Origin of the sequence: Phaeobacter sp. PT47_59, from assembly GCF_028890025.1 — a bacterium.
Classification (GTDB): Bacteria; Pseudomonadota; Alphaproteobacteria; order Rhodobacterales; family Rhodobacteraceae; genus Phycobacter.
In genome coordinates, this window is the sequence record NZ_JARCJL010000005.1 from 169,584 (window position 1) to 263,783 (window position 94,200).

General features: G+C 63.1%; 88 protein-coding genes and 1 tRNA gene (1 of these 89 cut by a window edge). 44 read left to right on the plus strand and 45 right to left on the minus strand.

From position 1 onward, the window contains the following. Together PXK01_RS06660 and rarD are read left to right on the plus strand one after the other, a co-directional pair. Positions 1-942: the 3' portion of a GcvT family protein gene (locus PXK01_RS06660; RefSeq protein WP_274859361.1), read on the plus strand. Its footprint begins 1,509 nt before the window's first position; the window shows 942 of its 2,451 coding nt (coding positions 1,510-2,451); its start codon lies beyond the left edge, outside the window; its stop codon occupies positions 940-942. Between the two features lie 125 nt (positions 943-1,067). Then, entirely contained in the window at positions 1,068-1,985 is a 918-nt protein-coding gene (rarD, locus tag PXK01_RS06665) for an EamA family transporter RarD (protein ID WP_274847008.1), read from the plus strand. Between the two features lie 7 nt (positions 1,986-1,992). On the opposite strand, the gene PXK01_RS06670 is transcribed toward rarD, so the two are convergent. Further along, a complete protein-coding gene (locus PXK01_RS06670; protein WP_274859362.1) occupies positions 1,993-2,703 on the minus strand; it encodes an SGNH/GDSL hydrolase family protein in 711 nt (236 codons plus the stop codon). Positions 2,704-2,737: 34 nt separating this feature from the next. Continuing rightward, entirely contained in the window at positions 2,738-3,148 is a 411-nt protein-coding gene (locus tag PXK01_RS06675) for a nuclear transport factor 2 family protein (protein ID WP_274847010.1), read from the minus strand. Between the two features lie 108 nt (positions 3,149-3,256). Between PXK01_RS06675 and PXK01_RS06680 the strand changes: the two genes are divergently transcribed. Further along, positions 3,257-3,910 (plus strand): RluA family pseudouridine synthase, encoded by a 654-nt coding sequence (locus tag PXK01_RS06680; protein WP_274859363.1) that lies wholly within the window; start codon positions 3,257-3,259, stop codon positions 3,908-3,910. Here the strand turns inward: PXK01_RS06680 and PXK01_RS06685 are convergent, their stop codons facing one another. Genes PXK01_RS06685 through PXK01_RS06710 form a run of 6 tightly spaced genes read right to left on the minus strand, consistent with a single transcriptional unit; the run spans position 3,911 to position 11,604 of the window. After that, positions 3,911-4,981, minus strand: a complete 1,071-nt coding sequence (locus PXK01_RS06685) for an alpha-1,2-fucosyltransferase (protein WP_274859364.1) — start codon at positions 4,979-4,981, stop codon at positions 3,911-3,913. Between the two features lie 42 nt (positions 4,982-5,023). Continuing rightward, entirely contained in the window at positions 5,024-6,565 is a 1,542-nt protein-coding gene (locus PXK01_RS06690; protein WP_274859365.1) for an indolepyruvate oxidoreductase subunit beta family protein, read from the minus strand. After that, positions 6,565-8,727, minus strand: coding sequence for an indolepyruvate ferredoxin oxidoreductase subunit alpha (locus tag PXK01_RS06695; protein WP_274847014.1), 2,163 nt, complete (start codon positions 8,725-8,727; stop codon positions 6,565-6,567). Before PXK01_RS06695 ends, PXK01_RS06690 begins: the two co-directional genes overlap by 1 nt. Positions 8,728-8,755: 28 nt before the next feature. Continuing rightward, a complete protein-coding gene (locus PXK01_RS06700) occupies positions 8,756-9,250 on the minus strand; it encodes a MarR family winged helix-turn-helix transcriptional regulator (RefSeq protein WP_274847015.1) in 495 nt (164 codons plus the stop codon). Then, positions 9,247-10,806 carry a phytoene desaturase family protein gene (locus PXK01_RS06705; protein WP_274859367.1) on the minus strand — a complete coding sequence of 520 codons (1,560 nt, stop codon included), beginning with the start codon at positions 10,804-10,806 and terminating at the stop codon, positions 9,247-9,249. Before PXK01_RS06705 ends, PXK01_RS06700 begins: the two co-directional genes overlap by 4 nt. A gap of 6 nt (positions 10,807-10,812) precedes the next feature. Continuing rightward, entirely contained in the window at positions 10,813-11,604 is a 792-nt protein-coding gene (locus tag PXK01_RS06710; RefSeq protein ID WP_274859368.1) for a cyclase family protein, read from the minus strand. 120 nt (positions 11,605-11,724) lie between these two features. On the opposite strand from PXK01_RS06710, the gene PXK01_RS06715 reads away from it, so the two are divergent. The 7 genes from PXK01_RS06715 (at position 11,725) to PXK01_RS06745 (ending at position 18,473) form a co-directional block, all read left to right on the plus strand. After that, complete coding sequence (locus tag PXK01_RS06715; protein ID WP_274859369.1) at positions 11,725-13,296, plus strand: phytoene desaturase family protein; 1,572 nt, start codon at positions 11,725-11,727, stop codon at positions 13,294-13,296. A gap of 43 nt (positions 13,297-13,339) precedes the next feature. Beyond that, entirely contained in the window at positions 13,340-14,866 is a 1,527-nt protein-coding gene (locus PXK01_RS06720) for an ABC transporter substrate-binding protein (RefSeq protein WP_274859371.1), read from the plus strand. A gap of 87 nt (positions 14,867-14,953) precedes the next feature. Then, positions 14,954-15,655 carry an ABC transporter permease gene (locus PXK01_RS06725; RefSeq protein ID WP_274859373.1) on the plus strand — a complete coding sequence of 234 codons (702 nt, stop codon included), beginning with the start codon at positions 14,954-14,956 and terminating at the stop codon, positions 15,653-15,655. Next, a complete protein-coding gene (locus tag PXK01_RS06730) occupies positions 15,655-15,963 on the plus strand; it encodes an ABC transporter permease subunit (protein ID WP_274859374.1) in 309 nt (102 codons plus the stop codon). Before PXK01_RS06725 ends, PXK01_RS06730 begins: the two co-directional genes overlap by 1 nt. Then, positions 15,956-16,804, plus strand: a complete 849-nt coding sequence (locus tag PXK01_RS06735; RefSeq protein WP_274859376.1) for an ABC transporter permease — start codon at positions 15,956-15,958, stop codon at positions 16,802-16,804. Before PXK01_RS06730 ends, PXK01_RS06735 begins: the two co-directional genes overlap by 8 nt. Then, positions 16,801-17,673 carry an ABC transporter ATP-binding protein gene (locus tag PXK01_RS06740; protein WP_274859377.1) on the plus strand — a complete coding sequence of 291 codons (873 nt, stop codon included), beginning with the start codon at positions 16,801-16,803 and terminating at the stop codon, positions 17,671-17,673. The genes PXK01_RS06735 and PXK01_RS06740 overlap by 4 nt, the downstream gene beginning before the upstream one ends. After that, the gene (locus tag PXK01_RS06745) at positions 17,670-18,473 is read left to right on the plus strand and encodes an ATP-binding cassette domain-containing protein (protein WP_274859378.1); all 804 of its coding nucleotides are present in this window, start codon (positions 17,670-17,672) and stop codon (positions 18,471-18,473) included. Before PXK01_RS06740 ends, PXK01_RS06745 begins: the two co-directional genes overlap by 4 nt. Before the next feature lie 75 nt (positions 18,474-18,548). Here the strand turns inward: PXK01_RS06745 and PXK01_RS06750 are convergent, their stop codons facing one another. Next, positions 18,549-19,118, minus strand: a complete 570-nt coding sequence (locus tag PXK01_RS06750; protein WP_274859379.1) for a GNAT family N-acetyltransferase — start codon at positions 19,116-19,118, stop codon at positions 18,549-18,551. Positions 19,119-19,323: 205 nt separating this feature from the next. Beyond that, positions 19,324-20,763 (minus strand): aldehyde dehydrogenase family protein, encoded by a 1,440-nt coding sequence (locus PXK01_RS06755; RefSeq protein WP_274859380.1) that lies wholly within the window; start codon positions 20,761-20,763, stop codon positions 19,324-19,326. A 284-nt stretch (positions 20,764-21,047) separates the two neighbouring features. Between PXK01_RS06755 and PXK01_RS06760 the strand changes: the two genes are divergently transcribed. Beyond that, on the plus strand, positions 21,048-21,701 hold the full coding sequence (locus PXK01_RS06760) for a peroxiredoxin (RefSeq protein WP_274859381.1): 654 nt from the start codon (positions 21,048-21,050) through the stop codon (positions 21,699-21,701). A gap of 48 nt (positions 21,702-21,749) precedes the next feature. Here the strand turns inward: PXK01_RS06760 and PXK01_RS06765 are convergent, their stop codons facing one another. Then, on the minus strand, positions 21,750-22,262 hold the full coding sequence (locus PXK01_RS06765) for an AAA family ATPase (protein WP_274859383.1): 513 nt from the start codon (positions 22,260-22,262) through the stop codon (positions 21,750-21,752). 183 nt (positions 22,263-22,445) lie between these two features. Further along, entirely contained in the window at positions 22,446-23,159 is a 714-nt protein-coding gene (locus PXK01_RS06770; protein ID WP_274859384.1) for a glycosyltransferase family 25 protein, read from the minus strand. Positions 23,160-23,254: 95 nt separating this feature from the next. On the opposite strand from PXK01_RS06770, the gene PXK01_RS06775 reads away from it, so the two are divergent. After that, positions 23,255-23,815, plus strand: coding sequence for an NYN domain-containing protein (locus tag PXK01_RS06775; RefSeq protein ID WP_274859385.1), 561 nt, complete (start codon positions 23,255-23,257; stop codon positions 23,813-23,815). 72 nt (positions 23,816-23,887) lie between these two features. Here PXK01_RS06775 and pnp read toward each other — a convergent pair whose 3' ends face one another. The 13 genes from pnp to rbfA form a co-directional block, all read right to left on the minus strand. Next, complete coding sequence (pnp, locus tag PXK01_RS06780; protein ID WP_274847031.1) at positions 23,888-26,029, minus strand: polyribonucleotide nucleotidyltransferase; 2,142 nt, start codon at positions 26,027-26,029, stop codon at positions 23,888-23,890. A 208-nt stretch (positions 26,030-26,237) separates the two neighbouring features. Further along, a complete protein-coding gene (locus tag PXK01_RS06785; RefSeq protein WP_274859386.1) occupies positions 26,238-26,531 on the minus strand; it encodes a DUF6525 family protein in 294 nt (97 codons plus the stop codon). 106 nt (positions 26,532-26,637) lie between these two features. After that, positions 26,638-27,786 carry an acetate/propionate family kinase gene (locus PXK01_RS06790; protein WP_274859388.1) on the minus strand — a complete coding sequence of 383 codons (1,149 nt, stop codon included), beginning with the start codon at positions 27,784-27,786 and terminating at the stop codon, positions 26,638-26,640. Beyond that, positions 27,783-29,192: a bifunctional enoyl-CoA hydratase/phosphate acetyltransferase gene (locus tag PXK01_RS06795; RefSeq protein WP_274859390.1), complete on the minus strand. Its 1,410-nt coding sequence runs from the start codon at positions 29,190-29,192 to the stop codon at positions 27,783-27,785. The genes PXK01_RS06790 and PXK01_RS06795 overlap by 4 nt, the downstream gene beginning before the upstream one ends. Beyond that, positions 29,182-29,937: an enoyl-ACP reductase FabI gene (gene fabI / locus PXK01_RS06800; protein WP_274859449.1), complete on the minus strand. Its 756-nt coding sequence runs from the start codon at positions 29,935-29,937 to the stop codon at positions 29,182-29,184. The genes PXK01_RS06795 and fabI overlap by 11 nt, the downstream gene beginning before the upstream one ends. Positions 29,938-29,958: 21 nt before the next feature. Next, the gene (locus PXK01_RS06805; RefSeq protein ID WP_274859391.1) at positions 29,959-31,692 is read right to left on the minus strand and encodes a PHA/PHB synthase family protein; all 1,734 of its coding nucleotides are present in this window, start codon (positions 31,690-31,692) and stop codon (positions 29,959-29,961) included. Positions 31,693-31,913: 221 nt separating this feature from the next. Further along, positions 31,914-32,183 carry a 30S ribosomal protein S15 gene (rpsO, locus tag PXK01_RS06810; RefSeq protein ID WP_274847036.1) on the minus strand — a complete coding sequence of 90 codons (270 nt, stop codon included), beginning with the start codon at positions 32,181-32,183 and terminating at the stop codon, positions 31,914-31,916. 210 nt (positions 32,184-32,393) lie between these two features. Next, positions 32,394-33,461 carry a calcium-binding protein gene (locus tag PXK01_RS06815; RefSeq protein WP_274859392.1) on the minus strand — a complete coding sequence of 356 codons (1,068 nt, stop codon included), beginning with the start codon at positions 33,459-33,461 and terminating at the stop codon, positions 32,394-32,396. Between the two features lie 128 nt (positions 33,462-33,589). Further along, positions 33,590-34,096 carry a DUF1643 domain-containing protein gene (locus tag PXK01_RS06820; protein WP_274859393.1) on the minus strand — a complete coding sequence of 169 codons (507 nt, stop codon included), beginning with the start codon at positions 34,094-34,096 and terminating at the stop codon, positions 33,590-33,592. Positions 34,097-34,140: 44 nt separating this feature from the next. Further along, entirely contained in the window at positions 34,141-35,049 is a 909-nt protein-coding gene (truB, locus tag PXK01_RS06825) for a tRNA pseudouridine(55) synthase TruB (protein WP_274859394.1), read from the minus strand. 107 nt (positions 35,050-35,156) lie between these two features. Beyond that, positions 35,157-35,504 (minus strand): hypothetical protein, encoded by a 348-nt coding sequence (locus tag PXK01_RS06830; protein ID WP_274859395.1) that lies wholly within the window; start codon positions 35,502-35,504, stop codon positions 35,157-35,159. A 38-nt stretch (positions 35,505-35,542) separates the two neighbouring features. Next, positions 35,543-36,280 carry a phosphodiester glycosidase family protein gene (locus PXK01_RS06835; protein WP_446728423.1) on the minus strand — a complete coding sequence of 246 codons (738 nt, stop codon included), beginning with the start codon at positions 36,278-36,280 and terminating at the stop codon, positions 35,543-35,545. Then, a complete protein-coding gene (rbfA, locus tag PXK01_RS06840; RefSeq protein WP_274847041.1) occupies positions 36,280-36,675 on the minus strand; it encodes a 30S ribosome-binding factor RbfA in 396 nt (131 codons plus the stop codon). Before rbfA ends, PXK01_RS06835 begins: the two co-directional genes overlap by 1 nt. Before the next feature lie 105 nt (positions 36,676-36,780). Here rbfA and dapB point away from each other — a divergent pair, with 105 nt between their 5' ends. Further along, the gene (dapB, locus tag PXK01_RS06845) at positions 36,781-37,590 is read left to right on the plus strand and encodes a 4-hydroxy-tetrahydrodipicolinate reductase (RefSeq protein WP_274859397.1); all 810 of its coding nucleotides are present in this window, start codon (positions 36,781-36,783) and stop codon (positions 37,588-37,590) included. A 10-nt stretch (positions 37,591-37,600) separates the two neighbouring features. On the opposite strand, the gene PXK01_RS06850 is transcribed toward dapB, so the two are convergent. Together PXK01_RS06850 and PXK01_RS06855 are read right to left on the minus strand one after the other, a co-directional pair. Then, on the minus strand, positions 37,601-37,933 hold the full coding sequence (locus PXK01_RS06850) for an NIPSNAP family protein (protein WP_274859398.1): 333 nt from the start codon (positions 37,931-37,933) through the stop codon (positions 37,601-37,603). A gap of 38 nt (positions 37,934-37,971) precedes the next feature. Next, positions 37,972-38,172 carry a DUF1674 domain-containing protein gene (locus PXK01_RS06855; RefSeq protein ID WP_274847045.1) on the minus strand — a complete coding sequence of 67 codons (201 nt, stop codon included), beginning with the start codon at positions 38,170-38,172 and terminating at the stop codon, positions 37,972-37,974. A 100-nt stretch (positions 38,173-38,272) separates the two neighbouring features. On the opposite strand from PXK01_RS06855, the gene PXK01_RS06860 reads away from it, so the two are divergent. The 7 genes from PXK01_RS06860 to PXK01_RS06890 all read left to right on the plus strand — a co-directional run bounded on the left by PXK01_RS06860 (position 38,273) and on the right by PXK01_RS06890 (position 47,000). Then, a complete protein-coding gene (locus tag PXK01_RS06860) occupies positions 38,273-39,547 on the plus strand; it encodes an RsmB/NOP family class I SAM-dependent RNA methyltransferase (RefSeq protein WP_274859400.1) in 1,275 nt (424 codons plus the stop codon). A gap of 104 nt (positions 39,548-39,651) precedes the next feature. Beyond that, positions 39,652-41,394 carry a heparinase II/III family protein gene (locus PXK01_RS06865; RefSeq protein ID WP_274847047.1) on the plus strand — a complete coding sequence of 581 codons (1,743 nt, stop codon included), beginning with the start codon at positions 39,652-39,654 and terminating at the stop codon, positions 41,392-41,394. A gap of 22 nt (positions 41,395-41,416) precedes the next feature. Then, positions 41,417-43,006 carry a bifunctional phosphoribosylaminoimidazolecarboxamide formyltransferase/IMP cyclohydrolase gene (gene purH / locus PXK01_RS06870; RefSeq protein WP_274859403.1) on the plus strand — a complete coding sequence of 530 codons (1,590 nt, stop codon included), beginning with the start codon at positions 41,417-41,419 and terminating at the stop codon, positions 43,004-43,006. 19 nt (positions 43,007-43,025) lie between these two features. Next, positions 43,026-43,508 (plus strand): signal peptidase II, encoded by a 483-nt coding sequence (gene lspA, locus PXK01_RS06875; protein ID WP_274859405.1) that lies wholly within the window; start codon positions 43,026-43,028, stop codon positions 43,506-43,508. Between the two features lie 54 nt (positions 43,509-43,562). Then, positions 43,563-44,084 carry a DUF3035 domain-containing protein gene (locus PXK01_RS06880; protein ID WP_274859406.1) on the plus strand — a complete coding sequence of 174 codons (522 nt, stop codon included), beginning with the start codon at positions 43,563-43,565 and terminating at the stop codon, positions 44,082-44,084. Positions 44,085-44,319: 235 nt separating this feature from the next. Further along, a complete protein-coding gene (locus PXK01_RS06885; RefSeq protein ID WP_274859407.1) occupies positions 44,320-45,672 on the plus strand; it encodes a M16 family metallopeptidase in 1,353 nt (450 codons plus the stop codon). Positions 45,673-45,677: 5 nt separating this feature from the next. Then, the gene (locus PXK01_RS06890; RefSeq protein ID WP_446728424.1) at positions 45,678-47,000 is read left to right on the plus strand and encodes a M16 family metallopeptidase; all 1,323 of its coding nucleotides are present in this window, start codon (positions 45,678-45,680) and stop codon (positions 46,998-47,000) included. A 75-nt stretch (positions 47,001-47,075) separates the two neighbouring features. Here the strand turns inward: PXK01_RS06890 and PXK01_RS06895 are convergent, their stop codons facing one another. Next, a complete protein-coding gene (locus PXK01_RS06895) occupies positions 47,076-49,412 on the minus strand; it encodes an aldehyde dehydrogenase family protein (protein WP_274859411.1) in 2,337 nt (778 codons plus the stop codon). Between the two features lie 11 nt (positions 49,413-49,423). Beyond that, positions 49,424-50,437, minus strand: coding sequence for a deoxyribose-phosphate aldolase (gene deoC / locus PXK01_RS06900; protein WP_274859412.1), 1,014 nt, complete (start codon positions 50,435-50,437; stop codon positions 49,424-49,426). A gap of 253 nt (positions 50,438-50,690) precedes the next feature. Between deoC and PXK01_RS06905 the strand changes: the two genes are divergently transcribed. From PXK01_RS06905 to PXK01_RS06940, 8 genes are read left to right on the plus strand one after another with little or no spacing between them, the layout of a single operon-like run. Further along, the gene (locus tag PXK01_RS06905; RefSeq protein WP_274859450.1) at positions 50,691-51,617 is read left to right on the plus strand and encodes a metal ABC transporter solute-binding protein, Zn/Mn family; all 927 of its coding nucleotides are present in this window, start codon (positions 50,691-50,693) and stop codon (positions 51,615-51,617) included. Position 51,618: 1 nt separating this feature from the next. Continuing rightward, positions 51,619-52,431, plus strand: coding sequence for a metal ABC transporter ATP-binding protein (locus tag PXK01_RS06910; RefSeq protein WP_274859413.1), 813 nt, complete (start codon positions 51,619-51,621; stop codon positions 52,429-52,431). Positions 52,432-52,434: 3 nt separating this feature from the next. Further along, a complete protein-coding gene (locus PXK01_RS06915; RefSeq protein WP_274859414.1) occupies positions 52,435-53,640 on the plus strand; it encodes a metal ABC transporter permease in 1,206 nt (401 codons plus the stop codon). Further along, complete coding sequence (locus PXK01_RS06920; RefSeq protein WP_274859416.1) at positions 53,640-54,569, plus strand: metal ABC transporter permease; 930 nt, start codon at positions 53,640-53,642, stop codon at positions 54,567-54,569. Before PXK01_RS06915 ends, PXK01_RS06920 begins: the two co-directional genes overlap by 1 nt. Positions 54,570-54,621: 52 nt before the next feature. Further along, positions 54,622-56,541, plus strand: coding sequence for a DNA mismatch repair endonuclease MutL (gene mutL, locus PXK01_RS06925; RefSeq protein WP_274859417.1), 1,920 nt, complete (start codon positions 54,622-54,624; stop codon positions 56,539-56,541). Next, complete coding sequence (locus tag PXK01_RS06930; protein WP_274859418.1) at positions 56,541-57,767, plus strand: DNA recombination protein RmuC; 1,227 nt, start codon at positions 56,541-56,543, stop codon at positions 57,765-57,767. Before mutL ends, PXK01_RS06930 begins: the two co-directional genes overlap by 1 nt. Next, positions 57,764-59,101, plus strand: a complete 1,338-nt coding sequence (locus tag PXK01_RS06935) for an adenylate/guanylate cyclase domain-containing protein (protein ID WP_274859420.1) — start codon at positions 57,764-57,766, stop codon at positions 59,099-59,101. The genes PXK01_RS06930 and PXK01_RS06935 overlap by 4 nt, the downstream gene beginning before the upstream one ends. A gap of 37 nt (positions 59,102-59,138) precedes the next feature. Next, complete coding sequence (locus PXK01_RS06940; protein WP_274847062.1) at positions 59,139-59,462, plus strand: DUF3775 domain-containing protein; 324 nt, start codon at positions 59,139-59,141, stop codon at positions 59,460-59,462. Between the two features lie 65 nt (positions 59,463-59,527). Here PXK01_RS06940 and PXK01_RS06945 read toward each other — a convergent pair whose 3' ends face one another. Genes PXK01_RS06945 through PXK01_RS06965 form a run of 5 tightly spaced genes read right to left on the minus strand, consistent with a single transcriptional unit; the run spans position 59,528 to position 63,306 of the window. After that, entirely contained in the window at positions 59,528-60,670 is a 1,143-nt protein-coding gene (locus tag PXK01_RS06945) for a saccharopine dehydrogenase family protein (RefSeq protein WP_274859421.1), read from the minus strand. Between the two features lie 15 nt (positions 60,671-60,685). Continuing rightward, positions 60,686-60,934, minus strand: a complete 249-nt coding sequence (locus tag PXK01_RS06950) for a SemiSWEET family sugar transporter (RefSeq protein WP_274847064.1) — start codon at positions 60,932-60,934, stop codon at positions 60,686-60,688. Then, positions 60,934-61,986, minus strand: a complete 1,053-nt coding sequence (locus PXK01_RS06955; protein WP_274859423.1) for a saccharopine dehydrogenase — start codon at positions 61,984-61,986, stop codon at positions 60,934-60,936. The genes PXK01_RS06950 and PXK01_RS06955 overlap by 1 nt, the downstream gene beginning before the upstream one ends. A gap of 26 nt (positions 61,987-62,012) precedes the next feature. Then, on the minus strand, positions 62,013-62,627 hold the full coding sequence (locus tag PXK01_RS06960; RefSeq protein ID WP_274847066.1) for a glutathione S-transferase family protein: 615 nt from the start codon (positions 62,625-62,627) through the stop codon (positions 62,013-62,015). Positions 62,628-62,652: 25 nt separating this feature from the next. Then, positions 62,653-63,306: a histidine phosphatase family protein gene (locus tag PXK01_RS06965; RefSeq protein WP_274859425.1), complete on the minus strand. Its 654-nt coding sequence runs from the start codon at positions 63,304-63,306 to the stop codon at positions 62,653-62,655. A 232-nt stretch (positions 63,307-63,538) separates the two neighbouring features. On the opposite strand from PXK01_RS06965, the gene PXK01_RS06970 reads away from it, so the two are divergent. Continuing rightward, positions 63,539-64,732: a hydantoinase/carbamoylase family amidase gene (locus PXK01_RS06970; RefSeq protein WP_274859426.1), complete on the plus strand. Its 1,194-nt coding sequence runs from the start codon at positions 63,539-63,541 to the stop codon at positions 64,730-64,732. A 26-nt stretch (positions 64,733-64,758) separates the two neighbouring features. Here the strand turns inward: PXK01_RS06970 and PXK01_RS06975 are convergent, their stop codons facing one another. From PXK01_RS06975 to PXK01_RS06985, 3 genes are all read right to left on the minus strand, one after another. Beyond that, a complete protein-coding gene (locus PXK01_RS06975; RefSeq protein ID WP_274847069.1) occupies positions 64,759-65,010 on the minus strand; it encodes a WGR domain-containing protein in 252 nt (83 codons plus the stop codon). Between the two features lie 297 nt (positions 65,011-65,307). Further along, positions 65,308-66,012, minus strand: a complete 705-nt coding sequence (locus PXK01_RS06980; RefSeq protein ID WP_274847070.1) for a response regulator transcription factor — start codon at positions 66,010-66,012, stop codon at positions 65,308-65,310. Continuing rightward, positions 66,009-67,910: a hybrid sensor histidine kinase/response regulator gene (locus tag PXK01_RS06985; protein ID WP_274847071.1), complete on the minus strand. Its 1,902-nt coding sequence runs from the start codon at positions 67,908-67,910 to the stop codon at positions 66,009-66,011. Before PXK01_RS06985 ends, PXK01_RS06980 begins: the two co-directional genes overlap by 4 nt. 436 nt (positions 67,911-68,346) lie before the next feature. On the opposite strand from PXK01_RS06985, the gene PXK01_RS06990 reads away from it, so the two are divergent. From PXK01_RS06990 to PXK01_RS07030, 9 genes are all read left to right on the plus strand, one after another. Continuing rightward, positions 68,347-70,320 (plus strand): AMP-binding protein, encoded by a 1,974-nt coding sequence (locus PXK01_RS06990; RefSeq protein ID WP_274859428.1) that lies wholly within the window; start codon positions 68,347-68,349, stop codon positions 70,318-70,320. A 55-nt stretch (positions 70,321-70,375) separates the two neighbouring features. After that, entirely contained in the window at positions 70,376-71,185 is an 810-nt protein-coding gene (locus tag PXK01_RS06995; RefSeq protein WP_274859451.1) for an ABC transporter ATP-binding protein, read from the plus strand. 27 nt (positions 71,186-71,212) lie between these two features. Further along, a complete protein-coding gene (locus tag PXK01_RS07000; protein ID WP_274847073.1) occupies positions 71,213-72,199 on the plus strand; it encodes a branched-chain amino acid ABC transporter permease in 987 nt (328 codons plus the stop codon). Between the two features lie 93 nt (positions 72,200-72,292). After that, entirely contained in the window at positions 72,293-72,550 is a 258-nt protein-coding gene (locus PXK01_RS07005; protein ID WP_274847074.1) for a hypothetical protein, read from the plus strand. Between the two features lie 3 nt (positions 72,551-72,553). Next, on the plus strand, positions 72,554-73,630 hold the full coding sequence (locus PXK01_RS07010) for a branched-chain amino acid ABC transporter permease (protein ID WP_274847075.1): 1,077 nt from the start codon (positions 72,554-72,556) through the stop codon (positions 73,628-73,630). A 100-nt stretch (positions 73,631-73,730) separates the two neighbouring features. Next, positions 73,731-75,014, plus strand: coding sequence for an ABC transporter substrate-binding protein (locus PXK01_RS07015; protein ID WP_274859429.1), 1,284 nt, complete (start codon positions 73,731-73,733; stop codon positions 75,012-75,014). 172 nt (positions 75,015-75,186) lie between these two features. Then, positions 75,187-76,023 carry an ABC transporter ATP-binding protein gene (locus PXK01_RS07020; RefSeq protein WP_274847077.1) on the plus strand — a complete coding sequence of 279 codons (837 nt, stop codon included), beginning with the start codon at positions 75,187-75,189 and terminating at the stop codon, positions 76,021-76,023. Positions 76,024-76,040: 17 nt separating this feature from the next. Next, positions 76,041-77,258 carry a phenylacetate--CoA ligase family protein gene (locus PXK01_RS07025; RefSeq protein ID WP_274859431.1) on the plus strand — a complete coding sequence of 406 codons (1,218 nt, stop codon included), beginning with the start codon at positions 76,041-76,043 and terminating at the stop codon, positions 77,256-77,258. A gap of 193 nt (positions 77,259-77,451) precedes the next feature. Beyond that, on the plus strand, positions 77,452-79,131 hold the full coding sequence (locus PXK01_RS07030; RefSeq protein WP_274847079.1) for an ABC transporter permease: 1,680 nt from the start codon (positions 77,452-77,454) through the stop codon (positions 79,129-79,131). A 21-nt stretch (positions 79,132-79,152) separates the two neighbouring features. Here PXK01_RS07030 and PXK01_RS07035 read toward each other — a convergent pair whose 3' ends face one another. From PXK01_RS07035 to PXK01_RS07050, 4 genes are all read right to left on the minus strand, one after another. Then, positions 79,153-80,013, minus strand: coding sequence for a CobW family GTP-binding protein (locus PXK01_RS07035; protein ID WP_274859433.1), 861 nt, complete (start codon positions 80,011-80,013; stop codon positions 79,153-79,155). Positions 80,014-80,288: 275 nt separating this feature from the next. Next, positions 80,289-81,305 carry an extracellular solute-binding protein gene (locus tag PXK01_RS07040; protein ID WP_274847081.1) on the minus strand — a complete coding sequence of 339 codons (1,017 nt, stop codon included), beginning with the start codon at positions 81,303-81,305 and terminating at the stop codon, positions 80,289-80,291. A 219-nt stretch (positions 81,306-81,524) separates the two neighbouring features. Then, positions 81,525-81,650: a type B 50S ribosomal protein L36 gene (gene ykgO, locus PXK01_RS07045; protein ID WP_008562923.1), complete on the minus strand. Its 126-nt coding sequence runs from the start codon at positions 81,648-81,650 to the stop codon at positions 81,525-81,527. 80 nt (positions 81,651-81,730) lie between these two features. Next, positions 81,731-81,805 (minus strand) — tRNA-Val (locus PXK01_RS07050). 159 nt (positions 81,806-81,964) lie between these two features. Between PXK01_RS07050 and PXK01_RS07055 the strand changes: the two genes are divergently transcribed. Further along, positions 81,965-82,825, plus strand: coding sequence for an N-formylglutamate amidohydrolase (locus PXK01_RS07055; RefSeq protein WP_274859435.1), 861 nt, complete (start codon positions 81,965-81,967; stop codon positions 82,823-82,825). 10 nt (positions 82,826-82,835) lie between these two features. Here the strand turns inward: PXK01_RS07055 and PXK01_RS07060 are convergent, their stop codons facing one another. Continuing rightward, a complete protein-coding gene (locus tag PXK01_RS07060; protein ID WP_274859437.1) occupies positions 82,836-84,113 on the minus strand; it encodes a DNA polymerase IV in 1,278 nt (425 codons plus the stop codon). 98 nt (positions 84,114-84,211) lie between these two features. Here PXK01_RS07060 and PXK01_RS07065 point away from each other — a divergent pair, with 98 nt between their 5' ends. After that, positions 84,212-84,637: an NUDIX hydrolase gene (locus tag PXK01_RS07065; protein WP_274859438.1), complete on the plus strand. Its 426-nt coding sequence runs from the start codon at positions 84,212-84,214 to the stop codon at positions 84,635-84,637. Between the two features lie 404 nt (positions 84,638-85,041). On the opposite strand, the gene pyrF is transcribed toward PXK01_RS07065, so the two are convergent. Continuing rightward, positions 85,042-85,776 (minus strand): orotidine-5'-phosphate decarboxylase, encoded by a 735-nt coding sequence (pyrF, locus tag PXK01_RS07070; RefSeq protein ID WP_274859439.1) that lies wholly within the window; start codon positions 85,774-85,776, stop codon positions 85,042-85,044. A 269-nt stretch (positions 85,777-86,045) separates the two neighbouring features. Here pyrF and clpB point away from each other — a divergent pair, with 269 nt between their 5' ends. Next, positions 86,046-88,664 carry an ATP-dependent chaperone ClpB gene (gene clpB, locus PXK01_RS07075; protein WP_274847087.1) on the plus strand — a complete coding sequence of 873 codons (2,619 nt, stop codon included), beginning with the start codon at positions 86,046-86,048 and terminating at the stop codon, positions 88,662-88,664. Positions 88,665-88,746: 82 nt separating this feature from the next. Here clpB and PXK01_RS07080 read toward each other — a convergent pair whose 3' ends face one another. Further along, complete coding sequence (locus tag PXK01_RS07080) at positions 88,747-90,156, minus strand: methyl-accepting chemotaxis protein (RefSeq protein WP_274859440.1); 1,410 nt, start codon at positions 90,154-90,156, stop codon at positions 88,747-88,749. Between the two features lie 209 nt (positions 90,157-90,365). Then, a complete protein-coding gene (locus PXK01_RS07085) occupies positions 90,366-90,815 on the minus strand; it encodes a DUF302 domain-containing protein (protein WP_274859441.1) in 450 nt (149 codons plus the stop codon). 134 nt (positions 90,816-90,949) lie between these two features. Between PXK01_RS07085 and PXK01_RS07090 the strand changes: the two genes are divergently transcribed. From PXK01_RS07090 to msrQ, 3 genes are all read left to right on the plus strand, one after another. Beyond that, a complete protein-coding gene (locus tag PXK01_RS07090) occupies positions 90,950-92,440 on the plus strand; it encodes an FMN-binding glutamate synthase family protein (RefSeq protein ID WP_274859442.1) in 1,491 nt (496 codons plus the stop codon). A 71-nt stretch (positions 92,441-92,511) separates the two neighbouring features. After that, positions 92,512-93,423, plus strand: a complete 912-nt coding sequence (gene msrP / locus PXK01_RS07095) for a protein-methionine-sulfoxide reductase catalytic subunit MsrP (RefSeq protein WP_274859443.1) — start codon at positions 92,512-92,514, stop codon at positions 93,421-93,423. Further along, the gene (msrQ, locus tag PXK01_RS07100; RefSeq protein ID WP_274859445.1) at positions 93,423-94,019 is read left to right on the plus strand and encodes a protein-methionine-sulfoxide reductase heme-binding subunit MsrQ; all 597 of its coding nucleotides are present in this window, start codon (positions 93,423-93,425) and stop codon (positions 94,017-94,019) included. Before msrP ends, msrQ begins: the two co-directional genes overlap by 1 nt. Positions 94,020-94,200: the final 181 nt, after the last annotated feature.

Genomic DNA, 94,200 nt, shown 5'->3' on the forward strand with positions numbered 1-94,200 from the left:
GCCGAAAGCTTCCTCAACCACATCTGCGGCGCGAACATGTCGGTGCCTGTGGGTAAGATCGTCTATACGCAGTTCCTGAACGCCCGCGGCGGGATCGAGGCGGATGTGACCGTCACCCGCCTGTCAGAGACTGTATACTTGGTCGTGACGCCCGCGATCACCCGGCTGGCGGATGAGACCCGCATGCGGCGGCTGGTCGGGGATCGCCGGGTCACCATCACCGATGTGACGGCGGGCGAAGGGGTGCTGGCGGTGATGGGGCCGCGTTCGCGCGAGTTGCTGCAGAAGGTCTCCCCAAGTGATTTCAGCAATGCGGTGAATCCCTTTGGCACCGCGCAGGAGATCGAGATCGGCATGGGGTTGGCGCGTGCGCATCGGGTCTCTTACGTCGGTGAACTCGGCTGGGAAATCTATGTGTCCACAGATATGGCCGGCCATGTCTTCGAGGTGCTGCAGGAGGCCGGTCAGGAGATGGATCTGAAGCTGTGCGGCATGCATATGATGGACAGCTGCCGGATCGAGAAGGGGTTCCGTCACTTCGGCCATGACATCACCTGCGAGGATCACGTGATCGATGCGGGGCTTGGCTTTGCCGTGGACATGAAAAAGGATGATTTCATCGGCAAGGCGGCCGTTGCGGCGCGCAAGGAGACTGGTCCCAAGGCACGGATGCTGCAATTCCGCCTGATGGATCCTGAACCGCTCTTGTATCACAACGAACCCCTGCTGCGGGATGGGAAGATCGTCGGCTATATCTCTTCGGGGGCCTATGGGCACACCCTGGGGGGTGCCATTGGCATGGGCTACGTGCCTTGCGAAGGTCAAAGCGCGGCAGAGGTTCTGGCCTCCACTTACGAGATCGATGTGATGGGCACCCGGGTGCGGGCAGAGGCGTCGCTGAAGCCGATGTATGACCCGAAATCGGAGCGTGTGAAGGCCTGATGTGGCTCTAACATGGTAGAAACCCTGTGTTGTTGAAGGGTGGTGCGCAATGCGACCGACCTTCAAATATTTGGCCATTCCCTTCACCTGCAAAGCTGCCATAAAGGCTGCGAAGGAGTGCCGCCATGACCACCCAAAAGCCCGAGAATACCGATACCCCGCAGGGGCTGGCCTTTGCTATCACGGCCTATCTCCTGTGGGGGTTTCTGCCGCTCTACATGAAGGCGGTGTCGCATATTCCCGCGGCCGAGGTGGTCGCCCATCGTGTCATCTGGTCGGTGCCCTTGGCGGGGGCGCTATTGATCGTGCTGCGCCGAACCAAGGATCTGCGCGCGGCGCTCAGCAGCCCGCGCACCTTGGTGATGGCCTGCCTGACGGCGGCGCTGATCTCGGTCAACTGGGGGATCTACGTCTGGTCTATCGCCACCGACCACGCGCTGGATGCCGCGCTTGGATATTACATAAACCCCTTGTTTAGTGTCGCATTGGGTGCCGTTCTGCTGGGGGAGCGGCTGAGCCGCACTCAGCTTGTGGCCATCGCTTTGGCTGCCGCCGCTGTGGTGGTGCTGACCATTGAAACCGGCAGCCTGCCCTGGGCTGCGGTGGGCTTGACCTTCAGCTGGGGCTTTTATGCCTTCTTCAAGAAGTGGCTGCCGATTGGCCCCAATCAGGGCTTCCTGTTGGAGGTGCTGATCCTGTCGGTGCCCGCCCTTGGCTATGTCGCCTACCTCAGCGCGATGGGCGAAGGGCATTTTACGGTCAGCTGGGAGCAAAGCCTGCTTCTGATGGGCTGCGGCGTGGTGACGGCGGTGCCTCTGATCATCTATGCCAACGGGGCCAAGTTGCTGCGGCTTTCGACCATCGGCATCCTGCAATATATCGCGCCGACGCTGATTTTCCTGGTGGCGGTTTTTGTCTTTGGCGAGGAATTCGGTCATGCCCGTATGATCGCCTTCCCGATGATCTGGGCCGCGCTGGTGATCTATTCCATCCCCCTGATCCGCCAGATGCGGCGCAAGCCCGGAGCGGTGAAATCGGGCTGATTAGGCTCTAAACAGGCGGTGTTGTAATTTCCTGGGCCAACCGTTCAGCCCAAAGCGCATAGGCTTTCGGGTTCGGGTGATAACCATCTTCCGCCGCCAATTCCGGATCGCTGGGCAGATCAAACGGTAGGTGGTGAAACCCGTGGATCTGCCTGGAAAGATCCGCAAGCCTGCGATCCAGTCGTCGCGCCTGCCGTCCCAGTGTCCAGGCTAGTGGCTGAGGCAGGGCGGGGAAATGCTCCACCTGAGGAACGCCGCAAGCAAGGATCTGCCGCACGCCAAAACGATTGGTAAGAAGCTGAGCCAAGTCTTGCTGCTGCCGGGCAAACCGTCCCTGCGAAACGGCCCCGGTCACGTCATTCACGCCAAGCGCCAGAATGGCGATATCAAAAGACTGCGCGGGCAGCTCAGACAGGCGGCGCAGCGTGTCGGCGGTGGCATGGCCGGTGGTGGCCTCCAGCCGCCAATGCACCTGCCAGCGGGATGCAAGGCGCGAGACCAGCTGCCCGGCCAGCGCCTGCTCCTGATGCGCCGCGCCGACGCCCGCGGCGGAACTGTCCCCGGCGATCAGCAGGCGCACTGGCGGGCCCGATCCCGCGCACCCCTGTCGCGGTCCTGCCGGTTCCGGCAGCCGCAGGGCCTTGCGCCGCACCATCACCCCCTGTGCAATCAACAGAGGCAACAGCGGCAGGCGCAAGATCTGGTCGGCTGCAATCATCGGAGTTTAGAAAACAGGCTCTAACAAGGCCAAATTAGCTGAGCGCCTCGCGGAATTTCAGAAAGCGCGCATCGGTCTGAACCCGCGCATTCATCGCATCGCGCAGGGCACCTACGGATTTATAGGGGCGCATCACGACCTCGAAGGTCTCGATCAGCCCATCGTCGCCCAAGGTGATCAGGTCCACGCCGACGGCGTCGAACTCACCGATCTTGCACTGGAACTCCAGCGCCCAGTCGTTGCCTTCTCCCATGATGCGGCGATAGCGAAAGTCAGAGAAGACCTGCCCCACGTGTCCTAGCACGGCGGCGACGGGTGCGCGGCCCGTCCAGGTCTTCCAATAGGTGGGCGGCAGGAATTTCACGTCTTCGGCCAGAAGCTCGGCGATCAGGTGTTCCTCGCCCTTGGCGACGACCTCCTGCATGCGGGTGATGGTTGGGTGCATGGTCTCTCTCCCTCTTTGCGGCTGATCCTGCCCCTGGTGCAGGCACGGGGGCAAGAAGGACGTCGCGGGAACTTGCCGCAGACAGGGGGAGGCGCTAGGCAGGCGGCCATGACCCTATCAAGCGATTACAACCCGCCGCAGGATCCCTTGGAGATCCTCCATCACGATGCACAGATCCTTGCGGTGAACAAACCCGCGGGCCTGTTGAGTGTGCCGGGGCGGGGGGAACATCTGTCCGATTGCCTGTTGAGCCGGGTGCAAGCGGCATTTCCCGAAGCGCTGCTCGTGCACCGGCTGGACCGGGATACCTCGGGGGTGATGGTCTTTGCGCTGACGCCCCATGCGCAGCGGCACCTGTCGATGCAGTTTGAAAAGCGCACCACGCGCAAGGCCTATGTCGCGCGCGTCACGGGGCGGCTGGAGCCGCGCTCGGGCACGGTGGACCTGCCGTTGATCGTCGATTGGCCGAACCGTCCGCGCCAGATGGTCTGTCACGAGACGGGCAAGCCGGCGATCACGGATTGGCGGGTGATCCGTTATGGCGCGGATGAAACCCGCGTGCGCCTGACGCCCAAGACCGGCCGCTCGCACCAGTTGCGGGTGCATATGCTGTCGCTTGGCCATCCAATCCTGGGCGATCCGCTATATGCGGAAGGGGCTGCACGAGACTTCCCGCGCATGATGCTGCATTCCGAAGAGCTGCGGATCAAACACCCCGACAGTGAACAGTCGATGAAGTTCAGGGCCAAGGCGCCGTTCTGATCAGGCCTCTATCCGCTGCCAGCTGTCCGGCAGGATGTCGGGGTTGGAGAGTTTGGGATTCCCGAACCACTGCGCCGGGCCGGTCACGATTTTCTTCGGGTTGCGGTTGAGCCAGGCCGCCCACCAGGAGAAGGAGCTGTTGGCGATGATATTGTGCTGGCACAGGGTCATCAGCCGCATGTCCTCATAATCCGCGTCCGGTCCATTGAAATCCACCACGATCTTCTCGCAGGGCAGCGGCAGGTTGTCCTTGGCCCAGCCGGGATCGTCGGAGAAGACAAAGACCGTTGGCGTGCCAGAGAGGCCGGTCAGGATATGCGCAAGGGCGGCCTCATAGTAGGCTTGGTCGCACAGGCTATGGGCGGCAAGCGCCATATAGTCGCCCCGCCGGACGTGCAGGGAGATCGCATTGCTGGCTTGGATGCGGTCGGCCATCTCGGCATTTTGGCTGTCGGAAAATGCGGGGAAGGCGAAATCCGCGCGGATGCGCTCGGCAATGGGCGCAAAGTACCGTTCACTCTGCCAGTAGCCGTGCAGGTAGCTGTCCTCGCCCCAGGTTGTGAAATCCAGATTGTAGCCCAGACCGTGTTCGCGCCGAAACATGGGTAAGCGGCCAAAGGCGCGCCACAGCGCATAGCGCAGCGGAGCGGCGGATTTGAGCGGCGGCAGTGTGACGGGTTCGGTCAGATCCAGATCAAAGACCCGCGTCAGGATGCCTTCGCCGCGCTGGACCGCTTCGCGCGTATCAAGGGCAACCGAGGTGCCCAGCCGGTCGGCCAGCGCGCGGGCGGCCGCGTATTGAAACATCTGATTGCCAAGGCGGCCATGCAGGCGGGCGGTGATCATCGCGGGGGTCGGTCCATGAAGGGCTGTGTTTGCCTTGCATATCGTTGTGACAGCCTCATGGAAAGCAGGATGCTGCTGTGGTGGCGTGGGATGAAAACCTGGCGTGGCGCTCCCGCCCGTCACCGCCCCTCCGGATGGAGGGTCGCCTCCCGTTGGGCCCGGCGCCGCGCTATGCGCGGCGCCGGGCCCAAGGCCGCCAAGGGAGTCGTGGCATGGCCACGGCATCCTGCGGGCGCGGGAGCGCTACGCTTTGGGTCTGCGGAGAGGTCAGAGGAAACTGCGAATGGTCTTCAGTGCGCCATCCAGCGCCTCGCCCTTCTCGTCCTGCAGGGCCGCTTCGCGCAGGCGAGCGACCCATTCCGGGCCATCTTCGCGGGCCTCGACCAGTCTGGCACCCTCTAGGACCCGGTCGAATTTCGTGAGGCCGCGCGCATGGGTATCGGAATAGCCCTTGATCAGGCGGCGACAGCGCAGGATCTCCACCGCCATGTCATAGCGATCCGGCAGGTAGCCATGGGAGCGGGCCATCCAATCCTCCAGATGGGCCTGCTCCAATGCGTGGCGGTGGGTCTTGCGGCGCCAGCCACGCAGGCCGCCGATCAGGTAAAGCATGAGGAATCCGCGCAGGCTGTCGGTGCGGATGCGGCGACCCTTGTTGAACAGCCGGTCCAGCCGCTGCATCCAGGCGGGGCTGGCCTCGACTCGCGCACCAAGGCGTGCGGGAAACAGGCCTGCGATTTCCTCGGCGCGGGGGTGCAGGTAGTCGGTGAGGGTGAGCGCCTTGCCTGCGCTGCCCATCTCATCCTCGATACGGTCGAACCGGCTGGCGCGGGTCTTGAGGTCGGCCACCCGGATCACATCGTCATAGCTCATGGCATTGGCGATGTATTTCGCCGCCTCGCGAGACATCAAGTGGCCCTTGCCCGCGTGGTCCTTCGCGACAAAGCTGTCGAGCCGATCCAGATATTCCGCGCCATAGGCGACGTCCTGGAACTCCACCACCTTGCGCAGGCCTGCCTCTGCCATCTCGGTCACTTCGGCTGGCAAGGCGTTGATGCGGGCCATCAGCCCCTCGAAGGCGCGTATCTGCCGGGACGAACCTGATGGGGCCAGTGCCGGTAGTGCTTTGGGCTGTTCCGTTGGCTGGTCTTCACCCTTCTGCGCCAGGTCATACCCGGCTGCAAAGGCGCGCAGGCTGGCTTCCACCCCCTTGCCACCCGCCCGGATCGCCTCTTCAAAGGCGGCGCGGTCAAACGGCAGGGCGCCGGATCCGGCCAGGGCGCCGAACAGCGAGGCCGAGATCACCGAGCCCGCGCCCACGGCGGCGCGCTCCATATCGGCCATGATCAGCTTTTCAGCGGCCATTTCTGCGGCGGCGCGCACCTCTTCGGCATTGGCCATGCCGTCACCGGGCACCATCTTCTCCGACACCGCCAGCGCCCGGTGGGTCGAGGCGATCAGCGTGGTACGATCCGGCGTCACAAAGCCACGCAGGATGGCGCGCCCGGCCTCCATCATCTCGGCGGCGATCATCACGTCCACATCGCCCTGCGCAGGCGCCAGGGAGAACACCGGGTTCGGGACCGAGGCCGGGGCCATCTCGATATAGTAGATCGTGGCGCCAGTGCGCTGGGCGACGCCTGCAACGCTGGTGGCCTGGGCGTTGTAGCCCTGCGCGCGGGCCAGGGATTCGATCCAGTTGGTCAGCACCCCGCCGCCCTGGCCGCCTACGGCAAGGATGGCCAGCTTGATCACCCCATCAAGGCCTGCGTCGCGCTGGCCCGTTCCGATTGGCAGTTCGATGGACATCAGGCGGCTCCCTGGCTGAGGTTGCTGGAAAACTGCAGTCGCCGCGCCGCGCGCCGCGCTTGCAGCCAAGAGATCACCTTTGTGCGCAGACCCGATTTCCAAGCCTCAAAGCCGGTCGGGTTATGCACCACGCGCGCCTCGTAGAAGGAGGGGCAGAGGATCGCGGCATCGGCCACCTCGCCGCAATTGCCACAGCCGACGCAGGTCTGGTCGATATGGGCGACGGGATCGTCGCGCAGGGGATCGTCCAGTTTCTTCAGGGACAGCGAGGGGCAGCCCGATAGGCGGATACAGGCGTGATCCCCGGTGCAGATGTCCTGATCGACGCCGAAGCGGGGCACCTCGACGCGAGTGCCGTCCTTGATGGCGGCATTGCGCAGGGGTTTCTCGCGCCGCTGCCGGTTCAGCATGCATTCCGAGGAGGCGACGATGACCTTTGGCCCGTCATACTCGGTGGTCAGTGCCTCGCGGATGGTGGCGCGCATCTGTGTGACGTCATAGGTGCGGTCGATCTGCCGGATCCATTTGACGCCTGCCCCCTCCAGCGCCTTGGTGATCGGATTGTTGGTCGCCTTGCTGGCATTCTTGGCGCGGCTTGAGGGGATATCCTGCCCGCCGGTTGCAGCGGAATAGTAGTTGTCGACGATGATCGCCACGCTGTCGGATTTGTTGAACACCATGTTCCCGATCGAGGAACTGAGCCCGTTGTGCCAGAAGCCTCCGTCACCCAGGATCGAGATCGCGCGTTTCTCGCCGCCGCCGTCAAAGGCCGCGTTGGAGGCCGGGCCAAGCCCGTAACCCATGGTCTGCCCGCCGATCTCGAACGGGGGCAGGGCGGCGAACAGGTGACAGCCGATATCGGCCGAGATCTGGTGCTTGCCGAGCTCCTGCTCCACCAGCTTCATCGAGGCAAAGATGGGCCGCTCAGGGCAGCCGGTGCAAAACCCCGGCGGGCGGATCGGCACGGTCTGGCTGAGGTCGGGGATCTCGGGCGCGGGTTCGTTGGGGGCCAGGATCTGTCCGGGCAAAAGGCTTGCGGCATAGGTGCGCAGGAAATCCTCGATCCCGTCCTTCATCACCTGGCCGGTGTATTCGCCCGCCTTGGGGAAGGTGCCCTTGCCTTCGAGTTTCGTGCTGCTGCCCGCCTTGTAGAGCATGGCGCCAAGCTGCTGTTCGATGAACTCGGGCTGGCCTTCCTCGATCATCAGCACCGCGTCCTTGTCCGCGCAGAAATCCAGAAGGTCGCTTTGCACCAGCGGGTAGGTCACGTTCATCACGTAGAGCGGCACATCGGTATTGCCCGACAGATCCGCCAGGCCAAGGCGTTGCAGCGCGCGGATCACGCTGTTGTACATACCGCCAAGGCAGATCAACCCGACCTTGCCCGCCTTGGGGCCGAAGCGTTCATTGAGACCATTGTCGACGATGTATTTCTCGGCTGCGGGCCAGCGGTTTTCGATCTTGTCGTGTTCGTGCTGGTAGGACATCGGCGGCAGCACCACGCGGGAGAAATCGCGCTGCGGGTTGGCCAGCGCATCGCGCACGGTCAGATCGGGCCGCTGGTTGTCGCGGCACTCAAACGTGCCGGTGACATGGCAGGACCGGATCCGCACCATCAGCATCACCGGCGTGTTCGACGCTTCCGACAGGCCAAAGCCATCGCCCACGGATTTCACGATCGAAGGCAGGTTGGGGCGCGGATCCAAGAGCCAGAATTGCGACTTCATCGCAAAGGCATAGGAGCGTTCCTGCATGATCGAGGAACCTTCGCCGTAGTCTTCGCCCACGACCACCAGCGCACCGCCGGTGACGCCCGAGGAGGCGAGGTTCGCCAGCGCGTCCGAAGCGACATTGACTCCGACCGAGCCCTTGAAGGTGACAGCGCCGCGGATGGGGTAATGCACCGAGGCCGCCAGCATGGCGGCAGCGGCGGCTTCCGAGGCGTTCGCCTCGTAGCGCACGCCGAGTTCGCCCAAGAGATCTTCGGCATCGGCCAGAACATCCATCAGGTGCGAGATCGGCGCACCCTGGTAGCCGCCCACATAGCCGACACCGTTTTCCAAAAGAGCCTTGGTGATGGCGAGAATGCCCTCTCCGGTAAAGTTGTGCCCGGCGCCTTTGCGCAGGTGCTCGACTTCTGCCTTGAACGACCTTTCGGCCATGGGCGCCTCCTTGGCTCTTCTTTTTGGATCAGATCTGGTGCACGCGCACGTTGCGCAGGATGGTTTGCAGGGTGGTCACGAACTGGCGCTGCTCTTCTTCGCTGATGCCCTTGAACATCTGCCCGTAGGCTTCGGCGATATGCGGCCAGAGCTTATCCTGTGTCTCGCGCCCCTTGGGGGTCATGTAGATGCGGGTGGCACGGCTGTCGTCGGGATCGGGGCGGCGGGCAATCAGCCCTTCCTTCTCCATCTTGTCCAGCGACCGGCTGAGCGTCGATTGCTCCACCACCGCATAGACGGCAAGTTCCCGGATCAACAGACCATCCAGCACCGACAGAACCGCGAGGGTTCGCATCTTGGGCGTGGTCAGGCCGAGGGCTGCCATTTCATCGCGTAGGGAGGCGTTGTAGCGGCCCATTATGCGGTTCATCAGGTAGGGCGGGAAATTCTCCAGCCCGATCTCTCCCAGCCGCGGGGTGTCCGCCACCTGCGGTTCCCGCGTCACAACATCATCCTCGTTCATGCACCCATCCTTTTTGCAAGGTTGTAGCCGGACCCGCCGCCCAGGCCAGGTCCGGGGTGGGTCGCGGCTCCAATCATATGCAGATCCTTCACTGCGGTGGCGTTATTGACCGATTGCGGGAAGGGGCGCCAGACAAAGAACTGGTCCAGGGTGCAGGAGCCGCCATAGGGATCGCCGCCCACCAGGTTCATGTTCAGATCCTGCAGATCAGCAGGGGAATAGGCGCGGCGGGCGAGCTTGATCTTGTCGAAATCCTTGATGTGGCGCGCCAGGATCGCCTCGATCCGGTCGGCAAAGGCTTCGCGGGTGGTGTCATCCCACTCCGGCCTGGTTTCGATCTGGCCTGCGGCATCGCCCTTGATCACACGGGGGGCGTCAGGGATTTGTAGCCAGAGGATCGCCTTGCCTGCGGGGCAGCGGGAAGGATCCATGCGGTGCGGTTGGCCAACGCAGATGGTCGGGGTTTCGGGCAGCATGCCGCGCTCCGCCTCGTTGGCGGACTTCGACACGCTGTCCACGCCGTCGGCCAGGTGGATCAGGGCGACATCCTCCAGCCCCTCGCTCAGCCATTCGGGGGTGGCGTCCAGCGCATAGTGCAGCTGGAAATTGCCGCGTCCATGGCGGTAGCTCTTGATGGCTTCGGGGGCATCTTCCTGTGGCAACAGACGACCATAAAGCTGCGAGGGCGTGACGGATGCAATTACCGAGGCGCCATGGATCACCTCGCCATCGCTGGTTTCCACGCCCACGGCGCGGCCGTTCTGGGTCATGATCCGGGCCACATCCGTGCTGGTGCGGATCGCTCCACCATTGGCGGTGATCAGCCGTTCAAAGGCTACGGCTGCCGCACCGGCGCCGCCCTTGACCACCGGTGCTCCGGCGGCCTCCAGCGCGAAGGCAATGACACGGCCCATCTGCCCGGAATAGGTGCTTTCCGGTGTCAGCCCGCAGTGCAGCACCCAGGGCGCCCAAAGCGCCTGCATGTCTTCGGAGCCGTAAGAGGATTCCAGCCAGCCGCGCGCCGGTTGCAGCGCCGCGCCGACCCAGGATTTCAGACCGTTGAGGCCGCGCTTCCAGGCCTGTTTCGCCAGCAGTTTCGCGGTGCCAAGCGACCACAGAGAGCCGCCAAGCAGCGCAAAGAGGAACTCCGCATCCGCTGCGATCCCACCCACATCACGGCCATGCTGCGCTCCGTCACCGGGGTTGAGCGCATCAAAGGCCGCGATATTGGCGGTGCGGTCCATGGTCAGTACCGTGGCGCGGCCATTGGGGCGCAGCACCGCCGTGGGATGGGCCGTGTGGCAGAACTCCAGCCCGTGCCTGCCCAGATCCTCGGCCAGTTCTGCATAGGCGGGGGAGGTCAGGAACAGAACGAAGGTCGCCGCCATCACATCATGGGCATAGCCCGGCAGCGTGATCTCATCGGTGCGCATGCAGCCGCCGATCCGATCAGAGCGTTCGAGCATCAGCACCGGCTGCCCCTTGCGGGACAGAAGCGCTGCGGCGACCAGGGAATTGATCCCGGTGCCGATGATGATGTGGGGGGCGGCGGCCATCTGGTCTTATCCCTTCGGGACCAGCGCCAGGGCGCGGATCGGGCTGCCGGTGCCGCGCTGGATCTTCAGCGGCGCGGCGATCAGGATGGCGCCCTTGGCGGGCAGCTTGTCCAGATTGGCAAGCGAGGCGAGGCCAAAGCGGTTGTTGGCATGCAGCAGGTTATGCGCCGGAAATGGCGGGGTCATGCCGCCGGCCATGCCCGCATCGGTGCCGATGCACTGGCTGCCCCAGCCGACAATGCCCTTGTCGACCAGATACTGGATCACCTCGGCGGTCGGTCCGGGAGTGTGCGGGCCGGTTTCATCGGCGTTGAGGAACTTGGCCTCGTCGTCGGCGTATTGGTCCCAGTCGCTGCGCAGGACGACCCATTCCCCGGCGTTGATCTCGCCATGCTCGGCCTCCCAGGCCTTGACGTGGTCGATGGTCAGCAGGAAATCGGCATCCGCGCCGCACTCCTTGGAGAAGTCGAGCACATTGACCGGCGCGACCAGGCGCTGCACGTCCAGCGTATCGGTATAGCCCTCTTCGAAATCCTTGCCGGTGATCCAGTGGTGCGGCGCGTCGAAATGCGTGCCGGTGTGTTCGCCCAGCTTCATCCAGTTCCAGGCAAAGAAGGGGCCGTCCTCGTCGTATTCGCTGATCTTGTGGATCTCGACCTTGGGGGTGTTCTTCGCGAAATCCTCGGGCAGTTGCAGGATCGGAGTGTTGGGGCCCAGCACCCCGCTGCAGTCCACGACTTCGATCTCTCCGGTCAAAAGCTTGGCGCCAAGCCCGTCCAATGCGGTTGTTGCGGTCATTATCGCCTCCCGTGTTGTGCGCGGTCTATTGGTGCCGCTTTCGTGCGATGACAAATCCATGCTAGACAGATTTAAATGCATTTGCAAATATCAATATGTGAAGAATAAGGGATTCCACCCATGTCCGTGACGCCGGATGCAGTCATTATCGGAAGCGGCCACAACTCTCTGGCCTGCGCTGCACATCTTGCGGCAAAGGGTTGGCGGGTTGCCGTCTATGAGCGTGCCGAGGTGCCGGGCGGGGCCGTAAAGACCGGAGAATACACGCTTCCTGGCTTCCGCCATGACTGGGCGGCGATGAACTTGTCGCTCTTCGCAGGGTCTGCATTCCATCAAAAATACGCAGATGAACTGGCCGGGCATGGGCTTGGATTCGCCCCGGCTGCAGAGTGTTTTGCCTCGGTTTTTCCGGATCAAACCTGGCTGGGGGTCGGTACCGATTCGGCTGCGAATGCGGCGCGGATTGCGGCTGAAAACGCGGCCGACGGAGACACCTGGGAGACCCTTGGCGCAGAATTTCCTGCCCGTGCCGAGATTTTATTCGCGCTGCTCGGGAGTTCGATTAATAAACGTGCATTTGCATCTTTGGGCTGGAAGTCCTGGCGCAAGATGGGATCTGCGGGCCTGATGGATCTGGGGCGATTCCTGGCCTCCTCGCCGCGCAGCTGGCTGGAAGAGACCTTCCAGTCGCCCAAGGTGCAGGCACTTCTGGCGGCCTGGGGCATGCACCTGGATTTTGCCCCGGATGTGGCGGGCGGTGCGCTGTTTCCCTACCTTGAAGGCCAGGTCAATCAGGCCTTTGGCATGGTGCTGGGGCAGGGCGGCGCCGACGGCATGATCAAGGCCATGGTGGCCATGATCGAGGCGCGCGGCGGATCTGTGATTTGCGGGGCCGAAGTCTCGCGCATCCTGCATGCGGGCGGACGCGCCACGGGTATCGAGCTGGCAGATGGAACGCGGGTAGAGGCGAAGCGGGCGGTGATCGCCAATGTCGCCCCTGCGGCGATGCTGCGCCTGACCGGGGGCACGCCAGACAAACGCTATGACCGGGGCATGGAGAACTTCGCCCATGCGCCGGGGACCATGATGATCCACCTCGCGATGGAGGGTCTGCCGGATTGGGCGGCAGGCGACGATCTGAAACGCTTTGCCTATGTGCATATGGCGCCGAGCCTGGATCAGATGGCGCGCACCTATGCGCAGGCGAAGGCGGGGCTGTTGCCGGATGAACCTGTGATCGTCTGCGGTCAGCCCACCGCCGTGGACCCGAGCCGAGCGCCCGAGGGCAAGCATGTCCTGTGGCTGCAGGTGCGCATGGCGCCGGGGCAGATCCAGGGCGATGCTGCCGGGCAGATCACCGCAACCGACTGGGCTGACGCGGCGCAGCCGATGGCTGATCGCGCGCTCGATATTCTTGAAACCTATGCACCCGGCACAGGGGCAAAGATCCTTGGCCAGCATATCGTGACTCCCGCCATGCTGGAGGCCGACAACCCGAACCTTGTGGGCGGGGATCAGGTCTGCGGCAGTCACCATCTGAACCAGCATTTCATGTTCCGGCCCCTGCGCGGGTTCGCTGACGGCTCTACCCCCATTCGTGATCTCTATCACACCGGGGCGGCGGTCTGGCCAGGCGCGGGAACCGGAGCCGGGGCGGGATATCTGCTCGGGCAAAAACTGGCCGGTGCCTAACAAAAACAACAGGCCGGTCGTCCAACCAACAGGGAAAAGCACAATGAAACTGACAAGACGCACGTTATTACAAAGTACCGCCGCCAGCGTGGCCCTTGCGGGGGCCAGCCTGCCCAGCTTTGCCGCCGGGATCGAGGAGCTGGTGATCGCCTATAACGTCAACCTGCCAAGCTGGGATCCGACCGTGGGCCCTTCGGCGGTGAACCCGACCATCCAGGGCATCTACCAGTCGGTGTTTGACCTGTTCATCCCGCAGAACCCGGATCTGTCCTTCGGCTCCGGCATCCTGACCGGCTATGGCTGGAACGAGGACAAGACCAAGATCTGGATGGATGTGCGCGAAGGGGTGACCTGGCACAATGGCGATCCCCTGACGCCCGAGGACGTGGCCTGGTCGCTGGAGCGCGCGGGCAACCCCGAGACCGGCAACCCGATCCAGTTCATCTGGGGCAAGATCGGCAATTACGCGATCGAGGGCAACCGGGTGACGGCGGATGTGCTGGCCTATGAGCCGACGATCTTCAAATGGATGAGCTTCCTCACCGGCTATATCCTGCCCAAGACATACTATGAATCCGTCGGCGCCGACGGGTTCGAAGCCGCGCCTGTGGGCACCGGCCCCTATATGGTCGAGAAGTTCGAGCGCAACGCCTTCGTGCGTCTCAAGGCGAATGAAAACTACTGGGGCGGCGCGCCCGAGTTCAAATCCGTCACCATCAAGTTCGTGACCGATGCCGCCAGCCGTGTGGCCGAGGTGGAATCGGGCAACGCTCATGTGACGCTGGAAATGCCCTATGAGGAGTTCGACCGCCTGAAGGAGAAATCCGGCATCATGGGCACCGCCGCGCCGGTGTCGGATATCGGCATGATCTTCATCAATGATGTGGAGGTGATGAAGGACGCCAATGTGCGTATGGCCATGGCCCACGCCATCGACAAGCAGCTGATCATCGACCGGTTGCTGTCGGGTTATGGCGTTGCCATCGACACGCTGCAGACGCCGGATTACTCGGCCTATGATGCCTCGATCAAGGTCGCCTATGACCCGGAAAAGGCAAAGGAGTTGCTGGCTGCCTCAGGCTATGGGCCGGACAATCCGGTGAAATTCACCATCCAGACCACCCGCGGCTTCAAGCCCAAGGACTATGAGATCATCCAGGCCATCGTCGGCCTGTGGCGCCGGGTCGGCATCGAGGCCGAGATCGAAGTCTACGAGATCGCCAAGCATTACGAGCTGCGCGCGGCGGATACGCTGGCACCTGCGGCCTTCTACAACTGGGGCAACTCGATCGGCGATCCCACCACCTCGACCGGCTTTGCCATGTTCGGCCCCTCGCCGCATTCGGTCTGGGACGGCGAAGACCTGATGCAGAAGATCCTGCCCTTGTGGGGTGAGGCCGATGAGGCCAAGCGGATCGATGGCTGGAAAGAGGTGGACCGCTTCATCGCCGCCAATGCGCTGGTCATTCCGCTGCTGCAATATGTGCAGCCGATCCTGCACAGCGACCAGATCAAGGTGGTTCCCCATGCCTCCGGGGCGCTTCTGCCCCACCTGATGACGCGGGCCTGACACCACGTCTTCCTTGGCGGCGGGGGCGGATTGATTGCGCCGACCCCCGCTGCCCTTTTTCACGACCTGACAGAACGAAGGTAGAGAATGCAGATCCTGCGCAGAATGATCGCGCGGCTGGCGGCCACGGCTGTGACGCTGGTCGGGGTAGCGGTCATCGTCTTTGTGGTCATCCGCGTGGTGCCGGGCAACCCGATTGCCATGATGCTGCCGCCGGGGGCCACCGATGCGGATATCCAGCGGCTTCAAGAACTTTACGGCCTTGATAAATCCATCCCCGAACAGTTTCTGATCTGGGCAGGAGGCGTGCTTCAGGGGGATTTCGGCACCTCGATTTCGCTGCGCCAGCCGGTGTCGGAGCTGGTTCTGGGCCGCCTGCCCGCCACGCTGGAACTATCAGTGATGGCACTGGTCATCGCTGTGGCGCTGGGCGGCGCCATGGCACTGACCGCGACGCTTTACCGGGGGACACGCGTTGAGGGCGCCATTGACGTCACTGGCGGCATGGCGCTGTCGGTGCCGGATTTCCTCTGGGGGCTGGTGCTGATCCTGCTGTTCGGCGTTCTCTGGCCGCTGTTCCATATCTCGGGGCGCATCTCGCCCTCGCTGGGCTTCGAGTTCCAGTCGAATTTCTACCTTTGGGAAAGCTTCATTCGCCTGCGGTTCGATGTCTGGGCCGATATCGTTGCCCACATGTTCATGCCTGCGCTGGCGCTGGCGATCCCCTTGGCGGCGATCATTTCGCAGCTCCTTAAACAGTCACTGAAAGAAACCATGCATCTGGACTAGTGACGCTAGCGCGCACCAAGGGGTATTCGGAGACCAGCATCATCACCCGCGAGGCGCTGCCCAATGCGATCCTGCCGACGCTGACCCTGGTGGGCGTGCAGTTCACCTTCCTGATTGGCGGCACGGTGATCGTGGAGCGGCTGTTCTCTTACGAAGGCCTTGGCAACATGGCGATCGATGCGGTCATCAACCGCGATCTGCCGCTGATCCAGGGGATCGTGATCCTGTTCGCCCTGATTTTCACCGTGGTCAACCTGGTCGTCGACATGACCTATGCCGCCCTGAACCCGAGGCTGCGCCATGCGTGATATCCGAGCACACTCTCGCAAACCCGGCCTGCGCCTGTGGCTGTCAGGCGGTTGGATCACCATTCTGGTGTTGGCCGCGCTGTTGGCACCCTGGATCAGCCCGCATGACCCCTTGGCGCAGGATCTGTTCGCCGGGCGCATGCCGCCCTTCTGGCAGGCGGGCGCTGATCCCAATTACTGGTTGGGTACCGATTCCCTGGGCCGCGATGTCCTGAGCCGTATTCTGCATGGTGCGCGGCTTGCCCTGACGGTGGCGCTGATCGCAGGCGTTCTGACCTGCCTCATCGGGGCCACGCTGGGGCTGATCGCGGGCTATTACGGTGGTTGGGCCGATCTGGTGATCTCGCGCCTTGTGGACATCTGGATGGCCTTTCCACCGGTGCTATTCGCGATCCTGCTGATCGCCGTCCTTGGCACCGGCATGACCTCGATCATCATCGCCATCGTGGTGATCGACTGGACGCGGTTCGCCCGCGTGATCCGGGCCGAGGCGATGAGCCAGTCCAAGATGGATTACGTCGCCTCGGCGCAAGTGGTGGGGCGCAGCCGGTTTGGCACCGCCCTGACCGAGATCCTGCCCAATGTGCTGCCCACCATCGTCGCCCTTCTGACGCTGGAAATGGGCATCGCAGTCATCGTCGAGGCGATCCTCAGCTTTGTGAACCTCTCGATCTCCACCGATGCGCCCACCTGGGGCGGCATGATCGCCGAAGGGCGCACCTCCGTCCATCAGGCCTGGTGGGTGCTGGTCTTCCCGTTGGTGGCGCTGTTCTTCACCGTCCTCAGTTTCTCGCAATTGGGTGAGGGGCTGAAGGACCATTTCGACCCGGTGCTGCGATGAGCTTTCTGTCTATTCAAGACCTGACCGTCCGGCTGCGGGGGCAGACGCCGATCCTGCGCCGTGTCTCCATCGATGTGGCCGCGGGCGAGGTCCGTGCCCTGGTCGGCGAAAGCGGTGCCGGCAAATCCATGATCGGCAAATCGGTGCTGGGCACCCTGCCGCAGGCGCTGTCTGTCACCGGTGGGCGGATTATCCTTGATGGCGAGGATCTGGAGCAGCTCTCCCCTCGGGCGCGCCGCCAAAGGATCGGGGCCAAGGTTGCGCTGATCCCGCAGGACCCGCTGACCGCGCTCAACCCCTCGCGCCGGGTGGGGCCGCAGATCACCAATCGGCTGGTGGATATCCTTGGCTGGTCGCGCAAGGCGGCCGAGGCCCGCGCGCTGGAACTGCTCAATGAGGTCCATATCCCCGATCCCGCCCGCGTCATGCGCGCCTATCCGCACGAGCTGTCGGGCGGGATGCGCCAGCGGATTCTCATCGCCTCGGCCTTTGCGGCAGAGCCGAAGCTGATCATCGCGGATGAGCCGACAACCGCGCTGGATGTGACCGTGCAGAAACAGATCCTGCGGCTGATCGCCGAGATGCAGCAGCGCCATGGCACCGCGCTGTTGTTCGTGACCCATGATCTGGGCGTGGTCTCCAAGGTCTGCCAGACCATGAGCGTGCTCTACTCCGGCATGGTGGTCGAGGACACGCAGGTGCGCGATTTCTTCGCCAGCCCTGGTCACCCTTATTCCGCGGCCCTGTTGGCGGCGACGCCGAAATACACCGACCCGGACGGCAGCCTGACCCCGGTCCCCGATGCGGTGATCCGCGCGGTGGAGGAAGAAGTTGCGGCCTTTGACCGACAAATGGAGGGCGCGGCATGAGCGATGTGATCTATGACGTGAAGGATCTGCGGCTCAGCTTTCCTGATATGTCGCGCAAGCCGTTGTTGGGCCCCGCCCCCCGTATCGAGATCCTGAAAGGTCTGAGTTTCCAGATCCCGAAAGGAGAGGTGCTGGGCATCGTCGGCGGCTCTGGCTCGGGCAAGTCCACCCTAGGGCGCGCCCTGATCCGGCTGATCGAACCGGACAGCGGCCAGATCGATTTCGAGGGGACAGACATCACCCATATGGGCGAGGAGGATCTGCGCCCCCTGCGACGGCGGTTCCAGATGATCTTTCAGGATCCCCTGTCCTCGCTCAACCCACGCCGCCGGGTGGGCGGGATCATTGCAGGGCCGTTGCGCCTGCAGGGGCTGGAGGGGATCGATGCCCGCGTGAAGGAGGCTTTGGATATGGTCGGCCTGCCCCGCGCCTTTGCCAGCCGTTATCCGCATGAGCTGTCGGGCGGGCAGCGTCAGCGCGTCGGCATCGCCCGCGCCATCGCCCTGCGCCCCGATTTCATCCTCGCGGATGAGATCGTCTCGGGGTTGGATGTCTCCAGTCAGGCGCAGGTGCTGAACCTGCTCGAAGACTTGGTGCGTGAACTTGGGCTGACGCTGGCCTTCATCAGCCACGACCTGTCGGTGATCCGCCGCCTGTGCAGCCGCATTCTGGTGCTCTACCAGGGCGAAATCGTCGAGAATGCCGCGACGGCAGACCTGTTCGCCGCCCCCACAGCGCCCTACACGCAGGAGCTGCTGTCAGCCATCCCGCTGCCGGATCCGGATCAGGTTTGGGTGTGAGGGGGAGGCGGTGTCTGTAAGGCGTGTTCGTCCGGTTTGCGGACTTTTCTGCCGTTCCTACAACGCCCCCGATTGTCAGCTATTGCCGTTTTCAGTGTCTTTTGCAGTCCACGTTTCGCGGGTGAGACAGTAGCATTGCCACAGCTGTGGTCCGCCGCCCAAGTCCATTTTGTCCTCATGGGTAAACACCGCTCCCAGCTTTTTGGTGGCTGCCTGCGATCGAAAATTCTCCGGTGCGATATGAAACCATGCTTCCGACGCACCTCTATAAATGTGATCGAGCATCAGACGCTTCATTGCGCGGTTTGTTGATCCCCCCCAGTGATCACAGGTCAGAAACGTGAAGCCAATAGAAAGCCGGGACGGTGCATTATCGTCTGTGTAAAACGCGGAACAGCCGATCACTTCCTGATTGTCTTGGTCCAGGACCAGAAGGCACCCGCCGATATCACGAAGCGCGTCGAAATAGTTGGAAAAGACGCTTGCTTGATATCTGTTTCGTGCTGGATGCCCAGCCCATATAGCCGGATCGCTGGCAGCTATTGTCAGCGCGGTACGATCTTCTTCGGCCAGTGGTCGCAACAAAAGTGCGTCACTCTTTAGTGTGGGCTGGGGATTGAACCATTCCGGATATTTGAAGCTCATGCGTATCTCACAACTCTCTTGCTTGGTTTACTGGTGCATGGCGCACAACCATTCATAATAGGCTTTAGTGCTGGAGCCGACATTGATGTCTCGTGCAGCATTGGTCAACTTTGGGCTCAAAGCAGACCAACGCGATTTGCATATCTCACTACAAAAAAGCCGCCCCGGATGAGGGCGGCTTTTGCGATTTCAAAGGGTGCGAAAATCAGTCGGTGGACCAGCCGCCGACGGCTTTCACTTCCAGGAAGTCTTCGATCCCGAAGATGCCGCCTTCGCGACCGTTGCCGGACTGTTTCATGCCGCCAAAGGGCGCGCCGGGGGAGCGGGACTTGCCGTTCATCTCGACCATGCCCGAGCGCAGCACGCGGGCCATGCGGTTGGCTCGGGCACCGTCCTGGGTCTGCACGTAGTTGGTCAGACCATAGGGGGTGTCATTGGCGATCGCGACGGCTTCTTCCTCGGTCTCGAACGGGATGATCGACAGGACCGGGCCAAAGATCTCTTCGCGGGCGATGGTCATCTGGTTGTTCACATCGGCAAAGACGGTCGGCTTGACGTAAAACCCCTTGTTCAGGCCATCCGGGCGGCCGGTGCCACCGGCGACAAGGCGGGCGCCTTCGTCGATGCCCTTCTGGATCAGGTCCTGGATCTTGTTCCATTGGGTCTCGTTCACCACGGGGCCGATGTGGCGGCCTTCCTGCGAGGCGGGGCCGACGGTGACCTTGGCGGCAACCTCGGCGGCGGTGGCGACGGCCTGATCGTAGATGCCCTTCTGCACCAGCATCCGCGACGGCGCGTTACAGCTTTGGCCGGTGTTGTTCATCATGTGCAGCACGCCGCGCTTCACCGCCTTTTCGTCGGCGTCTTCAAAGATCACATTGGCGCCCTTGCCACCCAGCTCGAGGTGGACCTTTTTCAGGGTGTCGGCTGCGGATTTGGAGATCGCGGTGCCCGCGCGGGTCGAGCCGGTGAAGGAGACCATGTCCACGTCCGGGTGCGACGACAGCTGTGAGCCGACGCCGACGCCATCGCCATTCACGAGGTTGAAGACACCGGCGGGGAAGCCTGCCTCGTCCATCATCTCGGCAAAGATCATCGCATCAAGCGGGCTTTCCTCCGACGGCTTCAGGACCATGGTGCAGCCCGCGATGGCGGCAGCACCCACCTTGAGGGTGATCTGGTTCATCGGCCAGTTCCAGGGCGTGATCAGGGCGGCAACGCCCACGGCCTCGTAAATGATCCGGTCGTTCTGGAAGCGGTCGCTCAGCGGGCGTTCGAAGTCGAACGCCTTGGCCGCGCGCACGAAGTTCTTCAGGTGGTAGATGCCTGCGCCAACCTGCTCGCTGCGGGACATGTCGATCGGGGCGCCCATCTCGGTAGACATGGCCTGGGCCAGGTCTTCGCTGCGGGCCTGGTAGATCTCGATCAGCTTTTCCACCAGCGCGATCCGGTCTTCCACCGGGGTGGCCATCCAGCCGGGCAGGGCGGCCTTGGCGGCGGCCACGGCGGCATTGGTGTCCGCCTCGCTGCCGAGGGAAATCACCGCGCAGGGCTCTTCTGTGGAGGGATCGATGACCTGGTGGTCCTTCGCGGCCGCCGGAGCAACCCATTGGCCGTTGATGTAAAAGTCGCGTTTCTCGATCATGTCCGGATCTCCCAAAATCAGACGCATTGCGGGGTCATGCCGACCCTTTCGCGCGCCACTGTGTCATTGCATTGACCCATGGGCAAGGCCGCATGAAAAAATTTGATCAAATTACCTCTCGTGCAAACCTGTCTGGTGAATGCAGATTTTCCGTTTTGTCGCAGGGAATTGGCGCTTTTGTGCTGGTCTTGTCACATCAGGGGTTTAACCTGCGCCGGGATTGATTACCTTGCGTAGCAAGATACGTATCAAAAACTGAATATGAATGCGAAGAGGAGACCTCCATGGGTTTGCGCATCAACGATGTGGTTCCGAATTTCACCGCCGAGACCGATCAGGGCACCGTCACCTTCCATGACTGGATCGGTGACAGCTGGGCGATCCTGTTTTCCCACCCCAAGGACTTCACCCCGGTCTGCACCACCGAGTTCGGCGCCGTGGCGCAGCTGGCCGACGAGTGGGCCAAGCGCAACACCAAGGTGATCGGTGTTTCCGTCGATGGTGTCGAGGACCACAAGAAGTGGAAGGGCGATATCGAGAGCTACGCCAAGGCCTCTGCCGGGTTCCCGATCATCGCGGACGAAGGTCTTGCGGTGTCCAAGGCCTTTGACATGCTGCCCGCCGAAGCCTACCTGCCCGATGGTCGCACCCCGGCCGACAGCGCCACCGTGCGTTCGGTCTTCATCATCGGCCCCGACAAGCAGCTGAAACTGTCGATGACCTACCCGATGTCGGTGGGCCGCAACTTTGCCGAGATCCTGCGCGCGCTGGACGGTCTGCAGATGGCGACCGGCAATGGCGTAGCCACCCCCGCGAACTGGGTGCCGGGCGAAGACGTGATCATCCCGCCGAGCGTGTCGAACGAAGACGCCAAGGCGAAATTCGGCGCGTTCGAAACCATCTTCCCCTACCTGCGCAAGACCAAGGCGCCGGAATAAGCCGGAAGACCATTTTGAAGTTTGCAAGGGGGCCGCACGGCCCCTTTGTCATTTCGGGGATTCCTCGTCGGCGGCGGTGTGAAACACGATATTGAACCCCTCTTGCGGCCTGGGCAGGGCAAAGTGTTTCGAGAAGTGGTGAAACTGTTCTTCGCTGGCGGCAAACGGGTGATCGCCTTGCGCGTTTCGCGTCCTTAGGCGGGCCAGGCAGACCTCATCCGGAACATCGAGCACATGCAATTGATGGGCCGCGTCGGTGTGGTCCAGAAGGCTGCGCATCCATTCGCGTTGCTGCACCGTGTTGGCTGCGAAATCCAAGACCACAGAGACGCGCGCGTTCAACAGGTCAACGATATGGGGCGCGATGGCCGCGCGCAGCCTGGCGGTGCAGCGCAGGTAATCCGCGCCAGAGCTGATCTCGCCGGGAAAGAGCGTGCTGAGCCAATCGTCCTCGGCGATCAGAACCGCACTGTCCTGGCGTTTCAGGCGATGGGCCAGGGTGGACTTGCCGGATGCGATCTTGCCGCACAGGATGTGCAGCACGGGATGTATCTGGGACATTTTGAAAACCTTGAGAGGCGCACGGAATGCAATAGAAGGTGCGCATTGAATGTTCAGAGTTTGACCACCCGGCCCGACGATCAGGCCGGGACGCTAATTCGCGCAAAGCGCAGTGGGGTGGTATTCTGAACAGGGGCTTTCATGTCATGCTGACTTGCACAGCCTTGCGACGAAGTCCAGCGATCACGCCTTTTGTGGGCGGGCCGCGACCTGGGCGCGGTAGAGTGCGCGTTTGAATTCGCGAGCCAGCTTGTTGCCGCCTTTCTTGCTCTGGATGGTGGAGCCGCCCAACGCCTCGGTCAGCTCTGATACGCCATTGGGCAGGATGGTCTGGATCCGCTGGCCGTGCACCCAGTGCATCTGCAGGAACGTATCCACGGGCCGGTCGATGGTGGTGCTGGCGGCCAGAAGGTTTGCCGCCGCATTGCGCCCCACCACCTGTGCCACCGTCTGCAGGCCGATCACGCGGGGCAGGAACAGCTTGGCCGCGCCGTTCTGATCGATGCTTGCGACCGGGGTTTCGCGCCGCTTGGCGGGCAGGCGGATGAAACTGTCGGCATCGGCATGGGTTTCCACCAGCGATAGCGCTGTTTGCCAAAGTTCCGGCTCCACCGACAGGTCATCCTCGACGATCAGCGCATGGTCCCAGCCCTCATCGACGATCCGCTGCCAGCACGTCCGGTGCGACAGGAAGCAGCCGACCTCGCCCGGTGACAGGGGAAAGGGATAGCGTGGCGTATAGAAATCCCCTTTGCGTAGCGGATGCAGCCTGTGGGCTACGGCGTCGCGGCCGTTCACGGCCTCTGCCACTTCGGCATGCGGCAAAGTGTAGAGCAGATGTTCGACATTTGCGGCGCGTTTGGCATTGCCGGACATGTGGATGATCAAGGAGTGCATGAGCAAAAGCCTTAAACCGCTTTGGTCAGCGAAGGAAGCGCGCCGTTTCCGCGATGTTGGATTGACTTGCCGGGTGTCGGGCGTAGGGTCGCCCTATGCGTGTTCAGGCTGTTCTTTTTTCCATTTCAATTGCGGCGACCCTGGTGGCGATCATGGTGCCCGGCCTGCAGGATCTCCTGTTGCTGAGCCTGCCATCGGTGCTGGCCAGTCTGATCCTTCTGATCCGTGCCATTGCTGCCAGGGAGAAGGCGGCAGACACTCGACAGCCCGTCGTGCTGGATGGATCAAACGTCATGCATTGGCGTGATGGCGTGCCGCAGCTGGAGACCGTTCGCGAGGTCGTGTCCTGCTTGACAGCAGAAGGCTACGCTCCTGGTGTGATTTTCGACGCCAATGCAGGCTACCTGTTGTCCGGCAGCTACATGCACGATGGCAGCCTTGCCAAGGCGCTGGGCCTGCCGCGTGACCGGGTCATGGTTGTACCAAAGGGCACGCCCGCCGATCCGGCAATCCTGATGGCGGCCCGGGATCTTGGCGCGCGGATTGTGACCAACGACCGTTACCGCGACTGGAGCGAGGATCATCCAGAAATCGGCACCCCCGGTCATTTGATCAGAGGGTCTTTCCGGGGCGGTCGGCTTTCGCTGGATCTGTGAGGATGCCCGACGGCAAAGAAAAGGCCCCGCCGTTGCCAGCGGGGCCTTTCGATGTCTAGACGAGGCTGCGGATCAGTCCGCGGCTTCCTCTTTCTTTTCAGGCGCGGCGGGTTCGCCGGTTTCCTGATCGACGACTTTCATCGACAGGCGTACCTTGCCACGATCATCAAAGCCCAGCAGCTTGACCCAGACCTCCTGGCCTTCCTTCAGAACGTCCGACGGATGGTTCAGGCGGCGGTTCTCGATCTGGCTGACGTGCACCAGGCCGTCGCGCTTGCCGAAGAAGTTCACGAAGGCGCCGAAGTCGACGATCTTGACGACCTTGCCCTTGTAGATGGCGCCCTCTTCCGGCTCAGCCACGATCGCGTGGATCATGTCATAGGCCTTCTGGATGGCTTCTCCGTTGGAGGAGGCGATCTTGATCACGCCATCGTCGTTGATGTCGACCTTGGCGCCGGAGACTTCGACGATCTCGCGGATGACCTTGCCGCCCGAACCGATCACTTCACGGATCTTGTCGGTCGGGATGTTCATGGTCTCGATGCGCGGAGCATGGACGGAGAAGGCGTTGGTTTCCGACAGGGCCTTGGCCATTTCGCCGAGGATGTGCAGACGACCGGCCTTGGCTTGCTCCAGGGCTTTTTCCATGATCTCGGGCGTGATGCCTGCGACCTTGATGTCCATCTGCAGCGAGGTGATGCCGTTCTCGGTACCGGCCACCTTGAAGTCCATGTCGCCGAGGTGGTCTTCGTCACCCAGGATGTCGGACAGGATCGCGTAGGAACCGTCGTCTTCCAGGATCAGACCCATGGCAACACCGGCCACCGGTGCCTTCAGCGGAACGCCCGCGTCCATCATCGACAGGGAGCCACCGCAGACCGACGCCATCGAGGAGGAGCCGTTCGATTCGGTGATCTCGGAGACCACGCGGATGGTGTAGGGGAAGTCGGTTGCTGCGGGCAGAACCGCCTGCAGCGCGCGCCATGCCAGCTTGCCGTGGCCGATTTCTCGGCGACCGGGCGAACCCACGCGGCCAACTTCACCAACCGAGTAGGGCGGGAAGTTGTAGTGCAGCAGGAAGTTGGATTTGAAGTTGCCGTGCAGGGCGTCGATGAACTGCTCGTCATCGCCGGTGCCCAGCGTGGTCACCACCAGACCCTGGGTTTCACCGCGGGTGAACAGGGCAGAACCATGGGTGCGCGGCAGCAGGCCGGTTTCCGACACGATGTCGCGGATCTCGTCGGTCTTGCGGCCGTCGATACGCTTGCCGGTCTTGACCACGTCACCGCGCAGGATGCCTGCTTCCAGCTTCTTCAGTGCAGAACCGAGGTTCGCGTCTTCCAGCTGTTCTTCGCTCAAGCCTTCCTTGATGGCTTCGCGGGCGGCGGCAACAGCGGCGGTGCGCTCCTGCTTGTCGGTGATCGCGAAGGCGGCGCGCATCTGCTCTTCACCGGCGGCTTTGACCGCTTCATAGAGCTCGGAGTAGTCCGGCGCGGCAAAGTCGAAGGGCTCTTTCGCTGCTTCTTCGGCCAGCGAGATGATCAGGTCGATCACCGGCTGGATCTGCTCGTGGGCAAAGGTCACGGCGCCCAGCATCTCTGCTTCGGTCAGCTCGTAAGCTTCGGATTCCACCATCATCACGGCGTTCTTGGTGCCGGCCACAACCAGGTCGAGGCGCTGCTCGGGGTTGAGGCGCAGATCCTGCATGTCGTCGACGGTCGGGTTCAGAACGTATTCGCCATCCTCGAAACCGACGCGGGCACCGGCGATCGGACCCATGAAGGGCGCGCCGGAGATGGTCAGCGCGGCAGAGGCGGCGATCATCGCGACGATATCGGGGTCATTGACCAGATCGTGGCTCAGCACGGTGCACATCACCAGCACTTCGTTCTTGAAGCCGGGGACGAACAGCGGGCGGATCGGACGGTCGATCAGACGCGCGGTCAGGGTTTCCTTCTCGGTGGGGCGGGCCTCACGCTTGAAGAAGCCACCGGGGACCTTGCCCGCGGCGTAGTATTTTTCCTGGTAGTGGACGGTCAGGGGAAAGAAGTCCTGGCCGGGTTTTTGCTGGCGGGCAAAGGTGACGTTTGCCATCACCGAGGTTTCGCCGAGGGTGGCAATCACAGAGCCGTCTGCCTGGCGGGCAACCTTGCCGGTTTCCAGTGTGAGCGTTTCCTCGCCCCACTGCATCGATTTCTTCGTAACGTTGAACATATCAGCATCCTAAGTGGGAGCTCTCCCAGGCGTATCCCGGGTCTCCCGTTTGCGTGGCGGCCCCATTGCCGCCGGCCCCCTTGTATCTTTCTTTCGAGCGCCGGGGCCATGGCGCAACGTCTCAGATGCCCGGCCCTTACATCACTTTGCCTTGGATTGAAAGTAAAAGCGCCAGAAGCGCCTGATAGATTGACGATTTGTCGAGCGTTTAGCTTTGGCCGCGCAGGCCGCTTGCCTCCTGCTCCTGTGCCGCGCGTTTCAGCATGGCGGTTTCCACCTGTTGCAGCCGGGCCAGGGCCTGCGCATCCGAGCCGCCGCGCTGTTTCACCTTCATCCAGATGCTGCGGCAGGATTTCGGCGACCATGGCAGTGCCGCAGCCTGCATCCAGCTGCGCAATTGAGGCGGCAAACGGTCATAGGTTGCCATCGGATCGCCCGCCCGTTTGCGGATGGGCAGGCCGGTGGCACCAAGATTGCGACGAGAGGAACGGGGCATGGGCATACAGAGAGTCGTGAGAGTGTGTCACGTAATAACATAACTAGTACTACCTGCAAGAGGCTGGATCCTACCAGAGAACGAAGCTGCACCCGTGGGATAAGGTCAGAGCCTAGAGTTCAGCCGCAACCGCGCGGGCGATGATGCGTTCTTCATCGGTCGGGATGATCATCACGCGGGTCGATCCCGTGCCGATATCTTCCGCGTTTTGCCGGTTCAACTCCGGATCAATTCCAATGCCGAGGAAGCCCAACCCGTCGGCGATGCGCTGGCGGATGGGGCTGGCGTTTTCGCCGATGCCGCCACAGAACACCAGGCCATCCAGCCCGCCCAGAACCGCAGACAGAGCGCCGATCTCGCGGCGGGCGCGGAAGACGTAATAGTCGATGGCCTCTGCCGCCTCGACCCGGTCCGAGGCCAGCAGATCCCGCATGTCCGATGACAGGCCGGACAGGCCCAACAGCCCGCTTTCGCGATACAGCAGTTTGGTGATGTCCTGCGGAGACATGTCCCGCTGGTCGATCAGATGCAGCACAACGCCCGGATCGATCTGCCCGCAGCGGGTGCCCATGGGCAGGCCATCCAGGGCAGAGAACCCCATGGTCGAGCCGACACTGCGCCCCTGCCGGATCGCGCACATGGAGGCGCCATTGCCCAGGTGGGCCACGATGATGCGGCCCTGGTGCAGGTCGGGGAAGCGTTCCGCGATCACCCCGGTCACATAGTCATAGCTGAGCCCGTGAAATCCGTAGCGGCGAATGCCCTCGTCATAGTAGCTGCGCGGCAGGGCGAAAGTGTCATTCACCCAAGGGTGATCACGGTGAAAGGCCGTATCGAAACAGCCGACCTGCACGGCATCCGGGAAGGCTCCCTTGGCGGCGGCAACGCCAGCCAGGTTATGCGGCTGATGCAGCGGCGCCAGCGGCTCCAGCTTGGTGAGCGCCTGCAGAACCTCTGTGCTCAGCACCACTGGCTTGGCGAAATCCGGCCCGCCATGCACGATCCTGTGGCCGATCCCTGCGATCTCCTGCCCCTTCATATGCGGCGCCAGCGCCTGCATCACCGCCTCCAGGGCAGCGGCATGATCCGGGGAGGCCACCGGCTGGGCGGTCTTGCCGTCCTGCGTGTGCAAGACCAGCCGTGCCGCCTGACCGATGCCGTCCACCTGACCGTGCAGCAGTTGCACAGGTTCCGCCGCGCTGCGGTACAGCGCGAACTTCATCGAAGAAGAGCCGGCGTTGAGCGTCAGGATCGCGGTCATGGCCGTGTCGCCTGGTTGAAAAGGGCGGCAATCGCGGCCGAGGCCACGCGGGTGCGGCTGTCATCGGCCCGGCTGGTCAGCATGATGGGAACCTGCGCGCCCAGAACGATCCCCGCCGCCTCGGCACCTGCCAGATACATCAGCTGCTTGGCGATCATATTGCCCGCTTCCAGATCGGGGGCCACCAGGATATCGGCCTGGCCCGCCACCTCGGAGATGATCCCCTTGCTGGCCACGGCGCGCATCGAAATCGCATTGTCAAAGGCCAGCGGCCCATCCAGCAGACCGCCGGTGATCTGGCCGCGATCCGCCATCTTGCACAGGGCGCCGGCCTCGACCGTGGACTGCAGGCGCGGGGTGATGGTCTCCACCGCCGACAGGATCGCCACCTTCGGGGTCTCGATCCCGATGGCGCGGGCCAGATCGATGGCGTTTTGCACGATATCGGCCTTGGTTTGCAGATCCGGTGCGATATTGATCGCCGCATCGGTGATCAGCAGCGGCTTGGGATAGGTGGGCACGTCCATCACGTAGATATGGCTCATGCGGCGTTCGCTGCGCAGCCCCTTGGTCTTGGAGACCGCCGCCGACATGATTTCATCGGTATGCAACGCGCCCTTCATCAGCGCCCGCGCCCGGCCCTGGCGCACCAGTTCGACCGCGCGTTCGGCAGAGGCGTGGCTGTGCGGGGTGTCGATAATCTCGAACCCCGTCAGGTCAAAGCCCGCCTCCCTAGCGGTGGCTTCGATGCGTGCCCGCGGTCCGACCAGAATGGGCGCGACCAGGTCCAGATCGCGGGTCAAGATCGCGCCCTCAAGCGAGGTCTTGTCGCAGGGGTGAACGATGGCCGTGCTGAGCGGGGGTGCCTCTTGGGCAGCGGCCAGCAGCCGGTCGAAGGTGGCGCCCTTGCGGTGCATTACCAGATCGGGCATCGCCACCCGGGGGCGCCGGATCTTCTTGTCCGGCGCGATGACTTCGGCCTGACCGGTGATCACCGGCTCACCCTCACCGATGGAGCAGAGACAGTCCAGCGTCAGGCGCTTCTTTTCGACGTCCTTGCCAACCACGGTGACGCGCACGGTGACCGTATCGCCGACGCCGACCGGTTTCAGAAACTTCAGCGACTGGTTGAGGTAGATGGTTCCCGGCCCCGGCAGCCGGGTGCCGAGCACATTGGAAATCAACGCACCGCCCCACATGCCATGGGCGATCACCCGGTGAAAGATATCGCCCTGAGCAAACTCCTGATCCACATGGGACGGGTTCACATCGCCCGACACGACGGCAAAGGCATCGATGTCCTGTGCCGTCAGGGTGCGCACCAGCTCGGCGTGATCACCCACATCGATCTCGTCGAAGGGCCTGTTTTCGATATATTCCATGTTGGCATCATCGTCATACGACATGGTGTCCTCCGTCGATATAGGCCGTGTTGCCGCTGACCGAGCGGGCAAAATCCGACACCAGGCAGGCAGAGAGGGCGCCGACTTCCTCGATGGTGGTCAGCCGGTGCAGGGGCGCATGAGCCTTGGCGTCGTCGATCAGCGCGTCAAAATGATCGATACCCGAAGCGGCGCGGGTTTCAAGGGGACCCGGCGACATTGCGTTGACCCGGATGTTCTTGGGACCCAGTTCGACCGACAGATAGCGCACCGTGGATTCCAGCGCGGCCTTGACCGGTCCCATGATATTATAGTGGTCCACCACCTTTTCCGCCCCATGGTAGGACACGGTCAGGATGGTGCCGCCCGTCGCCATCAATGGCTCGGCCAGCCGGGCCAGGCGGATCAGCGAATGGACCGAGATATCCATCGCCGTGGCGAACCCCTCGCGCGAGCAATCGACCACCCGGCCGTGAAGATCTTCGCGCGGGCAATAGGCGATGGAGTGCAGCAGGAAATCCAGCCTGCCCCAGCGGTCCTCGATCTCGGTGAATACCGCCTCGGTCTGCGCACTGTCGGTCACATCCAGAGGCAGCAACAGATCGGCCTCCACGGCCTCGGCCACCGGCTGCACGAAACGCCGGGATTTCTCGGATTGATAGGTCAGCGCGATATCGGCACCCGCCGCGTGGCAGGCCTTGGCGCAGCCCGCCGCGATGGAGTGGTCATTTGCAACGCCGACAATCAGGCCCTTTTTGCCGCGCAGCAGATCAGCTGTTGGAAACATGGCTCAGTCCATTCTCACATAGGATCCGGGTGCCGCTTCCAGCGCGGCGGTGATGACGCGGGCCGCCGTCTTGCCGCTGGAGCGCGCCGCCAGCCAGTCGGCCCAGGCGGGCCACCAGCTGCCCTCGTGTCGGCCTGCCACCTCCAGCCAGTCTTCCGGCGGCAATGCCTTGTCCTGGTCGCGCACGGTGTGCAGGCGGAAATGGCGCCGCTTGTGGCCGGGCTCGGACACCACCCCGGCATTGTGCCCGCCATTGGTCAGGACGAAGGTCACATCCGCATGGCCCAGATTGTGGATCTTGAACACGGATTTCCACGGCGCGATGTGATCGGTTTCGGTGCCCACCGTGAAGACCGGAACGCGGATGTCGCGCAGCGAGACGGCATGACCATCCACATGGTAGCGCCCGGCGGCCAGATCGTTGTTGAGGAACATCTTGCGCAGATATTCCGAATGCATCCGCGCGGGCATCCGGGTGGTGTCCATGTTCCAGGCCATCAGATCGTTCATCGGCAGGTCATCCTCGCCCATCAGATAGCTGCGGATCATATGCGACCAGATCAGATCGTTGGAGCGCAGCATCTGAAAGGCGCTCATCATCTGGCCCGAATCGAGATAGCCCTGCGCCTCCATCACATCCTCCAGGAACGAGACCTGGCTTTCGTTGATGAAGAGCATCAGCTCTCCGGCTTCGCTGAAATCGGTCTGCGCGGCCAACAGGGTCATGCTGTGCAGCCGGTCATCGCCGTCCCGCGCCATGGCGGCGGCGGCAATCGACAATAGCGTGCCGCCCAGGCAATAGCCGACCGTGTGCACCTTGCCCGCGCCGGTCGCCGCGCAGATGTGGTCCAGCGCCGCCATCGGCCCCTGTTGCAGGTAGTCGGCCATGCCAAGCGCGGCATCCTCGGCCCCCGGGTTGCGCCAGGAAATCATGAAGACGGTGAAACCCTGCTCGGTCAGGTAGCGCACCATCGAGTTTTCCGGGCTGAGATCGAGAATGTAGTATTTCATGATCCAGGCGGGCACGATCAGGATCGGCTCGGCCTGAACCGTTTCCGTGACGGCCTCGTATTGGATCAGTTCCATCAGGTGGTTGCGGTAGACCACCTTGCCCTTGCTGGTGGCCAGATCCTGCCCGACCCGCAGCTGCGGCTGCGGTTTTTCCCCGGCCAGCGTCGCCTGCCAGTCCCGAAACAACGCCGCCCCGCCGCGCATCAGGTTGCTGCCGTGCTCTTGCGCGGTGCGGGCCATGGCTTCGGGGTTGGTGAACAGGAAATTCGACGGCGCCACCGTGTCCATCATCTGGCGCATCAGGAAGGTCATCGCCCGCTCGTGCGAGGGGCTGAGGCCCGGCACGTTCGAGGTGGCCTGATCGGCAAACTCCTCGGCCAGCAGGAAGCCTTGCGCGATGGATGAATAGGGCTGTTTCGACCAGGCCTCCCCGGCAAAGCGTCGATCGGGACGCTGGCTGGGGGCATGGGCCTCCTGTGCCGTTTCCTGCGCGCCCATGCCCATCCATTTCAACCAGTTTTCCTGCGCCTTGAGCGCGAGGGAGAGCTTCTTGTCCGGCGCCAGGGCCAGATGCAAGGCCCAGTCACTGATCATGTTGACGGTCGAAACGGGGGAGGCGCCGCGGGTCAGCCGGGCGAGTTCCTTGCGCAAGATCCGGGCCTGATCGTCACTGCTGCTGTCGGCCTCTGCCTTGTCGCCACGTGGCGTGTCCTTCAAATCTCTCATCGAAAATCCGTCGCTTGCCTTGCTGTGCCTTGGAGCTAATCCGGCAATGTGACAGGGGTGATACAATGGCGCCCTTTGCGCCGGTAAAGCAGGCTGTCAGCAGAAGAAGGCGGAAATTTCAGCACCACAGTGCAGGCAGGCTGCCGGGCATACGAATGAGCCATGAAAAACGCCCGCTCCAAAAGGAACGGGCGCGATGCATCGAAGTGCAAAGGATGCGCTTAGCGGCGGATGCCCAGGCGCTGGATCAGGTCCTGGTAACGGGCCTCGTCCTTGCCTTTGGTGTAGTCCAGCAGCTTACGACGCTGAGCAACCATCTTCAGCAGACCGCGACGACCGTGGTTGTCTTTCTTGTGGGTCTTGAAGTGCTCGGTCAGGGTGTTGATGCGCGAGGTCAGAATGGCAACCTGAACTTCGGGCGAACCGGTGTCGCCTTCTTTGGTTGCGAATTCTTTCATCAGGCGTGCTTTTTCTTCAGCAGTGATCGACATCGGGGTCTCCTTCATAAGGTTAGAGTGGATGGCGCAGGCCGGGATGTCGTCCAGCACAGGCCCATGGAGAAATCCGCCGCGATTCCACGGCAGATGGGCGCGTATAGGAGGTTTTGCGGCAAAAAGCAAAGGAGATGTTGGCAGGGCTGTTGTTTCAGTTCAGCCGCGCAGCGTGCCCGCGCCGACGACAGGCGATCCAGGGCGCGACAGTCAGAGCAAGGGCAGCGTCGGGAAGGCCGGATCGTCGGTTGCCATCAGCTGGATATCCGATGGATCAAGCGGTGCCGCGCCGGTCACCCGTAGCGCTTCTTCCCCGTCAAGTCGGATGATCTGTTCGCCCGGGTTGTCCGGATTTTCCTCCACGGTGATCTCCGGTTCCGGTTCGCTGCCCGGTTCCCACAGAACGATCAACTGGTCCTCGGCCGGGTCGTAATCCACCAGATCCACCGCCACCTGGGTGTCATCCAGATCGCCGGCGATAATCTGATCCGCACCTGCGCCTGCGGTCACGATATCCCCGGCGCCCGCAACAAGGGTATCCGCCCCATCGCCGCCATTGAGGAAATCGCTGCTGACCCCGTCGTCGGCGCCCCAGACCAGATCATCACCGGTGCCGCCAAACAGGGCATCTTCCTCGGCGCCGCCGGCCAGCGTGTCATCGCCGTCATTGCCATGCAGGGAATCACGGCCCCAGCCGCCATCCAGCTGGTCGTTGCCCCGCCCGCCGTGGCCAAGGTCATCAGCACCGCCGCCGCTTAGGGTGTCATTGCCGAAATGGCCGTAAAGGCTGTCATCCCCGGCATCACCGGTCAACAGATCGCCGCCGTCCTCGCCATGCAGCAGATCGCGGCCCTCGCCACCTGCGATCGTGTCGCGGCCTTCGCCGCCATGCAGGACGTCGTGACCTTCTCCGCCCTCAAGCCGATCATCCCCATCATAGCCATTGAGCTGATCGTCGCCGCCCCCGCCGGAGAGGAGATCCGCGAAATCGCTGCCGGTCAGGAGATCAATATCGTCGTCGCCCTCCAGGGTCAGCCCCTCGGGGGTGTCCTCTGTCGGGGGGGTATCCGTGCCGGTATCGCCCGTATCGGGGTCAGGGCTGTCCGGATCAGTGGTATCGGGATCCAGAAGATCTGACACCGGGGTGGTATCGCTGCCTTCATCCGAAGGCATGTCATCGGTGTGGTTGTCATCCGCAGCATCGTCATCGCCGCTGAAATCGACAAACACCACGCTGCCAACAGCCACGAGACCCAACAGACCGGCCAACCAGAACATTACCCCACACCCCACAGCACGCAAGTCAGCATTACATCGTCTGACAGCATCTCACAGAGCGCCCCTGCATTCAAAACAAATGGGGAACATCGGTAAACAAGATGCTACCGACGTGGGACGCGGGGGATTTATTCCCAAGGCAAAGGGGCTTGGCTATAGGCAATGTAGAGCGGGTGCTTCGGGTGACCGTGCTTGCTGAGGCCCAGGTGATGCAAGGGGCGGCCCGTCGCCCGCAGCGCGGCTTCGATTCGGGGACCCTGATCACGGTGGGCGCCATGGGTGCCCCAGGCGCAGATGATCCGATCCGCCCATTCGGCACCGGCCAGGATCGCGGCCTCATTGTCGGGCCCTTCGGGATCCTCGGCGGCGCGCATCACGCGCGGGTCCGTGGCGCGGATGGCAAAGATATTGGTGGCGCGGAAGCCGCCGAATCCCAAGGCCCGCGCCCGCCGCTCGCAGCGTTCGATGGTGGGGTCGTTCTGCACCTCGGTCGCGGTCGAGGGGTTCAGCATCACGAACATCACCTTTGCCCCTTCGGGATCCCAGACCCGCGTCAGGCTGTAGCGATAGGTTTCGCAGTCGGAATAGACGGCGGAGGAGGGCGCATCGCCCTTGGTATGGCTGCGGGTGATCATGGGGCAGGGATGCCACGGCGCCCCCAAAGTGGCAAGCGCGGGCGTCAGAGGTTGAAAACCCGGTTCGGGTGCAGCTCACCGGATTTGTAGATGCCCACGGCAACCGGTTTGCCTTCGAAGGAGGCCCAGGCTTCGTCGCCGTATTCCACGTCGGAGGCCAGCACCATGCCGGGATTGCCGTTGCGCAGGCGGGTGGCGCCTTCGGGGGTGCATTTCAGCTCGGGCAGATCAGCGAGACCTTCCTCAAGCGGGCGCAGGTGGGTGTCGAGTTCCGGCGTGCGCTGCATCCGTTCGATCTCTTCCAGTGACAGGCCATCGGCGGCGTCGAACGGCCCCGACCAGATCCGGCGCAGCTCTTTCACGTGGCCATGACAGCCCAGCGCGGCACCAAGGTCGCGGGCGATGGAGCGCACATAGCCACCCTTGCCGCAGGTCATCTCCAGCACCACGTGATCGGCGTCGGGACGGTCCACCAGCACCAGTTCTTCGACCCACAGGGGGCGGGCGGCAATCTCGAAATCCTCGTCGCCATCACGGGCCAACTTATAGGCGCGCTGCCCATCGATCTTCACGGCCGAGAATTTCGGCGGCACCTGCATGATCTCACCGATGAACTGGCCAAGTGCTGCCTTGATCTCCTCGTCCGAGGGGCGCGCATCGCTGCTGGCGATCACCTCGCCCTCGGCATCGTCGGTATTGGTGGCCTGGCCCAGCCGCACGGTAAAGGTATAGGCCTTCAGCGCGTCGGTGATATAGGGAACCGTCTTGGTTGCCTCGCCCAGGGCCACGGCCAGAACGCCCGTCGCCTCGGGATCAAGCGTGCCCGCATGGCCGGCCTTCTTGGCCTCAAGCGCCCAGCGCACCTTGTTCACGACAGCGGTCGAGGTCAGCCCCGCGGGCTTGTCCACCACCAGCCAGCCGGAAATATCGCGCCCCTTGCGTTTGCGTGCCATGCCTGTTCCCCATGATGTCTTGCTGAGGCGCGCGGGGTAGCGCAGAGCGGATTGCCTGTCAATTGAGAGTACAGGCGGGAATGGCAGGTCTGCCTGCAAAGGCGTCTTTATTCGATGTGAAATTCGACGCGAGTGATTTTCTCTGGCCAGCTTTCGCCAAAGGTGAAACCTTCAATCGCTGATACCCGGTTCTGTTCCACAAACACCAGACAACCGACTTCAGTCTTTCCATTCAGTGTCGCGGCTGGGCCTGTCCAGACGAAACGCTCTACAGGCTTATTGGTCTCAAGCGAAGGACCTGCCAATAGCTCGGATAGAAAACCCGCGCCCGAGTACGACCGCTCTCCCACTTGGATGTGGTCATAGGCAGAAGGTTCGCGCATCAATTCAGGATGCTGCCTGCAAAACTCTCGCAGTATTTGCTCTTCCAAGATTGTCAGGCTGCTCACGTCCATCGTCGTCCTCGTTCAGGCGCCTTTTGAGGCTATCCTCTTCATTCCACCACCCCCACGACCGGCCCCATGGCAAAGCCCGCATCCGAGCGGCCCAGCTCAGGCGCGTGCAGGCGGGAGATGTTGCCATCAAAATACAGCGCATTGGGCAGCTTCAGGTGGTCCCGGAACAGGCTGCCGAACTGGTGGAAGGTCACCGCGTTGCGCGAGATGACAAAGACCGCGCGCTGCCCGTCCGCCGAGGTGCCCACCCCGTTGCGCAGGTAATAGGAGGTGGAATCGGGCAGAAAGCGCGGGTGCAATTCACCGTCGATCACCAGCATCGGCCCCGATTGGGTGGCATCGCGGCAGGTCTTGCCCAGGTCGCGGAACTTGAGCGTTTCGATCACATCGGCGCGGCTGTCGTTGATGCAGAAGACACCGTTTGGCAGCAGACCGAAATTGCCGGGGCCTGCGTTGGGGACAAGCCGCATCTCCTGCTGGCCATCCTCGACGTAAAGCCCCACCGGAGAGCGATCCGCGTGGTACATCCCGGCGTTGGTGGCAAAGGCAAGGCTCTTGCCCGCCTTGGCCAGTTCCGCCTCGATGGGGGCGAAATGGCCGTAGGGTTTGCCGTTCTCGGCGCGCAGGAACAGGCGCAACTCTTCGCGGCCCGCGTCTACCTCGCAGATGGTGTAGCGGTTGCCGTCATAAGATGCGTTGCGACATTCGACAGCGGCGGCGCTGCTGGCCCAGAAGCCCGCCAAAAGGGCAGCGCAGATGGACGCCGCCCGAAAGATCACTCTTCGATGTCGCGGCGCACCGCGTCCTGGTTCAGCATCCGGCGGGTGTCATCCATCTGATCAAAGGTCTGATCCAGCTGGAAGCGCAGATCGGGGGTGAACTTGAGCCCCAGCTTCTTGCCCACCGCGCGGCGCAGCTCGCTCTTGTTGCGGGCGAGCAGCTTCAGCACATCCTCCTGCCCCTTGCCGCCCAGCGGCAGCACATAGGCGGTGGCGATCTTCAGATCCGGAGAGGTGCGCACCTCTCCGACCGTGATCGACATGCGGTTCAGCTCGGGGTCGTGGATGTCGCCGCGCGCCAGCACCTCGGACAGGGTGCGGCGGATCAGCTCGCCGACGCGCAGCTGACGTTGAGAGGGGCCGGGGCCATCATGGAATTTGTTCTTTGCCATGGGTTCGATCTATGCCGAAAGCAGCCCTTTGCCAAGACACGTCCAAAAGGGTAGGACAAAAGCCGCAAGAAACGAAGCGCCAGCTTGGGATAAAGGATCAGGCCAATGACTCATAAACCGGGTATCGTGATTACCGGAGCTTCCGGTCGCATGGGGCAGATGCTGATCAAGACCGTGCTGGAGAGCGACAAGGCCACCCTGGTCGGCGCAGTCGAACGCAGCGGCCACGATTGGGTCGGTCGTGACGTGGGTGAGGCGATGGGTGGCGCGCCGGTTGGTGTCACCGTCACCGATGACGCGCTGGAGGCCTTTTCCAAGGCACAGGCGGTGATTGATTTCACCGCGCCCGAGGCGACGCTGGAATTTGCCGCGCTTGCAGCGCAGGCCCGCGCCGTTCATGTGATCGGCACCACCGGCATGAGCGATGAGCAGGTCGCCCGGCTGGAACCGGCCTCGCGTCACGCGGTGATCGTGCGGGCGGGCAACATGTCTCTGGGCGTGAACCTTCTGGTGCAGCTGACCAAAAAGGTCGCCGCCGCCCTGGACGAGGATTTCGATATCGAAGTGATCGAGGCGCATCACCACCACAAGGTCGATGCCCCCTCGGGCACCGCGCTGATGCTGGGCGAAGCCGCCGCCGAGGGGCGCGGCGTGAAACTCGCGGATGTTTCGGACCGGGGGCGTGACGGCATCACCGGCGCCCGCAAACGCGGCGATATCGGCTTCACCGCCATTCGCGGAGGCGACATCGTGGGCGAACATGACGTGCTGTTCGCCGCTGCCGGAGAGCGCATCGTGCTGCGCCACATGGCCACCGACCGCGCGATCTTTGCCCGTGGGGCCCTGAAGGCGGCGCTCTGGGGGCAGGACAAATCCCCGGGCGAATATGACATGATCGACGTCTTGGGGCTGTAAGCCCCACGGCTCAAGGGGCCGGAGTTTCCGCGAAACCTTCAAACCCTTCGGTTGCCTCTGCGACAGAGGCTTCGAAGTGTTCGATCATCGGCATGACGATCGGCTCCACGTCCTTTTCCCAGACGGGGCCGTCATAGAAGGCCGCCTTGATCCGCTCGCGCGCCTCCATTGATGGAAAGGCGCGCAGCCAATGCACCACGTCGGGATCCTCAAGATCGCGCATGGGCCCAAAAACCAGCATGCCAGCCGCGCGCAGGGCCGGGCGGTTCACGGTCTCGAAAAATCGGATAAACTCTTCGCGCTTGCCGGGTTTCAGGCGGTAGCGGCGGATTTCAAAGATCATTTGGGACCTCCGGGGCTGATGAACGTCGGGTTCAGCCATCAGAAATCGATGGCGATGCCCTTTTTCTCCCAGTCGCCATAGCGCGCGGGATCGGGGCCATCGCGGCCGCCCAACTCCTTGGGCAGCGGGGTCTCGGCCTCGGCGGCCTTGCGGCGTTCCTCGGCCTCGGCCAGGGCGCGCTGGGCGGCGGGGGGCAGGTCTTTGGGCGCAGGGGCCTTCGGTGTGGTCTCGTCGCTCATCGCGGGTTCCTTTATACTCAGCCCATGATATACGCCCCTGTCCGGCGGGAACAAGTCACCGCCGGTGGTCCCCAAGTCGCCAGAGAAAGCCAGAACCCCGATGTCCGACAAAACCCCCGATCCGCTTCAGGCCCGCAAATCCGCGATCTACCTTCTGGATCAGGTGCTGGGCGAGGGGCGGCTCTTGGCGGAATGCTATGCCGCGGGGGCGCTGGAGAGGCTTGCCCCCGAAGAGCGTGCACGGGCGCAGCGATTGGCGGTCGAGACCCTGCGCAGCTTGGAGCGGGCAGACCGGGTGTTGCAGAAACACCTGAAGAAGACGCCGCCGCTGACGGTGATGAATGCGCTGCGCCTTGGCACGGTCGAACTGTGTTCGGGTGGCGCGGCGCATGGGGTGGTGAACGCGATGGTGACGATCGTCTCGAAGCATCGCCGCCATGGGCAATTGAAGGGCATGGTCAACGCGGTCTTGCGCAGGGTGGCCGAGAAGGGACCGGCGGAATGGGCAAAGCTGCGCACGCCGCGCCTGCCGAACTGGCTGCGCAAACCGCTGGTGCAGGCCTGGGGCGCCGAGGCGATGTTGGGGATCGAGGCCGCGCATTTTGCAGGTGCGCCGCTGGATATCACCGGCAAACCCGGCGCGGATCTCTCGGCCCTGGGCGGTGAGATGCTGCCAACCGGATCGGTGCGGTTGACGGAGGCCGGTCAGGTCTCGGCCCTGCCGGGCTATGCGACCGGGGATTGGTGGGTGCAGGACGCGGCGGCAGCCCTGCCTGCGCGGATGATCAACGCGCAACAGGGCGAGCGGGTGCTTGATCTTTGTGCAGCACCCGGTGGCAAGACCATGCAGATGGCGGCAGCGGGCGCGCAGGTCACCGCAGTGGATGCCTCGGCGGGGCGGATGGAGCGGCTGCAGGAGAACCTGTCGCGCACCGGCCTCAGCGCCGATCTGATCGTCGGCGATGCACTGGAACAGACCGGCCAGTTCGATGCGGTGCTGCTGGATGCACCCTGTTCGGCCACCGGCACCATCCGTCGCCACCCGGATCTGCCCCATGCCAAGGACGGCAGTGAATTCGGCGCCCTGATCGAGTTGCAGGCGCAGATGCTGGCCCATGCCTGGACCTTGGTGAAACCCGGCGGGCGCATGGTCTTCTGCACCTGCTCCCTGCTGCCGGACGAAGGCGAATGCCAGGTTGAGGAGGCGCTGGATATGTTCCCCGAGATGACAGCGGATCGCACCTGTTTCGAGGGGCTTGGCGTTGATCCCGCCTGGATCAGCGAAGAGGGCGGCCTGCGCCTGCGTCCCGACTATTGGGCGGATCGCGGCGGCATGGATGGCTTCTATATGGCGCTTTTGCGCAAGGCCGCCTGATCAATTCTCGCCCATGGGGCGCGGCCGGGCTATTCTTCGGTGACTTGGACAATGGGCCGGGTTATGCTGCGACCAAAACGCCAATGGCGTGAGGCGGAAAGAGCATGTCCAGATACGACCGACTGGCGGGGCGCGGAACCCGCCTGATGAACCGGATATATGCCTGGCGGGCGCGCAAGCAGCCTGCGGCCACCGGATTCGTATCCCAGCCCGAACCCCGTACCATCGGCAGCTTTGCCCGCGGGCGGCAGCTGGTTGCGGGCAATCTTTTGCTGGCGGGCTACCTCGTCGAATCGACCACCACCGGCCTTTGGGAGGTTGCCGCGCCCGATGCCGCCTTCGATGCGGAGCGTCACGGTTTTGCCTGGCTCGACGATCTGGCCGCCGTGGGGGATATCAAGGCCCGCGTCAAGGCGCAGAACTGGGTCTGGGGCTGGATCAGGGCGCATGGGCGCGGCACCGGTCCCGGCTGGTCGCCGGATCTGACCGGGCGCCGGGTCATTCGCTGGATCAACCACGCGCTGTTTCTGCTCAGCGGCAAGGAGCGAGAGGAGACCGAAGCCTTCTACCGCTCCCTGTCGCAGCAGACCTGGTTCCTGGCGCATCGGTGGCAGGGGGCGACGCCCGGCCTGCCCCGGTTCGAGGCGCTGGCGGGGCTGATCTACGCGGGCCTGGCCCTGCAGGGAAAAGAGGAACTGGCCGATCCGGCGATTCGCGCCCTCAGCGAGGAATGCGCGCGCCAGATCGACGATCAGGGCGGGTTGCCGACCCGCAATCCCGAAGAACTTTTGGAGGTCTTCACCCTTCTGACCTGGACCGCCGCCGCCCTGCACGAGGCGGGCCGGACAGTTCCCGCGCCGCAGACCGCCGCGATCGAGCGTATCGCGCCCACCTTGCGCGCCCTGCGCCACAGCGATGGCGGGCTGGCGCGGTTTCATGGCGGCGGGCGTGGCCTTGAGGGCTGGCTGGATCATGCTTTGGCGGCCAGTCATGTGGCTGCACGTCCGCTCGACGGGCTGGCGATGGGCTATGCGCGACTGTCGGCGCGCCGTACCTCGGTCGTGGTGGATGCCGCCCTGCCGCCGCAGGGACGGGCCTCGGGCAATGGTCATGCCTCGACCCTGGCGTTCGAGCTGACCTCGGGGCGGCGGCCACTGATCGTCAACTGCGGCTCGGGAGAGACATTTGGCCTGGAGTGGCGCCGTGCCGGGCGGGCAACGCCTTCGCATTCCACCCTCTGCCTTGAGGGCCATTCCAGTGCCCGCCTTGCGCCGCCGAACCGGAGCAGCGGTCAGGAAGAGCTGACAGGTGGGCCACGGGACGTGCAGGTGCAGCTGGAGCAGCTGAGCGATGGCAGCCGGTTTCAGGGCGGTCACGATGGATATGTCCGTGAATTCGGCCTGACCCATGCGCGCACGCTGGACCTGTCCTTTGATGGGCGCGCGCTGGCCGGAGAGGACATGCTGGTGGCGCTGGACGAGGCGGCTGAGAAACGCTGTTCGGCGGCACTGGATGGCCATGCAGATGGGGGGATCGGCTTTGATATTCGCCTGCATTTGCACCCGGAAGTGGATGCGGCCCTTGACTTGGGCGGCTCGGCGGTATCCATGGCGCTCAAGAGCGGGGAAATCTGGGTTTTCCGTCATGACGGCACCTGCGAGTTGAAGCTGGAGCCGGGTGTCTACCTGGAGAAGACCCGCTTGAAGCCGCGTGCGTCAAAACAGATCGTTTTATCCGGCCGGGTGATCGACTATGCCACCCGCGTCCGGTGGACGCTGAGCAAGGCGCAGGAAACTGCCGATGCCGTGCGCGACCTGAACCGGGATGACCCCGAGAGTATTGACTGAGCCTGCAAAGGACCGCCCTGCCATGACCGACCTTCACCCCGTACGCCGTGCGCTGCTTTCCGTATCCGACAAGACCGGCCTGATCGAGCTGGGTAAGTCCCTCGCCCAGCGTGGCGTCGAGCTGCTCTCGACCGGCGGCACTGCCAAGGCTTTGCGCGATGCGGGGCTTGAGGTGAAAGACGTCTCGGATGTGACCGGCTTTCCCGAAATGATGGATGGCCGGGTGAAGACACTGCACCCGATGGTGCATGGCGGGCTGCTGGCCCTGCGCGACAATGACGCCCATGTGGCGGCGATGAATGAGCACGGCATTGGTGCCATCGATCTTCTGGTGGTGAACCTCTACCCGTTCGAGGCAGCCCTGGCGCGCGGCGCCGATTATGACGAGATGATCGAGAATATCGACATCGGCGGCCCGGCGATGATCCGCGCGGCCTCCAAGAACCACCTGTTCGTCAACGTGGTCACCGATGTGGAAGACTACGACACCCTGCTGGCAGAACTGGATGCGAACGAGGGCCAGACCTCTTATGTGTTCCGTCAGCGCCTGGCCCAGATCGCCTATGCCCGCACCGCCGCCTATGATGCGGCCGTCTCCAACTGGATGGCGGGCGCTCTGGAACTGGAAGCGCCGCGCCGCCGTGCCTTTGCCGGGGAGCTGAAGCAGACCCTGCGCTATGGCGAGAACAGCCACCAGACCGCAGCCTTCTATACCGACGGTTCCAACCGTCCGGGTGTCGCCACCGCCGTGCAGTTGCAGGGCAAGGAGCTGTCCTACAACAATATCAACGACACGGATGCCGCCTATGAACTGGTGGCCGAGTTCGACCCGAGCGAAACCGCTGCCGTTGCCATCATCAAGCACGCCAACCCCTGCGGTGTGGCGCGGGGTGCCACCCTGGTCGAGGCCTATCAGAAGGCGTTCGACTGCGATCGCACCTCGGCCTTTGGCGGGATCGTGGCGCTGAACCAGCCGCTGGACGCCGAAACCGCCGCCAAGATCACCGAGATCTTCACCGAGGTGGTGATCGCGCCCGGTGCTTCGGAGGAGGCCAAGGAGATCTTTGCCGCCAAGAAGAACCTGCGCCTGCTGCTGACCGACGCGCTGCCCGATCCGCGCAAGGCGATCACCGCCTATAAACAGGTCGCGGGCGGCATGCTGGTGCAGGATAAGGACGTCGGCTACATTGGCATGGAGGACCTGAAGGTCGTCACCGAAAAGGCCCCGACGGATGAACAGATGCAGGATCTGCTGTTCGCCTGGAAAGTCGCCAAGCACGTGAAATCCAACGCCATCGTCTATGTGCAGGGCGATGCGACCGTGGGCGTCGGCGCCGGCCAGATGAGCCGTCTGGACAGCGCCAATGTCGCTGCTGCCAAGGCGCAGCGCATGGCGGATGAGCTGGGCCTCGATGAAAGCCTCGCCAAGGGATCGGCGGTGGCCTCGGATGCCTTCTTCCCCTTCCCCGACGGTCTGCTTGAAGCGGCGGCTGCAGGTGCCACCTGCGTCATTCAGCCGGGTGGCTCGATGCGCGACGACGAGGTGATCAAGGCGGCCAACGAGGCCGGTCTGGCGATGGTCTTTACCGGCATGCGCCACTTCCGTCACTGATCTGCGAACGGCACGGGATATGGCAGCACGTATGATGTTCTGGGGTGCCTTCTGGGCCTTCTTGTTGGATCAGGCCAGCAAGTACCTGGTGATTCACGGAATGGACCTGGCGCAGCGCCAGGCCATCGACGTGCTGCCGCCCCTGCTGAACTTTCGCTATGGTGAGAATACCGGCATCAATTTCGGCCTGTTCGGCGGCGGGGACGAGGCGTCCCGCTGGCTCCTGATCGCCCTGTCCTTGGTGATCTGCACCGCATTGGTCATCTGGATCAGCCGCTCCCACGCGCAGGGGCGGATGATGGCCCTGGCCGCCGGTCTGGTGATCGGCGGTGCGCTGGGCAATGTGGCGGATCGGCTGCTATACGGCTATGTGCTCGACTTTCTGAACATGTCCTGCTGCGGCATCAACAATCCTTTCGTGTTCAATATCGCCGATGTCTTTATCTTCGCCGGTGCCGCCGGGTTGATCCTCTTTGACCGGAGCGGCAAAAACCCCGCGTGACCTCGGTTTCATTTTGCGGTAGAAGAGCCGGGAAACTGGCAGGAGTATCTGGGAATGCGGATCCCTTTGAGCATGATTGTTCTGGTGGGTGCAGTGGCCGTTGCGGGCTGCTCGCAAAAGGGGCTGCGCGATATTCGCAAGACCGGCACCGGCCCGGATGAATTCCTGGTGCTGCCGAGCAAGCCGCTGTCCGAGCCAGGCGACTACTCAAGCCTGCCGACACCGACTCCGGGTGGCACGAATATCACCGATGTGACGCCGCAGGCCGATGCCGTGGCCGCGCTGGGGGGCAAGGCGTCCGCACTGGTTCCGGGGCAGGGCGTGCCAAGCGCGGATCTGGCGCTGGTCTCTGCCTCCAGCCGTTACGGCGTGTCGCCCGGCGTGCGACAGGAGCTGGCCGAGGAAGACGCCAAGTTCCTCAAGCGCAAGCGGATCACCGGGCGCATCAGGCTATTCCCCGTTGACCGTTACGAGCAGATCTATGCCAAGCAGACGCTCGATCCCTTCGACGTGAATGACCAGTTCCGCCGAGCAGGTGTTGCCACCCCTTCGGCCCCGCCCCCGAGCGGCGAGTAACACCGGCAGCGTTGGCCTATCATAAAATCGCCAGTGAACCGCTGCTCTATCACATCTGTGATGGCCAGCCTTGCGCCTTTGCCACTTCGGCTTAGGTTGCGGTTAACCATGATCGCTCCAATATGATGAGGATCCCGCGCGCTCCGATGGCAGCGGTTCTTCCCAGCCTTTCGGAGCTTCGGACGTTTCGGCCAAGGGCGGTTTGTCCCTGGCCAAGAGGATTGGAGAACGCCGCATGATCCGCAAGATCGCTTTGAGTGCCCTTGCCCTGACCGCTCTGCTCACTGCGCCTCTGCGCGCCGGGCAGAAGGCCGATGACATGGTGACGGGTTTTACCCTGGACAATGGAATGGAGGTCGTGGTGGTCGAGGATCACCGCGCGCCCGTGGTGCAGCACATGGTCTGGTATCGCGCCGGATCCGCCGATGAACCCCCCGGCCAGTCGGGGGTGGCCCATTTCCTGGAACATCTCCTGTTCAAGGGAACGGATACCCTGGCTCCGGGCGAACTGTCTGCCACGGTGGCGGCCAATGGCGGGCGGGACAATGCCTTCACCAGCTATGATTACACCGCCTATTTCCAGCGCATCGCCTCGGACCGGCTGGAGCTGATGATGAAGATGGAAAGCGACCGCATGGTCAATATCCGTCTCAGCGAGGAAGAGATCGCGACCGAACGCCAGGTGATCCTGGAAGAGCGCAACCAGCGCACCGACAACGACCCGCGCGCCCTGTTCCGCGAACAGCTGCGCGCGGCGCAGTACCTCAACCATCGCTACGGGCAGCCGGTGATCGGCTGGCGGCATGAAATGGAAACGCTGGACCGCGAGGATGCGCTGTCCTTCTACGAGACATACTATGCACCCAACAACGCCATCCTGGTGGTGTCGGGCGATGTGACACCGGAAGAAGTGCGCACCCTGGCAGAGAAGTATTACGGCGTGATCCCGGCCAATCCCGATCTGCCCGAACGATTCCGCAGCCAGGATCCGCCTCAGACAGCGGCGCGGCGCATGACCTATCGCGATCCCCGCGTGGCGCAGCCCTATGTCCAGCGCAGCTACCTGGCGCCCGAACGCGATAGCGGCGCCCAGGAAAAGGCGGCAGCGCTTTATCTTCTGTCCGAACTGCTGGGCGGCGGCAGCACCTCTTACCTTGCCAATGCGCTGCAGTTCGATCAGCAGCTCGCGGTCTATACCGGCGCCTTCTACTCCGGAGTGTCCCTGGACAAGACCAGCTTCACCCTGCTGATCGTCCCGGCCGAGGGGGTGGATCTGCAGCAGGCTGAAGACGCCCTGGACGCAACGGTGGCGCGGTTCCTGGAAGACGGCGTCGATGCGGCGCAGCTTGAGCGGATCAAGCTGCAGCTGCGCGCCTCTGAGATTTACGCGCGCGACAATGTGGATGGGATCGCCAATCGCTATGGCCAGGCGCTGACCTCGGGGTTGACGGTCCAGGACGTGCAGGACTGGCCCAACATCCTGCAATCCATCACCGCCGACGAAATCATTGCCGTCGCCAAAGAGGTCCTGCAGCCAGAGGTTTCCGTCACCGGTTGGATGATGCGCCCCGAGGAGGTCACCCAATGAACGCCATGACCACGATCCGCGCGACCCTGTTTGCCGGCCTTTCGTTCCTGCTGTCGGCCTTGCCTGCAACGGCGGAGATCGACATCAAGGAGGTCACCTCGCCGGGCGGCATTACCGCCTGGCTGGTGGAGGATCACTCGATCCCCTTTGCCGCGCTGGAGCTCAGGTTCCGGGGCGGTACATCCCTGGATGCGCCGGGCAAACGCGGGGCCATCAACCTGATGACGGGCCTTCTGGAAGAAGGTTCCGGCGATATGCGCGCGCAGGAATATGCAAGGGCGCTGGAAAGCCTGGCTGCCAGTTTTTCCTATGATGTCGACAAGGAGGCCGTTTCCATTTCGGCCCGCTTCTTGAGCGAAAACCGGGACGCGGCCATCGCGCTTTTGCGTCAAACCCTGCAGGAGCCGCGGTTCGATCAGGACGCTTTGGACCGGGTGCGGGCGCAGGTGCTATCCGGTCTGCGCTCGGATGAGAAGGATCCCAACACACTTGCAGGCCGCGCCTTTGGCAAAATGGCCTATGGCGATCACCCCTATGGCAGCGACGGTCAGGGGACGGTTGAAACGGTTTCCGATCTGACCCGTCAGGACATGTTCGATGCCCATGCCGCGGTTCTGGCGCGCGATCGCCTTTATGTGAGCGCCGTTGGGGACATCACTGCAGAGGAGCTGGGCGCGCTACTGGACCGCCTGCTTGGCGATTTGCCCGAGGCCGGTGCGCCGCAGCCCGAACCGGCAGAGGTGACCATTCCGGGCGGCACCACGGTGATCGATTTTGACACGCCGCAATCCGTTGCCCTGTTTGGCCATATCGGCATCGACCGGCACGATCCCCGCTTTTTTGCAGCCTATATCATGAACCAGATCCTGGGCGGTGGCGCCTTCGACAGCCGCCTGATGAGCGAGGTGCGTGAGAAACGCGGCCTCACCTATGGGGTCTATTCCTACCTGGTGCCGCGAGATTTGGGATCGGTCTACATGGGCTCCTTCGCCTCGGCCAATGGCAAGATGGCCGAAGCGGTCGAGGTGGTGCGCGCCGAATGGAGCCGGATGGCCGCCGAGGGCGTCACCGAGAAAGAGCTGCAGGACGCCAAGACCTATCTGACTGGCGCCTATCCGCTGCGGTTCGATGGCAATGGGCAGATCGCCTCGATCCTGGTGGGCATGCAGATGGATGCGCTGCCGATCGACTATGTCGCGACCCGCAACGGCAAGATCAACGCCGTGACGCTGGAGGAGATCAAACAGGTGGCGTCCGAAGTGCTGCTGCCCGAGAACCTGCATTTCGTGGTGGTTGGACGGCCCGAAGGTCTGAAGACGGGCGGCTGATCCCAGCCACATCGCGAAAAACGAAAGCGGGCCGAAGAGTGATCTCCGGCCCGTTTGTTTTGCTTGGGCTTCGCGTTACTCCCCGTAGGGCACCCAGATGTTCTTGACCTCTGTTGCGGCCTCCAGGAACCGGCGGCTGTGGTCGGCGTGCCAGTCGAGTGCGGCCCCGTTGTTGACCCAGCTCCGCTTGAGGTTGCTGGCAGAGGCTTTCTCGATCTCGCCCGACAGGTCGGTGGAGGAGAAGCTCCAGACCGCGTCCACATTCATATGCGAGGCCAGCGGTGCGGCCAGATCGGCGTGGCTGCCGGTCAGGATGTTGACCACGCCTGCGGGCACATCCGAAGTATCGAGCACCTGATAGAAATCGGTGGCCGCCAGCGGGAAGGGATCAGAGGCCGCCAGCACCACCCGGTTGCCCATGGCAATGGCGGGCGCCATCACCGAGACCAGCCCCAACAGCGGCGCCTCATCCGCGCAAAGCGCGCCAATCACGCCGACCGGTTCCTTCATCGCGAGCGCCACGCCCCGGATCGGCACGCCATGCACCTGCCCGTCGTATTTGTCGGCCCAGGCGGCAGCGGTGAACAGACGCTGGATCGACGCCTCGACTTCCTTGGCACCAGTGCGCCGCCCGGTCATGTGGTCGATGCGATGGGCAAACTCATCCGCCCGCGCGGAAAGGTTTTCGCCTATGTAGTACAGGATCTGCGCCCGCAGGTGGCCGGTAGTCTTGGCCCAGCCCTTGGCGCCAGCTGCGGCTTCGACCGCGTTGCGCACGTCCTTGCGACTGCCCATGCCTACATGACCCAGGATATGGCCGGACTTGTCATGCACCGCGCGGGAATAGCCGCTGTCGGGGCGGGCCTGCTTTCCGCCGATATACATCTTGGCGGTGCGGTCGATGGGGTCCGTGCCGCTGCCCTGACCGGTGAAAGCTTCAACCTGCGTCAGCGCCTTGGGTTTTGTGCGCGGCTTGGTGTAGGCCGAAAGCCCCTCCCAGCCGCCTTCGCGGCCAAAGCCGCTTTCGCGCACGCCACCAAAGCCGGCGGCGGCGTCGAACATATTGGTGCCGTTCACCCAAACCACGCCGCAGGTGAGTTTCGGCGCGATATCAAGGGCGAGGTTCACGTTTTCGCTCCAGACGCTGGCGGCAAGGCCATAGCGGGTGTTGTTTGCCAGCTCCACCGCCTCGGCCGGGGTGCGGAAGGTGCAGGAGACCAGCACGGGGCCAAAGATCTCTTCCTGCATCAGCCGGTCGGCGGGGGTCAGCCCTTCGATCAGGGTGGGGGGGTAGAAGCAGCCTTCCCCGGGCAGGTCGATCTTGGCCTGATAGGTCTCGCCCGCGTCATTGGAGGCGACCATATCGGTGATCGTCTTCAACTGCACCGGATCCACCACGGCGCCCACGTCGATGCATTTGTCCAGGGGATCACCGATGCGCAGCTTGTCCATGCGGGCGCGCAGCTTGGCATGAAAACGCTCGGCAATGCCTTCCTGCACCAACAGGCGCGAACCGGCGCAGCAGACCTGACCCTGGTTGAACCAGATCGCATCCACCAGCCCTTCGATCGCCGAGTCGATGTCGGCGTCGTCAAAGACAATGTAGGGCGACTTGCCGCCCAGTTCGAGCGTCAGCGCCTTGCCGCTGCCCGCGGTGGCCTCGCGGATGCGGCGGCCCACGGCGGTGGAGCCGGTGAAGGCGATCTTGTCCACATCCGAGGCCACGATCATCTCACCCACGGCGCCATCACCGGTGACGATGTTCACAACGCCCTTCGGCAGGCCCGCCTGACGGCAGATATCGGCGAACAGCAGCGCGGTGAGCGAGGTATATTCCGCCGGTTTCAGCACTACGGTGTTGCCCATGGCGATGGCGGGCGCCACTTTCCAGGCCAGCATCAGCAAAGGGAAGTTCCAGGGGATGATCTGGCCGCAGACCCCAAGGGCGGCGCGGTCCGGCAGTTCACCTTCCATCAGCTGGGCCATGCCCGCGTGATAGTAGAAATGCCGCTGCGCCAGCGGGATATCAATGTCGCGGCTTTCGCGGATCGGCTTGCCGTTGTCCATGGTTTCGAGCACGGCAAACAGGCGGCTGTGTTTCTGCAAGAGACGCGCGATGGCATAAAGGTGCTTGGCGCGGCCCGGTCCGCCCAGCTTTTCCCACTTGGGTTGGGCGCTGCGTGCGGCAGAAACGGCGGCATCCACATCGGCCTGGGTTGCCTGGGTCAGGGTCGCCAGCACCTCCCCGGTGGCGGGGTTCTGGCTGTTGAAGCCATCGCCCGGCTTGGTGAAGCTGCCATTGATGAAATGGCCGAAGCGGTCGCCCTGATCGACCAGCCAGGCGAGCGCCTCGGCAGCGCTTTCGGGGGCGGGGCCGTAACTCATGGTGTCAAAGATCTCTTTGATGGACATTTGCGCACTCCTCAGGCCATCGCGTGGCGGTAGCCAGCGGAATAGGCGCCGGTGACATGGTGTTCGAGCTGGCGTTCGATATCGCCCAGCAGGGACGAGGCCCCAAAGCGGAACAGGTCGGGCTGCAGCCAGCGGTCGCCCAGCTCTTCTTTCATCAGGCTAAGATAGACCAGCGCGTCCTTGGCCTTGGAGATCCCCCCGGCGGGCTTGTAGCCGACGCGGTAGCCGGTGCGCTCATGGTAATCGCGGATGGCGCGGATCATCACCAGGCTGACGGGCAGGGTGGCGTTGACGCTTTCCTTGCCGGTGGAGGTCTTGATGAAATCGGCCCCCGCCATCATGCAGATTATCGAGGCGCGTGCGACGTTGCGCAAGCTGCCCAGCTCTCCGGTGGCGAGGATGGCCTTTACGTGGGCCTCGCCGCAGGCGGCACGGAAGGCTTTCATCTCGTCATAAAGCGCCTGCCAGTTGCCGCTCAGTACGTGGCGGCGCGAGATCACGATGTCGATCTCATGAGCGCCTGCCTTGACGCTTTCCTCGATCTCGGCAACGCGCAGATGGAAGGGGGACAGACCTGCCGGAAACCCGGTGGAAACCGCTGCGACGGGAATGCCCGTGCCCTTCAGCGCCGCGACCGCCGGGGCGATCATGTCGTGATAGACGCAGACCGCGCCGGTGGTGATGCCGGGGGTGCCAAGCGCCTGCAAAATGTCCGCCCGCACCGGCTGGCGCGCCTTGGCACAAAGGCGGCGTACGCGTCCGTCCGTGTCATCGCCGGACAGCGTGGTCAGATCGATGCAGGTGATCGCCTTCAAGAGCCAGGCAGCCTGATAGTCTTTCTTGACGCTGCGCCGTCCGGGCAGGGTCGCGCAGCGCCGCTCGATGGCCGAGGTATTGGCCTGCATGCCCAGCGCCCAGTCCAGATCCAGCTCCATGCCGGGATTGCGCGGCTCGCTGACCTGCGGCAGTTGCGCATCGCCAGTGGCCGCGACCTGCGCGTCTTGTTCTGAGAGGTGGCGTTCCATTCTAGGGGGTATCCTCATCAATATCTCGCGGGAAAATCGCACGGGTGCGACATCTTGGCAAGCGAACCGCCCGCTTTCCGTTCAGTAATCCTGCCTTCCCGGTAAATCAGCTCCCCTTTGTTGCGAATAATTCGCATTAGCATTGACACTCTTGCGAGCCGTTCTCATATTTCAATCAATCGACATTCTACGGAGGCGCGGAATGAGTCGTCTGAATACTGCCAAATCCGGGTTTGCCCTGCTTGTGGCGCTGATGCTTGCCTTTGCGCTGCCCGGCGCGCGGGCCATGGCCGAAACGCCGCTCAAGATCGTTGCCACCACCGGCATGATCGCGGATGCGGCGCGTCAGGTCGGCGGTGATGCGGTCGAGGTGCGCGCCCTGATGGGGCCGGGGGTGGACCCGCATGCCTATCGTCAGACCCGATCCGATATCGTTGCGATGACCCGCGCCGATCTTGTGCTTTACCATGGCCTGTACCTCGAGGCGCAGATGGGGACGTTTCTGAAGGACCTGTCGCGCAAGCGGACCGTGGTTGCCGTAGCCGAAGCCCTGCCCAGGGAGGTGCTGCGCGGGCATGACGATTACGAGAACAAGTTTGACCCCCATGTCTGGATGACCCCCGCGCTGTGGAAAGATGTTGTTGCCCGCGTGGCTGAGGTGCTGAGCGAGGCCCGCCCCGATCAGGCCGCGCTGTTTGCCGCCAATGCCAAGGCGCATATGGCCGATCTGGAACGCCTGCTGGCCTATGCCAACGAAACCCTGGCCGCTGTTCCGCAAGACAGCCGGGTTCTGGTCTCTGCCCATGATGCCTTTGGCTACTTCGGGCGCGACTTCGGATTTGAGGTGATGGGTATCCAGGGCATTTCGACCGAATCCGAGGCTGGTCTCAACCGGATCAGCGCGTTGGTCGACCTCTTGGTGCAGCGCCAGATTTCCGCTGTCTTTGTCGAAAGCTCGGTGTCGGATCGCTCGATGCGGGCGCTGATCGAAGGGGCTGCCGCGCAGGGCCATCAGGTCAAGATCGGCGGCGAGCTGTTCTCCGATGCGATGGGGGCAGAGGGCACCTATGAGGGGACCTACCTGGGTATGATCGATCACAATATCACCACCATTGCCGGGGCGCTGGGCGTGGATGTGCCGGAACGCGGCATGGATGGCAAACTTTCGGCGGGGCTTTGATATGGCACATAGGGCTAAGTCTTTGATCGGCACGTGCGATGACACTGGCGCGCAAAATCTGGAGACAAGCCCGCTTTGCGTCCGGGGGTTGACGGTCACCTATGGTGAAAAGCCCGCCGTCTTCAGCGTCGATATGACAGTGGAGCCGGGAAAGATGACCGCGATCATCGGACCCAATGGCGCGGGCAAGTCCACCCTGCTCAAGGCGGCCTTGGGGATCGTGGTGCCGGTGTCCGGCCTCACTCAGGTCTTCGGGCGCCCGCTGGAGGCGATGCGGTCTCGTATTGCCTATGTGCCGCAGCGCGCCAGCATCGACTGGGATTTCCCAACCCGCGTGATCGATGTGGTGATGATGGGGCTATACCGGGAGCTGGGCCTGCTGGGGCGCATCCGGGGGCACCATCGCAAAGTGGCGCGCGACTGTCTGGACCGTGTCGGCATGGGCGATTTTGCGGATCGCCAGATCGGCCAGCTTTCGGGCGGTCAGCAGCAGCGGGTGTTCCTGGCCCGCGCCCTGGCGCAGGATGCGGATCTCTACCTGCTGGACGAACCCTTTGCCGGGGTCGATGCGGCGACCGAGAAAGCCATCATCACCGTGCTGAAATCCCTGCGCGAAGCCGGTAAATCCGTGGTGGTGGTCCATCACGATCTGGCCACCGTGTCCGAGTATTTCGACAATGTCTTCCTGATCAATACGCGCAAGGTCGCCGAAGGCCCCGTGGCAGAGGCCTTTACGCCTGAAACACTGCAAGCGGCCTATGGCGGACGTCTGGCCACAGCGCAGATTGATCAGTTGGCGGTGGCACAGGGCTGATCCATGCTGTTTGACGCGCTGTTCCTGCAACTGGGATATAACGCCACGCTGGTCTCTCTGGGGGCGTCCCTTCTGGGGGGCGCTGCGGGGATTTCCGGCACCTTCCTATTCCTGCGCAAACGCGCCCTGGTCAGCGATGCCGTCAGCCATGCCACCCTGCCCGGCGTCGGGCTTGCCTTTCTGGTGATGGTCTTTCTTGGCGGTGACGGGCGCAACCTTGCGGGGCTGCTGCTGGGATCGGCCCTGTCGGCGGGCGTTGGCCTCGTGTGCATGAACTGGCTGACCCGCAACACCCGCCTGGCCGAGGATGCCGCCATCGGCGCGGTGCTGTCGGTCTTCTTCGGCTTCGGCATCGTGCTTCTGACCGTGATCCAGACCCTTGGCATGGGACGGCAGGCGGGGCTTGAGGGGTTTCTGCTCGGGTCCACCGCCGGAATGCTGATGAGCGATGCGATGATCATTGCAGGCGGCAGTGCGCTGGCCCTGTCGGTGATCGTGCTGATGCGCCGCCCGATGATGCTGGTGGCCTTTGATCCCGAATATGTCGCGGCGCGGGGCCTGCCGGTGCCGCGCATCGACATGCTGATGATGGGGCTGGTGATGGCGGTCACTGTAGTGGGGCTGAAGATCGTCGGGTTGATCCTGATCGTGGCCCTGCTGATCATCCCCTCGGTCACGGCGCGCTTTTGGACCGACCGGGCCGACCGGGTCGTGGTCTATGCTGGTCTGTCCGGGGCTGTAGCGGCCTATATCGGAGCGGCGATTTCGGCCTCTGCGCCGAACCTGCCGACCGGACCGATCATTGTGCTGGTGAGCTTTGCGCTCTTTGCGCTGTCGCTGCTCTTTGCTCCGAACCGGGGCGTTCTGGCGGCGGTGCTGCGCCACCAGCGCTTCCAGCGCCGGGTGCATCTGCGGCAGGGGTTGTTGGCGCTGGCCCAGGGGCATCCGATCTATGAACCGCTGACCCTGCGCCTGTTGCGCCGCGCCGGGCTGGTGCGGCCTGACGGCGTTGCCACGGATATGGGGCGCGCCCGCGCCGCAAAAGCCCTGCGCGATGAAAAACGCTGGGAGCTGGTGCGCAGCGATCTGGCGCATGAGGCCGCCGCTGCGCTTTATGATGGGCTGCGCGAGATCGAGACCGTGCTGACCCCCGACCAGATCCGTGAGATCGACCGCCGCATCGGCGGCCCGCAGGAGGTCCTGGCCTGATGAGCGGCGCTGAATTTGTCCCTCTCTCCCTGACGCCCTTGCTGATTGGCATCCTTGCCGCTGTCGCCTGTGCCTTGCCGGGGAACTTTCTTCTGCTGCGCCGCCAGGCCCTGATCGGCGATGCCATCAGCCATGTGGTGCTGCCGGGGATCGTCGTGGCCTTTCTGCTGACCGGTGCCATCGCCACATGGCCGATGCTCTTGGGTGCGGCTGGCGCGGCCGTCACGGCCGTCATCCTGATCGAGGCGGTCCGCCGCCTGGGCCGGATCGAGCCCGGTGCTGCCATGGGCGTGATCTTCACCACCATGTTTGCGGGAGGCGTGTTGCTGTTGGAGCAGACCGATACCTCCGCCGTGCATCTCGATGTGGAACATGCGCTATACGGCAATCTCGAAAGCCTGATCTGGCTGGATGCAACCGGCTGGTCCTCCCTTTGGGATATTGAGGCGCTGCGCTACCTGCCGCCCGAGCTGCCGCGCATGGCGCTGACCCTGCTGGGCGTAGCGTCCTTTATTGCCCTGTTCTGGCGGGCGCTGAAGATCTCCACCTTTGACGAAGGCTTTGCCCGTACATTGGGTATCCACACGGGGGGCCTCTCCCTGGCCCTGGTGATCACCGCATCCGTTGCAGCCGTCGCGGCCTTTGATGCGGTGGGGTCGATCATCGTGATCGCCATGTTCATCTGCCCGCCCGCCGCCGCAAGGATGATGACGGATCGGCTGGAGCGTCAGATCGGCTGGAGCGTAGTATTCGCGACCCTGTCGGCGGTTCTGGGCTATGTTCTGGCGGGCTACGGCCCCCTCTGGCTGGGCGCTGCCGATGCGGTGAGCGCGGCCGGCATGATCGCGACGGTTTCGGGCGTGATCCTGGCCGCTGCCGCCCGCTTCGGTCCCTGCCGCCGCCGCGCCGGAGCGCCTGCCGGGGTCTGACACGCGCTTTGCGGGTGGCAGAATCGAAGGGCTCCATGCTAAATTTTGCGGTATGAGCAGCCCAGACCCCAAAATCAGCGATAACCCGCGCCCCATGATCCGCCAGCTGGACGACAGCGCCATCAACCGTATCGCCGCTGGCGAGGTGATCGAGCGCCCGGCTTCGGCGGTCAAGGAACTGGTGGAAAATGCCATTGATGCGGGCGCCACCCGTATCACGGTAGAGATCGCCGATGGCGGCAAGACGCTGATCCGGGTTACCGACGATGGCTGCGGCATGACGGCCGAGGATCTGCCGCTGGCCCTTTCACGCCACGCCACCTCCAAGATCGACGGCTCGGACCTGCTCAATATCCACACCTTCGGCTTTCGCGGCGAGGCGCTGCCCAGCCTTGGCGCCGTGGGGCGCCTGACGATCACCAGCCGCGCGGCGGGCAGTGACGCGGCGCAGATCCGGGTTGCGGGCGGCAAGATGGACCCGGTAAAACCGGCGGCCCTGCGCGCGGGCACCGTGGTGGAGCTGCGTGATCTCTTTTACGCGACCCCGGCGCGGCTCAAGTTCATGCGCACCGACCGGGCCGAGGCGCAGGCGATCGGCGACGTGATCAAACGCCTGGCCATGGCAGAACCTTCAGTGGGTTTCACCCTGCGTGATGTGTCGGGCGGCGGTGAGGGGCGCGTGACGTTTCGCGCTGACCCGCTGTCGGGCGATCTCTTTGACGCGCTGCACGGGCGGCTCGCTTCGGTTCTGGGGCGGGAGTTTGCCGAAAACGCGCTGAAGATCGACGCCACCCGCGAAGGCTTGCGGCTTTATGGCTATGCGGCGCTGCCGACCTATTCCCGCGGCGCGGCGGTGGCGCAGTTCCTGTTTGTGAACACGCGGCCCGTGAAGGACAAGATGCTGACCGGTGCCCTGCGCGCCGCCTATTTCGATTTCCTGAGCCGCGACCGTCACCCGGCGGCGGCCCTGTTCATCGATTGCGATCCGACCCTTGTGGACGTGAACGTGCATCCCGCGAAATCCGAGGTCCGGTTCCGCGATCCCGGCCTTGCGCGCGGGCTGATCGTTTCGTCCCTGCGCCATGCGCTAGCCGAGGCAGGGCATCGTGCTTCGACCACCGTGGCCGGGGCCACGCTGGGCGCGATGCGACCCGAACAGGCAGGGGGGCAGACGGGCGGGCAGGGCGCGCCACATGTCTATCAGATGGACCGCCCCTCGATGGGCGCGCGCGCCACGGCCTATAGCGCGCAACGACCTGATTATGCGCCGGTTCCACCCTATCGGCCGCCGCAGCAGAGCAGCGGCTTCGCCGAGATGGCCAGCGCCTTCAGCGGACAGGTGATTGACGAGCCATTCACGCCCCCGGCAGACCAGGAACAGCCGCCCGAGGCGCTCCCACTGGGGGCCGCGCGCGGGCAGGTGCACGAGAATTACATCATCGCCCAGACCGCCGACGGCATGGTGATCGTCGATCAGCACGCCGCCCACGAACGGCTGGTCTATGAAAAGCTGAAGAAGCAGATGGGCGAAAACGGTGTCGCGGCGCAGGCGTTGCTGATCCCGGAAATCGTGGAACTTTCCGACAATGACTGCGCCCGCCTTCTGGCGGTGGCGGATGAGCTGGTCAAATTCGGCCTTGGGATCGAGGCCTTCGGCGGAAATGCCGTTGCCGTGCGTGAAACCCCCGCGATACTCGGAGAGGTCAACGCAGAGGCCATGGTGAAGGACATTCTGGACGAGCTGGACGATCAGGGCGAAAGCCAGCTGGTGCAGGCCCGGCTTGAGGCGATCCTGAGCCGGGTGGCCTGTCATGGCTCGATCCGGTCGGGGCGGCGGATGCGCGGCGAGGAGATGAACGCGCTGTTGCGGGAAATGGAGGCGACGCCCCATTCCGGCCAGTGCAACCACGGTCGCCCCACATATGTGGAGCTGAAACTCTCGGATATCGAACGGCTGTTCGGGCGCACGTGATGGAGGGCATGGGCGAAACGATTGCTGCGATGGACCAGATCCAGGTGATGATCCTGGTCGCGGGCGGCTTTGCCGTGCTCCTGATCCTGCTTTTGGTAATGTCCCTGCGCGCCTCGGCCCGCGCGGCATCGGCGGTAGCGCCGCTTGCACAGCAGATGGAATACCTGGGCCAGTCGGTGCAGCAGCTGCGTGGGGGCTTGCAGCATGTCTCTGACATGCAGGCCAACGCTCAGGTGCAGATGGTGCAGACGGTGGAGGCACGGCTTTCGGATGTGCAGCAGCATATGAACGATAGGCTGGCCGACAATGCCCTGCGTCAGGCCCGCGCCATGGCCGAGATGCAGGAACGGATGCAGGAAAGCCTGCATGGCAGCGCCAAACGCACCGTGACCTCGCTGACGCAACTGCAGGAACGGCTCGCGACCATCGACAAGGCGCAGGACAATATCACCAAACTGTCGGGCGATGTGCTGACGCTGCAGGATATCCTGTCGAACAAGCAGACGCGCGGCGCCTTCGGGGAGATCCAGCTCAACGATATCGTCTCCAAAGCTTTGCCCGCTGATGCCTACCGGTTTCAGGCAACCCTCAGCAACGGCAAGCGCGCCGACTGCCTGATCGACCTGCCCAATCCGCCGGGGCCGATCGTGATCGACAGCAAGTTTCCGCTGGAACCCTACGAGGCGCTGCGCCGGGCGCAGACGCAGGATGAACTTGCCTATGCGGCGCGGCAGATGAAGACGGCCCTGCGCGCCCATATCCAGGCGATTGCGCAGAAATACATCATCGAGGGCGAAACCGCGGATGGCGCGATCCTGTTCCTGCCGTCCGAGGCGGTCTATGCCGAGCTGCACGCCAATTTCACCGATCTGGTGCGCGAAGGCTTTGCCGCCAAGGTCTGGATCGTCTCGCCCACCACCTGCATGGCGACGCTCAATACCATGCGCGCGATCCTGAAAGATGCCCGCATGCGCGAACAGGCGGGCGCCATCCGCACCGAGCTGGGCCTGTTGCACCGCGATGTGGAGCGGCTGGGGGATCGGGTCGGTAATCTCGACCGGCATTTTGCACAGGCCGCCAAGGATGTGGCGGAGATCAAGATCAGCGCCGACAAGGCCGGGCGGCGGGCGCGGCGGCTTGATAATTTCGACTTTGAAGAAATCCAGCAGGGCGCCGGGGCTGATCCGACCGGCACCGTGGTGCCGTTGGAGCATCCCGAGCGATGAGGGGCGGACCGGATCGCGACCTGCTGCGGCAGGCGGAGGTCGAGGCCGAACGGGTGGTCTCGCTGCTGCGGATCGGGGTCTCGCTGGGGCTGTTCGTCATTTTCTTTGCCACGGTCTGGGAGAACGTCGAGACGGTCGAGGACTATCTGCGTCGGCAGTGGCTTTTTGCGCTGGCGACGATGTTTTCCTACCTGGCGCTAGGGGTGTTTACCCTGTGGCGTGCCCGTCGGGGGATGTTTCGCAGCTGGATGATCTGGACCGGCGTAACGCTGGACTGTGCTTTCCTGTTGGCCAACGCCTGGGTGGGGCTTGAGAATACATCGCTTCCCGGAGGGGTGACCTTCCTGCTGCCGCCGATCTGGCTGGTGCCGGTGGTGCTGGCCTTTGCGGTCCTGCGCTTCAACCCCTACCTGCAGGCCTATACGGTTGTCTTGATCGTGGCGGGCCTGTCGCTGATGATCCTGTGGCAGCCCGAACAGGTGCCGGTCCAGGCGGCGGAACGGGCGCTGTTTCTCCTGTCGCTGCCGCCCAATGTCATTCGCATTTCCATGATTGCTCTGGCCGGTGTCGTGCTGGTCGTCGCCGCCTACCGGATGCGGGCCCTGCTGCATCGCTCCATCACCGAGGCGCAGGCGCGTACCAATCTGACCCGCTACCTGCCCGCGCAGCTGGCCGGGCGTCTGGCGGATGGCGGGCTGGAGGAACTGCGTCAGGGGCAACGGCAGCAGGTGGCAGTTCTGTTTATCGATATCTGCGGTTTCACCCGCTGGTCCGAGGAGCGCGATCCGCAAGAGGTCAGCGCCCTGATCACCGAGTTCCGCCGCAGGGTGCAACGGGCGGCGGCGCGCAGCAATGGGCTGATCGACAAATACATCGGCGATGCGGCCATGCTCCTGTTCGAAGGGCAGGATGGCGCCAATCGCGTCCTTGGCTGTGCCGTGGCCCTGGAGGCGGAACTGGCGGAGTGGTCAGACCTGCGCCGCAAAGCCGGAGAGATGCCGGTCACCGCCGGGATCGGCCTGCATTGGGGAGAGGTCTTTTCCGGTGTGGTGGGCAATGCCGAGCGGCTGGAATACAGCGTTTTTGGCGACACGGTGAATATCGCCGCCCGGCTGGAGCAGCTGACCCGCAGTGCCAATGTGCCTATCATCGCTTCGGAAGCCGTGTTCCAGGCCGCCGGAACAGAGCCCGCGCGCGAAGGATGGTCTGCCCTGCCACCGGTGCATTTGCGCGGGCGCAGCAATGGCCTTGCGATCTTCGCACGGGGGCAGATGCAGCCGGACGCGCCGGATATTGCCTCAGATCAAAGACCCGGAGCCCCGGCTGCTGTCTGATGGGCGTGACAGACGCGAACAGCAGGAGAGACGACAGATGTTGGAGATGTCCCCCAGAAAGGTTGCCCAAGTTGCCATGATGGCCCGGGAATTGGAGCGGGCAGAGGGTGAGTTGCGGGCCTTCATCGAGCGGATGGGCGTCGAGGAACAGGCCGAGCTGACGGCGATCATGTGGATCGGACGCGGCAGTTTCGAGGCCGAGGAGCTGGCCGAGGCGATTGCCACCGCGCGCAGCGAAGCCACCACTCCGACCGCCGACTACCTGATCGGAACGCCCCATCTGGCCGATAATATCGAGGCGGGGCTGGAGGCCCTTGGCATTGATGTGGGCGATGTCGAGGAAGATGTGATCGGTCGCTGACCCGGCCTGCCCCGACATGAAAAGACCCGCTTGCGCGGGTCTTTTGGTGTTTTGGACTATTTCGATCAGGCTGTGTGATCGATCACTTCCAGATGCTGGGCCAGGGCGCCGATCTTGCCCATCCAATCTTCGATCAGCTTGGGATCGCTGGGGGCGGCGTGAACGCCTGCGGGGATCTGACGGTTCATCACCGCCTCGATGGCAAAGCTGACCGGGTAGGAGACGAGCCGCGCCATGGCGGTGCCGCGCGCGTCACCCCAGGCGTCCATCACGTAGGTCTTGTGCCAGACGGTCTGGCCATCCTTTTCCGCCTTCAGGCTGACGCAGAGGACAACCCGATCCGGCTCGCCCTCGTCATAGGCGTTTTCATCCCAGAACTGGTCGGACATCTCTTTCAGGCGGGCATCGCCTGCTGCGCCTTCCAGGGTCTCGACTTCCTTGAAGACATCGGCCCAGGCCTCGGACCAGCCATTGAGACGCAGGGTGCCGCGGACGAATTCCTTCACCGGCCAGGCCTCTTCGAACTCATACTGCGCCATGAAGGGCAGCGAGTCACGGTTGGGGTAGACCTCGAAGCTTTCGGGGGTGGGCAGGGGGGCCGCATAGCTGCTGATGGCATCCCAGGGGCGATCGACGCGCAGCTCCGAATAATCCCGCACCGAGCGCGACGGCGAGCGCAGCGCCTTCAGCACGCCCAGGGGCGACCAGCTGAACTTGTAGCGGAAGGGGTTCGCCGTTTTGGGAATGCCACCGCAGTAGGAGATGAAGCTGATGTGGTTATCCGCGTCATAGGCGGCGGAGGCCTTGTAGTCGTGCACCAGCGCATGGGCCATCAGGTGGTCGATGCCGGGATCAAGGCCGACCTCGTTCACCAGGGCCACACCCGCCTCACGGGCCTTGTCGTCCAGCGCGCGCATTTCCGGCGCGATGTAGGAGGAGGAGACGAAATGCGCCCCCTTGGAGATCGCCAGTTCCGCCAGCTCCACATGCCAGTCGCCGGGCAGCATGGAGACGACCACATCCGCCGGGCTCAGCATCTGGGCGAGGTTCGCGATGGAGAAGGCGTGGATGTTGGTGGTGAGATCGCCCACCGCCTCGCGCGCCTTTTCGGGGGTGCGGTTCCACACCGCAACGTCATGGCCCGCCTCCAGAAGGCGGCGCAGGCCGGGGATGGCCGACAGGCCGGTTCCGCACCAGTGAATGGTCATGAGTGACACTCCCTATTATTTGTATTTCAGTTTCGCCGCGACAATGCAGAGGACAATCAGCAAGGCGCAGAAGTTGGCCAGGATCAAAGGCATGTCGCCCACCATAAGCCCGTAGGTGAGCCAGAGCGATACGGTGAGCAGGAACAACAGATTGGCTGCCAGCGAAAGACCCGAGGTATCCTTCGTGCTCCAGGCGCGCCAGGCCTGGGGGATCCAGCAGATCGTGCCCAGGGCGCCAGCCAGATATCCGATATAAAGCTCCATCAGCCCTTCATATGCTCGTCGAAGGTGGCCTTGGCCCGGCCCCAGACGCCTTTGCCCAGATCCCCGAGGGTGAGCAGCGAGGGCAACAGCTGCTCTGCATAATCGACCGAGCTTTCGGCCGGCAGCATCGAGGGCAGGTTATCGATCGCCATCACGTCCAGCACCGGATCTTCGGCGACGCGCAGGGCGGGGGCCTCCCAGGTGGTGGCGCGGTCATAGACCGGTACCGGGTTGTAATCGCTGTCCGGATCGCAGGCGACATCGCCGATGGCGGTCAGCTTACGCGGCTCGGTGAGCGCGGATTGCGGCACGAAGACCGGCGTGCCGGGGCGCGCGAAGATGCAGTTGAGGAACAGGTCGTGGTCGAGGATTTCGGGGAAGGGGCCGCCATGCGCGGTTTCCGCCATGTCCCATTTGGTGACGGTGACGCCCATGGTCTCCAAGAGGTCTGCCGCACCAGTGCCGACACGGCCAAGCGCACCAATCACGATGGCATTGGGCCGCGCGTTCGCCACGTTGTAGAGCTCAGCCGCCAGATCGGCGATCAGCGCATCCTTGTCCTTGTAGACACCGACGGGGCCGCAGATCTCGCCGCGCTGCTGGGCGGCCCAGCATTTCAGCGTCACCGCCGCACCCGCATAGCCGGCCCAATACCCAAAGGCGGCAACCCGGCGGCCGTTTTCCTCGACCAGGTATTCCAGATCATAAAGCGTGCCGCCGCCCTGACGGAAGCGTTCAAGCAGGGCCTTGCCGGAATGCTGACCCTTGAAGGCATGGCCGAACATGATGTGGCGATGGGGCAGGGGGGTGCCATCCTCGGGCAGTTCCTTCAGGCCAAAGATGATCGCGTCCTTGGGCGCATCGGGCCAGCTGTTTTCCGGTGCGATCTCGCAGCCTGCGTCCTGATAGCCCTGCAGGGGCAGCGCGCGGACCGAGCTTTCCTCGACCGTGACCTTGATCCCGGCCTCGATCAGCGCCTTTGCGCCCTCGGCGGTCAGTCCTACCCGTTCCTCGTTCGGGCGCTGCTCGGCCCGTACCCAGAGATGAGTCATCGCTCTTACTTTCCTCTACGCGTCTGTCAAAGCATGGATTTGGCGCGCACCGCCTGAACCGAGGCACGCTGTTCCATCATCGTCATGAAGTTCTGGATCTTGGGGAAATCGGCAAGGGATACCCCGTCTCCTTCAAGCCAGTTGCAGACCACGAAAAGATAGCAGTCCGCAAGGGAGATTTGCTCTCCCAGTACAAAGGGCCCTTTCAGCCCGTTTTCGCTGATATAAGCGGCAGAGGCGGCCATGGTCTGCGGTACCTTCGCGGCCATGTCCTCAAACGAGGACTGCTGATCGGCCCAGCGGCTGCCGCGCATCTTGTGGGCGTGGTTCACATGCATGGTGGAGGCAAGGTAGTACATCACCTCGCGCATGCGGGCCTGCTGCAGCGGATCCTGGGGGCGCAGCCCTGCCGCGGGCGCCAGATCGGCGATATAGTCCAACAGAGCGCCGGTTTCGGTCAGGATGCCGCCTTCGACCACCAGCGCGGGGACACGGCCCTTGGGGTTGATCTGATGGTAGGCGGGCTTGGTCTGCTCGGCGCTGGCGAAATCCACCTTGACCGGTTCATAGGCAAGGCCCGCTTCCTCTAGGGCGATGGCAACGGCAATCGAGATCGTTCCCGGGGCGTAGAAAAGCTGCATGTTCAATCCTCTTGTCCTGAAAGGGTCAAAGATGGGTCTGTGCGAAATGACGATCCGGTGTTTCCAGGTGCGGCACCGCGTTGAACAGCACTGGCGACCAGTGCCCCCCAATCGGGAACAGACGGTGCATCGAGGTGTTCATGATGGCAAGCGCCATGCGGGCCATGCCGCCGATATCCAGCGCCATCGCCTGGCGCATCGCCATGGAGATCAGCCCGCCCGAGGTCACCACCAGCGCAGGACCATCCCCAGCCGCGATGTCACGCAGGGCGGCTTCGGTGCGGGTCTCGAAGTCGCTCCAGCTTTCGGGGGCATCGTCGATCCTGCCCTCGGCCCAGGCGGTGAGAACCTGCGGCAGATGGGCGATGAAACCTTCGCGTTCCTGCGGGATCGAAAGCCCGTGCTGCGCCTCCATCGCCTGCGCCAGTGTGAAATACTCCATCTCGTTGAGGCGGGGATCCTGCACCACCTCTTCGGTGTAGCCCATCCCAGCGGCGGTCTCGATGTGGCGGGTCAGGGTGCCGCAGTAGATGCGCGGGTGGCTGGCGCCGCTGGCGCGCAGGTGGTCCCCCAGCCAGGCGGCCTGCTGATGACCCAGCTCGCTCAGCCGGTCGTAATTATGTTCGTCGCGCGCCTCGGTGTTGGCCTGCCCGTGGCGGATCAGCGTGATGTGAGACATCTGGTCCGTTCCTGTGTTCTGTGATCTGACTCTTAGGGGAGCGGCTCAGGACATGGAAGGAAGGTTTCGCTTACGGTGTGTTTTGTGAACGTCTAGGCTTTGGCGCAGAGGAAAAAACGACCCCGAGCGCACGTTAATAAAGGTAAATGGATTGTTAATGTATTTCAAATCGTGAAATATGCACCCGAGGCGCGCCAGAATGGAGACGCCGGAAAATACAGGAGAAACCGGGATGACGATCAATCCTCAGCGGTTTTTGGCAGATCTCCACACGCTGCGGTCCTTCGGGGCATCGGGGGTGGGCAAAGGGGTTGTACGTCCAGCATATTCGGCAGTTGAAATTGCCTCTCGCCGCTGGCTCGCCAGCCGCATGCAGGAAGCAGGGCTGGAGGTGCGCTTTGATGCGCTTGGCAACCTTTTTGGGCTGGCCGGGGAAAAGTCGCTGCTGGTCGGCTCGCATAGTGACAGCCAGCCCGAAGGCGGATGGCTGGATGGGGCGCTGGGCGTGATTGCCGGGCTGGAAATCGCCCGCGCCAGCAAGGAAGCCGGTGGTCCGCCGATTTCGGTTGTCAGCTTCCAGGATGAAGAGGGTCGCTTCGGGGTGCTGACCGGTTCGGATGTCTGGACCGGGCGGATGGCCCTGGCCGATGCCGACCGGCTGACCGACACCGAGGGGCAGACGCTGCGCTCTGCCCGGCAGCGGATGAAGGAGGGCGGCGGGAAAAGCGTCACGACGGACCTGTTCACCGGTTTCCTGGAAATGCATATCGAACAGGGGCCGGTTCTGGACGAATCCAGTGACCGGATCGGGGTGGTCACCAATATCGTCGGCATCCGCAATGTAAAGGTCACCGTGAAGGGCCGGCAGAACCATGCGGGGACGACGCCGATGCACCTGCGCCGGGATGCTTTTCAGGCGCTTGTCGCGCTCAATGCGCGGCTGAACGAAGAGTTTTCCAAGATCGTCACCCCGGCCACGGTCTGGACCGTCGGTCATGTGGATGTGCATCCCAACGCCTCTTCCGTGGTGCCGGGAAGGGTCAGCTTTTCGCTGCAGTGGCGCGATGCCGACAAGGCACGCTTGCAGGCCATGGAAGAGATCGTGCGCCAGACCTGCACCGAGATCGCACAGGCCTGTGGTGTCGCGGTCGAGATGGAGCCTGTGATGGGGATCGATCCGGTCGCGATGGACGTGAGGGTTCAGGCGGCGCTTGAACAGGCCTCCGAGGACTTGGCGCCGGGGCAGTGGCGGCAGATGCCCTCGGGCGCCTTACATGATGCGGCGAATGTGGCGCCGGTCCTGCCCACGGGAATGCTCTTCGTGCCCTCCATCGGCGGCATCAGCCATGCCTTTGACGAGGATACGGATGAGGAAGACCTGGTTCTGGGGCTGGAGGTTCTCGCCCGCGCGGCGGAGGCGCTTTGACCTCTGCGATTTGAGGCCTGGCCGGTCTACTCGGCAGCAATCGCTGCCGGTGTGGCGCGGTCGTAGCCGCGCCGGATCATGCGGTTGCGGTGCCTGTCGGCAGCATCAGAGGCCTCGCGCAGGTTGCCGTAGATATTGATCACACATTGCCCGCCACGCCCTGCGATACCCCATTCCCGCAGGACAGAGACCTCTGAGAACAGGTTCATGGCCAGTTCGATCCGGTAGAAGCGGGAGGGTCGTGCCGAGGTTCGGCGATAGAGTAGGCAGGTCGTCATGCGGTGATTCTAATCAAGGCGATTCGGCCCGACAAGAGCGGAACGGCCAGGCAGGATCTCCCGCCCGTTACCGGGGTTTTGAAAAACCCCGCTGCCCGTTGGGCGTAGCGCCGCTGACGCGGCGCGGCCGCGATCAGGACCGGATCGGTATGGGATGAGGGTCCTATTTGGAGGCTTGTATCGGATCAGGGTGTGCGCCGCGTCAGCGGCGCCGGGCCCAACGGGAGACGCGTCTCGCAGAGGCGCAGGCGACGGGCGGGAGGGCCACCCATGCTGCGAGGCAAACCGGCGCCAGTCTCAGCTCCAGCTGACATCCCCCAGGAAGATATAGCCGGCACCGTAGATGGTCTTGATCAACCGCGGATTCTTGGGATCTTCGCGCAGCTTGGTGCGCAGGCGCGAGACGCGCACATCCATGGCCCGGTCAAAGCTGTCGCCAGCGGCACCGCCAAGCGCCTCTTGCATCTGAGCGCGGGAAATCAGCCGCTTGGGACTGTCCAGAAACAGGCGCAGCACCTCGCCTTCGGCATGGGAGAAGGGGGTCTCGGTGCCGTCTTCATCTTCCAGGACATAGCGGTCGAAATGGGCCGTCCAGCCGGAGAACTGTGCCGAGTTCCCGCTTTGCACCTGGCTGCGTGGGCCGCCACGCAGGCGGGCGCGGATGCGGGCGACCACTTCGGTGGGGTCAAAGGGTTTGGTGATGTAATCATCCGCGCCCAGCTCCAACCCTGTCACCCGGTCCTGCACCTGGGCGCGGCCCGAAATGATGATCACCGCGGCGCCCTGTTCCAGCGCCAGCCGGTGCACGAGGCTCAACCCGTCGGTATCGGGCAGCGACAGGTCCACCAGGCACACATCCGGTGTCACCCGTTTCAGCGAGGCTTCGAATTCGCGGGCACGAGAGAAGCTTTGCGTGCGAAACCCCGCCTCCTCCAGTGTTTCGGTCAGGATCTGACGGATCTCCGGTTCATCGTCCAGAATTGTGACAAGAGGCGCGCTCATGAAGATTTCTCCGGTTTGATCAGTGCCGAAAGCTGCTGGGTGGTGAAGGGTTTCTGCAGCACGGGTCCGCGCTGCAGGGCGGCGCGGTGCAGCCCATCGCCCGGCGGCAGCGAGGTCATCAGGATACAGGGCAGCTGTGATCCGGCCAGCCGGTCGGCAAGGTCGATGCCGGTTGCCTCGCCTTCGAGCCGGATATCGGACAGCACCAGCGCGATGTCGGGAATATCTGCCGTCAGGGCCGAGGCCTCGTCCACGCTGGTCGCCTCGATCACCGAATAGCCAAGGTCGATCAGCATGTCGCGGAAGGTGGCGCGCAGGCTTTCGCTGTCCTCCACCAGAAGCGCGATCCCGCCCGAGGCATCGGGTGCCAGCCGATAGGGCAGGCGCAGGGTGACGCTGGCGCCCGAAACCGTATTGCCGATGCGCATGTCGCCGCCGGTGGATTTCGCCATGTCATAGACCGAGGGCAGACCAAGGCCCGAGCCTTCGCTGCCCTTGGTGGTGAAAAACGGGTTCAGCGCCTGTTTCAGCGCCTCCGGGGAAAAGCCGGGGCCGGTGTCGGTCACCGTGATTTCAAGCCAGGTCTGCCCGACCGCATGGGCGCTGACGGTGATCTGCCCGGTGGTGCCGCAGGCGTCGCGCGCATTGAAGATGAGATTGAGCAGGGCATCCTGCAGCTTGCCGGCATCGAGCAGCAGCAGGACATCCGGCATGTTGTCGAGAATACTGAGGCCGATGCCTTGTGGCAGCGAGGGCGAGGCGAGGATCTGCAATTCGGTCAGCAGCACATGCATGTCGGTGGCCTGCGGGCGCAGGCTGCGCTGGCCGGTCATCTCTCCGATCCGGTTCAGGAGCCGCCCGCCGCGCCGGGCCGCCGACAGGGTACCTTGGATCAGCTCTTCTGCCTCGGGCGGAAGGTCCATCTTGGAAAGCTTTCCCTGCATGCCAAGGATGATGGTCAGGAGGTTGGAAAAGTCATGCGCCAGCCCCGAGGTCATCTGCGCGGCCATCTCGCGGCGGCGGGCCTGTTGCAGCGCGACGCGGGCCTGGGTTTCCTCGGTCACATCCATCGACAGGATGAAGACGCCGCCGCTGTTGTCGGGGGTGAAGGCCACGCGGATGCGGCGGCTGCCGTGCTCTTCGGTGAACTCAAAGACCGGGCTGCTGCCCTTGTAGGCGGCCATCAGGTGCGGCTCGATCCGGGCAAAGGCCCCGGGTCCGAGTGCGGCGGAGATATGCATGCCCAGGATGTCGGAAGGGCGGCTTGGGAAGACCGAGCTCAGACGCCGGTTGGTGTAGGTATAAAAGCCGTCGGCATCCACATGGGCGATATGGGCCGGCATCATCTCGGTGGTCAGGCGCGTGCGGGCCTCGATGTCGGTGAGCTGGCGCTTGGCCTCTTCCAGGGCGCTGTTGGTGGCGGCCAGCTTGCGGTTGGCGGCGGAAAGCTCTTCGGTGTGGGCAATCAGGCGATCCGACATTTCCTCGGAGCGGGCGCGCAGCAGAAGCTCGACCCGCTTGGTGCGGGTGATGTCGGTATAGACCGAGACCCAGCCACCCTGCGGCAGGGGCGCGCCTTCGATCGAGATGACCTGCCCATTGGCGCGGGTGCGTTCCAGGTAATGCGGTACAAAGGCCAGCGCCTGTTCGACGCGGGCCTGTACGAAGTCGTCGATATCCTCGATCGGCCCGTATTCGCCGCTTTCGGCGATATGGCGGATGGTTTCATCGAACCGGGCGCCGGGGGTGACCAGCCGGTCGGGAAGCGCGAACATCTCCTTGAAGCGCCGGTTGCAGACGGCGAGGCGTAGATCGTTGTCATAGATCGACAGCGCCTGGGCGATCAGGTTCAGCCCGGCGGTGGTCATGGCGGCGCGTTGTTTGTCTGACTGGTGCATGCGTTCTCCCGCGCCATGGCTATCACTGTGACGCTGCGGGGCAAAGGGCAGGGCCGGTTGCTTTGAAGGCATCCTGGCGGGTCTTGTCAATCTCGGGGCGGGGGTGGCTCCCGCCCATTCGGCATTTTCTGCGAAAACGCCTCATCGGTTGGGCCCGGCGCCGCGCCTTGCGCGGCGCCGGGCCCAAGGTCGCCAAGGGGTCGCAAGACACCTGCGGGCGCGGGAGAGCCATCCTGTTTCTTGCAACCGAACGGCAAGCGATGAGGCCATGTGCAACGCCACAACAGGAAATTGGTCGATCTTGTTACAATTCGTAAGATTTGGGAAAACATCAGGAAAAAGTTGACGCGCTACCCTTTGGCAGGTCCTAATCGGGATCAGAATCGCGATACAGCGATCATCCGGCCGGGGGAGGTCGGAAAGGGAGGATATAGAATTGGCTCAGACGCAGTCGGGCGCCGCAGGACTTCAGTCCCTGCCGGCGCTGCTTGAACGTAACGCCACCGAGTTTGCCGACCAGCCCGCCTATCGGGAGAAGGAATTCGGCATCTGGCAGTGCTGGACCTGGGCGGAAACCGCCAAGGAGATCGAGGCACTGGCTCTTGGCCTGATCAACCTTGGGGTTCAGGAAGGCGATTTCATCGCAATCATCGGACGCAACCGTCCATATCTCTATTGGTCGATGGTGGCCGCCCAGTCCGTGGGCGCGATCCCGGTGCCGGTCTACAATGACTCGGCTGCCGAAGAACTGGCCTATGTGCTGGATCACTGCGGCGCGCGCTATGTGATCGCGGAAGATCAGGAGCAGGTTGACAAGGTGCTGGAGATCCAGGACCAGTTGCACGATCTGAAACACATGATCTACCTGGATCCGCGCGGCATGCGCAAATACGACCATCACACCCTGCACCAGTACAGCCATGTGCAGGAACAGGGTCGTGCGGCCTATGACGAGTGGATCACCGATCTGAAAGAACGCCGCGGCAAGCTGACCTACGACAGCACCTGCGTGATGCTTTACACCTCGGGCACCACCGGCAAGCCCAAGGGCGTGGTCCTGTCGAACCGCAACGTGGTCGAAAGCGCCAAGAACTCGGCTGATTTCGATGGTCTGACCCGCAGCGAAGACATCCTGTCCTACCTGCCGATGGCCTGGGTTGGGGATTTCATCTTCTCGATCGGCCAGGCCTACTGGTGCGGCTTCTGCGTGAACTGTCCGGAAAGCCAGGACACCATGATGACCGACCTGCGCGAGATCGGTCCGACCTATTTCTTCGCCCCGCCGCGCGTCTTCGAAGGTCAGCTGACCAGCGTGATGATCCGCATGGAAGATGCAGGCGCGATGAAGCGCAAGATGTTCCACCACTTCCTGGCCCACGCCAAGAAGGTTGGCGGCGACATCCTCGATGGCAAGCCCGTCGGCCTGATGGACCGGCTGAAATACAAGCTGGGCGACATCCTGGTCTACGGCCCGCTGAAGGATACCCTGGGCTATGGCCGTATCCGCGTCGGCTATACTGCCGGTGAGGCGATCGGCCCCGAGATCTTCGATTTCTACCGTTCGCTGGGGATCAACCTGAAACAGCTTTACGGTCAGACCGAGGCGACGGTGTTCATCACCGTGCAGCCCGATGGCGAAGTGCGCGCCGATACCGTTGGTGTCCCCGCGCCGGACGTTGAGATCCGCATCGATGACAACGGCGAGATCCACTACCGCTCGCCCGGTGTCTTTGTGGAATACTACAAGAATGCCGAATCCACCGCCTCGACCAAGGACGCGGAAGGCTGGGTCGCCACGGGCGATGCGGGCTTCATCGAAAGCGACAGCGGCCATCTGCGTATCATCGACCGTGCCAAGGACGTTGGCAAAATGGCCAGCGGCGCCATGTTCGCCCCCAAATATGTCGAGAACAAGCTGAAGTTCTATCCCGACATCCTTGAGGCGGTGCTGTTCGGCAATGGCAAGGATCGCTGCGTCGCCTTCATCAACATCGACCTCACGGCGGTGGGCAACTGGGCCGAGCGCAACAACATCGCCTATGCGTCCTATCAGGAACTGGCAGGCCATCCCCGGGTTCTGGAAAGCATCCGCCAGCATGTGGAAGAGGTGAACAAATCCGTCGCCGCCGACGAGATGCTGTCGGGTTGCCAGGTGCACCGCTTCGTGGTGCTGCACAAGGAACTGGACGCGGATGACGGCGAGATGACCCGTACCCGCAAGGTGCGCCGCCGCATCGTCGAGGAGAAGTTCAACGACATCATCACCGCGCTGTACGACGGCTCCGAGAAGATCTCGACCACGACCGAGGTGACTTATGAGGACGGTCGCAAGGGTGCCATCAGCGCCACGTTGACCATCGTCGATGCGAAGGTCGTTCCTGTGACCACACAGCAGGTGGCAGCCGAATGATGATCCGCGCGACAAAGACAGGCAGCCAGAAAAAGGGGCTGGGCACGTGAAAGATATGGAAGAAGGATACGTCACCGAGGATGGCCGCAAGATTGGCGGCGTGGTGATGGAAATGAAGAACATCACCCTGCGGTTCGGCGGTGTGGTGGCGATCAAGGACATCTCGTTCGACATCCGCCAGGGCGAGATCCGCGCGATCATCGGTCCGAACGGCGCGGGCAAGTCCTCGATGCTGAACGTGATCTCGGGTTTTTACGTCCCGCAGGAAGGTCAGGTCCTCTATCAGGGCAAGCCGCGCCCGCAGATGCGCCCCTATGAGGTCGCGCGTCAGGGTATCGCGCGCACCTTCCAGAACATCGCCCTGTTCGAAGGCATGAGCGTTCTGGACAACGTGATGACCGGGCGGCTCAACTACATGAAGACCGGTCTCCTCAGCCAGGCCCTGTGGAAGGGTAAGGCCGAAAAGGAAGAGACCGAGAACCGCGAAGTGGTCGAGAAGGTCATCGACTTCCTGGAGATCCAGCACATCCGCAAGACCCCGGTGGCACGTCTGCCCTACGGTCTGAAGAAACGGGTGGAACTGGCGCGCGCCCTTGCGGCCGAGCCGAGCCTGCTTTTGCTGGACGAACCCATGGCCGGCATGAACGTTGAGGAAAAAGAGGACATGTCCCGCTTCATCCTTGATGTGAACGATGAATTCGGCACCACCATCGCCTTGATCGAACACGACATGGGCGTGGTGATGGATCTGTCCGACCGGGTGGTCGTGATGGATTACGGCAAGAAGATCGGCGATGGCACGCCGGACGAGGTCCGCAACAACCAGGATGTGATCGACGCCTACCTTGGCGTTGCGCATGACTGACCATCACCGGCTTGAGGGAGGCGAAACATGCCTGAACAACTGATTTTTGCGATGGAAGTCACGCTCAACGGTCTGATGGCCGGCGTGCTCTATGCGCTTGTCGCGCTCGGATTTGTCCTGATCTACAAGGCATCCGGCATCTTCAACTACGCCCAGGGCGTCATGGCGCTGTTCGCGGCGATGACCCTGGTGGGGATCATGAACGGCCAGGTGCCCTTTGCGCATCTGATCAACGCGATCTTCGGCGGCCATATCACCCATTTCGGATGGACGATCCCGTCCTTCCTGGCCATCGTCCTGACCGTGGCGGTCATGGTGCTCTTGGCCTGGCTGGTGCAGGTTCTGGTGATGAAGCACCTGGTCGGCCAGGAGCCGATTATCCTGTTCATGGCCACCATCGGTCTGGCCTACTTCCTGGAAGGCGTCGCCGACCTGATGTGGGGCTCCGAGATCAAGACGCTGGATGTGGGCATCCCGCAGGGCATCAACCTGTGGATCGACGAAAAGACCTACAACATCTTCGGCTACGGCTTCTTCATCGACAACCTCGACATCGTGGCCACCGTCGTTGCGGCGCTTCTGGTGACGGGTCTGGTGATCTTTGCCCAATACACCAAGCAGGGCCGCGCCATGCGCGCCGTGGCGGACGATCACCAGGCGGCCCTGTCCGTCGGTATCTCGCTGAACTTCATCTGGGTTCTGGTCTGGTCGGTTGCCGGTTTCGTGGCTCTGGTCGCGGGTATCATGTGGGGCACCAAGTCCGGCGTGCAGTTCTCGCTGTCGCTGATCGCCCTGAAGGCGCTGCCTGTTCTTATGCTCGGCGGCTTCACCTCGATCCCCGGCGCCATCGTGGGCGGGTTGATCATCGGTGTGGGCGAGAAGCTGTTTGAATTCGCCATCGGCCCGATGGTCGGCGGCGCCACCGAGAACTGGTTTGCCTATGTTCTGGCGCTGCTGTTCCTGGTGTTCCGCCCGCAAGGTCTGTTCGGCGAGAAGATCATCGAGAGGGTCTGACGCAGACCCATCATATCAAGGGCGGTTCCGTTCGGGGAGGGATGGGGCCGCACCGCAGGAGACTGAACGCAAACCAAGAAGGGAGGAAGACGCATGAGAAAGCTCGTTGCCATCGTCAATGTGATCGCCTGGTCAGGGTTTTGGGCCTTTGGCTACCTGGCGCTTGCCTCCGGAGACTTTACCGACACGCAGGTCGTGATCTCCGCCCTTCTGGCCGCTGCAGGTCTTTTCACAGGGATCCTCGCCTATCTGCGACTGGCCCGCATGGCCGAGGCCAGCGGATACGCGAAGAAGACAAATCAACTGGACGCAGCGGCCCGCAACCGCGCGCAGGAAAAAGGGAGCATCTGAAGCATGTTCTACCGTGAAGCCGGAGACTTTAAGGTCTCTTACCAGGACGACAGCCAGACGTTTCCGATCAAGTTCGATCGCTATCGTTACTATGCAGTGCTGGCCTTTGCCTTTCTGGTCATCCCCTTTGTCATCAACGACTACTGGGCGAATGCGATCCTGCTGCCGTTCCTGATCTACTCGATCGCCGCCATCGGGTTGAACATCCTGGTCGGCTACTGTGGCCAGGTGAGCCTTGGCACCGGCGGCTTCATGGCTGTGGGCGCCTATGCGGTCTACAAGCTGATGACGGCCTTCCCCGAAGTGAGCATGTTCATCCATGTTCTGCTGGCGGGCGGGATCACCGCGCTGGTCTGTGTGGCATTTGGCCTGCCGTCCCTTCGGATCAAGGGCTTCTACCTCGCGGTGGCAACCCTGGCGGCGCAGTTCTTCCTGGTCTGGCTGTTCAACCGCGTGCCGTGGTTCTACAACTACTCGGCCTCGGGTCAGATCAACGCGCCCGAGCGTGATGTCTTCGGCATCGTGATCACCGGCCCCAACGCCGCGTCCTGGGCGACCTATTTCTTCTGCCTGATCTTCCTGGCCTTCTGCGCCATCGTGGCCCGCAACCTGACGCGCGGCACCACCGGGCGCACCTGGATGGCGATCCGCGACATGGACATCGCCGCCGAGATCATCGGGGTGAACCCGCTGAAAGCCAAGCTGACCGCCTTTGCCGTCTCCGGTTTCTTCATCGGCATCTCGGGCGCTCTGTTCTTCGCCGTCTACCTGGGCGCCGTCGAAGTGGGCGAGGCCTTCGGCATCAACAAATCGTTCCTGGTGCTGTTCATGGTGATCATCGGCGGTCTGGGCTCGATCTTCGGCTCCTTTGCGGGCGCGGCCTTCCTGGTGCTGCTGCCGGTGGTTCTGAAGGTGATCGGCGTGGACCTGATGGGCTGGCCGACGGATATCGTGGCGCATTTCCAGCTGGTGATCGTCGGTGCGCTGATCGTCTTCTTCCTGATCGTGGAGCCGCACGGGCTGGCCCAGCTGTGGCGCGTCGCCAAGGAAAAACTGAGACTCTGGCCCTTCCCGCACTGACGCGGGAACGGCAGATCGTCGCGGGGGCAAGAAGAAGGGTCAACCTACGCACCCCGCACATTGAAACTATCGGATGAGACCAATGGGAGGAATGAACCCGATGAAACTGAAACTGACTACTCTGGCGCTGGGTGCGCTGATGGCCGCTGGCCCCGCCATGGCGGACCTGGTGTTCCCGTCGCTCAGCTATCGCACCGGCCCCTATGCGGCCAGCGGCATCCCCTTCGCCGATGGCTATGCCGACTACATGACCCTCGTCAACGAACGCGACGGCGGCATCGGCGGCGTCAAGGTGCGCCTGCTGGAATGCGAAACCGGCTACAACACCGAAAAAGGTGTGGAATGCTATGAATCCACCAAGGGCGAAGGCGCGCTGGTCTATCAGCCCCTGTCCACCGGCATCACCTACCAGCTGATCCCCAAGGTGACCGCGGATGGCATTCCGCTGCACACCATGGGCTATGGCCGCACCTCGGCTGCCAACGGCAAGGTGTTCAGCCATGTGTTCAACTACCCGGCCAACTACTGGGATGGCGCCTCGGGCGTGATCACCTACCTGCTGGACAGCAACGGCGGTGACATCAAGGGCAAGAAGATCGCCCTGCTCTATCACAACTCCGCCTACGGCAAGGAGCCGATCCGCACCCTCGAGGCGCTGGCCGCAAAGCACGGCTTCGAACTGTCGACCCTGCCCGTCGACCATCCCGGTCAGGAGCAGAAGTCGCAGTGGCTGCAGATCCGCCGCGACCGTCCCGACTATGTCGTGATGTGGGGCTGGGGCGTGATGAACCAGGTCGCCATCCAGGAAGCCGCGAACGTGCGCTTCCCGATGGAGAACTTCATCGGCGTCTGGTGGTCCGGTGCCGAGCATGACGTCATGCCCGCGGGCGAAAAGGCGCATGGCTACAAGGCCGTGACCTTCCACAACATCGGCCGCGACTTCCCGGTCTTCGACGACATCCAGAAATATGTCGTGGACAAGGGCCTGGCCGCCGGTGCCGGCGATCAGATCGGCAACGTCCTGTACAACCGCGGCATGTATGCGGCGATGCTGGCCGTCGAGGCCGCCAAGACCGCGCAGGAAATCCACGGCGTCAAGGACATCACGCCCGCGATGATGCGCGACGGCATGGAGGCCCTGGAAATGCCCGAGGCCCGCATGTCCGCACTTGGCATGCCCTACTTCGGCCCCTCCTTCAACGTCTCCTGCGAGAACCACGGCGGCCCCGGCCTGGTGGGCATGACCCAGTGGGATGCGAAGGCCAAGACCTGGAACCTGATCTCGGACTTCCAGAAGACCGACACCGCTGTGATCCAGCCGCTGATCGAAGCCGACTCGGCCTCCTACGCCTCGGAAAACAACATCGAACCGCGTTGTAAGTAAGGCCTGTTCCGCTCCTGCCTTCGGCGGGAGCGGGCACAAAATCCCGGTGCGGCGGCGTGCTGCCGCACCACCTCCGAAGAGACACCGATCCGGGCACTTGCGAATTCATACGCTTCGCCTCCCGCCCCGGACCAGGCCGCAACAGGCCGTGACCGCATGAGGACAAACTTTGATGCTCGACGCAGCAAACACCACCGATGTGCAGGCCGAGACCCTGCTTGAGGTCAACAATATCGAGGTGATCTACAACCACGTGATCCTCGTGCTGAAGGGCGTCAGCCTGAAGGTCCCGAAGGGCGGCATCACCGCGCTTCTGGGCGGCAATGGCGCCGGCAAGACCACCACGCTCAAGGCGGTTTCCAACCTGCTGCATTCCGAACGCGGCGAAGTGACCAAAGGCTCGATCAAGTATCGCGGTCAGCCCATGGACTCGCTCGATCCCGCCGACGTGGTGCGCAAGGGCGTCATCCAGGTGATGGAAGGCCGCCACTGTTTCGAACACCTGACCGTTGAGGAAAACCTGCTGACCGGCGCCTATACGCGCGGTGACAGCAAGGGTGACATCCAGCGCGATCTGGAAATGGTCTACAGCTACTTCCCGCGCCTGAAGGAACGCCGCAAATCGCAGGCGGGCTATACCTCGGGCGGTGAGCAACAGATGGTTGCAATGGGCCGCGCCCTGATGAGCCGTCCTGAAACCATCCTCCTGGACGAACCTTCCATGGGTCTGGCGCCGCAGCTGGTGGAGCAGATCTTTGGCATCGTGAAATCGATCAACGAGAACGAAGGCGTGACCTTCCTCCTGGCCGAACAGAACACCAACGTGGCGCTGCGCTTTGCCCATTATGGCTACATTCTGGAATCGGGCCGTGTGGTGATGGACGGCCCCGCCGCCGAACTGCGCGAGAACCCGGATGTGAAGGAATTCTACCTCGGCATGTCCGACGAAGGCCGCAAGAGCTTCCGCGACGTGCGCTCCTACCGCCGCCGCAAGCGGTGGCTGAGCTGATGCGGGATGGTAACGATATGACCTTTTTTGACACACTCGAAACCCGCTCTGCCGATGAACGCGCCGCTGATCTGGCAAAGGCCCTGCCGGGCCAGATCGCCCGCGCCAAATCGGCGCCCGGCTATGGCGCCTCGCTGGCCGATGTGGATCCGGCTGCGATCACAAGTGCTGCGGATCTGGCGGCGCTGCCGGTGCTGCGCAAGTCCGAGCTGAGCCGGGCCCAGGCCGAGAATGCCCCCTTTGGCGGGTTCACGGTGAAGCCTGCCCACGGGTTTGCGCATATCTTCCAGTCTCCCGGACCGATCTACGAGCCGGGCGGCAGCGAACATGACTGGTGGCGCATGGGCCGCTTCCTGCATGCGGCCGGCATCGGCGCTGGCGATGTGGTGCAGAACTGCTTTGGCTATCACCTGACGCCCGCCGGCATGATCTTTGAAAACGGTGCACGTGCCGTTGGGGCTGCGGTTCTTCCCGCAGGCACCGGACAGACCGAACTTCAGGTGACGGCGGCCCGCGATGTGGGCGCCACCGCCTATGCCGGCACTCCGGATTTCCTGAAGGTGATCCTCGACAAGGCCGAGGCCATGGGCGTCACGCTGGGCTACAAGAAGGCGGTCGTGGGTGGCGGGGCGCTGTTCCCCTCGCTACGCCAGGAATATGCGGATCGCGGCATCGCCTGCCTGCAGTCCTATGCCACCGCGGATCTTGGCAATATCGCCTATGAAACCGCAGCGATGGAGGGGATGATCGTCGATGAGAACGTCATCGTCGAGATCGTCACCCCAGGCACCGGCACTCCCGTCGCACCGGGCGAGGTGGGCGAGGTGGTCGTCACCACGCTCAACCCCGACTACCCGCTGATCCGTTTCGCCACCGGCGATCTGTCGGCGGTGCTGCCGGGTGTCTCTCCCTGTGGCCGCACCAATATGCGGATCAAGGGATGGATGGGCCGCGCCGATCAGACCACCAAGATCAAGGGCATGTTCGTGCGCCCTGAACAGGTGGCCGCATTGGTCGAAAAACACGACGAGATCGTCAAGGCCCGCGTCATCGCTGCCCGTGACGGCGAGATGGACACGATGACCGTGCAGATCGAAGCCAATGGCGGTGATGAAGTCACTTTTGGCAAATCGGTGATCGACGTGCTGAAGCTCAAGGGCAAGATCGAGGTCGTCGCTCCGGGCAGCCTGCCCAAGGATGGTCTGGTGATCGAGGACCAGCGCAGCTACGACTGATTGCTCTTTGCCAGAATGAACAGGACAGCCGGGCTGGTGTATGGCCCGGCTGTTTTCCGTTGCGGGTATGCCTGTTTCCGGGGGGGCTATTTCCGCGGGGCCGATTTCCGTTGGGCCTGTTTCCTGCTGGAATTTCCGACATAAATGATCGAAATAGGAAAAGCTCCAAACCGCAAAAGGGTCGCCTGTACCGATGACAGAGGCAAGCCACAGTCCTGACTATGCTCCCAAAGGCACCCGGCGCGGGCGCAAGGGCGGCACTGGCGTCTTTGCGGCGCTGGGATGGCTTGTCGCGCTGGCCTGCGTTTTGCCGATGCTGGCCGTCGCGGTTGCGGCGATGATCGGCGGCACCGAAACAATCGCGCATCTGGCCGAGACCGTCTTGCCGGGCTATCTCGGCACTACCGTTGTTCTGGTCTCGCTGGTGGCTATGGGAACCTTGCTGCTGGGGGTCGGGGCTGCCTGGCTGGTGACTATGACCCGCTTTCCGGGGGTGCGCCTGTTCGAGGTCGCCCTGGTGCTGCCGCTGGCCTTTCCGGCCTATGTGCTGGCCTATGCCTATACCTTTGTCCTGGACCATCCCGGTGTCGTGCAGACAACGCTGCGGCAGGTGATGGGCTGGGGGCCGCGCGACTATTGGTTCCCGGAGATCCGCTCCACGGGCGGCGCCGCGATGATGCTGATCCTGGTGCTGTACCCCTATGTCTACCTCTTGGCGCGGGCGGCGTTCCTGCAGCAGAGTGCAGGCGCCTTCCTGGCGGCGCGCGCCCTTGGCAAAAGCGCCTGGCAGGCCTTCTGGCGGGTCAGCCTGCCGATGGCACGCCCTGCCATTGCCTCGGGGGTTCTGCTGGCGGTGATGGAGACCATCGCGGATTTCGGGACGGTCTCCTATTTCGGCGTGCAGACCTTTGCGACGGGCATCTACACCAGCTGGTTCGCGCTGGCGGACCGGGCCGGGGCGGCGCAACTGGCGCTGTGTCTCTTGAGTTTTGCGCTGATGCTGGCGGTGGTGGAACGCTCCACCCGTGGCAAGGCGCGCTATCATCAGGCGGGCAAGCAGCACGCGGAAATGCCGCCTGCCGATCTGACGGGGATGCGGGCGGTTGCAGCCTGGATCCTCTGCGCGATCCCGGTCACCCTTGGCTTTCTGTTGCCGGTGGTGATCCTGTTCGACATGGGGCTGCAGTCCGAGCAGGACCTGCTCAGCCGTCGCTATATCGGTTTCATCCGGAATTCGCTGACCCTTGCGGCGGTGGCGGCGCTGGTGACCGTGGTCGCGGCGGTCATCCTCGGGTTTTACCAGCGTTTGCGTCCGGGGCGCGGATCTTCGGCGGCAGCCTATGCATCGCGGCTTGGCTATGCGGTGCCGGGTGGGGTGATCGCGGTGGGGCTGATGGTGCCTTTCGCGGCCTTTGACAATGTGCTGGATGCCTGGATGCGGGCGACATTCGACATTCGCACCGGGCTGTTGATCACCGGGTCGATCTGGCTCCTGGTGGCGGCCTATATGGTGCGGTTCCTGGCGGCGGCCCTTGGCGCCTACGAAAGCGGCCAGTCCACGGTGCATGCCAATATGGATGCGGCGGCGCGCTCATTGGGGCAAAGCCCGCTTGGCATGCTGCGGCGGGTGCATCTGCCGATCCTGACGCCCAGCCTGCTGACAGCGCTGCTGATCGTCTTCGTGGATGTGATGAAGGAGCTGCCCGCGACGCTGATCATGCGCCCGTTCAACTATGACACCCTTGCGGTACAGGCCTATCGGCTGGCCTCGGACGAACGGTTGGAAGGGGCGGCGGTGCCGTCCCTGGTGATCATGGCCGTGGGATTGCTGCCGGTCATCCTGATCTGCCGACAGGTCGGGCGGCGCAGATAGGGCGCTGCCCGGGCTTTGTGGTCAACCGTTCCACCAGGTTTCGATCTGATCGGCCGAGATCCGCCGGGCCGGGCCAAGCGCGACCAGAACCGTTTCCTCGGCATCGCAATGGCGGGCCTCGATATGGCGGCCGACGATATGAAGCCGATAGGCGCCGCCGGTGGTCAGCACATAGCCTTTCATCCGGTATAGCCCCTCGGGCCTATTGGCGAGCTTTTCACCCAAGGTGCGGCGGTCGAGCACCGTTTTGCTTTGGTGATGCCAGGTGGCATAAGACGGATGGCTGGCAACCGCGCGCCCCTTTGGCAGGGGAACCACGTCAAACAGCAGATCCGACACAGGGGCGCCATTCAGCACCGTGGGCGTGCGGGCCCCCAGCTCCGTGAGGCTGTCGATCAGATCGGTGTCCTGCTCGTCGCATTTGGAGATCAGCACCAAGTCGGCGGCGCGGATCTGTTGAAGGATCTGTGGGGCTAGCTCTTCATCGTCAAGCTGCGCAGGGGCATGTTGCCCATCGACCACGGTAATGATCCCGGCATAGTTCAAGCCGCTTTGCGCCATGACGGTATTGGCGATCGCCACCGGATCGGAAATGCCACTGGCTTCGATGACCAGGTGGTCGGGGCGATCTGGGCGGTTCACGATCTGATGCAGGGACAGGGCCAGATCATCTCCCATGCTGCAGCAGATGCAGCCATTTGTCAGCGTGATGGTATCGCCGTCGGCCTTGGCGATCTGTTCTGCATCGATATTCACGGCGCCGAAGTCGTTGACGATGATGGCCAGGCTGAGACCGTGATCTTCGGACAGCGCGCGGTTGATCAGAGTGGTCTTCCCTGCGCCAAGGTATCCGCTGATGATCGTGACAGGCAGACGGTTCACAGCAGACTTCCCTGTCCTAATAATTCCAAGCGTCTCTGCATGTGTCCAATTCCCCCCTTAAAACCAAATTTTTGAAACCTATAGGGGGCAAGGCGAAACAGGTCCAGAAGCAGCATGAGAAACTTAACCTGATCAGGACTTTAGGCCGAGCATTTACGCTGCTTTCGCGTAATCTTTGGTCAGATGGTGCGCATATCGCACCCATTCTGCTGCGGACATGAAAAAAGGCGCAGGAGAGCCTGCGCCTTTGTGGTGATCGATTCGCCTGTGGTCGATTACTTCCAGCCGACGGCGTTGAAGATCTTCTGGGCTTCGGGGAGGTTCTTGGCCACCTCGGACAGGTTCACATCATCCGGCTTGAAGTGGCCGAGCGCTGCAATGCTGGGGGCCAGGCCGACGCCGGGCACGGCCGGGAATTCGTCATTGCCAGCCGAGAAATACTGCTGCGCCTGATCCGATGCCAGATACTCCAGGAACTTGATGGCGTTGTCGCGGTTCGGAGCATGGGCTGCAACGCCGCCGCCGGACAGATTCATATGCGCGCCTTCGGCATTCTGAGACGGGAAGATCCAGCCGATCATATCGCGGGAATCGGACAGGCCCTTGACGTTCTTGCGGATCGAGCGGGCGAAATAGTAGCTGTTGGAGACCGCAATCTCGCATTCGCCGGAGACGATGCCGCGCAGCTGGTCGGTGTCACCGCCCTGCGGGTCACGCGCCATGTTGGCGACCACGCCTTCGGCCCATTGTGTCGCCACTTCGCTGCCGTGATGGGTCACGATCGAGGCCAGCAGGGTCTGGTTGTAGGTGTTGGTCGAGGAGCGGATGCAGATCAGCCCCTTGTAGGCCGGATCGGCAAGATCAAGGTAGGTCTGCGGCGGGGTCGCGACATCGGCCTTGTCGTAGAAGATGATGCGCGCACGCTGGGAGAAGCCGAACCACTGGTTGTCTTCATCCTGCAGGTAGCCGGGAACGCGGGCTTCCAGGGTGGCGTTGTCGATGGCTTGCAGCACGCCTGCATCCTTGGCACGGGCCAGGCGCGAGGTGTCCACGGTCAGCAGAACATCCGCAGGGGAGTTCTCGCCCTCGGCCTGCATCCGGGCGATCAGCTCGTCAGCCTTGCCTTCGATCCGGTTGATGGTGATTCCGGTTGCCTCTTCAAAATCAGAATAGAGGCGCTCATCGGTGTCGTAGTGGCGCGAGGAATAGAGGTTCAATTCGCCTTCCGCCGCGGCGGAGGTGGCGATGGTGGCTGCCAGCGCACCGGCTAGGATAGTGGACGCTTTATACATGGTTACTCCCATCGAACTGCAATGTCTGTTTCTGACTGAATTAGTCAATTAAATGATTCTGAGATGAATGAAAACAAAAACTGACAGTTTTACTTGGAAAAAGTTCTTCCCTAGTCTGGGCGTCGGTCCAGCTGTTGGGCGCCAGGTGCCCAAACGCAAAAAAACCGCATCCGAGGATGCGGTTTTCGAAATCGACATGGCTGGGAACCAGCCTGGATCTTAGCCCTGGCGTGCCTTGAAGCGGCGCTGGGTCTTGTTGATCACGTATACGCGGCCCTTGCGACGCACAACGCGGCAGTCACGGTGCCGGTTCTTGAGCGAGCGGAGCGAGTTCTTGACCTTCATGGTCCTTCTCCTGTTCTGCGGCGCGAACCAGCGCCTGGGTTAGCGGGTGTTCCGACCTCTGGGCCAGAACAATGAATTCATGGTGGGCGATACAAGGTTCGAACTTGTGACCCCTTCGATGTCAACGAAGTGCTCTACCGCTGAGCTAATCGCCCATGAAACCCTTGCAGCACCTTGCCCCAGAAACAAACGGGGCGCGGGGTGCCGCGCCGGTGAAGGGGTCTATAATAAGAGTCGCGATAGGGTGCAAGAGCTTTTGACCCCAGAAATTTCCACTCTATGCTGTTTCTTAGTTATCAAAGGCCGGAGCCGGGATGTCCGACGCTGCATTTACTGTCATTTCGCCCAAAAACCTTCGTTCTGCCGTGGTTTTCGCGTCGCCACACAGCGGTACCGATTATCCGGCCTCCTTTCTTGAGGCATCGATTCTCGACCCCCAAAAGATTCGCAGCTCCGAAGATGCCTTTGTGGACCAGCTGTTTGCCGCCGCACCCGAGTTCGGAGCGCCCTTGTTGCGTGCCACCAAGCCGCGTGCCTATCTCGATCTCAACCGCTCCCCGGAAGAGCTGGATCCGGCGCTGATCGACGGGGTGGCGCGGCGCGGGCAGAACCCGCGGGTGGCCTCGGGGCTTGGGGTGATCCCGCGCGTTGTTGCCGGCGGGCGCGCCATCTATCGGGGCAAGCTGCCCCTGGACGAGGCCGAGACGCGATTGGACAGGTACTGGCACCCCTATCATGGCGCGCTGCGAGCGCTGTTGAAGCAGGCGCATGATCGCTTCGGACATGCGATTCTGGTCGACTGCCATTCGATGCCTCATGAGGCGCTTGAAACCATGCCGGTGCGTGGCGGAGTACTGCCAGACGTGGTGCTGGGCGATCGTTTCGGCGCGGCCGCCTCCGGAGAGATTGTCGATCGGGTCGAGGCGGCCTTCACCCGGATCGGTCTTCGGGTAGCGCGCAACGCGCCCTTTGCCGGGGCCTATATCACCCAGACCTATGGCCGCCCGTCGCGCAATCAGCATGCGATCCAGGTGGAAATCGACCGCTCGCTCTATATGGACGAGGCGGCGATCCGGCCCAATGGCAATTTCACCGCCCTGCAGGCGGCCTTGCGCGGGGTCATGGCGGAGATCGCAGGAACCGTTTCAGAGCCATCTTCCCTGGCGGCGGAATAACCGACCACGCCTATCGCAGCGCGCGCCCCTTCAGGATGGCGCCCTTGCCGAACTTCTTGCGGATGGCGTCGCTGGCGCGCTCTGCCTCGGCGCGCTGACTGGCCTGGGGGTCCAGCAGGTCGCCGGTATCGTCGGCCTGATCCGCCGGAACCAGCTCGGAAATTCCGCAGCCAAGCAACCGGTAGGGACCTTCATTGCCCACCTGGTCCAGCAGGGCGCGTGCGGTGCGGTAGATGGTGTCTGCCATCTGGGTGGGGCTGCGCAGGGCGATGCGGCGGGTCAGCGCCGTGTGATTGGCGCGTTTCAGTTTCAGGGTCACCACCCACCCGGCCTTTTCCTTGGCCTTGGCCCGGTCCGATACCTGCTCGGCCAGACGCCACAGATGGCCATCCAGCACCTCGGTGCTGGCGGTATCCTCGAAAAAGGTGGTCTCCTTGGAAATCGACTTCACCGGGGCGCTTGCCGAAACACGCCGCCTGTCTTCGCCGCGCGCCAGGTGCCACAGCCGATCCCCCATGGAGCCGAAGCGCGCATGCAGATCCAGCCGCTCCCAGCGCAACAGGTCGGTGAATGTGCGAATCCCCGCCCGATCAAGCGAGGCCTGCGCCGCCGGGCCAATGCCCCAGATCAGCCGCACGGGTTTGTCGCGCAGGAAATCTGCGGTCTCGGCCTTGCCGATCACCGAAAACCCGCGCGGCTTGTCGAGATCCGATGCCACCTTGGCCAGGAACTTGTTGTGGCTCAGGCCGATGGAGCCGGTGATTCCCAGCTCCTCCTTCATGCGTTTGACCAGCCGCGCCAGCATCACCGCAGGCGGCGCGCCGTGCAGTTTTTCGGTGCCGGACAGATCCATGAAGGCCTCGTCCAGCGACAGCGGCTCCACGTCGGGGGTCAGCTCATACATCATGTCGCGGATGGCGCGGCTCACCTCGGCGTAGACCTGCATGCGCGGTTTGATCACCACCGCGTCGGGGCACAGTTTCAGCGCCTGGAACATCGGCATCGCGGATTTCACACCACGAATGCGCGCGACATAGCAGGCGGTCGAGACCACCCCGCGCCGCCCGCCGCCGATGATTACCGGTTTGTCGGCCAGGCTTGGGTCATCCCGCTTTTCCACGCTGGCATAGAAGGCATCGCAATCCATATGGGCAATGCTGAGCGAAAACAGCTCCGGGTGCAGCTTCACGCGCGGGCTGCCGCAGGCGGGGCACCGCAACGGTTTACGCGTGGGCGCCGGGATCTGGGACAGGCAGTCCCGGCAGAGGGCGACGGGCGGGGCAGGCATTGGCAAACGGGGATCAATCGTCGTTGCGGTGGCAGGGCATCAGTGTACTCTGCGCAAGAGGAATTGTCTTTAGACCATCTGAGGCACATCTATTCATCATGAGCTTTTCCGGTGCAAAACTGGCCTTGTTTCTGGGATCGCAGATCGTGGTGATCCTGCGCGATGACAAGCCGGATATTCCCTATCCCGGTCATTGGGATCTGCCCGGCGGCGGGCGGGAAGGGCATGAAACCCCCGAAGACTGCGCCTTGCGTGAAACCGAAGAAGAGATTGGCCTGCGGCTGGGTCCCCGGGATCTTTCATGGGCGCGCCATTACCAGCGGCCGCGCGGGCGGGTCTGGTTCTTCGTCTCGCACCAGCCTGTCGCGCTGGCCTCGGCCATACGCCTTGGTTCCGAGGGGCAGCGATGGGCGCTGATGGCGCCTCAGGACTATTGCGCGCACCCTTTGGCGGTGCCGCATTTCACGACCCAATTGGCGCAGTATCTGGCGGAGTCGGGGGGCGATCCGGTACGGGCCGGATGATGGCAAGAAAATCCCCCGCACGCGATGGCGGGGGTAGGTGACGAACCTCAGGAAGACCAGCTCGTCTGGGGAGTGTTGAGACCAGAATCACCCATCGGGCGTTTCGGTGCAAATTTTGCGATGTTTCAAAGAGGGCGCTCTGCCGGGGCCTGTGCCCAAAGGGTCACAGGCCTGTGGACCACGGTATGCAGCGTAAATTGGTTTTGTTGTTAAATATTATGCGCTTGCCGTAGGGACAGCCTGGTATCGTAAAAAACAGGCAAAGAGGCGCAGACCTCGGCCATCGTGGTTTCATTTCGCACAAAAAATAGGCATTCGTGGGCGTTTCGCGCCCATGCCGTGCATATCGGAGCCCGGAAAGGCCGATGCGGCAAGGTCAATCCGGCCGATCGAAAAGGCCGCTCTTAGCCGCGATTGGGCTGGCTGGCCTGCGGGCTGCGCAGCTCGGCAAGGATGGCCTCGGCCGCCTGGCGCGGATCTTCGGCTTTCCAGATCGGGCGGCCGACGACGATATGATCGGCGCCATCGGCAATGGCGGTGGCCGGGGTGGCGACGCGTTTCTGATCGCCGAGATCAGCGCCCGCCGGGCGTACGCCGGGGGTGACGATCAGCTTGCCGTCCGCCTCGGGCAGGGCACGGATCAGGGCAGCTTCCTGCGGGCTTGCAATCACGCCGTCGGCGCCTGCGGCAAAGGCATTACCGGCCCGTTCCTGCACCAGGTCGCGGATTGCACCCGGTTTGATCAGCGCCCCGTCCAGATCGGCACGGTCCAGCGAGGTGAGGATGGTGACGGCCAAGATCTTCATCTCCTTGCCCGCAGCGCCCTGCTTGGCGGCGCGCACCACGTAAGGATCGCCATGCACGGTCAGGAAATCGAGATCGAACTGCGCCAGCCCACGCACCGCGTTTTCCACCGTGGCGCCGATATCGAAGAGCTTCATGTCCAGAAAGATGCGCTTGCCCTGTTCCTGCTTCAGCTCATTCGCCAGCGCCAGTCCGCCGCCCGTCAGCATGCCAAGGCCGATCTTGTAGAAAGAGACCGCATCCCCCAGGGTTTCTGCCAGTTTCAGACCCTCGATTGCATTGGGGACATCCATGGCAACGATCAGGCGGTCATCGGCGAGCGGTTTGGCAGACATGGCGAAACTCCGGGTTTCTTGGCGCAGGAAAGGAAATCGAGCCTTCCTAATCCCTGCAGCGCGGTTCGAAAACCCTAAAATGCAAGGCATTTGATGGTGCCGATCATGAGCGCAGCTTGATCAAGGTCAGAGAAATTGAACGGCTTTCAGGGCAGCATGCTCTTGAAGGAAGAGGAAGTCTTCCCAAATTGATCTGTGAGGCCCGGACCGGGGCGTGCCGCCAAGCGGGCGCTGCCAAATTGATCGGGCGCTTATAAAAGGAGAGAGAGATGGACTTGAGCAAGTTCACCGAGCGTGCACGCGGTTTCGTGCAGGCGGCGCAGACCATTGCCCTGCGCGAAGAGCACCAGCGGATGGTGCCCGAACACCTTTTGAAAGCTTTGATGGATGACGAGCAGGGGCTGGCGGCCAACCTGATCACCCGCGCGGGCGGCGATGCCTCCCAGGTTGCGGGTTCCGCGGATGCTGCCGTCTCCAAACTGCCCAAGGTCAGCGGTGATGCGGGCCAGATGTATCTGGACCAGCAAACGGCGCGGGTTCTGGATGAGGCGGTGAAGATCGCCGACAAGGCAGGCGACAGTTTCGTGCCGGTCGAACGCATCCTGATGGCGCTTTGCATGGTCAAATCCAAGGCCAAGGACGCGCTGGAGGCGGGCAATGTCACCGCGCAGAAGCTGAACGAAGCCATCAACGACATTCGCAAGGGCCGCAAGGCCGACAGCGCCACTGCCGAAGAAGGCTATGACGCGCTGAAGAAATATGCCCGCGACCTGACCGAGGCCGCCCGCGAGGGCAAGATCGACCCGATCATTGGCCGGGACGAGGAAATCCGCCGCGCCATGCAGGTGCTGAGCCGCCGCACCAAGAACAACCCGGTGCTGATCGGTGAGCCGGGCGTCGGTAAGACCGCCATCGCCGAAGGCATGGCGCTGCGCATCGTCAACGGAGATGTGCCGGAAAGCCTGCGCGACAAGCAATTGCTGGCGCTGGACATGGGCGCGCTGATCGCCGGTGCGAAATACCGCGGCGAGTTCGAAGAACGTTTGAAGGCCGTCCTGACCGAGGTGACCGAGGCGGCCGGTGAGATCGTTCTCTTCATCGACGAGATGCACACCCTGGTGGGCGCGGGTAAGGGTGATGGCGCCATGGATGCGGCCAACCTGATCAAACCGGCGCTGGCGCGGGGTGAGCTGCACTGCATCGGCGCCACCACGCTCGATGAATACCGCAAATACGTGGAGAAAGACGCGGCCCTTGCCCGCCGGTTCCAGCCCGTGATGGTGACCGAGCCGACGGTGGAGGATACGATCTCGATCCTGCGCGGCATCAAGGAAAAATACGAGCTGCACCACGGCGTGCGCATCGCCGATGCGGCGCTGGTGGCGGCGGCGACCCTGTCGAACCGCTATATCACCGACCGTTTCCTGCCGGATAAGGCCATCGACCTGATGGACGAGGCCGCCAGCCGGTTGCGCATGCAGGTGGACAGCAAGCCGGAAGAGCTGGACGCGCTGGATCGTCAGATCCTGCAGATGCAGATCGAGGAAGAGGCGCTGAAGCTGGAAGATGACACCGCCTCGCGCGATCGTCTGGACAGCCTGCAAAAGGAACTGTCGGACCTGCAAGAGCAGAGCGCCGAACTCACCGCCCAATGGCAGGCCGAGCGTGACAAGCTGGCCGGTGCCCGCGATCTGAAGGAACAGCTCGACAAGGCCCGCGCCGAACTGGACATTGCCAAGCGCGAAGGCAACCTCGCCCGCGCAGGGGAACTGTCCTATGGCGTCATTCCGGGGCTGGAAAAACAGCTGGCCGGGGCTGAGGAGAAGGAACAGCAGGGGCTGATGGTCGAAGAGGCTGTGCGCCCCGAACAGATCGCTGCCGTGGTCGAACGCTGGACCGGGATCCCCACCTCCAAGATGCTGGAAGGTGAGCGCGAGAAGCTCTTGCGCATGGAAGACGACCTGCATGGTCGCGTGATCGGTCAGAACGCGGCCGTCACAGCCGTGGCCAATGCGGTGCGCCGGGCGCGTGCGGGACTTAATGATGAGAACCGTCCGCTGGGCAGCTTCCTGTTCCTCGGGCCGACCGGTGTCGGCAAGACCGAACTCACCAAGGCGGTTGCCGAGTTCCTGTTCGACGACGACAACGCCATGGTGCGTATCGACATGTCCGAGTTCATGGAGAAACACGCGGTTGCCCGTCTGATCGGTGCTCCTCCGGGCTATGTCGGCTACGAGGAGGGCGGTGTCCTGACCGAGGCCGTGCGGCGGCGCCCCTATCAGGTGGTGCTGTTCGACGAAGTCGAAAAGGCGCACCCGGATGTGTTCAACGTGCTGCTCCAGGTGCTCGATGACGGCATGCTGACCGATGGTCAGGGCCGCACCGTGGACTTCAAGCAGACGCTGATCATCCTGACCTCGAACCTCGGCGCGCAGGCGCTGAGCCAGCTGCCCGAAGGGGCGGATGCGGCAGATGCCAAGCGCGACGTGATGGATGCGGTGCGGGCGCACTTCCGGCCCGAGTTCCTGAACCGTCTGGACGAGACGATCATCTTCGACCGTCTGGCCCGCGCGGATATGGACGGGATCGTCAAAATCCAGCTCAAGCGGCTGGAGAAACGCCTGGCGGATCGCAAGATCGCCCTGCAACTGGATGAGGGCGCGATGACCTGGCTGGCCGATGAAGGCTATGATCCGGTCTTCGGTGCGCGTCCCTTGAAGCGGGTGATCCAGCGTGCGCTGCAGAACCCGCTGGCCGAGCTGTTGTTGGCGGGCGATATCCGCGATGGTGACACGGTTCCGGTCTCTGCCGGGGCTGAAGGGCTGATCATCGGGGATCGCATCGGCACCAGCGAGCGGCCGAAACCCGACGATGCCGTGGTGCACTAAGGACCATCCCGTGAAAAGAACGAGGCCCGCCAATCAGGCGGGCCTTTTTGTTGCTTGGATCTGTTTGGTTCCGGGCTTGAACCTAGAAATCGTCCCAGCCGTTGGCCACCGCTGGCCGGGCAGGGGCAGCTGCCGCGCGTGGGGCCGGGTCGGACAAAGGTACCACATTGGATGCCGCTCCGGCGCCGAACCCACCGCTGGTGCGGAACTGCGCGACCTGCTGCGATAGTGCCTTGGCGTTGTCGGCCATGGTCTGGCTGGCTTCTGTGGCCTCTTCCACCATGGCGGCATTGCTTTGGGTGACCTCATCCAGCTGCCCCATGCCGGTGTTGATTTCCGACAGGGTTGCGGATTGCTCCTGGGTGCCGCGCGCAATATCGGTGACATGGCCCGAGATGGTGCTGACGCTTTCGATGATGGATTGCAGCTCTCCGCCTGCACGGTCCACGAGGTCGACACCATGCACCACATGGGCCGAGCTTTCGTTGATCAGCTGCTTGATTTCGCTTGCGGCTTCGGTCGAGCGCTTGGACAGGGCGCGGACCTCGGAGGCGACCACGGCAAACCCACGGCCCGCTTCGCCGGCGCGGGCGGCCTCGACCCCGGCGTTGAGCGCCAGCAGACTGGTCTGGAAAGAGATATCGTCGATCACCGTCAGGATGGTCGAGATCTTCTCGGAGGAGGATTTGATCTGACCCATCGCATCGATCGCCTCTTGCACCACGGTGCTGCTGCCTTCGGCGGTGGCCTTGGCGCCGGTAACGATCCGCTCCACATCCTGGGCGCCCTGGGCGGCGGATCTGACGGTCGTGGTCAGCTCTTCGATGGCGGCGGCGGTCTGTTCCAGCGTTGCCGCCTGGGTTTCGGTGCGGGTGGACAATTCGGTCGAGGAGTGGCTGATCCCCTCGGCGGTGTGTTCAACTGTTGCAGAGACCGATTTGACCGTGGAAATGACGCTTTCCAGCTGGGTGACGGCCTCGTTGAAATCCCGTGCGACCGCGCCGAGATCCTTGATGTCGGAGGCCGGAATGCGATGGTCCAGCGCGCCGTTGCGCAGGGCGATCAACCCGTGCGAGATATCCTGGATGGCCTTGCGCCGGTGGGTCACATCGGTGCCCATCAGGATGATCTTGCGGATCTTGCCCTCGGCGTCCTGGACAGGGGCAAAGGTCGCCTGGATCCAGACCTCGGACCCGGATTTGCACTGCATGGGAAACTGGTCGGTGATATGTTCCCCTTGGCCAAGCGCGGACCAGAGGCCCTTGTATTCGGCACCGGCTGCATAGTCGGGCGCCAGGAGGGTCGCGTGTTTCTGGCCTTTGATCTCTTCCGCGCGATAGCCAACGGCCGACAGAAAGTTCTCATTGGCCCGCAGGATGGTGCCGTCCGGGCTGAATTCGATAACGGCCTGTGTTTTCTCTAAGACACCCAGCATGCCAAGCAGGTCTTCCTGTTCTTGTGCACGTTCTGCAGTCTTGGATTTGAAAAACATGGGACCTCTTCTTCCGCAAATGTTGCCCAATGGGCGCGTTGAAAAGGTGATACTTTTTGCGGCGTTAAATTTGCATGAACTATCCGGGATCTAGCGGAGGAAAGGCGTGAAAGACCCAACAATAACGGGCGATGCTGATCCGCACCGCCCGGAATCTCTCAGAGGGTGCCCATGCCGCAATCTGTCCCGATTGCGGAGGGGCCTTTGCGTCATTCCTCGATGGCTTCGCGCACGATGCCGTCCAGCAGCTCCTGGATCGCCTGCATCTCGCCTTCCGGGAAGGCGCGGTAGCCGATGGTGATCTCGTCCTTGTCGGGGAACTGGGCGACGAAGATGTCGTAGGGGCAGAACATGATGTTCATGGGATCCGCCTCCATCACCTGCCGTGACAGTTTGGCGGAGCAGAAGGAATAGACGTCGGCCTTCTCGAACAGCACGATATCGGAGCCCACATCGGCGCGGGTGCGTTCCAGCATGTCGCCCACATGGCTGATGTGATCCACCAGCAGGCCGCGATCGGTGATTGCGCTTTCCAGACCAAAGGTCACATCGTCAAAGGCCAGGGTTGTGGTATAGCTGACCATATCCTGTGCCTGGGCGGCGACGGTCATCGACAGTGCAGTGACAGAGGCCGCAGCGGCCGCGATCAAGAATTTCATGCTAATCTCCCTTTTGTGAGCAGTGCTCGCTTGTCCGCTGCGCTCTTCGCCCTCAGGTTAGGGCAGGAACGGAGCGGGCTGTGTCATGGGCCGCGCGCCTCTCGTGTCGTATATAGACATATAGGAGTTTTTGAATGGATATCGCGGCGAATGCCATAGAATTTCTTGCACTGGCGTTTGTTTTTGCCCTGGGGGCGGCGGGTCTTCTGGTCCTGGTGCTGTTTCTGGCAGACAGATTACAGACCGAGGACGCCATTCGGCGTAACTATCCCGTGATCGGGCGTTTCCGGCATATCTTCAGCACTTTGGGGGAATTCTTCCGGCAGTATTTCTTTGCCATGGACCGCGAGGAGTTGCCGTTCAACCGGGCCCAGCGGGACTGGGTGGGCCGCGCCAGTGAAGGCAAGGGGAACACGGTGGCCTTTGGCTCGACCCGCAATACCTCGGTGCCGGGCACGGCGATTTTCGTCAACGCGCCCTTTCCGCCACTGGATGACCAATATGCCAAATCCGAACCCATGGTGATCGGCGCCGGGGCGCGGGTGCCTTACCAGGCGCCTTCTTTCTTCAATATCTCCGGCATGAGCTATGGCGCCCTGTCGCGCCCTGCGGTGCGCGCCCTTAGCCGTGGTGCGCGCGAGGCGGGCGTCTGGATGAACACCGGCGAGGGGGGGCTCAGCCCGTTTCACCTTGAGGGAGGTTGCGACATCGTCTTCCAGATCGGCACTGCCAAATATGGCGTGCGGGACGAAGCGGGCAACCTGAGCGATGACAAGCTGCGCAAGGTGGCAGAGCACCCATGCGTGCGGATGTTCGAGCTGAAGCTGTCGCAAGGGGCAAAGCCGGGCAAGGGCGGCATCCTGCCCGCCGCCAAGGTCAATGCCGAGATCGCAGAGATTCGCGGCATTCCCGAAGGTAAGGCCAGCATCTCTCCGAACCGTCATCCCGAGATCGGCAATTACGACGAGCTTTTGGACATGATCGCCCGGGTGCGGGATGTCATAGGCAAGCCGGTGGGAATCAAGACGGTGGTCGGCTCCGAGGCGGCCATGCGCGAGATGTTCATGAATATCGCCGCCCGTCCTGAGGCTGCGCCGGATTTCATCACCATCGATGGCGGCGAGGGCGGCACAGGCGCCGCGCCCATGCCGCTGATCGACCTTGTCGGCATGTCCGTGCGCGAAGCGCTGCCCATGGTCTGTAACCTGCGCGATGAATACGGCCTGAAGGATCGCATTCGCCTGATCGCCAGCGGCAAGCTGGTCAACCCGGGCGATGTGGCCTGGGCGCTGGCGGCAGGCGCCGATTTCGTGACCTCGGCACGGGGCTTCATGTTCGCACTCGGCTGTATCCAGGCGCTGAAGTGCAACAAGAACACCTGCCCCACCGGCATCACCACCCATGATCCCCGCCTGCAAAAGGGGCTTGTGGTCGAAGACAAGTATCTGCGCGTGGCCCGCTACGCCCGCGAAGTGATCCACGAGGTCGAGACCATCGCCCATTCCGTCGGGGTGACGGAACCCCGCAAGCTGCGTCGCCGCCACGTGCGGCTGGTGATGGATGATGGCACCTCGCGCCCGATGAATGAGATCATGCCAAGTTACAGTGCCATCGCGGACTCGTGAGAGGATATGTTTTGGCGCAGCGCCCCCGCTGCGCTAGCTCTTGAGGGGATCACTGACAAAGGAGCGCGCCAATGGCCCGTCGCTGGACCAACACCCTGACCCATGCGGATGTCACCCCCGAGGCGGCCTTCTGGAACCGCCGCCAGATCATCGCGGGCATGGCGGGTCTGGGTCTTGCCTCGCTGGCGGGCGGGGCAGAGGCGCAGGCCAGTGGCGAGGTGCTGGAGCCCAACAGCTGGGAAGATGTGACCAGCTACTGCAACTTCTATGAGTTCGGCACCGGCAAGGGGGATCCCGCGGCCTATGCGGGCCGGATGACGACCTCCCCCTGGAGCGTGAAGATCGACGGGCTGGTGGATCGGCCGGGGGAGTATGATTTCCAGCAGATCCTGGGCGAGATGACCGTCGAGGAGCGCATCTACCGTTTCCGCTGTGTCGAGGCCTGGTCGATGGTGGTGCCCTGGAATGGGTTTGAGCTGGCCGACCTTCTGAACATGGCAGGCGTGCAGGAGGGCGCGAAATACGTCGCCTTTGAAACCCTCTACCGTCCCGAGGAAATGCCGGGCACCGCCTACCGCGTGCTCGACTGGCCCTACCGCGAGGGGCTGCGCCTGGATGAGGCGATGCATCCCCTGACCCTGATGGCGACGGGTATCTTCGGCAAACCACTCCCCAACCAGAACGGCGCGCCCCTGCGCCTGGTGGTGCCGTGGAAATACGGGTTCAAATCGATCAAGTCGGTGGTGCGCATCACCCTCACCGATCAGGAGCCGCCCACCAGCTGGAATATGGCCAATGCGGGGGAGTACGGATTCTTTAGCAATGTGAATCCCGAGGTGGACCATCCGCGCTGGAGCCAGGCCACGGAACGCCGGATCGGCGGCGGATTGTTCGCCCGCCGCGAGCCGACCTTGATGTTCAACGGCTACGAGGCGGAGGTCGCCTCCCTCTATGACGGCATGGACCTCGCCAAACACTATTGATGGGGTGGCTGAATCATAGCCTGCGCAGGATCCCGGTCTGGTGCGTCTATCTTCTGGGGTTCTTGCCGTTGCCCTGGCTGTTCTACCTTGGCCTGTCCGGCGGCTTGGGGGCGGAGCCGATCAAGGCGCTGGAACATGAATATGGCGAACTGGCCCTGAAGCTGCTGGTCGTTGTCCTGGCAGTGACCCCCCTGCGCCGCTACCTGGGCCTCAACCTGATGAAGTTCCGCCGCGCGCTGGGCATTCTCAGCTTCCTCTATGTTCTGGCGCATCTTCTGGTCTGGCTCATGCTGGATGTGCAGATCCCCTCGCAGATAATCGCGGATATCGTGAAGCGCCCCTATGTCACCATCGGCATGGCTGGTTTTGTGTTGATGTTGCCCTTGGCGCTGACCTCCAACAATGGGTCCGTGCGCCGCCTCGGCAGCCGCTGGCGCCAGATCCATCGTCTGACCTATCCGATCGCCCTGCTGGGGGCTTTGCACTTCCTTCTGCTGGTGAAGGGATTTCAGGTCGAGCCACTGATCTACCTGGTCGTCATTCTAGGCCTTTTGCTGCTGCGCTTGCCGGTGCTGCGCCGCAAGTCCGTGGTTTGACACAATCCGCCTTCGCTCAAAGTGCCTATTTTTCAGGCAAGTGAAGTTTTTTTGGCGAAATCCGATTTTTTCTCTTGCGCCTTCAGGCAACTGCCCATAAATAGCCCTTCACCGGCGGCGCTGAGGCGCTACTGAGAGGATCTGGACGGAACGCGAGAGTGGATGTTCGGGTTTGATTGGG

Coding starts and splice junctions, on each gene's coding strand:
- rarD (WP_274847008.1), top strand. CDS start 1,068: ATGACCACCCAAAAGCCCGAGAATACCGATACCCCGCAGGGGCTGGCC.
- PXK01_RS06670 (WP_274859362.1), bottom strand. CDS start 2,703: ATGATTGCAGCCGACCAGATCTTGCGCCTGCCGCTGTTGCCTCTGTTG.
- PXK01_RS06675 (WP_274847010.1), bottom strand. CDS start 3,148: ATGCACCCAACCATCACCCGCATGCAGGAGGTCGTCGCCAAGGGCGAG.
- PXK01_RS06680 (WP_274859363.1), top strand. CDS start 3,257: ATGACCCTATCAAGCGATTACAACCCGCCGCAGGATCCCTTGGAGATC.
- PXK01_RS06685 (WP_274859364.1), bottom strand. CDS start 4,981: ATGCCGTGGCCATGCCACGACTCCCTTGGCGGCCTTGGGCCCGGCGCC.
- PXK01_RS06690 (WP_274859365.1), bottom strand. CDS start 6,565: ATGTCCATCGAACTGCCAATCGGAACGGGCCAGCGCGACGCAGGCCTT.
- PXK01_RS06695 (WP_274847014.1), bottom strand. CDS start 8,727: ATGGCCGAAAGGTCGTTCAAGGCAGAAGTCGAGCACCTGCGCAAAGGC.
- PXK01_RS06700 (WP_274847015.1), bottom strand. CDS start 9,250: ATGAACGAGGATGATGTTGTGACGCGGGAACCGCAGGTGGCGGACACC.
- PXK01_RS06705 (WP_274859367.1), bottom strand. CDS start 10,806: ATGGCCGCCGCCCCCCACATCATCATCGGCACCGGGATCAATTCCCTG.
- PXK01_RS06710 (WP_274859368.1), bottom strand. CDS start 11,604: ATGACCGCAACAACCGCATTGGACGGGCTTGGCGCCAAGCTTTTGACC.
- PXK01_RS06715 (WP_274859369.1), top strand. CDS start 11,725: ATGTCCGTGACGCCGGATGCAGTCATTATCGGAAGCGGCCACAACTCT.
- PXK01_RS06720 (WP_274859371.1), top strand. CDS start 13,340: ATGAAACTGACAAGACGCACGTTATTACAAAGTACCGCCGCCAGCGTG.
- PXK01_RS06725 (WP_274859373.1), top strand. CDS start 14,954: ATGCAGATCCTGCGCAGAATGATCGCGCGGCTGGCGGCCACGGCTGTG.
- PXK01_RS06735 (WP_274859376.1), top strand. CDS start 15,956: ATGCGTGATATCCGAGCACACTCTCGCAAACCCGGCCTGCGCCTGTGG.
- PXK01_RS06740 (WP_274859377.1), top strand. CDS start 16,801: ATGAGCTTTCTGTCTATTCAAGACCTGACCGTCCGGCTGCGGGGGCAG.
- PXK01_RS06745 (WP_274859378.1), top strand. CDS start 17,670: ATGAGCGATGTGATCTATGACGTGAAGGATCTGCGGCTCAGCTTTCCT.
- PXK01_RS06750 (WP_274859379.1), bottom strand. CDS start 19,118: ATGAGCTTCAAATATCCGGAATGGTTCAATCCCCAGCCCACACTAAAG.
- PXK01_RS06755 (WP_274859380.1), bottom strand. CDS start 20,763: ATGATCGAGAAACGCGACTTTTACATCAACGGCCAATGGGTTGCTCCG.
- PXK01_RS06760 (WP_274859381.1), top strand. CDS start 21,048: ATGGGTTTGCGCATCAACGATGTGGTTCCGAATTTCACCGCCGAGACC.
- PXK01_RS06765 (WP_274859383.1), bottom strand. CDS start 22,262: ATGTCCCAGATACATCCCGTGCTGCACATCCTGTGCGGCAAGATCGCA.
- PXK01_RS06770 (WP_274859384.1), bottom strand. CDS start 23,159: ATGCACTCCTTGATCATCCACATGTCCGGCAATGCCAAACGCGCCGCA.
- PXK01_RS06775 (WP_274859385.1), top strand. CDS start 23,255: ATGCGTGTTCAGGCTGTTCTTTTTTCCATTTCAATTGCGGCGACCCTG.
- pnp (WP_274847031.1), bottom strand. CDS start 26,029: ATGTTCAACGTTACGAAGAAATCGATGCAGTGGGGCGAGGAAACGCTC.
- PXK01_RS06785 (WP_274859386.1), bottom strand. CDS start 26,531: ATGCCCATGCCCCGTTCCTCTCGTCGCAATCTTGGTGCCACCGGCCTG.
- PXK01_RS06790 (WP_274859388.1), bottom strand. CDS start 27,786: ATGACCGCGATCCTGACGCTCAACGCCGGCTCTTCTTCGATGAAGTTC.
- PXK01_RS06795 (WP_274859390.1), bottom strand. CDS start 29,192: ATGTCGTATGACGATGATGCCAACATGGAATATATCGAAAACAGGCCC.
- PXK01_RS06805 (WP_274859391.1), bottom strand. CDS start 31,692: ATGAGAGATTTGAAGGACACGCCACGTGGCGACAAGGCAGAGGCCGAC.
- rpsO (WP_274847036.1), bottom strand. CDS start 32,183: ATGTCGATCACTGCTGAAGAAAAAGCACGCCTGATGAAAGAATTCGCA.
- PXK01_RS06815 (WP_274859392.1), bottom strand. CDS start 33,461: ATGTTCTGGTTGGCCGGTCTGTTGGGTCTCGTGGCTGTTGGCAGCGTG.
- PXK01_RS06820 (WP_274859393.1), bottom strand. CDS start 34,096: ATGATCACCCGCAGCCATACCAAGGGCGATGCGCCCTCCTCCGCCGTC.
- truB (WP_274859394.1), bottom strand. CDS start 35,049: ATGGCACGCAAACGCAAGGGGCGCGATATTTCCGGCTGGCTGGTGGTG.
- PXK01_RS06830 (WP_274859395.1), bottom strand. CDS start 35,504: ATGGACGTGAGCAGCCTGACAATCTTGGAAGAGCAAATACTGCGAGAG.
- rbfA (WP_274847041.1), bottom strand. CDS start 36,675: ATGGCAAAGAACAAATTCCATGATGGCCCCGGCCCCTCTCAACGTCAG.
- dapB (WP_274859397.1), top strand. CDS start 36,781: ATGACTCATAAACCGGGTATCGTGATTACCGGAGCTTCCGGTCGCATG.
- PXK01_RS06850 (WP_274859398.1), bottom strand. CDS start 37,933: ATGATCTTTGAAATCCGCCGCTACCGCCTGAAACCCGGCAAGCGCGAA.
- PXK01_RS06855 (WP_274847045.1), bottom strand. CDS start 38,172: ATGAGCGACGAGACCACACCGAAGGCCCCTGCGCCCAAAGACCTGCCC.
- PXK01_RS06860 (WP_274859400.1), top strand. CDS start 38,273: ATGTCCGACAAAACCCCCGATCCGCTTCAGGCCCGCAAATCCGCGATC.
- PXK01_RS06865 (WP_274847047.1), top strand. CDS start 39,652: ATGTCCAGATACGACCGACTGGCGGGGCGCGGAACCCGCCTGATGAAC.
- purH (WP_274859403.1), top strand. CDS start 41,417: ATGACCGACCTTCACCCCGTACGCCGTGCGCTGCTTTCCGTATCCGAC.
- lspA (WP_274859405.1), top strand. CDS start 43,026: ATGGCAGCACGTATGATGTTCTGGGGTGCCTTCTGGGCCTTCTTGTTG.
- PXK01_RS06880 (WP_274859406.1), top strand. CDS start 43,563: ATGCGGATCCCTTTGAGCATGATTGTTCTGGTGGGTGCAGTGGCCGTT.
- PXK01_RS06885 (WP_274859407.1), top strand. CDS start 44,320: ATGATCCGCAAGATCGCTTTGAGTGCCCTTGCCCTGACCGCTCTGCTC.
- PXK01_RS06890 (WP_446728424.1), top strand. CDS start 45,678: ATGACCACGATCCGCGCGACCCTGTTTGCCGGCCTTTCGTTCCTGCTG.
- PXK01_RS06895 (WP_274859411.1), bottom strand. CDS start 49,412: ATGTCCATCAAAGAGATCTTTGACACCATGAGTTACGGCCCCGCCCCC.
- deoC (WP_274859412.1), bottom strand. CDS start 50,437: ATGGAACGCCACCTCTCAGAACAAGACGCGCAGGTCGCGGCCACTGGC.
- PXK01_RS06905 (WP_274859450.1), top strand. CDS start 50,691: ATGCTTGCCTTTGCGCTGCCCGGCGCGCGGGCCATGGCCGAAACGCCG.
- PXK01_RS06910 (WP_274859413.1), top strand. CDS start 51,619: ATGGCACATAGGGCTAAGTCTTTGATCGGCACGTGCGATGACACTGGC.
- PXK01_RS06915 (WP_274859414.1), top strand. CDS start 52,435: ATGCTGTTTGACGCGCTGTTCCTGCAACTGGGATATAACGCCACGCTG.
- PXK01_RS06920 (WP_274859416.1), top strand. CDS start 53,640: ATGAGCGGCGCTGAATTTGTCCCTCTCTCCCTGACGCCCTTGCTGATT.
- mutL (WP_274859417.1), top strand. CDS start 54,622: ATGAGCAGCCCAGACCCCAAAATCAGCGATAACCCGCGCCCCATGATC.
- PXK01_RS06930 (WP_274859418.1), top strand. CDS start 56,541: ATGGAGGGCATGGGCGAAACGATTGCTGCGATGGACCAGATCCAGGTG.
- PXK01_RS06935 (WP_274859420.1), top strand. CDS start 57,764: ATGAGGGGCGGACCGGATCGCGACCTGCTGCGGCAGGCGGAGGTCGAG.
- PXK01_RS06940 (WP_274847062.1), top strand. CDS start 59,139: ATGTTGGAGATGTCCCCCAGAAAGGTTGCCCAAGTTGCCATGATGGCC.
- PXK01_RS06945 (WP_274859421.1), bottom strand. CDS start 60,670: ATGACCATTCACTGGTGCGGAACCGGCCTGTCGGCCATCCCCGGCCTG.
- PXK01_RS06950 (WP_274847064.1), bottom strand. CDS start 60,934: ATGGAGCTTTATATCGGATATCTGGCTGGCGCCCTGGGCACGATCTGC.
- PXK01_RS06955 (WP_274859423.1), bottom strand. CDS start 61,986: ATGACTCATCTCTGGGTACGGGCCGAGCAGCGCCCGAACGAGGAACGG.
- PXK01_RS06960 (WP_274847066.1), bottom strand. CDS start 62,627: ATGCAGCTTTTCTACGCCCCGGGAACGATCTCGATTGCCGTTGCCATC.
- PXK01_RS06965 (WP_274859425.1), bottom strand. CDS start 63,306: ATGTCTCACATCACGCTGATCCGCCACGGGCAGGCCAACACCGAGGCG.
- PXK01_RS06970 (WP_274859426.1), top strand. CDS start 63,539: ATGACGATCAATCCTCAGCGGTTTTTGGCAGATCTCCACACGCTGCGG.
- PXK01_RS06975 (WP_274847069.1), bottom strand. CDS start 65,010: ATGACGACCTGCCTACTCTATCGCCGAACCTCGGCACGACCCTCCCGC.
- PXK01_RS06980 (WP_274847070.1), bottom strand. CDS start 66,012: ATGAGCGCGCCTCTTGTCACAATTCTGGACGATGAACCGGAGATCCGT.
- PXK01_RS06985 (WP_274847071.1), bottom strand. CDS start 67,910: ATGCACCAGTCAGACAAACAACGCGCCGCCATGACCACCGCCGGGCTG.
- PXK01_RS06995 (WP_274859451.1), top strand. CDS start 70,376: ATGGAAGAAGGATACGTCACCGAGGATGGCCGCAAGATTGGCGGCGTG.
- PXK01_RS07000 (WP_274847073.1), top strand. CDS start 71,213: ATGCCTGAACAACTGATTTTTGCGATGGAAGTCACGCTCAACGGTCTG.
- PXK01_RS07005 (WP_274847074.1), top strand. CDS start 72,293: ATGAGAAAGCTCGTTGCCATCGTCAATGTGATCGCCTGGTCAGGGTTT.
- PXK01_RS07010 (WP_274847075.1), top strand. CDS start 72,554: ATGTTCTACCGTGAAGCCGGAGACTTTAAGGTCTCTTACCAGGACGAC.
- PXK01_RS07015 (WP_274859429.1), top strand. CDS start 73,731: ATGAAACTGAAACTGACTACTCTGGCGCTGGGTGCGCTGATGGCCGCT.
- PXK01_RS07020 (WP_274847077.1), top strand. CDS start 75,187: ATGCTCGACGCAGCAAACACCACCGATGTGCAGGCCGAGACCCTGCTT.
- PXK01_RS07025 (WP_274859431.1), top strand. CDS start 76,041: ATGACCTTTTTTGACACACTCGAAACCCGCTCTGCCGATGAACGCGCC.
- PXK01_RS07030 (WP_274847079.1), top strand. CDS start 77,452: ATGACAGAGGCAAGCCACAGTCCTGACTATGCTCCCAAAGGCACCCGG.
- PXK01_RS07040 (WP_274847081.1), bottom strand. CDS start 81,305: ATGTATAAAGCGTCCACTATCCTAGCCGGTGCGCTGGCAGCCACCATC.
- ykgO (WP_008562923.1), bottom strand. CDS start 81,650: ATGAAGGTCAAGAACTCGCTCCGCTCGCTCAAGAACCGGCACCGTGAC.
- PXK01_RS07055 (WP_274859435.1), top strand. CDS start 81,965: ATGTCCGACGCTGCATTTACTGTCATTTCGCCCAAAAACCTTCGTTCT.
- PXK01_RS07060 (WP_274859437.1), bottom strand. CDS start 84,113: ATGCCTGCCCCGCCCGTCGCCCTCTGCCGGGACTGCCTGTCCCAGATC.
- PXK01_RS07065 (WP_274859438.1), top strand. CDS start 84,212: ATGAGCTTTTCCGGTGCAAAACTGGCCTTGTTTCTGGGATCGCAGATC.
- pyrF (WP_274859439.1), bottom strand. CDS start 85,776: ATGTCTGCCAAACCGCTCGCCGATGACCGCCTGATCGTTGCCATGGAT.
- clpB (WP_274847087.1), top strand. CDS start 86,046: ATGGACTTGAGCAAGTTCACCGAGCGTGCACGCGGTTTCGTGCAGGCG.
- PXK01_RS07080 (WP_274859440.1), bottom strand. CDS start 90,156: ATGTTTTTCAAATCCAAGACTGCAGAACGTGCACAAGAACAGGAAGAC.
- PXK01_RS07085 (WP_274859441.1), bottom strand. CDS start 90,815: ATGAAATTCTTGATCGCGGCCGCTGCGGCCTCTGTCACTGCACTGTCG.
- PXK01_RS07090 (WP_274859442.1), top strand. CDS start 90,950: ATGGATATCGCGGCGAATGCCATAGAATTTCTTGCACTGGCGTTTGTT.
- msrP (WP_274859443.1), top strand. CDS start 92,512: ATGGCCCGTCGCTGGACCAACACCCTGACCCATGCGGATGTCACCCCC.
- msrQ (WP_274859445.1), top strand. CDS start 93,423: ATGGGGTGGCTGAATCATAGCCTGCGCAGGATCCCGGTCTGGTGCGTC.